Annotated in this window: 97 protein-coding genes and 1 riboswitch (2 of these 98 only partly in view); of the genes, 96 read left to right on the top strand and 1 reads right to left on the bottom strand. The window is 43.4% G+C overall.

Features of this window, described 5'->3' with window-relative positions:
* The 67 genes from WC676_03535 to WC676_03865 form a co-directional block, all read left to right on the top strand.
* A protein-coding gene (locus WC676_03535) for a diguanylate cyclase (protein ID MFA5059677.1) crosses the window boundary here: on the top strand, positions 1 to 571 show its 3' end. Its footprint begins 1,745 nt before the window's first position; only the last 571 of its 2,316 coding nucleotides appear in the window; its start codon lies beyond the left edge, outside the window; the stop codon is at positions 569 to 571.
* A gap of 208 nt (positions 572 to 779) precedes the next feature.
* Positions 780 to 1,010 (top strand): hypothetical protein, encoded by a 231-nt coding sequence (locus tag WC676_03540; GenBank protein MFA5059678.1) that lies wholly within the window; start codon positions 780 to 782, stop codon positions 1,008 to 1,010.
* Between the two features lie 127 nt (positions 1,011 to 1,137).
* The gene (locus WC676_03545) at positions 1,138 to 2,517 is read left to right on the top strand and encodes a porin (protein MFA5059679.1); all 1,380 of its coding nucleotides are present in this window, start codon (positions 1,138 to 1,140) and stop codon (positions 2,515 to 2,517) included.
* Between the two features lie 56 nt (positions 2,518 to 2,573).
* Positions 2,574 to 3,008: an FMN-binding protein gene (locus WC676_03550; GenBank protein MFA5059680.1), complete on the top strand. Its 435-nt coding sequence runs from the start codon at positions 2,574 to 2,576 to the stop codon at positions 3,006 to 3,008.
* Entirely contained in the window at positions 2,986 to 3,891 is a 906-nt protein-coding gene (locus WC676_03555; protein MFA5059681.1) for an FAD:protein FMN transferase, read from the top strand. Before WC676_03550 ends, WC676_03555 begins: the two co-directional genes overlap by 23 nt.
* Positions 3,869 to 4,318 carry a hypothetical protein gene (locus WC676_03560; protein MFA5059682.1) on the top strand — a complete coding sequence of 150 codons (450 nt, stop codon included), beginning with the start codon at positions 3,869 to 3,871 and terminating at the stop codon, positions 4,316 to 4,318. The genes WC676_03555 and WC676_03560 overlap by 23 nt, the downstream gene beginning before the upstream one ends.
* Before the next feature lie 213 nt (positions 4,319 to 4,531).
* A complete protein-coding gene (locus tag WC676_03565) occupies positions 4,532 to 6,778 on the top strand; it encodes a trehalose-6-phosphate synthase (GenBank protein MFA5059683.1) in 2,247 nt (748 codons plus the stop codon).
* Positions 6,779 to 6,865: 87 nt separating this feature from the next.
* Positions 6,866 to 7,615: a trehalose-phosphatase gene (otsB, locus tag WC676_03570; GenBank protein MFA5059684.1), complete on the top strand. Its 750-nt coding sequence runs from the start codon at positions 6,866 to 6,868 to the stop codon at positions 7,613 to 7,615.
* Between the two features lie 50 nt (positions 7,616 to 7,665).
* Complete coding sequence (locus WC676_03575) at positions 7,666 to 9,489, top strand: glycoside hydrolase family 15 protein (GenBank protein ID MFA5059685.1); 1,824 nt, start codon at positions 7,666 to 7,668, stop codon at positions 9,487 to 9,489.
* Between the two features lie 165 nt (positions 9,490 to 9,654).
* Positions 9,655 to 10,734 (top strand): cation:proton antiporter, encoded by a 1,080-nt coding sequence (locus tag WC676_03580; protein ID MFA5059686.1) that lies wholly within the window; start codon positions 9,655 to 9,657, stop codon positions 10,732 to 10,734.
* A 228-nt stretch (positions 10,735 to 10,962) separates the two neighbouring features.
* The gene (locus WC676_03585; protein MFA5059687.1) at positions 10,963 to 16,740 is read left to right on the top strand and encodes a S8 family serine peptidase; all 5,778 of its coding nucleotides are present in this window, start codon (positions 10,963 to 10,965) and stop codon (positions 16,738 to 16,740) included.
* A 28-nt stretch (positions 16,741 to 16,768) separates the two neighbouring features.
* On the top strand, positions 16,769 to 17,326 hold the full coding sequence (locus WC676_03590; protein MFA5059688.1) for a YceI family protein: 558 nt from the start codon (positions 16,769 to 16,771) through the stop codon (positions 17,324 to 17,326).
* A 76-nt stretch (positions 17,327 to 17,402) separates the two neighbouring features.
* Positions 17,403 to 17,879 (top strand): nucleoside deaminase, encoded by a 477-nt coding sequence (locus WC676_03595; GenBank protein ID MFA5059689.1) that lies wholly within the window; start codon positions 17,403 to 17,405, stop codon positions 17,877 to 17,879.
* Between the two features lie 36 nt (positions 17,880 to 17,915).
* Entirely contained in the window at positions 17,916 to 19,214 is a 1,299-nt protein-coding gene (locus tag WC676_03600; GenBank protein ID MFA5059690.1) for an O-acetylhomoserine aminocarboxypropyltransferase/cysteine synthase, read from the top strand.
* Positions 19,215 to 19,321: 107 nt separating this feature from the next.
* Positions 19,322 to 20,335: a bifunctional methionine sulfoxide reductase B/A protein gene (locus WC676_03605; protein ID MFA5059691.1), complete on the top strand. Its 1,014-nt coding sequence runs from the start codon at positions 19,322 to 19,324 to the stop codon at positions 20,333 to 20,335.
* A 3-nt stretch (positions 20,336 to 20,338) separates the two neighbouring features.
* Positions 20,339 to 21,055, top strand: a complete 717-nt coding sequence (locus tag WC676_03610; protein ID MFA5059692.1) for an SAM-dependent methyltransferase — start codon at positions 20,339 to 20,341, stop codon at positions 21,053 to 21,055.
* Positions 21,056 to 21,063: 8 nt separating this feature from the next.
* Positions 21,064 to 21,717: an SOS response-associated peptidase gene (locus WC676_03615; protein MFA5059693.1), complete on the top strand. Its 654-nt coding sequence runs from the start codon at positions 21,064 to 21,066 to the stop codon at positions 21,715 to 21,717.
* Positions 21,718 to 21,818: 101 nt separating this feature from the next.
* Positions 21,819 to 22,160 carry a PilZ domain-containing protein gene (locus WC676_03620; protein MFA5059694.1) on the top strand — a complete coding sequence of 114 codons (342 nt, stop codon included), beginning with the start codon at positions 21,819 to 21,821 and terminating at the stop codon, positions 22,158 to 22,160.
* Positions 22,157 to 22,516 (top strand): response regulator, encoded by a 360-nt coding sequence (locus tag WC676_03625; GenBank protein MFA5059695.1) that lies wholly within the window; start codon positions 22,157 to 22,159, stop codon positions 22,514 to 22,516. Before WC676_03620 ends, WC676_03625 begins: the two co-directional genes overlap by 4 nt.
* A gap of 51 nt (positions 22,517 to 22,567) precedes the next feature.
* Positions 22,568 to 23,701: an acyltransferase gene (locus WC676_03630; protein MFA5059696.1), complete on the top strand. Its 1,134-nt coding sequence runs from the start codon at positions 22,568 to 22,570 to the stop codon at positions 23,699 to 23,701.
* 33 nt (positions 23,702 to 23,734) lie between these two features.
* Complete coding sequence (locus tag WC676_03635; protein ID MFA5059697.1) at positions 23,735 to 24,496, top strand: ATP-binding protein; 762 nt, start codon at positions 23,735 to 23,737, stop codon at positions 24,494 to 24,496.
* 14 nt (positions 24,497 to 24,510) lie between these two features.
* Positions 24,511 to 25,125: a DUF924 family protein gene (locus tag WC676_03640; GenBank protein ID MFA5059698.1), complete on the top strand. Its 615-nt coding sequence runs from the start codon at positions 24,511 to 24,513 to the stop codon at positions 25,123 to 25,125.
* 2 nt (positions 25,126 to 25,127) lie between these two features.
* Positions 25,128 to 25,556, top strand: coding sequence for a DUF3465 domain-containing protein (locus tag WC676_03645; protein MFA5059699.1), 429 nt, complete (start codon positions 25,128 to 25,130; stop codon positions 25,554 to 25,556).
* Between the two features lie 52 nt (positions 25,557 to 25,608).
* Positions 25,609 to 26,976: an SH3 domain-containing protein gene (locus tag WC676_03650; GenBank protein ID MFA5059700.1), complete on the top strand. Its 1,368-nt coding sequence runs from the start codon at positions 25,609 to 25,611 to the stop codon at positions 26,974 to 26,976.
* The gene (locus WC676_03655) at positions 26,973 to 28,043 is read left to right on the top strand and encodes a dipeptide epimerase (protein ID MFA5059701.1); all 1,071 of its coding nucleotides are present in this window, start codon (positions 26,973 to 26,975) and stop codon (positions 28,041 to 28,043) included. The genes WC676_03650 and WC676_03655 overlap by 4 nt, the downstream gene beginning before the upstream one ends.
* Positions 28,044 to 28,067: 24 nt before the next feature.
* The gene (gene ala, locus WC676_03660; protein ID MFA5059702.1) at positions 28,068 to 29,057 is read left to right on the top strand and encodes an alanine dehydrogenase; all 990 of its coding nucleotides are present in this window, start codon (positions 28,068 to 28,070) and stop codon (positions 29,055 to 29,057) included.
* Entirely contained in the window at positions 29,057 to 30,226 is a 1,170-nt protein-coding gene (locus tag WC676_03665; GenBank protein ID MFA5059703.1) for a DUF819 family protein, read from the top strand. The genes ala and WC676_03665 overlap by 1 nt, the downstream gene beginning before the upstream one ends.
* A 225-nt stretch (positions 30,227 to 30,451) precedes the next feature.
* Complete coding sequence (locus WC676_03670) at positions 30,452 to 30,829, top strand: response regulator (GenBank protein MFA5059704.1); 378 nt, start codon at positions 30,452 to 30,454, stop codon at positions 30,827 to 30,829.
* 1 nt (position 30,830) lies between these two features.
* Entirely contained in the window at positions 30,831 to 31,409 is a 579-nt protein-coding gene (locus WC676_03675) for a response regulator (GenBank protein MFA5059705.1), read from the top strand.
* Positions 31,410 to 31,505: 96 nt separating this feature from the next.
* On the top strand, positions 31,506 to 36,089 hold the full coding sequence (locus WC676_03680; GenBank protein ID MFA5059706.1) for a PAS domain S-box protein: 4,584 nt from the start codon (positions 31,506 to 31,508) through the stop codon (positions 36,087 to 36,089).
* A gap of 99 nt (positions 36,090 to 36,188) precedes the next feature.
* Positions 36,189 to 36,548, top strand: coding sequence for a response regulator (locus tag WC676_03685; protein MFA5059707.1), 360 nt, complete (start codon positions 36,189 to 36,191; stop codon positions 36,546 to 36,548).
* A gap of 52 nt (positions 36,549 to 36,600) precedes the next feature.
* Entirely contained in the window at positions 36,601 to 37,674 is a 1,074-nt protein-coding gene (ychF, locus tag WC676_03690; GenBank protein MFA5059708.1) for a redox-regulated ATPase YchF, read from the top strand.
* Positions 37,675 to 37,703: 29 nt separating this feature from the next.
* Positions 37,704 to 38,087, top strand: a complete 384-nt coding sequence (locus tag WC676_03695) for a RidA family protein (protein MFA5059709.1) — start codon at positions 37,704 to 37,706, stop codon at positions 38,085 to 38,087.
* A gap of 27 nt (positions 38,088 to 38,114) precedes the next feature.
* Positions 38,115 to 39,938: a hypothetical protein gene (locus WC676_03700; GenBank protein ID MFA5059710.1), complete on the top strand. Its 1,824-nt coding sequence runs from the start codon at positions 38,115 to 38,117 to the stop codon at positions 39,936 to 39,938.
* Between the two features lie 66 nt (positions 39,939 to 40,004).
* Positions 40,005 to 40,931, top strand: a complete 927-nt coding sequence (locus WC676_03705) for a glycosyltransferase family 2 protein (protein MFA5059711.1) — start codon at positions 40,005 to 40,007, stop codon at positions 40,929 to 40,931.
* Position 40,932: 1 nt separating this feature from the next.
* Complete coding sequence (locus WC676_03710; protein MFA5059712.1) at positions 40,933 to 41,994, top strand: NAD(P)-binding domain-containing protein; 1,062 nt, start codon at positions 40,933 to 40,935, stop codon at positions 41,992 to 41,994.
* A gap of 32 nt (positions 41,995 to 42,026) precedes the next feature.
* Positions 42,027 to 42,236 carry a hypothetical protein gene (locus WC676_03715; GenBank protein ID MFA5059713.1) on the top strand — a complete coding sequence of 70 codons (210 nt, stop codon included), beginning with the start codon at positions 42,027 to 42,029 and terminating at the stop codon, positions 42,234 to 42,236.
* Positions 42,237 to 42,428: 192 nt separating this feature from the next.
* Positions 42,429 to 43,973, top strand: coding sequence for a PAS domain S-box protein (locus tag WC676_03720; GenBank protein ID MFA5059714.1), 1,545 nt, complete (start codon positions 42,429 to 42,431; stop codon positions 43,971 to 43,973).
* Positions 43,974 to 43,975: 2 nt separating this feature from the next.
* A complete protein-coding gene (locus WC676_03725; protein ID MFA5059715.1) occupies positions 43,976 to 44,623 on the top strand; it encodes a response regulator transcription factor in 648 nt (215 codons plus the stop codon).
* A 133-nt stretch (positions 44,624 to 44,756) separates the two neighbouring features.
* Positions 44,757 to 45,128: a response regulator transcription factor gene (locus WC676_03730; GenBank protein ID MFA5059716.1), complete on the top strand. Its 372-nt coding sequence runs from the start codon at positions 44,757 to 44,759 to the stop codon at positions 45,126 to 45,128.
* Positions 45,129 to 45,155: 27 nt separating this feature from the next.
* Entirely contained in the window at positions 45,156 to 45,554 is a 399-nt protein-coding gene (locus WC676_03735; protein MFA5059717.1) for a response regulator transcription factor, read from the top strand.
* A 57-nt stretch (positions 45,555 to 45,611) separates the two neighbouring features.
* Positions 45,612 to 49,187 (top strand): pyruvate:ferredoxin (flavodoxin) oxidoreductase, encoded by a 3,576-nt coding sequence (gene nifJ / locus WC676_03740; protein MFA5059718.1) that lies wholly within the window; start codon positions 45,612 to 45,614, stop codon positions 49,185 to 49,187.
* A gap of 20 nt (positions 49,188 to 49,207) precedes the next feature.
* Complete coding sequence (locus tag WC676_03745; protein MFA5059719.1) at positions 49,208 to 50,197, top strand: dihydroorotate dehydrogenase-like protein; 990 nt, start codon at positions 49,208 to 49,210, stop codon at positions 50,195 to 50,197.
* Between the two features lie 45 nt (positions 50,198 to 50,242).
* The gene (locus tag WC676_03750; protein MFA5059720.1) at positions 50,243 to 50,752 is read left to right on the top strand and encodes an NAD(P)H-dependent oxidoreductase subunit E; all 510 of its coding nucleotides are present in this window, start codon (positions 50,243 to 50,245) and stop codon (positions 50,750 to 50,752) included.
* Entirely contained in the window at positions 50,749 to 52,386 is a 1,638-nt protein-coding gene (locus tag WC676_03755; GenBank protein ID MFA5059721.1) for a NuoF family protein, read from the top strand. The genes WC676_03750 and WC676_03755 overlap by 4 nt, the downstream gene beginning before the upstream one ends.
* A gap of 19 nt (positions 52,387 to 52,405) precedes the next feature.
* Entirely contained in the window at positions 52,406 to 54,004 is a 1,599-nt protein-coding gene (locus WC676_03760; GenBank protein MFA5059722.1) for an SUMF1/EgtB/PvdO family nonheme iron enzyme, read from the top strand.
* Between the two features lie 46 nt (positions 54,005 to 54,050).
* The gene (gene hoxU / locus WC676_03765) at positions 54,051 to 54,761 is read left to right on the top strand and encodes a bidirectional hydrogenase complex protein HoxU (GenBank protein ID MFA5059723.1); all 711 of its coding nucleotides are present in this window, start codon (positions 54,051 to 54,053) and stop codon (positions 54,759 to 54,761) included.
* The gene (locus WC676_03770; protein MFA5059724.1) at positions 54,758 to 55,297 is read left to right on the top strand and encodes an NADP oxidoreductase; all 540 of its coding nucleotides are present in this window, start codon (positions 54,758 to 54,760) and stop codon (positions 55,295 to 55,297) included. Before hoxU ends, WC676_03770 begins: the two co-directional genes overlap by 4 nt.
* Positions 55,290 to 56,717: a Ni/Fe hydrogenase subunit alpha gene (locus tag WC676_03775; protein MFA5059725.1), complete on the top strand. Its 1,428-nt coding sequence runs from the start codon at positions 55,290 to 55,292 to the stop codon at positions 56,715 to 56,717. Before WC676_03770 ends, WC676_03775 begins: the two co-directional genes overlap by 8 nt.
* Positions 56,718 to 57,161, top strand: a complete 444-nt coding sequence (locus tag WC676_03780) for a hydrogenase maturation protease (protein ID MFA5059726.1) — start codon at positions 56,718 to 56,720, stop codon at positions 57,159 to 57,161.
* Positions 57,154 to 57,495, top strand: a complete 342-nt coding sequence (locus tag WC676_03785) for a hydrogenase maturation nickel metallochaperone HypA (protein ID MFA5059727.1) — start codon at positions 57,154 to 57,156, stop codon at positions 57,493 to 57,495. Before WC676_03780 ends, WC676_03785 begins: the two co-directional genes overlap by 8 nt.
* A 31-nt stretch (positions 57,496 to 57,526) precedes the next feature.
* Positions 57,527 to 59,848, top strand: coding sequence for a carbamoyltransferase HypF (gene hypF, locus WC676_03790; protein ID MFA5059728.1), 2,322 nt, complete (start codon positions 57,527 to 57,529; stop codon positions 59,846 to 59,848).
* 1 nt (position 59,849) lies between these two features.
* The gene (locus tag WC676_03795) at positions 59,850 to 60,104 is read left to right on the top strand and encodes a HypC/HybG/HupF family hydrogenase formation chaperone (GenBank protein MFA5059729.1); all 255 of its coding nucleotides are present in this window, start codon (positions 59,850 to 59,852) and stop codon (positions 60,102 to 60,104) included.
* 18 nt (positions 60,105 to 60,122) lie between these two features.
* A complete protein-coding gene (hypD, locus tag WC676_03800) occupies positions 60,123 to 61,235 on the top strand; it encodes a hydrogenase formation protein HypD (GenBank protein MFA5059730.1) in 1,113 nt (370 codons plus the stop codon).
* Positions 61,236 to 61,238: 3 nt separating this feature from the next.
* A complete protein-coding gene (gene hypE / locus WC676_03805) occupies positions 61,239 to 62,300 on the top strand; it encodes a hydrogenase expression/formation protein HypE (protein MFA5059731.1) in 1,062 nt (353 codons plus the stop codon).
* A 46-nt stretch (positions 62,301 to 62,346) separates the two neighbouring features.
* On the top strand, positions 62,347 to 64,272 hold the full coding sequence (locus tag WC676_03810; GenBank protein MFA5059732.1) for a GNAT family N-acetyltransferase: 1,926 nt from the start codon (positions 62,347 to 62,349) through the stop codon (positions 64,270 to 64,272).
* A gap of 6 nt (positions 64,273 to 64,278) precedes the next feature.
* Positions 64,279 to 65,064, top strand: a complete 786-nt coding sequence (locus WC676_03815; protein ID MFA5059733.1) for a radical SAM protein — start codon at positions 64,279 to 64,281, stop codon at positions 65,062 to 65,064.
* Positions 65,065 to 65,170: 106 nt separating this feature from the next.
* Positions 65,171 to 67,507 (top strand): vitamin B12-dependent ribonucleotide reductase, encoded by a 2,337-nt coding sequence (locus WC676_03820; GenBank protein MFA5059734.1) that lies wholly within the window; start codon positions 65,171 to 65,173, stop codon positions 67,505 to 67,507.
* The gene (locus tag WC676_03825) at positions 67,501 to 68,976 is read left to right on the top strand and encodes a TolC family protein (GenBank protein MFA5059735.1); all 1,476 of its coding nucleotides are present in this window, start codon (positions 67,501 to 67,503) and stop codon (positions 68,974 to 68,976) included. The genes WC676_03820 and WC676_03825 overlap by 7 nt, the downstream gene beginning before the upstream one ends.
* Positions 68,973 to 72,137, top strand: coding sequence for an efflux RND transporter permease subunit (locus tag WC676_03830; protein ID MFA5059736.1), 3,165 nt, complete (start codon positions 68,973 to 68,975; stop codon positions 72,135 to 72,137). The genes WC676_03825 and WC676_03830 overlap by 4 nt, the downstream gene beginning before the upstream one ends.
* A gap of 50 nt (positions 72,138 to 72,187) precedes the next feature.
* On the top strand, positions 72,188 to 72,388 hold the full coding sequence (locus WC676_03835; protein MFA5059737.1) for a DUF2892 domain-containing protein: 201 nt from the start codon (positions 72,188 to 72,190) through the stop codon (positions 72,386 to 72,388).
* A 24-nt stretch (positions 72,389 to 72,412) separates the two neighbouring features.
* Entirely contained in the window at positions 72,413 to 73,417 is a 1,005-nt protein-coding gene (locus WC676_03840; GenBank protein ID MFA5059738.1) for a response regulator, read from the top strand.
* Between the two features lie 21 nt (positions 73,418 to 73,438).
* On the top strand, positions 73,439 to 74,440 hold the full coding sequence (locus tag WC676_03845; protein MFA5059739.1) for an NAD(P)-dependent alcohol dehydrogenase: 1,002 nt from the start codon (positions 73,439 to 73,441) through the stop codon (positions 74,438 to 74,440).
* Between the two features lie 15 nt (positions 74,441 to 74,455).
* A complete protein-coding gene (locus tag WC676_03850; GenBank protein MFA5059740.1) occupies positions 74,456 to 74,950 on the top strand; it encodes a hypothetical protein in 495 nt (164 codons plus the stop codon).
* A gap of 113 nt (positions 74,951 to 75,063) precedes the next feature.
* Positions 75,064 to 77,649, top strand: coding sequence for an ATP-binding protein (locus WC676_03855; GenBank protein ID MFA5059741.1), 2,586 nt, complete (start codon positions 75,064 to 75,066; stop codon positions 77,647 to 77,649).
* A 47-nt stretch (positions 77,650 to 77,696) separates the two neighbouring features.
* Positions 77,697 to 78,587, top strand: coding sequence for a response regulator (locus tag WC676_03860; protein MFA5059742.1), 891 nt, complete (start codon positions 77,697 to 77,699; stop codon positions 78,585 to 78,587).
* 32 nt (positions 78,588 to 78,619) lie between these two features.
* On the top strand, positions 78,620 to 79,309 hold the full coding sequence (locus WC676_03865) for a hypothetical protein (GenBank protein ID MFA5059743.1): 690 nt from the start codon (positions 78,620 to 78,622) through the stop codon (positions 79,307 to 79,309).
* Here WC676_03865 and WC676_03870 read toward each other — a convergent pair.
* Positions 79,275 to 80,027 (bottom strand): DNA alkylation repair protein, encoded by a 753-nt coding sequence (locus tag WC676_03870; GenBank protein ID MFA5059744.1) that lies wholly within the window; start codon positions 80,025 to 80,027, stop codon positions 79,275 to 79,277. The two genes, WC676_03865 and WC676_03870, sit on opposite strands and share 35 nt — an antisense overlap.
* 53 nt (positions 80,028 to 80,080) lie before the next feature.
* On the opposite strand from WC676_03870, the gene WC676_03875 reads away from it, so the two are divergent.
* From WC676_03875 to WC676_04015, 29 genes are all read left to right on the top strand, one after another.
* Positions 80,081 to 80,518: a pyrimidine dimer DNA glycosylase/endonuclease V gene (locus WC676_03875; GenBank protein MFA5059745.1), complete on the top strand. Its 438-nt coding sequence runs from the start codon at positions 80,081 to 80,083 to the stop codon at positions 80,516 to 80,518.
* Positions 80,519 to 80,599: 81 nt separating this feature from the next.
* The gene (locus WC676_03880; protein MFA5059746.1) at positions 80,600 to 80,803 is read left to right on the top strand and encodes a hypothetical protein; all 204 of its coding nucleotides are present in this window, start codon (positions 80,600 to 80,602) and stop codon (positions 80,801 to 80,803) included.
* Between the two features lie 76 nt (positions 80,804 to 80,879).
* Positions 80,880 to 81,173, top strand: a complete 294-nt coding sequence (locus WC676_03885; protein ID MFA5059747.1) for a YMGG-like glycine zipper-containing protein — start codon at positions 80,880 to 80,882, stop codon at positions 81,171 to 81,173.
* Between the two features lie 37 nt (positions 81,174 to 81,210).
* On the top strand, positions 81,211 to 82,101 hold the full coding sequence (locus WC676_03890) for an energy-coupling factor ABC transporter permease (GenBank protein ID MFA5059748.1): 891 nt from the start codon (positions 81,211 to 81,213) through the stop codon (positions 82,099 to 82,101).
* Between the two features lie 75 nt (positions 82,102 to 82,176).
* Positions 82,177 to 82,608, top strand: a complete 432-nt coding sequence (locus WC676_03895) for a Fur family transcriptional regulator (GenBank protein MFA5059749.1) — start codon at positions 82,177 to 82,179, stop codon at positions 82,606 to 82,608.
* Positions 82,609 to 82,654: 46 nt separating this feature from the next.
* Positions 82,655 to 83,587, top strand: coding sequence for a transporter (locus WC676_03900; GenBank protein ID MFA5059750.1), 933 nt, complete (start codon positions 82,655 to 82,657; stop codon positions 83,585 to 83,587).
* Between the two features lie 15 nt (positions 83,588 to 83,602).
* Positions 83,603 to 84,352: a ZIP family metal transporter gene (locus WC676_03905; GenBank protein MFA5059751.1), complete on the top strand. Its 750-nt coding sequence runs from the start codon at positions 83,603 to 83,605 to the stop codon at positions 84,350 to 84,352.
* 86 nt (positions 84,353 to 84,438) lie between these two features.
* Complete coding sequence (locus WC676_03910; GenBank protein ID MFA5059752.1) at positions 84,439 to 85,359, top strand: TerC family protein; 921 nt, start codon at positions 84,439 to 84,441, stop codon at positions 85,357 to 85,359.
* A gap of 33 nt (positions 85,360 to 85,392) precedes the next feature.
* Positions 85,393 to 85,974: a MarC family protein gene (locus tag WC676_03915; protein MFA5059753.1), complete on the top strand. Its 582-nt coding sequence runs from the start codon at positions 85,393 to 85,395 to the stop codon at positions 85,972 to 85,974.
* Positions 85,975 to 85,985: 11 nt separating this feature from the next.
* Positions 85,986 to 86,861, top strand: coding sequence for a VIT1/CCC1 transporter family protein (locus tag WC676_03920; GenBank protein MFA5059754.1), 876 nt, complete (start codon positions 85,986 to 85,988; stop codon positions 86,859 to 86,861).
* A 149-nt stretch (positions 86,862 to 87,010) separates the two neighbouring features.
* Positions 87,011 to 87,094: riboswitch (cyclic di-GMP riboswitch) on the top strand.
* A 97-nt stretch (positions 87,095 to 87,191) separates the two neighbouring features.
* Positions 87,192 to 92,273 (top strand): C25 family cysteine peptidase, encoded by a 5,082-nt coding sequence (locus tag WC676_03925; protein MFA5059755.1) that lies wholly within the window; start codon positions 87,192 to 87,194, stop codon positions 92,271 to 92,273.
* Positions 92,274 to 92,427: 154 nt separating this feature from the next.
* Positions 92,428 to 93,003 carry a hypothetical protein gene (locus WC676_03930; protein ID MFA5059756.1) on the top strand — a complete coding sequence of 192 codons (576 nt, stop codon included), beginning with the start codon at positions 92,428 to 92,430 and terminating at the stop codon, positions 93,001 to 93,003.
* Positions 93,004 to 93,162: 159 nt separating this feature from the next.
* The gene (locus WC676_03935; GenBank protein MFA5059757.1) at positions 93,163 to 93,810 is read left to right on the top strand and encodes a thioredoxin domain-containing protein; all 648 of its coding nucleotides are present in this window, start codon (positions 93,163 to 93,165) and stop codon (positions 93,808 to 93,810) included.
* A 3-nt stretch (positions 93,811 to 93,813) separates the two neighbouring features.
* Positions 93,814 to 94,257, top strand: coding sequence for a MauE/DoxX family redox-associated membrane protein (locus tag WC676_03940; GenBank protein ID MFA5059758.1), 444 nt, complete (start codon positions 93,814 to 93,816; stop codon positions 94,255 to 94,257).
* Between the two features lie 16 nt (positions 94,258 to 94,273).
* The gene (gene amrB / locus WC676_03945; protein ID MFA5059759.1) at positions 94,274 to 95,761 is read left to right on the top strand and encodes an AmmeMemoRadiSam system protein B; all 1,488 of its coding nucleotides are present in this window, start codon (positions 94,274 to 94,276) and stop codon (positions 95,759 to 95,761) included.
* Between the two features lie 142 nt (positions 95,762 to 95,903).
* Positions 95,904 to 96,314, top strand: a complete 411-nt coding sequence (locus tag WC676_03950) for a hypothetical protein (GenBank protein MFA5059760.1) — start codon at positions 95,904 to 95,906, stop codon at positions 96,312 to 96,314.
* A gap of 28 nt (positions 96,315 to 96,342) precedes the next feature.
* Positions 96,343 to 96,690: a hypothetical protein gene (locus WC676_03955; GenBank protein ID MFA5059761.1), complete on the top strand. Its 348-nt coding sequence runs from the start codon at positions 96,343 to 96,345 to the stop codon at positions 96,688 to 96,690.
* A 26-nt stretch (positions 96,691 to 96,716) separates the two neighbouring features.
* Positions 96,717 to 98,864, top strand: a complete 2,148-nt coding sequence (locus WC676_03960) for a thioredoxin domain-containing protein (protein ID MFA5059762.1) — start codon at positions 96,717 to 96,719, stop codon at positions 98,862 to 98,864.
* Positions 98,865 to 98,919: 55 nt separating this feature from the next.
* Entirely contained in the window at positions 98,920 to 100,590 is a 1,671-nt protein-coding gene (locus WC676_03965) for a putative transporter (protein MFA5059763.1), read from the top strand.
* Between the two features lie 60 nt (positions 100,591 to 100,650).
* Entirely contained in the window at positions 100,651 to 102,531 is a 1,881-nt protein-coding gene (locus WC676_03970) for an AsmA family protein (GenBank protein ID MFA5059764.1), read from the top strand.
* A gap of 68 nt (positions 102,532 to 102,599) precedes the next feature.
* Positions 102,600 to 103,028 carry an NUDIX hydrolase gene (locus WC676_03975; GenBank protein MFA5059765.1) on the top strand — a complete coding sequence of 143 codons (429 nt, stop codon included), beginning with the start codon at positions 102,600 to 102,602 and terminating at the stop codon, positions 103,026 to 103,028.
* Position 103,029: 1 nt separating this feature from the next.
* Positions 103,030 to 103,827 carry a PD-(D/E)XK nuclease family protein gene (locus WC676_03980; protein ID MFA5059766.1) on the top strand — a complete coding sequence of 266 codons (798 nt, stop codon included), beginning with the start codon at positions 103,030 to 103,032 and terminating at the stop codon, positions 103,825 to 103,827.
* A 26-nt stretch (positions 103,828 to 103,853) separates the two neighbouring features.
* Positions 103,854 to 104,006, top strand: coding sequence for a hypothetical protein (locus tag WC676_03985; GenBank protein ID MFA5059767.1), 153 nt, complete (start codon positions 103,854 to 103,856; stop codon positions 104,004 to 104,006).
* A gap of 181 nt (positions 104,007 to 104,187) precedes the next feature.
* On the top strand, positions 104,188 to 105,174 hold the full coding sequence (locus WC676_03990) for a PilZ domain-containing protein (protein MFA5059768.1): 987 nt from the start codon (positions 104,188 to 104,190) through the stop codon (positions 105,172 to 105,174).
* 102 nt (positions 105,175 to 105,276) lie between these two features.
* On the top strand, positions 105,277 to 105,498 hold the full coding sequence (locus WC676_03995; GenBank protein ID MFA5059769.1) for a DUF167 domain-containing protein: 222 nt from the start codon (positions 105,277 to 105,279) through the stop codon (positions 105,496 to 105,498).
* A 32-nt stretch (positions 105,499 to 105,530) separates the two neighbouring features.
* Entirely contained in the window at positions 105,531 to 105,983 is a 453-nt protein-coding gene (locus tag WC676_04000; protein ID MFA5059770.1) for a GatB/YqeY domain-containing protein, read from the top strand.
* Positions 105,984 to 105,999: 16 nt separating this feature from the next.
* A complete protein-coding gene (locus WC676_04005; GenBank protein ID MFA5059771.1) occupies positions 106,000 to 106,803 on the top strand; it encodes a polysaccharide deacetylase family protein in 804 nt (267 codons plus the stop codon).
* A 29-nt stretch (positions 106,804 to 106,832) separates the two neighbouring features.
* The gene (locus tag WC676_04010; protein ID MFA5059772.1) at positions 106,833 to 110,129 is read left to right on the top strand and encodes a hypothetical protein; all 3,297 of its coding nucleotides are present in this window, start codon (positions 106,833 to 106,835) and stop codon (positions 110,127 to 110,129) included.
* Between the two features lie 182 nt (positions 110,130 to 110,311).
* Positions 110,312 to 115,343, top strand: the 5' portion of a protein-coding gene (locus WC676_04015; protein ID MFA5059773.1) for a right-handed parallel beta-helix repeat-containing protein. It continues 1,193 nt past the right edge of the window; the window shows 5,032 of its 6,225 coding nt (coding positions 1–5,032); it begins with the start codon at positions 110,312 to 110,314; its stop codon lies beyond the right edge, outside the window.

The following is a 115,343-nucleotide window of genomic DNA, read 5'->3' on the forward strand; positions in this document are numbered from 1 at the left end:
CTCTGAAATAGATCTAAAAATTCTTTGCATGATCAGCCGTCAAGTCGCTGTCGCTATTGAGAATGCCAAGCTTTATCGAGAATTAAATTATCTCACAGTCACTGACCCGATGACAAATATGTATAATTATCGTTATTTTACGAAAAGTTTAGACCATGAAATCATGCGGCTTAAACGCCACCCAGGGTCATTATGCCTGCTGATGATGGATGTTGATAATTTCAAAGTTTATAACGATACATTTGGCCATCAAGAAGGGGATAAATTGCTTAGAACAATCGGACAGGCTCTTGCTAAGACATTAAGAGATACAGATGTGGCATGCCGTTATGCGGGTGATGAGTTTGTGGCCATTTTGCCTCATACAGCTATTTCTCAGGCAAAAATTGTTGCGGAGAAAATCAAAAGAAAAATAGAGAGCATTTCTTCTAAGGAAAAAATAACTCTTAGCATTGGCATTGCCAATTATACAGACCCTTCGGACAGATATGACCTGATCTTAAAAGCGGACACCGCCTTATATGCCGCTAAGAAAAACGGTAAAAATAAAGTTCATGCCCACCATGAATAAGTGATAAAACCTGGTTTTAAGATCGGGGAAGTCGGGCGTTACTAAAAAAAATCTTGACACATAAAATAAAATCGGTATTATAAACCGTATATAAGTACTCAGTTGACGTATTTAAACCAGCGGTCAGCGATCTTGAATCCAGAGCCCACACTTTAGAAAATGTTTGGGCTTTTTTTAATAATAAGGTGATAGTCTTTACAGCGATCCAATGAAAGAAAAAACCATAGAAAGAAACGGAGAAAAGATCATCGAGGTCCGCTCGGATGGCGGGAAGCTCCTTTTTATCAAAACAAAAACGGGATATGAAATGAAGTGTCCCCGGACCAAGACGATCTGCTTGGTCAAATATGAAGAAATGCTGAAAGATTGCGTGAAATGTTTAGAAGAAAATGTTGGTAGGGAAGATTTGCTGAGTTTTATCGAGAAGGATCATAAGTAGACGTACGTTGATTTAAAGTTTGTTAGCGGCCGGAGATTTTAAATCCAGAGCCCATTTCAAATCATGATTTGAAATGGGCTCCTTGTTTTAGAAAATTTTATCAATCACGATTAAGAGCGGAGGAAAAATGAAAGTATTGCTTAGAAGTGTTTGCGTAGTGCTTTTTTTGACAATTTTTCTATCGTGGCCTGTCGGAGCCGAAACAATAGAAGACATTAAAGTGATGATGGATCAGATGAAAACAGATTATGAAACACGCATCAAAGAATTAGAAGGGAAAGTTGAGGCGCTGGGTGTTCAACAAAAAAAGGATAGCGCCAAGATCAGTGAAGTCGCAACAAAGCACGAAGAACAAGTTGCTCAAATAGAGCAAAAAATCGAAAACACAGCGCTGGATGTTGAATACGTAGGCCGCGATAAAGCTCCGGTTGGTCGAGGTGGCCTTCTGGTAAAAAATCCTTTTGGTTTTGGAAATGTGTCAGTGGGCGGCTACGTGGATCTGGAGTATGGTGATTTTGAAAATACCAATTCTGCTTTTACTCAACATCGCTGGGTTATTAATATTGGCGCATTTCCGCACGAGCGTTTACGCTTTAACTCGGAACTTGAAATCGAATATGGCGGCCCTAACGTGCCCAATGCGGACGGAGAAGTTAAGGTGGAGCAAGCTTATGTGGATTATATGATCTCTAATCCGATCAATTTAAGGGCCGGCGCTATTTTAGTTCCGTTCGGCAGGTATAATCTTTATCATGATTCTGATCTGCAAAATTTGACCGATCGTCCGATCATGGCCAAAGATATTATTCCAACGACGTGGACCGAAGCCGGAGCGGGGATTTTTGGCCAATTTAATCCTGTCTTTGGAACGTATGAAGACCTGGATCTGAAATATGAACTTTACGTAGTAAATGGTTTGGATGCAGGATTTTCAGATACCGGATTAGGCGGCGGCCGCCCGGGTTTAAAGGCGGACAATAATGACGACAAATCGGTCGTCGGCCGTTTGGCCGTAAGTCCTTTTCTCAATCAAGAATTTGGTGTTAGCGGCTACTGGGGAGAATACAATACGACCAATGATGATATCGCTGGGGTTGGATTAGATGCGCTAACGACATTTGGGCCGTTTGAACTGATCAATGAGTATGCCTATTTCAGTGTGGAAGAATCTGATAATGTTGATGTGGCTAATTTCTTTCAAGGTGCCTACAGCCAATTGAACTATCATTTTTGGCCGAAATTCTTGGACCATTCATTCTTGGGACGAGGATTTCAAGATCCTAAGCTGACATTAGTCGGCCGTTATGATTGGGTTCTTATCGGGGATGATACCGATAGCTCATCTTCGGATAATAATGAAGAGACTCGTTGGACGATGGGCATTAATTATCGGCCCATTGATAATTTTGTATTTAAACTGGAATATCAATGGAATCAAACGACGGACGAGGCTTTGGAGCGCGGAGATAATAACGGGTTTCTTACTTCAGTGGCGATTGGATTCTAGTGGTTATCCCTCGGCAATTTAAAACGATCTCTTTTCAGGCTCTTTGTGTTCCGGCCATTGTTCTTGTGGTCGGGGCGCAGGGACTTGCCGCGGTCTATCTATCTATTGAGGAAGCGCAGCAAGCGATTTTCCCGGGAGAAACCTTTACCGTGGTTGAGCTTAATAAAAAACCGAAAATTTGGCGCGCGAGCCAAGGCGGGTTTTTCATCATCGATAAAGTGATCGGAAAACATGAATGGATCACCTATGCGTTAGGCATAAATCCGGACGGAAGCATTCGTCAAATTGAGATCATGGAATACAGGGAAGCGTATGGCTTTGAAGTCTGTCAGAAAAAATGGCGAAAACAATTTATCGGAAAAACAAACACAGCGGCTCTAAAACTTAATGCGGATATCAAAAACATTAGCGGAGCAACATTATCCTGCCGCCACGTAACGGATGGCGTCAAAGACCTCATGGAGCTTTATGAAACTGTCCTTAAGAAATGAGATCCGGCGCTGCCGTCCTTTGCTAGGGACGTTTGTGGAAATAACGGTAGAAAATGACGGGGCCGAAAAAGCGCAAAAGGCGATTGACCACGCTTTTTCGGCCCTTGAACGCATTCATAAGCTCATGAGTTTCCATGCTGCTGACAGCGAAGTTTCGAAGCTTAATCGCTTGGCTTTTGATCAACCTGTTCGTGTCAGCCTGCCAACATATAATGTTCTTAAACAGGCTAAAAAAATCTATCAGCTTACCAAAGGTATTTTTGATATTGCTATTGCGCCGGAATTAATGCGTTGGAAATTTTTGCCGTGCCATTCATTTCTTAAGAAACGTTCGAGATATTCCGGCAGTACGCGGGACATCAAACTTTTTCCGAACAGATCTGTTCGTTTCTTGCGTCCTTTGCAAATAGATTTAGGCGGCATTGCGAAAGGATTTGCCGTTGATGAAGCCGTGAGAGTTTTAAAAGAAAATGGCATCAAGAGCGGCTTGGTCAACGCGGGAGGAGATCTGCGTTGTTTTGGCGAGCAGTCACATTCCATTTGGATCCGTCATCCCAAAAACCATGATCAATTTATTTCTTTTCCTGCCGCCCAAAATCTTTCTCTCGCTACTTCGGCTAATTCTTATCAGGGGCGATGGAAAAAAACGGGATGCGTACACGTTGATGGACAAAGCCGCCAGCCGTTATTTCGCTCCTTTAGTGTTTCGGTATACGCTGGTTCATGCCTTATCGCTGACGCGTTGACCAAGGTTGTCCTTGCTATCGGGGAAAGGTCCAATCCTCTTCTGGAGAAGTTAAATGCCGCGGCTTTTATCGTTCAGGCGGATGACAAAATATTATGTTACAATAAAGAAACTTATGAAAAATTATATTCGTTTTAGCCCTAATTTAAGAAAATGGTTTTACGGCATATTCGGCCTATTATTTCTTTCCGGTTTTTTATGGATTGTGGTGCACAATTTTCTCGCCGGAGCTGATGATTTTGATGCGCCGCAAAGTTTTTTTAAAACCTGGCTTCTTAAGATTCACGGCGCCGGCGCAATGGCTTCTTTAGTCATATTCGGTGTCTTAATTCCGTCTCATATGCGCCGTGGTTGGCAACAAAATCGAAACAGAACGACCGCTGTTGTGATGATCCTAGCGTGCTTTCTATTAATTGTCAGCGGATACGCATTGTATTATTGCGGCAGTGAAGAATTGCGCTTGTTCGTTAGCAGTTTTCACTCTTGGGTGGGATGTGTATTGCCGCTTTTGCTCATCTGGCATATTGCCAGGGGGCGTAAAAGCAACTCTGCGCCGCGCGCGTGAGCGAAAATCAATGAATATTCAATCTCTCCTGATCGCCTTCCGCTTCTTTGTACATTAAAAATTGTAAATCTGAAATGTTTTGATATAATAAACGAGCAATTTAAAAAATTTCACGGGTTCGGAAGAATTATTCTTTCGAAGGATTTTGATGGTCGGGCCGCCATCTGATAAACAATCAGATGGCGGCCCGTTTTTTAAAATAGGAGTTAAATAATGAAAATAACTTTAAGGCTTATTTTTTCTTTGATCTTCATTGTGGCTATCGTTGCGTTTTCTTTTTCATTTTGGCAAGCACGCCAAGAAGAGGAGCGCCTAAAAAGCGAACTGGAGAGAAGAGCTAATATAGTTGCCGACAGCTTAAAAATGTCAGTTGAGCCGTTGCTGCTCATGGATGACCAGAAGCATCTTCATCGCATTGTTGATAAGTTTTCTAACAGAGAGAGGCTTGTTGGCATTGCTATCCACGATGTCCAGGAAAATCTCATTTTAGCTTCAGCCGATCTTCAGGCGCAATTGCAAAGAAATCCCAAAGTCATTGCGCCTAATATCCAAGAAGTTGAGAGATCGAACACCGAACGTGGCAAATTCATTAATTTTGGAAAACAGCAGTTGCACGCTTATTCGGTTCCGCTATTAGCAAATGAAAAAACCAGCCATGTGCTGACCATTTTTCATGACGCGGCCTATATCCAGGACCGGGTGGAGAGAATTTGGGTCAATAGTTTTTGGAGAGCTTTGATACAAGCTTTTCTGATCTCCCTTGCGACCATGATCCTTGTTTACCTTAATATCATGGCTCCGATTAAAAAAACAACCGAATGGATAAAGAAGATCAGGAAGGGGGAATCTCCGGAAAAGCTAGATCTTAAAGGACAACAACTTTTGGGGCCCTTGGCAAAAGAGATCACCAAAATGGCTAAGAGTTTAGAGGGGGCTAGGCTTTCGGCGGAAGAAGAAGCGCGGTTGCGCCACACCACAGAATCTCTTTGGACACCAGAACGGTTAAAGGAATTTGTAAAAGATAAGTTGCAGGGACGGCCGCTTTTTGTGGTTTCAAACCGTGAGCCGTATATGCACATCAAAAAAGGAAAAGAGATCGGATACATTGTTCCGGCTAGCGGGCTTGTGACGGCGATCGAGCCGGTGTTAAAGGCCTGCGGGGGTACTTGGATCGCTCAGGGGAGCGGTGATGCCGATCGTGAGATGGTGGATAAAAATGATAAATTAAGAGTTCCTCCGGAAGAGCCGCAATATGTATTAAGGCGAATTTGGATCGAAAAAGAACTAGAAGACGGATTTTATTCCGGATTTTCCAACGAAGGATTGTGGCCTCTTTGTCATATTGCGCATACTCGGCCCATTTTCAGAGAAAAAGATTGGTTGGCTTATATGGCGGTCAACGAACAATTTGCTTCGGCCGTTATTAAGGAATTGGAAGGAATTCCCGAGCCTAATGTGCTTATTCAAGATTATCATTTTGCTTTGCTTCCCGGAATGATCAAGGCCCAGCGCCCGGACGCGCGAGTAGCTATTTTTTGGCATATTCCGTGGCCCAATCCGGAATCGTTCGGTATTTGCCCTTGGCAAAAAGAAATTTTACAGGGAATGTTGGGCGCGGACATTGTTGGTTTTCACACCCAATTTCACTGTAATAATTTCGCGGAAACAGTAGACCGGTTTTTGGAATCTCGTATTGACTACGAACATTTTACGGTTAATCGGGAGGGACATACGTCCTGGATCAAACCTTTCCCTATCAGCATTGATTCTAATTTAGCCGGCAATACTTCTCTGGAGATCAAAGAAACAAAAGAAAGCCTCTTACGGAAATATAATATTCAAGCGGATTATATGGGAGTAGGCGTGGACCGTTTGGATTATACCAAAGGAATTGTTGAGAGGTTTCGTGCTGTTGAAAGTTTCTTGGAAAAAAATCCGCAATATGTCGGAAAGTTTACTTTTGTAGAGCTGGGAGCTCCTAGCCGGACGATGATCGCTAAGTATAAGGAGTTTGTGGATGATGTTATTCAGGTTACCGAAAAGATCAACGCGCGGTTTAGAACGAAAACATGGCAGCCGATCTTATTTTTAATGAAGCATCATAGTCATGCGGAGATCTTACCGTTTTACAGAGCGGCCGATGTGTGTTTGGTAACTTCTTTGCATGACGGGATGAATTTAGTTGCTAAAGAATTCGTGTCTGCTCGCGATGATGAAAAGGGTGTTTTAGTTTTAAGCCAGTTTACCGGAGCGGCACGTGAATTGCGGGATGCCCTCATTGTTAATCCTTATGATATCGGACAAACTGCTGAGGCTATCAAAGTCGCTTTAGAAATGCCGGCATCAGAGCAGAAGGAAAGAATGGAGAGCATGAGAGGATTGCTTAAAGATCATAATATTTATCGTTGGGCCAGCGCGCTAGTCGGAGAGCTTGCCCAAGTGAGGTTGAACAAAACTTAAAAAAATATGGTGAATTCTCAAAGAAGCCGAAAAAATTTCCTGGAGTATCAGGATAATTTCAAAGACCTGTTTTGCAAAAGCGATCTCATGCTTTTTTTAGATTTTGACGGAACCCTTGCTGCTATTGTCGGCCATTACAAAAATGCCAGGATCCTTCAAAAAAGTAAAATGCTCTTGGAGCAAATAGCTAAAAGTTCTCAGTGTTATGTGGCGATCGTAAGCGGCCGGGCATTGCTTGATGTTAAAAAACGTGTTGGCTTGAAGAATGTCATATATGCAGGAAATCATGGTTTGGAAGTCGCGGGCCCCGGCCTCAAGCGCACATTATTTGTTAAGACGGATGTAAAGAAAGTATTAAGAAAAATAAAGACGGACCTGACAAAAAGTATCGGCAGAACAAAAGGTATTCTCATTGAAGATAAAACATTAACGCTTAGCGTTCATTACCGTCGGGTTAGCCGTGAGGACCTGACTTTGTTTAAACAGATATTCTGGAAAAATGTTCGGCCCTATCTTAAAAGCCGGGCCATTGAGGTTCATGAAGGAAAGAAAGTTCTTGAGATCAAACCGATGGCTAAGTGGAACAAGGGCAGTATCGTTTTATGGCTTATCGGCCGTTTACAAAAAAATATCCGTCGCCGGAAATTCTTTCCTATTTTTATTGGTGATGATGCGACCGACGAAACTGCCTTTGCCGCTTTAAGAGATAAAGGGCTTTGTATCCGTGTCGGGCGCAGCAAGGCGTCAGCGGCGCAGTATCGTTTAAACAGCATTGATCACGTAGCGCAATTTTTAAAGATCATTTTAGATTCTACGAGCAGGCATACTCTCAAGTAAGGAGAAAGGCTTCTTTACTTGTCAGAAAATAAAACTTTGGGGGTGTTAGCATGAACTATGCTGTAATCGGAAATTGTACGAGTGCTGCCTTGGTCAGCCCGGAATGTTCGATCGATTGGCTGTGTCTGCCGTTTTTTGACTCACCGTCATTATTTGGCCGCCTTTTAGATGATCAAAAGGGAGGATACTTTCGTATTTGGGCGGAAGATATCTTGGATGTAAAGCAGCAGTATGTGCATCGTTCTCCAATTTTGAAAACAAAATTCACGACAAAAAGCGGGATTTTTGAAGTGGCAGACTATATGCCTCGTTTTTTGGCGCATGACGGCGAAGTGATGTGCCCTCCAGAAATTCATCGCAATATCCATTTGCTTGAGGGCAATCCGCGCTTGATCGCCGAATTAAAGCCGTGCCCTAATTATGGGCTGGCGCCGGGAAGTTTTCTTGCGTCCCCAGATCACCTTAAGATCAATTCCACAAAAGGCGAGTATAACAGTTTTTATCTATATTCAAATTTAGATTTTGAAAAAATTTTGCAGGGAAAACCAATCGAGCTAAAGGCATCCTCGTATTTCGTGCTTTCCTATCATGAAAAATTAATACCCGTAACGCAGGAACGGATCTATTTGGAATATGAGCGGACAAAAAGTTATTGGATGGACTGGGCTTATCGCGCTAAAGCTCCGGAGAAATACCGCGAGATCGTGCTTCGCTCGATTATTACTCTTAAGCTGCTGATGTTCCAAAGAACAGGGGCTTTTGTTGCGGCTCCGACTACATCATTGCCGGAGATCAAAGGCGGGACAAGGAATTGGGATTATCGGTTTTGCTGGGTGCGGGACGCGAGTATGATCATTGATCTTTTTGCCCGCATCGGGCATGTTATTGCGTCGGAGAATTTCATCAAGTTCATTTTAGGAAGAATGTTATTAAAAAATGAAAACATCTCTGTTATGTACGGGATCAACGGTGAGCGTGATATTCGGGAACAAACACTTGATCATTTAAGCGGCCATGAAGGCTCCAGCCCGGTTAGGATCGGTAATGCGGCGCATCAACAGCGGCAAAATGATGTTTACGGCGAACTGATCGAAGCCATTTATTCGTATTACATTATTAACGCTAGAAATCAGAAGAATTTTGATGAAGAACTTTGGACTGTTGTCCGTTCTTTAGCGAACCGTGCTATTGAAACATGGCAAGAGCCGGATTGCGGTATTTGGGAACGCCGAGGGCCGATGCAGCATTTTGTTCATTCAAAAATGATGAACTGGGTGGCGCTGGACAGGGCTGTAAAGATCAGCCGGTTTATCGGTAAAGAAAAAAATGTAAAGAGGTATTTAAAGGTTGCGGATGAAATTAAAAAAGATGTTTTAAAAAATGGCTGGGATCCGGAATTGAACAGTTTTGTCATGTTCTACGGCTCTAAAGACCTTGATGCGTCAAATCTTTTAATGCTGCATTACGGATTTTTAGACATCGCTGATCCGCGGATCGTTGGAACTGTTGAGGCGGCGTATCATAAACTTTTACGCGATGGATTTGTTATGCGCTATACAGCCGAAGACGAATTTGGCGTTCCTCAAAATGCGTTCATCGTTTGTACATTTTGGCTGATCGATGCGCTTTATCTGATCGGCCGAGAACAAGAAGCGCGGGAAATGTTCCATCGGGTGATAGGCTGTGCGAATAAATTTGGGCTTTTGTCTGAAACCATTGAACCTAAGACCGGTATGTTGAGAGGTAATTTCCCTCAGGGATATTCGCATCTGGCGTTGATCCAGACGGCGTTTCTTTTAGAAACAAATTATCAGTGGAATGATGAAAACCGGCCTGTTCCTCCCAGTGATGCCGGCAGTAGCGAGAAAAATTGATGAGGCTAAGCGGCTGGATATTGATGATCTTAAGTTGGACGCTTATTATTGGTATGGCGACATTCTGTTTTCGGAAAATATTCCAGAAAGATAAAGTAGACTGATTATAAATCTCCCAAAGTGTTCTTGAGAACAGGGAGTTAAAAAATAAAAAGGAGCAGTGTGATGGTTTTGGTTTTTTGTTTGCTTTTAATTGCGGGAATTATCGGAGGGCAGCTTTTTGATGTATCAGCATCTAAAGACGTATTGTCTTTCATTACATCGGTCTGCTTGGCTTATATCATGATCGAAGTGGGGCTCGAATTCTCCGTTGATAAAAGAAAAATAAGAAGCTATGAATGGGATGCGTGCGTTGCATTTATTGCGGCCGCTCTTCCTACTCTTTTATGGTTTTTATATTTTAGCTTTGTGATGCAGCATCCTTGGCGTCCGTCGATGGTTGCCGGGCTTTCTGCGGCTCCAACATCCGCTGGAGTCCTTTTCTCGATGTTGTTGGCCGCAGGATTGGGGGCAACATGGGTTTTTCAAAAAGCCCGGACATTGGCGGTGTTAGACGATCTAGCGACGATCTTATTGCTGACACCCTTAGGGATCATTATTCATGGATTTGAGATCAAGTCTATTATCGTTCTTGCCTTGATCGGATTATTTTTGTTCGCTTCTTTTCGGTGGCAAAACACAATTCTATGGCCCACGGGGGAAAAATGGCTTTTATTGTACGGATTTGTTTTAACAGCCATCGTCTTTTTTGCTAAAGAGACAACGAATATACATCTCGAGGTCCTTATTCCGGCCTTTATGTGGGGCTGCCTTGTTCATTTGCAGAAGAAACATCACACGGAAAAATCTCCGCCACACAATATTTCTTTGGATTCCGCCGTTAAGGGGATTTTTATGATCCTCGTTGGGTTTTCTTTTCCGAGAATTGAGATCGGAGCCGTTCCTTGGGGCATGACGGTTGCTCATGTTGTCGCGCTTACCATATTATCCAATATAGGAAAATGTTTTTCCGCGTTTTGTTATCGTCGAGAAGCCTCTTTAAAAGAACGACTGGCTTTAAGTGTTGCGATGTTCCCGCGAGGCGAAGTAGGAGCCGCGGTTTTATTGATCGGCCTTGGATATGGTTTTGGCGGCTATGTGAGCTCTTTGGCGCTTTTAAGTTTGGCACTTAATCTTGTTCTAACCGGCGTTTTTATCGGTGTTGTTATGCATCTTTTGCGAAAAGAACCAGGAACATCCGTTTGATTTTAAGGAAATGCATACCGGATGTTAAGATAAGCCTTATTCCATCCTGCTGTTTTTATCTGATAAAGAGACTATTTACATATTGACGATTATTTTATTTTACGATAATCTATATTCTGTTTTGTTTCCCTTAAAAAGTATTTCCTAAAAGTAGTTTTTCCTCATTGATCCTGGGCAGTTCAGAAAAACAAAAAGTCAAAAATCCCGTTTATCTCATGAGGAGAAACTATGCAAAGAATATCCCCTTGGCTAGCTTTTGCCGCTGTATTGTTGTCCTTTGTCTTTAATCATTCCCATCTTGATGCGAAGACCGAAGCTGAGGTCGTTGCTCCCATTACGACTGTCACTTCCGAAGATATAAACAATTTACCAAGTTCTAGAGATCTTTTGGATCTGACAGCCATCCTTTCTAACAACAATAATAGGGAAAGTACGCCGAGGCCGCAGATGTCTAATTATCCGAATCTTAGAGGTTTTAGCGGCCCTTCTGTTTTAGGTTGTCCTCACCAATCTCAATCGCGGATAAAAGACAGTGTAAATTGGAGCGGATTTGGAAGCGGGTTAGGGCCCAACTTTCATTATCAGCCGCCGGCTGCTTCCAACCAAGGACAGGATTTAAATACCATTGACCGGGAGTTGATTGAACGGGTTGGAATTAATTTAAGCCCGGACTTTAAGAAATATTCCGGCGGAGGAATGACGCAGATCGATCCTCCGGCGCAAACACAAACGCCGGGGTTGTCCGGCGATGATGACTATGAAATTAAATATACCGAAGAAGAATTAGCCGAGATGGCCGAAATCCCGACCGCGGAGGATATTCGCCGCATCAATACTGATCCCTTTGGCGAGATGGAACAGCGCAAGGCCGAGCGAGCATCATCGCAAGAACAAGTACAGCAGCCGGTCGCATCAGGCCCTATTGCTCCGCAGGGCTTAACGCAAGAAGATGCCGAAAAACTTTCCGCCGCATTTTTAGTGACCGATGATGCGAACGTCAATCAAGAATATCAAAATAATTTACGAAACATTCAACAGCAGCATGTGGCTCAAGCCGAAGAAGAAAAACATAAACTGGCTCAGTATCACGAACAAGAACAGCGCGCGCTTCAAATGGAGCAAGACCGTTTGGACCGTTTAGCGGCACTTGACCATGCGCAAGAAAATCGTGAAATCCAACAAGCTAGTCAACGGGATAGCATGCGCGAAGAAGTTGTCCGGCGCACCCAGGAAATTTTGAATACGACGGAAGATTATATCAATAATGCGGGTTCTTATGATCCGTATATTTTAAAGTGGGTCAGCATTGCCGCCGAAATGCAGCATCAAACAAAGAAATTAGCGGATAGCTGTTTGCGCGATCAAATGCGCGCGCAAGCCAAATTAAAAGCGCTTGAAGAGTGGGAGCAGGCTCATGCCCAAGAAGTTGCCGAAAATCCTCACCTTAAAAAAGCTCTTTTGAATATGAAATTCGCGGCTCAAATGTTGTATTGGGACGCGGAATTAGTCTGGCTTTCTACCAAAGAGCTTGTTTTATACGGCGCGATGATCGACGTGGGAACTTTTGTTTTTACCAGCATTGGGAAAGCTTTAGGTGTTGCCAAGACAGCCGCGCAAGAAGCGGCCATGCGTGTCACGCTTAATGCCGCGCGTAAACCAACCGCTTATGTCGTCGGCGATGTAATGGTGAATGCTGCCGGAAAAGGAGCCGATGAAGCCGCGGCAAGGTTTATGGGAACAGCCGGCCAGCAAGGTGTTAGGCAGGTTGCTGGGGGAGCCGCAGGGCAAGCCGCCGGAACAGGGGCCGCCGGGCAAGCCGCCGGAGAACTTGGCGATTCGACCATCGGTCAGGGAATCCGCGACATGTTGTCCGGAAGAACGCTAATGGAAAAAGAAGTTAAGATGAATCTTATTACGGAAGGTGTTCAAGCAGAAATGAATCGCATGGCGCAGGTTGCCGTCGAGACAGGAATTCCTAAAGAAGAAGTTGCTGCGGCGGTAGCCGCAGGAGACATAGATGGGCTCGCCATCAAGATCATCGAAAAACTTGGTGGCAAGATCGTTTCGTTTAAAGACGCGCGGCCGATCTTTGAGATCTCAACGCGTGCTTTGGCCGGAACGGCGACCAGCGCCGACAAAGCGGTTTTAGAAGCGCTTATTCGCCAATCGGAAGCTCAAGGCGTGAACTTCTGGGATGATTTGGCGCGTCAGGGAATTTTCGGTAATGACGGTTTTCAGCCCATTGCTACAATGGATGTTATTGCGGCTTTAAAGCGTTTAGTTACCACAGGTGTTGAAGAGGCTTTAGATAAAACGGCAAGGCTCAGTCCGGAGCAGATCCAGAACGCTCTTCAAACATCTTTACAAGGCGCTTTAGACAAAACAGCGCAGATCGCGGTTGATAAAGCGGATGATGTGGCGACGCAAATTTTAGATAATGCCTTTGATAAAACGGTTCAGTTAACGCCTCAGCAGTTAGATCAAATGATGGCAACCGTGATCGACGGGGTTTTAGATAAAACCGTGCGGCTTTCTCCGGAATATGCCGAGCAATTCGCCAAAACTGTTGTTGATAAATTCTTAGAAAAAACACAAATGATGTCGCAGCAAGAGGCCATGCGTTTCGCCGAGACCGTTGCCGAAAATATTTTGGAACACACGGCACAAATGACCGAGCGGGAAGCGGCACAGTTTTTTGAAACAGTGGTCGAGAAAATAATGGATAAAACTGTTCTTTTGACCGAAAAAGAGGTGAGCGCTTTTATTAACAATGTCACCGAAGAAGTCTTCGCCAAGACATTGCATTGGAGCAAAGAAGAAACCGTGAGATTAAGTCAAAGTATCATCGACCGCTTTCTTAGTTCGGCGGCACAGCGCGCTGAGGCCAATAGTTTGCGCATGGCGGAAACGATGATCGACGACGCACTTAAAACTACGACAAAACTTGACGCCAATCAAGCCTTGCGTTTGGCAGAGACAGTTATTGACGATGTTGCCGGTAAAACAACCATCATGACACCCGGCGGGTCTTTAGCTTTGGCGCAAACCGTTATTGATGGTATTTTAGCGAAGACAACACAGCTTTCTCAAACAGAAGCCGCCGCTTTGGCCCAGACGGTCATTGAAAACATTATGGAAAAAACCGTTAAGATGTCTCCTATTGAAGCGGCTGCTTTAGCCGAAACGGTGATTGGCGATGTTCTGGCGCGTACGGTTCAGTTAAGCGAACGGCAAATAGCGGAATTAGCCCAAACGGTCGTTGATCAAGCACTTGCCAAGACGCTAAAATTATCGGGGCAGGAAGCATCGCAATTTGCTAAAACCGTTGGAGAAAATGTTTTAGACCGCACCGTCATTGATGATCTTGTAGGTGTGGGCAGTCAAGAAGCGTTAGAAAAAATGCCATGGAGACAATTCATTAATCATATTTATGCCTTAAGCGAAAAAGAACAGCTAGAAGGATTAGTCCAATACGCTAAAAAGATCGGCTTAACCGATGAGGCTATTAATGTAGCAAAGTCCGCCAAGGAACCTGTTTTAAATCTTTTGCGTTCTATTATCGAGAAGGAAGGCAATATCATAATTGCCGGCGCGGAAGCGAATAAAATTTTAGCTTTATCCACGCGTGTTTTAAGAAATACCGCGACCGATGCCGATATGCGGTTTTTGCAAGAAATGGTCCAAAAGTACCAGGCGCAAGGATTAGATTATTTTGCGCAGTTAGCAAAACAAGGAACGCTTTCGGTGGCGGAAGGATTTCAAAATGTTGCACAAAAAGATGTTATTGAGGCGCTAAGGAATTTTGCGCAATCCCAAACGCGCCAAGCGCTTGCCGACACCGTTAAGATTCCGTCGACAGCGGCGGCAACATCAGCCGCAAATTCGGCTTTGGATGCAACATCTCTTAATCTTGGCCTTGAAGGTTTAAGCCGTACGGGCCTTAATTACCGCCTAGATTTTAATATTCCAAAACAAACGGGAGATCTTTGGCAAGCAGCGCCGCGGTTAGATTTCTCTCAATTTTCTTATGGATCGTTTTTAAGTGATGAAAAAATTGGCGCGGCGGCCGGGCTTTCCGGCCCGATCATTACTAGCGGTTTGTTAAATAAGGAACCGATCGTAAGCGTTTTTGACGCGGCGGGTATTCCGGTCGGGTCCGTGACGGCGAAAGATGTCAAAAGTAATCCCGCACTCACGAGAGATTTAATTGATTTTGCTCAAAACCGCAGCCTTGCGGGACAGCGTGATTATTTTCGTGATTGGTCTGGCGGATTAGGATATAACTTCGGGCCTAAAGATGTAACTGCCATTGATCTGCGGGGTTCAAATGCGGATTTTATGCGAAGCAACTTGGGCCGTATCCCGGGCGGTATTGATTACGCGTCGACATTGGTTCCGCAATTAGGTATGGGGCAAGATGATCTAGGTATTCTTTCCGACGGGATTAATCATCAGCTTGTCAATCGCGCCTCACCGGAAAACTTTTTTGATCCTTTCCATTGTTGCGGTGTTGTTTATTTGGACGAGCCTGTTTTCTTAAGAGAGGTTTTAGCGCCTAAAAAAGAAACTCCGGCGGAAGCGATCGTGCCGAACGATCCGCTTTACCTTGATCTCGTTCACCAAAAGAAAATGGGTGGTAAATCTGGGAAACCTGTTGTGGTTATGGGTAGCGGAATGAAGATGCAAGGTGAAATTTTAGGCGTCGTGTTAGGTGGCAGTGATAAAAATGAAGAAAAGATCAAAGACCAATGGGGTATTAGGGAAGTTGGCTTTACGCCAAAAACAAACGCGGATTCCGCGTGGAATTTGGTAGATGCTCAAAAGAAAAATGTCTTAATCGCGGTAATCGATTCCGGATTGGACCTCGAGCATCCCGACGGCCCGCAATATATTTGGACAAATCCTAAAGAAATCCCGGACAATAATATCGATGATGATCAAAACGGCTACGTGGATGATGTCCATGGATGGAATTTTCTAGATAATAATAATGATCTTAGGGATTTTAAAGGCCACGGAACAAATGTTTCCGGGATCATTGCCGCTAAAGCGGATAACGGTATTGGTATTGCCGGTATTAATCCGGGCGCGCAGATCATGGTTTTAAAAGTCGTTAATCCCGATGGAAGAGCGAACAGCATAAATATTTACCGGGCGTTTCGTTACGCGGCTGATCACGGAGCGCGTATTATCAATATTTCCCTTGGCGATGTCGGTGTTTCAAAGTTAGAGCAGTTAGCTGTTAATTATGCGTACGCGAAAGGTGTTTTTATCGTGGCAGCTTCCGGTAATGATAATGAATTTATCGGGCTTTACGGGCCTGCTTCGGCAAAACATGTTTTTTCCGTTGGAAGCCAAGATTTTGAGGGGACGCGCAGCACCGTTTCGAATTGGGGGCCGAATTTAGGTCTCATTGCTCCGGGAGAACAGATCTATACGCTTCACTCGCAAGATGCTAAATGGGAAGGAAATCCGAAAGCCAAAGAAAAGTATTATTTCAGAGTCTCCGGAACTTCTTTTTCCGCGCCGATCGTTGCGGCGACAGCGTCTTTGTTGTTAGCTAAAGATCCTAACCTAACCCATGATCAACTGCGCGGCATTTTGATCAACTCGGCCAAGGACATGAAGGACAGCGGTTGGGATGGTTTGACCGGAGGTGGTTCTTTGGATGCGGTCGCAGCACTAGAAGCAAACATTCAAGATGTTTTTGTGGTCCAGCTGACCGAATTAAGGATAAATCCCGAGGATAACAAGGAAGTTTCTTTGGATGTTTTTGGAACTGTTTATGGTGATGTGAGTGATTTTATTGTTGAGCTCGGACGGGGAAGAAATCCGTCGGGCTGGACGAAGATCGCCGGTCCTTTTACGCAGCCGGCTAATGCCAACTGGTTGTGCCGTGTAAAAAAAGAACTACTTCGCGGTAGTAAAGACTGGAATGTCCGCATTACGGCGACAGATAAAAAAGGACAGACAAAAACAGCACAATCACTGGTAGTCGTAAAATAATTCTTAATTTCTAAAAGGAGAAAGTGCGATGTCTAAAACGAAAATAACCGCTTGCATCATAGGATTGTTACTTATTTCCTCGCCGGTCGCTCATGCCGCAACATTTAAAATTGATCCCGGCCGGTCAACATTGATCTTTAAAATAAAACAATTATCTATTGATACCGTCGGGGCTTTCACGCGATTTCGCGGAACGATGGAATTAAATAGCGACAATACGCAGCCAACAGATCTTAAAGCCACTGTTGATCTAAAAAGTGTTAATACCCGTCAAAGCCAACGGGATGAAGATCTTTTAGGGCAAGACATCTTTAACGCGGCTAAATTTCCGGCGGCAAAATTTGTTTCTAAGAAAATTGACGGCCAAAAGATATCAGGGGAATTGACGTTGCGTGGTGTTACAAAACCGGTGAGTTTTAATTATCAATTGGGAAAAGTTGAAAATAAAAACGTTTCTATTTCTGCTCGGGGAACAATTCGCCCCAAAGACTTCGGCATCACGTTCAACCGGGCCTTAGAAAAAGGCAAACCGCTTCTTGGCGATTCGGTTGAAATTGTTGTGGAAGCCGTGGGCATTCTGCAATAGAATATTCCAATCATATCTGTAGAAAATCATAAGAAACTGTTTAGTTTTTTAGCCCTTTCATTTTTCCAGAAACTTTATGAAGAATATTAATGCGTATTTTATGAAGTTAGCGATCCAAAAGGCCAGCCAAGGCGTTCAAAAAGGGCAAACGCCTTTCGGCGCGTGTATCGTTAAAAACGGCAAAGTGATCGCCTGCGCCCATAATACGGTTTGGAAGACGTCCGATAGCACGGCGCACGCGGAAATCAATGCTATCCGCTTGGCTTGCCGAAAATTAAAGACCATCAATCTATCCAAATGCGTGATGTATTCGACCTGTGAACCGTGCCCGATGTGTTTTAGCGCTTGCCATTGGGCCGGGATCTCGAAGATTATTTTTGGCGCGCAGATCAAAGACGCGAAAAGATTTGGGTTCAACGAGCTGAGTGTTTCTTGCGCGACGATGAAGTCGCGTGGACATAGCAAGGTTCAATTGCAAGCGGGATGTTGCGCAAAAGAAAACCTGAATGTCTTTCGCTGTTGGTCCAAGCAAAAAAATAAAAAAGCTTATTAACTTTTGTGATTTGCATTTATTTAAGGAGGGAACAAAATGACCAAGATTGATAAGAATTTAAGAAGAGAAACCTTAGCCGTTCACGGCGGACAGGAACCTGATCCGGCAACCGGAGCGCGCGCGGTCCCTATTTATCAAACATCGTCTTATGTTTTTAAAAGCACCGAACACGCCGCGAATTTATTCGCGCTTAAAGAATTCGGCAACATCTATACGCGTTTGATGAACCCCACAACGGATGTTCTGGAAAAAAGGATCGCGGCCTTAGAAGGCGGTGTAGGCGCTTTGGCGGTCGCGAGCGGCCAATCAGCGACGATGCTCGCCATCATGAACATTGCCAAAGCCGGCGATGAAATTGTCTCGGCGGATAATTTGTACGGCGGAACACATACACTTTTAAAATACACGCTCAAACGTATGGGCATTGATGTTAAGTTCGTTAATTCTCAAGACTTAAAAGCTTTTGAAAAAGCAATTACTCCAAAAACAAAAGCTATTTTTGGCGAAAGCGTGGGAAATCCGAAATTAAATGTGAGCGATATTGAAGCGTTGGCAAAGATCGCCCATAAAAACGGCATTCCTCTAATTCTGGATAATACGGCAACACCTTTTTTGTTAAGGCCGTTTGATTTCGGGGCTGATATTATTGTTTATTCGGCGACGAAATTTATCGGCGGCCACGGCAATTCTATTGGCGGGCTTATTGTGGATTCCGGAAAATTTGATTGGACCAACGGAAAATTCCCCTTGATCGCTGAACCTGATGCCAGCTATCACGGCATTAATTTTGTGGAGTATTTAAAACCGTTTGGCAATATTGCGTATATTACGAAGGCGCGTATTTCCTTATTGCGGCCGATGGGCCCGGCGATGTCGCCGTTTAACGCTTTTTTATTTTTGCAGGGATTAGAAACGCTTCATTTGCGTATGCCGCGTCATGCCGAAAATGCTTTAGCGGTGGCGAAATGTCTGGAAAAACATAAATCCATCAGTTGGGTGAATTATCCGGGATTAGAGTCAAGTCCGGAGAAAAAGAAAGCTGATAAATATTTGCCGAAAGGCGCCGGGGCGATCATCGGCTTCGGGATCAAGGGTGGAGCGGAAGCCGGAAAGAAATTCATCAATTCCTTAGAACTTATTTCTCACCTGGCGAACATTGGCGATGCGAAGACGCTGGCGATTCATCCGGCGACAACAACGCATTCGCAGTTGGCCGAAGAAGATCAAATTACGACGGGAGTTACGCCGGATTTTATCCGCTTATCTATCGGCATTGAACACATTGACGATATTATCGCGGATATTGAGCAGGCGTTAAAGAAGGCGTCAAAATAGTTATAAAGGGAAAGTGTTTTACAATGTTGAGCCGGAAATCATTCTTTGTTTTTTCTTTACTGATTTGTTTAACTATTAACAGCACAGCTTATGGACAAGGAGAAGCGATGGCTGATAAACATAAAAGTAGTAAAACACCAATTTGTGATCTTCCTTTAAGCGACGCGCAGCTTAAAAAGATCCTAACGCCGGAGCAATACCGGGTGATGAAAGAAAACGGAACGGAGCTACCCTTTGCTAATCCTTTTTGGAATAATAAAAAGGAAGGGATCTATGTGGATGCGATCACCGGGGATCCACTATTTAGCTCGACGGATAAATTTGATTCCGGGACCGGCTGGCCGAGTTTTATCAAGCCGATCGATAAAGATGTGATCGTAGAGAAAGAGGATGAAAGCCACGGGATGCAGCGCATCGAGGCGCGTTCCAAGAAAAGTGACTCGCATTTAGGGCATGTCTTTGATGATGGGCCAAGCCCGACGGGATTGCGCTATTGCATTAATTCGGCGGCGCTTAAATTTATTCCGTTGGAAGAGATGAGTAAAAAAGGATACGAGGCGTATTTATATTTGTTCGAAAAGGATCCGAAAAGTGATAAAGCCAACAACGTGAGCAAAAAAACCCAAACGGCGACTTTTGGCATGGGATGTTTTTGGGGTGTTGAGTCAATTTTCCGGCAAGTGAAAGGCGTTTTGGATGTGTCGGTCGGATACATGGGGGGAAGTTTAAGAAATCCAACCTATGAAGATGTATGCACAAATATGACCGGCCATGCGGAAGTGGCTCAAATTATTTTTGACTCAGAAAAAGTTTCCTATGATCAGCTTTTGGAAGTTTTCTGGAATAATCATAATCCGACGACGTTAAATCAGCAAGGGCCGGATGTTGGGACGCAATATCGCTCGGTTATTTTTTATCATACGCCGGAGCAGGAAAAAATTGCGCTCGCATCTAAAAAGGCGATGGAAAGATCCGGCGAATTTGATTATCCTATTGTGACCGAAATATCTAAGGCTAAGGAATTCTATAAGGCGGAAGAATATCATCAGCGTTATTTTGAAAAACAGGGCATTGCGGAACCCATTTGCCATATTCCCAGAAAAAAGAAAGTGTCCAAGTAGATAATGGCACAAAAATTATTCCTTATTCCTAATTTTTTGCATGAAACATCCGGATCTGATGTGATGCCGGGATATATTAAGGAAATGATCAAACATGTGCGCGCTTTTTTGGCAGAAGACCAAAAAAGCGCGCAACGTTTTCTAAGGAAGATCGATTCTGCTTTTCCTCTTACCGAATGCCAATTCTTTTCGCTTAATGAACATACTAAGAAAAACGAAGCCGAAGAATATTTAAACATGTGCTTTGGCCAAGACATTGGCATTATTTCCGAATGCGGTATGCCTTGCGTGGCTGATCCGGGCGCGGATATTGTTTTGTTGGCTCATCAAAAGGATATGGAAATTATTCCTTTGATCGGCCCCTCATCCATTTTTCTCGCGCTTTGCGCTTCAGGCCTTAACGGACAGAATTTCTCCTTCAATGGATATTTACCCAAAGAACGCGATGAGCGCCTAAAGAAAATCAAATTTCTTGAACAGCGCTCGAACCAGGAAGGCCAAACCCAGATCTTTATGGAAACGCCTTATCGCAATGAACATTTATTTGAAGATATTCTTTCCTCTTGCCGCGAAACAACATGGCTTTGCGTGGCCTGCGATTTAACTTCTCCAACCCAAATGGTGAAAACTTTATCTATTAAAAACTGGAAAAAAGAAAAACCATCGCTCAATAAAAGACCCGCTATATTTCTTATTCAAACCCTAAGCCCTAATCCCTAAAAGCTTCTATGTGTGGACGCTATTCTTTTATCAAAACAAACGCTAAAGAATTGGCTGAGCGTTTTGATCTTCTTGATCTTTCCATAAATGTGAAGCCTGATCATAATATTGCGCCGCTAGCCCAAGTTCCTGTTATTCTGAACACTTCTCCGAGGAGCTTAACGCTTCTTCGTTGGGGCCTTATTCCTTATTGGGCTAAAGATAAAGCGATCGGCAATAAGATGATCAATGCCCGTGCTGAAACGATCTTTGAAAAACCGTCTTTTAAAGACCCTATCAGCCAAAAAAGATGTTTAATTTTAGCGGATGCGTTCTTTGAATGGAAAAAAGGGGGAACAAAAAAGAAGCCGTATAAAATTTCTCTTAAAAGTCAAGAGCCTTTTGCTTTTGCCGGGATTTGGGATCGTTGGATTTCTGGCGGCGAAGAGATCTTAAGCTGTTCCATCGTGACCACCGAACCAAATTCGCTTATCGCTCCTATCCATCATCGTATGCCGGTTATCTTGCCGAAAGATTGCGAACAAAAATGGCTCAGCCGTCTTTCCCGGAAAGATATTGAGTTATTCTTAAAGCCGTTTGATAACAGTCAAATGAGCGTTGAGCCTGCCTTAAGCAATAATAACCCTTTGGAAGTTCCGATAATGGCTTCCTGGCCGTCATAATAAAATCAATATACGCGCTATAGACAGCGATTGATGTGCGTATTAGAATGAATAAGCCCGAACATAAAACTCATTAAAGTGAAAAGATTTCGAAAAAAACGATGAAAGAACGACGCGCCTTCCCAAGATTGCCCGTAGAATTACCGGCTCGCTGTGAATTATCCGGATCCCGCAATGCACCTTTTCCGGCGCTCGTCATTAATGTCGGGCACCAGGGGATCTGTATTACCGCTAAGCCTAAGCTAGAGCTTGAACAATTCTTGATCCTCCATATCCAAGTCAAACATAATGAAACAATGGTTATCAAATCCCGAGTTGTCTGGTGCGAAGATATTGCCGGAACAGTCCAGCACAAAATCGGCCTTAAGATCATCAGCGCCAAGCCGGAAGATATTATGCGGCTTGTACATCTTTATCCGACGGAAAGCGAGGGAAAGGCATGAAAACGATTTTGGTTGTCGATGACGAACGTGATATTGTCAATACGTTGAAAGCTCGTTTAGAAGCTAATCAGTACAAGGTTTTGACCGCTTATGACGGCGATGAGGGCTTAAAATCCGTGGATCAAGAAAATCCGGATCTCATTATTTTGGATATTGGCATGCCCAAGATGGACGGATATACGTTTGTGCGCGAATTGCGAAGCAATGACTTAACATCTCGCATTCCGGTCGTGATCCTAACAGCCAAAGATAGACTGCAGGATATTTTTAAACTAGAAGGCGTTAAAGATTATATTGTTAAGCCTTATGACTCGGCGGATCTCTTATCTAGAGTTAAAAAGATCTTGGGCGAGTAGAAACATACTTAGCGAAAACCTTTCCTGCTGCATGTTCCCGAATTTAAAACAATGATCGAAAATTCAGTTAATCACCGGCATTATCCTTTTCTTGATGGGTTTAGGGCGGTCGCTATTCTTGGCGTTTTACTAGCGCATATCGTTCTTTTTTTTGGCATCAAGTCTATGCCGGGAGCTATTTGCCGGGCGTTTACTCTCGTAGGGTCGCTGGGGCATTTAGGTGTTGATATATTTTTTGTTATCAGCGGTTTTCTCATTACGGGCGTTTTAATAAAAGATTTTGAGTCCAGTGCTGTTGACATCAAGCGTTTTTATGTACGAAGATTTTTTAAGATCATACCTCAGTACCTGCTTGTCGTTGTGCTTGGTTTAGGCCTGCTGGAATTATTAAAAATAAAATTCGGATTTAATAAATATTATGGGCCGATATCCTATGCCGGCTATTTTCTGTATTTCCAGAATTATGTTAAACCGATCTTTACCTTGGCGCATGGTTGGTCTTTAGCCATTGAAGAGCATTACTACCTTCTTTATCCGCTTTTTGTCCAAGGCGTGTTTTTTGTAAGCCGTCATCCCATGAGGCGACGCCAACTTCTTATCGGTGCCTGTATTTTCTTGATCATTTTGACGATCGCGGGACGCCACAGTGCCGGCGGTCAGGACTTCTTATCCTCATGGCTGAGAGTGCGCGAGTACGAGCTAACAACTCTTTATCGCATTGATGCCATTATGTTTGGGTGTCTATTAAAGTTCCTTGAACCATTTTATGAGAATATTTCTTCCAAGATAAAAATTTTCTTTAGTTCAGGGATGTTCTTAGCTGGCGCCGGAATTGCTTTTTACCTAGCAAGCGCCATCCAGGAAGATCACAGTTTGCTTTGTTGGGATAAATATGTTTTAGCCTATCTTGCGACCGGATTTGTTTTTTTGGCTGTTTATGTAGGAGGCGTAAGGTCATTAAATTTTATTTTTGAGAATAAGCTCATAAGGTCTATCGGCGTTATTTCCTATGCGCTGTACCTTTGGCACTATCCGCTGATCATCCTTTTTTCTAAGGGAATTCCGGTATTTGGTGTTTGGATTTGCCTATCGTCTTATTTAATCGCGACATTTGTTATCGGGTATTTATCCACCAACATTATTGAGAAATATTTCTTGAAGATAAGAGATAAAATAGCCCCTTAGGATGCAAGCATATCTTTATTGAGAGATTGAATAATGACAACAGCTCCATTTTTAAAACCTTTTGAACCGCCCGAGCTATTATCCGTTTGCCGACGCGCCGGGAAGGCTATCGGTGATTATCAGATGATCGGTGCCGGTGATAAAATCGCGGTGGCGGTTTCCGGAGGGAAAGACAGTATTTCGCTTCTGCATGTTTTACGGCGCTTAAGAAAAGTTTCTCCGGTCAAATTTGATTTTACGGCTGTTCATATTGATTTTGAATTTTCCGATTTTAATCCTCAGAAGCTGATCGAATATTTGGAGCGTGAGGGATTTTCCTATTGCGTGGAAAAAGTTACATCGCTCAAAGGCGAACAATGGGAGGAGATCGACTGTTTTTGGTGGTCGTGGAATAGGCGCAAAGCTCTTTTTGAATTCGCCGAAAGGCAAGGCTTTACCAAGATCGCCTTCGGCCACCATATGGATGATATTGTGGAGACGATCATTCTTAATCAATTTTACCGCGGCGAGATAGGAGCGATGCGCCCCAAGCAAGTCCTTTTCGATGGGAAAATCACCGTTATTCGCCCTCTAGCTTATGAGCGGGAAGAAAATATGCGCGTTTTAGCGCAAAAACTAGACATTCAATCGATCGGTGGCCAATCCAAATGCGCCAATGACGAAACGTCTCACCGGATGCTCATCAAAAAGATGCTGCATCAATTTGAGCAGGACAATCCGCAGGTCATCAAGAATATTTTCCGCAGTCTTCAGAATATTAAAACGGAATATTTACTGGATAAAGAAAAGAAATAGAGGCTCTTAGTCTCATGGAACGAATGAACGCGATCCTAAACTTTTGGTTTGAGAATATCAGCGACGAAACGCATATTGATAAAAACAAAATGCCGTTTAAGAAATGGTTTATGAAAGACAAGAACTTTGACGCGCAAATAAAGAAAGAATTTGAACCCGATCTTGGACTGGTGAAATCGGGTGGATATAAGATGTGGGAAAAATCTTCGCGTGGAAGATTGGCGCTCATTATTCTTTGTGATCAGTTGTCCCGCAATATGTATCGCGATAGTTCACGTATGTTCGAAACGGATCCGTTGGCTTTGGAATTGTCTTTGCGCTCAGTTAACGATCGATCTGACGAGGAGCTTAGGTTGATCGAGAGGGTTTTTCTGTATATGCCATTTCAGCATGCGGAAGATCTAAAAATTCAGGAAATTTCGCTTAAAGTTTTTTCTGAACTTGTCCAAGAAGTCCGGATAAAAAATCCCGGCAATGTTTCCTATTATGAATATACGCTTCAATTTGCCAAGCGGCATTTTGACATTATTAAAAGGTTTAACCGCTTTCCTCACCGTAATAAAATCTTAGGACGCGCGTCAACTTTGGAAGAGCAGGAATTCTTAAAGAATCCGGGATCGGGATTTTAAAAATGAGAAAAAAGATTAAAATACTGTGTTTTTCTTTATTCTTCTTAAGTTTGTGCTGGGTTTTGCCCGGCTGCGCGCAAAAAACCGGTATTTCATTAAGCTCCGAAAATCAAATCGCCCAGGCCTTTCAAAAAGGCGAATCAAACTTTTTTGTTGAGTCAAAAGGCACCGTAGAAAAGCTTTTGTCCGATGATGAAAAAGGGAGCCGTCATCAACGGTTTTTGCTTCGCCTAAATAATGGCCATGTTATTTTAATTGCGCATAATATTGATCTAGCGCCGCGCGTTGATTTATTGAAAGCGGGTGATGAAGTTTCTTTTCGCGGCGAATATGAATGGAATAATAAAGGCGGCGTTGTCCACTGGACGCATTATGACCCCAAAGGCCGTAAAGGCGGCTGGCTTGAGCACGGCGGGCATCGTTATCAATAAAATATAATAGTTTTATTTTCGTTATCAGGCTTTGTGATAGAATAATTTTTACATGCGTAAAATTATTCTCGTGATTTTTTTCTTTATCCTCGGGCATTCTTCCCTTTGGGCGCAGGAAAAACTGTATTATGCCGCGCCAACTCTCCTTCCTAATACAACCAGAGAAATGAAAACGGCCGGTTTTTGGATCAGCCGGCATCCCGACCCGGATAGGATTATCTTAAGCTCATCGGAAATTATTAAGTTTAACGAACGCCTGGAAAGCCCTTTGAATCTTAATAAAGATATTCTTAAGACTTCTTCTGTTGTATCTGGCGATGATCTTAAGAAGACCTTAGAGGGATGGATCGGGGATTTTAAAGGAAAGAATTTCTACCATCATGATGGAACGAAGGCCGACGATGATTATTATGAAAGTATAAAAATAAGAATGAACCTCGGCGCGATCTCTAAAGAGATCGCGCCGCAATTTGGGCTGATCGTTCGTTTTGCCGATCAGCGTTTCTTTCCTGCCGCAGAGCCGCTTTACCGTAATTTAGGCGACTACGATTTTGATGAGCTGCAAAATAGCGATCTGGATATCGCGACAGCTGTTGTTATTTTGCACCAAAGCCTGGATAAAAATTGGTATTTTGTCCAATCCAGTATTAGTGAAGGTTGGGTTCAAAAAGAAACAGTTGCCGTTACAACGCGTGACGAATTAAAGAAGTTTGCATCAAAACTTCCGTTTGCCGTCGTCGTAAATCCTAAAGCTGATATTTATTTAGACAAAGAGCTAACGCATTATCATGATTATGCGCGCATGGGCGCTAAATTCCCAATGCATGGCAAAAGTGCTTTGGATAAAATCGGTATTCTTTTACCCGTTCGAACCAGCGAGGGGGCCTTGGCTCTCAAAAGTGCTCATCTGCGAAAAGAAGATGCTCATGCCGGTTATTTTTCGTTTACGGCGAGAAATATTATTGACCAGGCTTTTAAATTGCTTAATGCTCCTTACGGCTGGGGCGGGATGCGCGGCGAACAAGATTGTTCCCGCTTTTTGCACCAAGTTTTTGATACCGTCGGAATTAATCTGCCGCGTAACTCCAAAGAACAAATTCAATCCGGACATTTGCTTGGTGAGTTTTTTAACGACACAACAGATGAGCAAAAACTTTTGTTGATGAAAAAAGAAGCCGTGGGTGGCATAACGTTTTTTGGGATCAGAGGCCACATTATGTTGTTTTTGGGAACGGTTGAGGAAAATCCTTTTGTCATTCATGCCACCTGGGGCTATCGGGAGAAACAGGGCTCAGAAGAAGTTACTCGCGTCATTAATCGTGTTTGTGTTTCGGATCTTTCTTTAGGGAAGAATTCCAGCCGAGGATCACTTTTACAGCGGATCAATAAAATCATGACATTTTCTCATCTCCAGCAATGAACACTTTTATAAAAAACGTTAAAGTTTCCGTTGTTAAAGCGCCTCTTATCCAGTCGTTTCGCACTGCCAAGGGAACGCACGATTTCCTTGAAAACATTTTCTTTACTATCACGCTTACCGACGGTACCAAAGGTTTCGGAGAAGCGGCGGTCGCACAGCACATTACCGGAGAAACGATTGAGCAGACACTGCGTCATTTAAGATCCATCAAAAATGAGATCATCGGAAAAGAAATTTTTGATTATCTGGCCATTTCTTTATCATTGTACGGAAGATTTTCTGCCAATCGTTGCGCTATCGCGGCTGTTGAAATGGCCTTGCTGGATGCCTTAACCAGAAAGATCAATGTTCCTTTATGGCGGTTTTTTGGGCCTAGCCCTAAGAAGATCACCAGTGATGTCACCATCGTGATCGCCGATCTAAACGAAACGGAAAAAATGACGCAGCGGTTTTTTCGGCAGGGTTTTCGCGCTTTTAAGATAAAAGTCGGGCGTGATTTCGACTTAGACATTAAAAGAGTTTTATTGATCAAAAAGATCATCCGTAACTGTGAATTCTATATTGATGCCAATCAAGGGTATTCGGCCGATGAAACACTTTCCTTTGTTAAAACACTGAGGCGTTTTAAAGCCATTCCTTCCTTGATCGAACAGCCCGTTCCTAAAAAAGACTGGGAAGGATTAAAGAAGGTTACTCGGCTTAGCAAAATTGCTGTTTGTGCCGATGAAAGCGTTTCAACCTTGGTAGATGCCAATAAAGCTATTCGTGAAAAAGCCTGTCATGCGGTGAATATCAAGCCGATGAAATTCGGGCTTTTGCAAGCCAGGGAAGTCGCGCATTTGTGCAAAGCTAACCGGATAAAGCTGATGATGGGCGGCATGATGGAAACGTCTCTAGCCATGACAGCTTCGGCACATTTAGCCGCCGGATTAGGTTACTTTGACTTCATTGATCTTGATACGCCTTTTTTTATTAAAGGAAAATACGCCGGTAGCCCTTACCTGAGCCATAGCGGAACATATGATTTAAGCTCAGCCAAGCCGGGCATCGGGATCCAGTTTAAGTAAATCCATTAAGGAGAGAATGATCTTATGAAAATGGGAGCAACGCTTATTTTAACGCGTCAAGAGATAGCGCGCTTGATCAATATGAAAAAGGCGATTCGCGTTGTTGAAGAAGCTTTTTATCAATATGGATTGGATCGTGTGCAGATGCCGGCAAAGATCTATTTGGACTTAAAAAAATTCCAAGGTGATTTCCGCGCTATGCCGGCGTATATTGAAAAATTCAAACTCTGCACGCTTAAATGGGTAAATGCCCATCCAAGAAACAAGAAGTTTGGATTTCCGTCGGTCATGGCCGTTATTATTTTAAGCGATCCTAAAAATGGTTTTCCTTTAAGTATTTTGGATGGAACATTATTAACCAGTTTTCGCACCGGAGCGGGAGCGGCGGTCGCGGCAAAATATTTAGCTAGGAAGAATTCTTCCGTTGTGGGATTGGTTGGGTGCGGGGTTCAAGCGCATACCCAGCTTTTGGGCCTGCGGGAGGTTTTAAAGATAAAGGAAGTGAAAGTTTTTGATCAACAAACGGTTTTGGCTAGAAAATTTATTTCGCAGATGCAAGTGAAACAAGAAAAGATGTCGGTAGCGCGAGATATTAAAAGTTGTGTTGAAGGATGTGATGTTATTGTGACGACGACTCCCTCGCGAAAACCGATCGTTCAATGGGGATGGATCAAAAAAGGGGCGCATATCAATGCCGTGGGTGCTGATGCTAAGGGCAAGCAAGAACTTGACCCGATGATCCTTAAAAGATCCAAAGTTGTAGTTGATGATTGGGCTCAAGCGTCGCATAGCGGAGAGATCAATGTTCCCGTCAGTAAAGGTTTTATAACGAAGAAAAATATCTACGCGACCTTAGGAGAAATTGTTGCCGGGCGGAAAAAAGGGCGGGCTTCTTCTAATGAAGTCACTGTTTTTGACTCTACGGGTTTAGCCATCCAAGATGTTGCGGTAGCTCAAGTGGCCTATCAGGCGGCGGTTCGGCAAAAAATCGGTACCAAGATTAGAATCATTTGATGACCCAAAATCATTTTTTTATTGTTTGCGTTCTTCTGGCCATTGAGATCTTTATTCTTGTTATTTCTTCGCATAGAAATTTTAAACGTTACTTTCAGCTCCTTCCTTCCGTCTTCTGGATCTATTTTCTGCCGATGCTGGCTTCTACTCTTGGTGTTATTGACGGGAAAAACCCTCTTTACGCGAAATTAACGACGTATCTTTTGCCGCCCAGCCTTTTTATTTTACTCATGACAGTGGATGTGCGGGCGATTTTGCGTTTAGGCAAAATCGCCCTGATCATGTTCTTCGCGGGAAGCCTAGGGATCGTCTTGGGAGCGCCGTTGGTATTTTCTCTTTTTAAAAAATGGATCGGAGCGGATTTCTGGTCCGGATTTGGCGCGCTTTCCGGTTCTTGGAGCGGGGGAAGTGCCAATATGATCGCTGTTAAAGAATCTTTGAATGTACCCGACCCTATTTTTCTTCCGATGGTGGTTGTGGATACGGTTGTTCCATATTTTTGGATGGGTATTCTGGTAGCCTTGTCAGGTCTTCAGATTTATTTTGACCGGTGGAACCGCTCGGATAGAGCGGTATTGGATGAATTAGGGCAAAGGGTTGCAACCATATTTATCCAAGAAAAGAAAATAAGATTTGGCGCGACAATCCTTATTCTGGCTTTAGCGGCCTTTGCCGGATACCTTGCGCAATTTCTCGCAGAATTCCTTCCTGTTATTGAAGACATGATCTCAACTTATGCGTGGACGATCATTCTCGTGTCTTTTTTAGGGATCTCGCTTTCCTTTACTCCGGCAAGAAATTTAGAGCGATTTCATTCGACAAAAATAGGGTATTTTCTTTTGTATTTTGTTCTTACCTCTATCGGCGCGAGGGCAGATCTAAGCAATATCCCATCTTCAGCTATTTTGATCTTAGCGGGATTTCTTATTGTTTTTATCCATTTTATTTTTCTCCTCACTGTGGCAAAAATGATCAAAGCTCCGTTTTTCTTGGTGGCGACTGCCAGTCAGGCTAATATCGGCGGGGTAGCCTCGGCTCCTATCGTTGCTGAAATATACCAGTCGGGCCTTGCTTCGGTGGGATTGCTTCTGGCTATCCTTGGGAATATTGTCGGCACTTACTTTGGAATTATTGCCGGACAACTTTGCAGGGCCTTTTCGTCCGGGTAGCTCGCAGTATTTCTTTGCTGGTCATTAATTTCTTGACAAATAGGAAAAATATTCCATAATTAGAACTAAGAGAAAAAGTGGAACAATAGGAATTATGGAGGTTTTTATGCTTCCGATCCATGCTGCTACTGAAGTGCCTTATTCCCGCAGTTACCTTGCCGTTATAGTGATCCCATTGATATTCTCAAATAATCTCCGATGCTTTTCTAAGAAAGGATGTTTTTAATGAAAAAGAAAAAAATCCTCATTATTGATGATGACGACGGAATGCGTAGCGCTATTCGGAGGTTTCTGGCCGCAGAAGGAAAATACGAAATTGACGAAGTGTCAGACGGGTCTATGGTCGAAGAAAAGATCAAGCAATTTTCTCCGCAGCTTCTTCTTTTGGATATCCGCATGCCGGAAAAAGACGGCTATGAGGTTTGTTTAAGTATCCGCAGAAATGCCAGTTTAAACAATATTAAGATCATCGCGATGTCCGGATTAGCCGGCAATATCGGGGATGCGATCATTCGAGCTTTGGGGGCCGACTGTTTTTTTGAGAAACCGTTTGATAATGAAAAACTAAAAGCTAAGATCGCGGAGCTTCTGGGGGACGAATAACATGGATGACAGGCCTTTGACAACAGGAGAAATAGCTCAGTATTGCCATGTGACACATCGGGCTGTTTTAAAATGGGTTGTGTCCGGAAAATTAAAAGCTTATCGTACTCCCGGAAAGCATAGCAGGGTAGCATTGCAAGACTTTTTGGTTTTCCTCAGGAAATACAGCATGCCTGTCCCGCAAGAAATCGCGCAACAACTGTCTACATTCCGAGAAAAAAAGAAAAAGATCCTCATTGTTGATGATGATAAGGAAATGAGCAATTCTATCAAAAGAGCATTTTATAACGATGACAGCTATGAGATCGAAGTGGCCTATGACGGGTTTAGTGCCGGCCAGAAATATTCAGAATATAATCCTGACTTGATCATTTTAGATATAAAAATGCCCGGACTAGACGGGTATGAAGTTTGTTCGCGCATTCGAAAAACCAATAAGGATGTTAAGATCCTGTCTATCTCCGGATTTGCCGATCTGGATGGCATAGAAAAGATGATAAAACTCGGAGCTAATGATTATTTGGCTAAGCCTTTTACCAATCGTTTTTTAAAAACAAAGATCCAGAAATTGTTGGAGTGAACCGGTCAAACGCGATGATCCGCATTTATTCATTATCAAACTACAATACCACTAAACCATGAGGATCGCATGATGGAAAGCTTCTTTAAAGGAGAAATGGATTATATTTACTTTATTTATGGACTAGGATTCCTTGTTCTGGCATCTATCTCTTTTATTTTGCAGCGAAAAAATTCTCCTCAGATTTCTTGGTTTTGGTTAGGAATGTTTGGGATCGTTCATGGAGCAGCCGAATGGTTTGTTCTAGCCAGTTTTTATACCAGCAATGTTCAGACCCTTGAGCTGATATCGAGGATCTTATCCATTGCTTCATTTGCCATATTAGTGAAATTTGGATTTGAGAATACTGCGCCATTGTCGGGACGCAGGGGCAATATCCTGATAGGGATCTTATTATTATGTGTTGTCTTCGCCGGACAAATGTTGGCAGGATCGTTGGGGGCGGACATATTATCACGATATTTCCTAGGATTTCCGGGGGGAGTCTTTGCCGCTATTGTTATTTTTATTAAGGCCAAAGAGCAAAAGAAGTACGGATGGCATTGGCTTTCCTTGGCAGGCTTGTTTTTCGGGCTGTATGCTTTTACGCAGATCATGGTTCCTCGGGCAGATTTTTTCCCCGCGTCATCGTTGAATTCTCAAATATTTATGGAAACCTTGGGATTTCCGGTCCAGTTAGCGCGTGCCGCGTTGACTTTCCTTATCGCTATGTTCGCGTGGGCTTTTTGGTGGATCAGCACAGAAATTGAACATCAACGCAATCATAAAGTTTCGTTCCGTTATCTTGTTTTTCTTTCCCTTTTTGTTCTGACGATCATCGTCTTTGGATGGATATTTACCGCGTTGATCGGCCAGCAGGGAAAGAATTCAATGCGCGAAGAGATGCTCAATCGAGCAAAGATCGCCGCCGCGGCTTTAAATCCTAGCGAGATTGCCGTGCTGGAGGGAAACGATCAGGACATCAATAAGGCGGAATTTCAGCATATTCGGACCCGGCTGATGGCTATGCGTTTTGCCAGCGGAGAGTTTAGATTTATTTACTTGATGGGATATCGTAATGGTGAAGTGTTCTTTCTTGCGGACTCTGAACCGTCTCAATCGGAAGATTATTCGCCTCCCGGCCAGGTCTATACGGAAGCAACACCAGAAATGATCCAGTCTTTTTCAACCGGAAGATCATTTGTGGAAGGCCCTTGGACCGACCGCTGGGGGACATGGGTTTCGGCGTTTGCTCCGATCAGGAGCTCAGCCAATGATCAAGTTGTTGCTCTTTTAGGCATTGATCTGGATTCAGGAGACTGGGAGAGCATTATTTTTAAAAGCCGGCTTATTGGTGTTTTGTTTACTCTTATTTTGTGCTTGGTCGTTATCGGATTTTCTATTTTCTCGATCTTTATGCGGGAATCTTCGATAAAGATCGCGGCGTCGGAAGACCGGTTCCGGACTATTTTTGAGAAAGCACCGGAGGGAGTCTTTATTTTTAATGCGGACGATCAGCGTATCTTGGAGGCGAATCCGTTTGTTTCCGATGCTTTGGGCCATCATCGCAGCGAGTTGCTTAACATGACCTTTGACCAGCTTTTTCCCGGGCTTAAATTGGGAAAAGATTATAAAAGCGACTTTGGAGAAGATGGCCCGGGATTAATTTTCACGGAAGAATGCCAATTCCAGAAGAAAGATTTTTCACTTGTGGATTTTGAACTAACGGGGATCGGATTGAAATTTCACGATAAAAATAGCATCTTGGTTTTTATGCGTGATGTTTCTCAGCGAAAGCATGTCGAAGAAATACTAAAACGAAATGAGGAATATTATCGTTCTCTTATAGAAAATGCTCTGGATATCATTACGATCGTTGATGAAGCGGGAATTATCCGCTATATAAGCGCTTCTGCTTTTGATGCCCTTGGTTATTATCCGGAAGACTTGATCGGGAAAAACGCTTTTGATTTTATCTATTACGATGATATCCCTAAAATGCAACTTCACTTGATCCAGATCCTTAAAGATCCGCAGGCGCTTCGCTTGGATACGTTTCGTTTTCGCCATCGGGACGGGTCATGGCGCATCTTGGAATCTAAAGGGCAAAACCGTCTTACGGACCCTGATGTAAAAGGCATTGTCCTTAATTCCCGAGATGTTACAGCACGCAGGAAAACAGAAGATCGGATCGACAAGTTGAATAATTGCCTTGTTGAGTTAGGAACCAACTCGGATGAAAATATCAATAAACTTGTCGCGCTTTGCGGAGAGCTTTTAGGTGCAAGTTGTGCGCTTTACAACTCTCTTCAGGAAGGGCTTCTATGCTCTGTGGGAAGATGGCAGACGCCGGAAGATTTCAATCCAAAAGATAAGCCCGAGGGCCACATCTGTTTTGATGTTATCAAAAAGTCATCCGAAGAAGTCATTGTTATTCAAGATCTGCCCAATACACCCTATGCCCAAAGTGATCCCAATGTTAAGAAATATGGGCTCAAGACATATATCGGAAAAGCTATTAAATGTTCTGATGTTTATACCGGCTCTTTGTGCCTTGTTTACCAAAAAGACTTTGTGCCTGCCGATGAGGACAAGAAGCTTTTTGGTATTATTGCCTCAGCAATAAGCCTGGAAGAAGAGCGGCGTTTTTCAAGAAAGAAGATTCAAGAACAGGTTTTCTTTCTCCAAAGGCTGATCGACGCGTTTCCCAATCCTGTATTTTATAAAGATACTAATTTTCGCTATACCGGGTTTAACCAAGCATTTCAAGATTTTCTTGGGCTCCCCAAAGAGCAGGTCATAGGAAAAACAGTCCGCGATGTTGTTGCGCCGGCAGATGCCGAAAAACATAATCAAAAAGACACAGATCTTTTGAATAGCAAAAGTGATACCATCCAGATCTACGAAATGGATATGAAAAGTTCAGATGGAAATGCCCACCGTGTTGTTGTTTACAAGGCATTATTCTTTAGCGCGGACGGCTCTTTAGGAGGTATTGTCGGAACGATCGTTGATATCACCGAACGTAAAAGAATTGAAGAAAAGATATCAGAGATCCAGCGCCAACAGGAAGCCTTGCTTAATAATATTCCTGATATCGCCTGGCTTAAAGATAAAGAAAGCCGGATCGTTAATGCCAATGAGGCTTTTTGCAAGTCTTGCGGCCTTAACCCAAAAGATGTCATTGGAAAAAATGACTTTGAACTTTGGCCGAAAGACTTAGCGGAAAAATACCGGGCGGATGACATTGAAGTTATGAACAGCCGGGTGCGGAAAGTCATGGAAGAGCCCATTGAACATAAGTCCGGAAAAAGAGAATGGATCGAAACGATCAAGACACCCGTTTTTAGCCCTCAGGGTGAAATATTGGGAAGCGTTGGTATCGGACGGGATATCACTCAACGTAAGAAAGCGGAAGAAGAGATCCGGAAGTTATTGCGTGCTATTGAGCAAAGCCCCAGTTCGGTTGTTATCACGAACACTTCCGGAAACATTGAATACGTTAATCCGAAATTCTCTGAAGCGACCGGGTATAGTTTTTCGGAGGCCATAGGGAAAAATCCTAGAATTCTAAAATCAGGAGAAACTTCTTCGGATGAATACAAAGGGCTATGGGAAGCGATCACCAGCGGTCAAGAATGGCGAGGGATATTCCATAACAAAAGAAAGAACGGAGAATTATTCTGGGAGTCGGCTTCTATTTCTCCGGTCCGCAACATTGATGGTGTCATCACGCATTTTGTCGCGATCAAAGAAGATATTACGGAACAAAAAAAGATGAGCGATGAGCTTCTCCTAAGAAATCAGGAACTTATCAAAAGAGAAGAAGAGCTTAGCAAAGCATTGGGTGATCTCAAAATGGCACACGGAGAATTGAAAAATACCCAAAACCAGCTTCTTCAGGCCGAAAAGTTAGCCGCCATCGGGCAATTAGCGGCGGGCGTTGCGCATGAGATCAATAATCCGCTAGGATTTATCAGTAGCAACCTCGAGACCTTAGAGCAGTATATTGACAGCTATCTAGAGATCTTGCGCGCGACGGAAGAGCTAAAAATGTCGGTCGGGGAAAAGGACTTAAAAGAGGCGAATGCTATTCGCCAGAAAATTACTCAACTGGAGAAAGATAAGAATTTTGATTTTATCGTTTCTGACGTGGCTAATTTGATCAAAGAATCAAAAGGCGGCATTGACCGTATTAAAAGGATCGTTAAAGATTTAAGAACATTCGCTCGTGATGATAAAGATGTGATGAGTCTATCCAGCGTGGAAGAAGTTTTAGACGGGGTTATCAATATTGTCTGGAACGAGATCAAATACAAGGCAGATCTGCATAAAGAATATGGACAGGCTCCGGCGGTGCAATGCAATGCGCAAAGGCTGGGCCAGGTTTTCATGAATATTCTGGTGAACGCCGTTCAGGCGATCAGAGAAAAAGGAACGATCAACATCAAAACGTTCTTTGACCAGAAAAATGTTTATGTGGAAATTGAAGACAGCGGAAGCGGCATTGCCAAAGAAGATATTCTTAAGATATTTGATCCGTTCTTTACTACAAAACCTGTTGGAAAAGGGACCGGGCTGGGTTTAAGCATTAGTTATGATATTATCAAAAAACACGGCGGAGAAATAAAGGTTGAGTCAGAGCCCGGGAAGGGGTCAAAATTTACGGTCGTTTTGCCCCGAGGGGCTTCGAAAGCATAGATTTATTTCCTTGTTTTTGTTAGGGTTGCTGCTTGACAGGGTTTTTATACCCCTTATAATGGAGAAGTTAAAATCATCATTTATGGCAAGGGGTAGCCCATGAAAAAACACATTTTAGTTGTAGACGACGATCCAACAAGCAATGCCTTGGTGAGCCTTTTATTGAAGGCCAATGAGTTTGATGTTTCCGTCGCAACGGACGGAGAAGAAGGCTTGGAAAAGGCCGGTTCAAACAAACCGGATCTGATCGTTTTGGATGTTATGATGCCCAAAATGGACGGCTATACGTTTTTAAGGAAGCTCAAACAGATCAACGCCCTTGCTATCCCGCCTGTTATTATGTTGACTTCCAAAGACAAAATGGAAGAAACATTTAAACTGGAAGGCGTTGCCGCGTATTTTGTTAAACCTTTGGAAACGGATAAATTTTTAACGAAAGTCATCGAATGTTTAAAGTAGATCTTTCCTGTCGCCGCATTCTTTCAACCAACTTAATTCATCGAAGGTAAAAATGGAAATTGGAATTGTCGGGCTTCCCAATGTGGGCAAGTCCACGCTTTTTAACGCATTGACCGGAGCCGGCGCGGCGGCGGCGAATTTTCCGTTTACGACGATCGAACCTAATATTGGCATTGTTCCTTTGCCGGATGAGAGGCTTAATCGTTTGGCAGAAAAATTCAACAGCCAAAAGATAACACCATCGGGAATTCGTTTTGTGGATATTGCCGGTTTGGTCAAGGGCGCAAGCCAAGGAGAAGGGCTGGGAAATCAATTTTTAGGCAATATCCGCGCGGTGGATGCCGTGGCTCATGTGGTGCGTTGTTTCCAGGATGATAATGTCATCAGCGTTTTAGAACGCCTGGATCCTTCCAATGCGATCGATATCATTGATACTGAACTTTTACTATCTGACATGCAGCAAGCTCAGAAAGCTGCGGAAAAATTCCGCGGGCCGGCTCAATCAGGTGATAAAAAAGCTAAAGAAAAGATTTCTTTACTGGAAAGTGCCTTAGAGGCTTTTAACCAAGGAAAGCCGGCCCGTCATTTAAATTTGCCGGAAGAATTCTTGAACGAGTTTCAGTTCTTAACGGCTAAGCCGATCCTTTTTATCGCTAATACCGGCGAGGATAAAGTTCCTCAGGAATTATTATTGCCAATTGAGGAGCGCGCCAAAAAAGAAAAGGCTGAAGTGGTCGCATTGTGCGCCAAGATGGAAGCAGAAATTTTGCAATTACCCGAAGAAGAGCGCCGGGCTTATTATGACGCCGCCGGGATCACCTCGCCGGGATTAGCGCGCTTGGCCCAAACCGGTCGTCATTTACTTAAATTAGTTTGTTTCTTTACGGCTGGGCCCAAAGAAGCGCGGGCATGGCTTGTTCCGCAAGGGACACGGGCTGTTAAGGCTGCCGGAAAGATCCATACGGATATTGAGCGTGGTTTTATCCGTGCCGAAATTTATCAATATGATGATCTCATGAATTTGGGAAGCTACAAAGCTGTTCAGGAAAAAGGATTAGTCCGCCTAGAAGGTAAAGATTACGAGATCAAAGAAGGCGATGTTGTTTATTTCAGGTTTTCTGTTTGAGCTTATTAAAATCAAGGAGAGTGCAGAAAATGGAAAAGAAAGTCGTCAAAGCCTGTAAAGCTCCGCAACCTATCGGGCCTTATCATCAAGCCGTGTCAACGGGAAGTTTGGTTTATACATCCGGACAAATTGCCATTGATCCTAAAACTGGTGAACTGTGCCAAGGGGCCGTGGCTGATCAGGCGCGCCTTGTGCTGAATAATCTTAAAGGTATTTTGGAAGATGCCGGCTCGTCGTTAGAAAAGGTTATTAAAACGACGGTGTTTTTAAAGAATATGGGTGATTTTGCCGAGATGAATAAAGTTTATGCAGAATTTTTCAAAGCCGAGCAAGCTCCGGCGCGTTCTACCGTTGAGGTGGCTAGGCTGCCGAAGGATGTTTTGGTCGAAATTGAAGCAGTGGCGATCATTTAGAATAGCAGATCTTAACAGCACGATACAATGGACGGACAAAAAAATAAAATAATCCTCTTCTCCTTGTCAGCATTCTTATTTGCTTTATGTTTTTTCTTCCAGTTTCTTACTCCGCAAGTTGTTTCTTGGCTTTATAGTCACCACCATATTGAACTTCTCAATCACATTACACGCACTCAAGACGTGCAAACGCTTGCCTTTTACATTGGCCAATCAGAACATTTTTTATCGGGGCCTTTATCTTGTCTTTTTGGCGCGTGGTTTTTGATCGTTTTCTTTTTGTCTAATCCCAAAAGAATGACTCCTCAATTCTTTGGCATTAGTATTTTTTTATTCCTGCTGATAACAAAATTTCCAATTCTTTTTTATCCGCCTTATGGCGGGGACGCGATCACCGGACCCTTTGCGGAAGCAACGTGGTTGGCGCGCCACAACTTTGATTACCAGGGGCTTTTGCAGCAACCAAGCTATATGGGCGGCGGAGCAAAAGTTTACGCGGTCAGCATCTATCCTTCCTTTCTGGCTTTGCAAATGAAACTTATTGCCGACGCGCGATGGTTCCTTTTTGTCAATCATCTGATCGTTTTTATTTTAGCCGCTCTTATTTTACGGCTTTTGTATTGTGTATTTTTAAAGTTATTCCGACAAGAGATCGCTGTTCTTTTATCTCTTGCCATATTTTCTCTTTCCTTATTCCAAAGCCAAACGGAAATGATCAATATGGAAATTCCGTGTTTATTTCTTACGGTCCTTTCGGCTTATTATTTGGTTCAAGAAAAAATAAAATTAGCAAGCCTTGCCGCTATCGCTGCGGTTGTCGTCAAAGGTTTTGGAGTGGTGGCCTGCGGCGCTGTTGGGATCATAACGGTCGTTTTGTTTTTATTTTCTCCTCGATATAAATTTAAGTGGCCTGTGCTTTTATGGGGGTTATCGGCATTGTTAAGCGGTATTATCATTGTCCTTGCTTCAAAATGGATCATTGGCAGTGGCATGGTCGGCGCTATTAAGATCTTTTCGTTTAGCCTTTGGGATGATGTGATGTTTCGCCTTTTTATGGGCATATTTCTCTTAAGCATCCTTAATATCCTCAGAATTTATTTATATGAAAAGAAACATAAAAGCCTCGGGAGCGTTTTATTCTCGCAGGAGAATTATTTAGCGGGGATCTTCTTCGTTTATGCCGGAATGTGGTATGCGGTTTTTATGAATTTTACATCGGTGATCCCGCGGTATTTTTTGCTTTTGGCCCCGTTTCTTTTTGCCTGTATATTTTACGGATTTTTTATTGTCATAAGATCTTCAAAAGCGCAAAGTATTATTTTGGTGATGCTGATCAGTATTTTATCATTTTCGGCTTATGGATTATTGGAAGAGGAAGATGCCAGCGATTATTTGTATATTGAGTTAGAACGCAGCTTGGAATATCGTAATGTGTTAAAGCGTGATATCCTTTTGGCGCGGGAGATCGAAAATAATTTCTCTTCCTATGCGGTTGGAGCTCCTCCGATTATGGGGCAGATCTTGGGTGTCCCAGAATTGGGATATGTTCAAAAGAAACTAGATGTTATGGTTTATGGAATATCAAAATATTACGATGGCATAAGAGAGTTTAACGGTTTAAAGGGCTTAAATCTTGCTCAGACAGTTTGGATAGGGCAAGAAGATGGTTTTTCGAGAAGCATCGCGGATGTTTTTCCTTTTCCGGTCGATCCCAACGACCAAGTTTTAAAGACCATCGAATATGGCGATAAAAGCGCCGTTATTTTTATGGGCGGCATTGCCATCGAAAAGGCGCGCCGGGCTCTTTTTGCGACCGGAAAGCATAAAAACTTAAGTCGAAATTCCAAATAACGATTACTGCCCCTGCTCGAAAGGGTATGGTATAATGAACTTCCATTTATCGAGAGATTTTTTCCTATGAATAAAACATCCATTTCGATCGTTGTCCCCGTTTATAATTCAGAGTTGTCGCTAAGGGATCTTTGCCAGCGGTTAACGGCCGTTTTGCCTGCTGTTTCCAGCCAATTTGAGATCATCTTGGTCGATGACGCAAGCCGTGACCGGTCTTGGGAAGTTATTAAAGAGCTCGCGGGGAAAGATAAGCGTATTAAAGGCTTAAAGCTGGTTAGGAATTTTGGCCAGCATAACGCGCTTTTGTGCGGTTTACGTAAAGCCAAGCATGAAATTATCGTTACCTTAGACGACGATTTACAAAATCCTCCTGAAGAAATACCTAAAATGATCGCGAAACTTGAAGAAGGATTTGATGTTGTCTATGGTTTTCCGCAAAAACAACAGCACGGTTTTTGGCGGGATGCGGCATCTCAATTGACAAAAATGGTTTTACAGAATTCCATGGGTGTTGCCACGGCAAGGAACATCAGCTCATTTCGGGCATTTCGCTCTTATCTTCGTTGCGCCTTTGAAGACTATAGCGATGCTTTTGTTTTTATTGATGTTCTGTTAACATGGGGAACATCCAAATTTACCAGTATAGCCGTACGCCATGATCCGCGCTTTAAGGGAGAATCTAATTATACTCTACGCAAATTGTTGATCCACGCGGCTAATTTGATCACAGGGTTCTCGACGTTGCCGTTAAGGTTGGCAAGTGTTATTGGATTTATCATGATGCTTTTTGGGGTAGGCGTCTTTATTTATGTTTTGGTGCGCTGGGCAATTGAGGGAAGCCGGGTGCCGGGTTTCCCGTTTCTGGCCAGCATTATTGCCATATTTTCCGGGGCGCAATTGTTTTCTCTCGGGATCATCGGCGAATATCTTTCCCGGATCCATTTCCGCAGCATGAAAAAGCCTGCCTACGTTATTAGAGAAACCTTAGAATAAAATGAAATATCTCGAAACAACACATAAATTAATCAAAACGGTTTCTGCGATCGCGAGAAGATCAAAGCGCTTGACCGGTTTTTGTATCGGCAATACAGCCAAGATGCATGACAAAAACCTTTATTTTACGCCTATCAGGGAAACATCATTGATGGTGACGGCCGGTGTTATTGTCTATCGCCCTAAAGAAGCCGCGCAAATCACGCGCGCTATTGATGGAAAAGTAGATTATATTCTGGTGGACGCTGAAAAAAGAATTCCCGGCGTGACAACGACGAAAAACGATTGGGCCGACCTTGAGCAAACGGTTCGAGCGGTGATCCGTAAATCAAAATTGTGGATCTATAAAAGCAATGATCTGTCAACCGAGGCGGTGGACGGGCTATTGATACAATTAACGATGAATTCCAAATATGGCATCGCGGGCAAGAAAATAGCGGTCATTGGGGCAGGTAATTTAGGATTTAAATTAGCTTTTAAATTGATGGAACGAGGTGCTTGCGTGACCATCACTCGTCGAAATAAAGTGGCCCTTAAAACGATCACGCAGGCGCTTAATTTGATCAAATCGGAATATACGAAGTCGTCTTTAAACGCAACGACGGATAATTTACAGGCTGTTCAAGGGGCGGAAATTTTGATCGGGACGACACCCGGAATAGCCGCAATAACCCCAGAAATGGTTGAATCTTTGGCGCCGGGTGCTATTATTATTGACGCGGGAAAAGGGACATTAAGCCTCCAAGCTATTGCCAGAGCGCAACAACGAGGATTTGAAATTTATCGCTTAGATATTAGCGCCGCTTTTGAAGGATTGATTCATCGGCTTTGGGCGACGGAAAATGTCATCGAGAAGAAATTAGGGCGCCGCAAGTTTTGCGGGGAAATAATTGTTTCCGGCGGATTATTGGGGCGGAAAAATGAAATCATTGTCGATGATATTCGCCACCCCGGAGTTGTTTATGGAATTGCTGATGGACAAGGAGATTTCATTCGAGATTTGTCTTCTTCACAATGCTTAAGATTAAAAAAGATTTCGCAAGAAATTATCCGGTTAAAATAACATATCAAAAACCTAAGTGAAAGGAGGAAAAAATGAGCGAGGAAAAGAAAGATAATCAGCAGTCTGGTTCAGATTGCTGTTCTAGTTCCAGCTGTGGCTGTTGCTGCGGCAAAAAATTGTTAGTTGGATTTGTTATTGGGGTCCTTTTAACAATAGCAGCTTTTGGGGCTTTTTCCGCAGGACAATGCATGACAATGAAGGGAAAAGTTTGCCCAATGACTCCAGCATCAATGCAAAAGTAGTTAGTTGAAGTTGAAAGATAAACAGCGGCCCGCCATTGGTTCAATGGCGGGCCGCTCCTTTTTCTCAAAAGTACTTACATATGAAAAGAAATAGTAGATTTTTGAGCGTTCTCTTGGTATAAAGTAAAAAACGAAACATATCTCGCGTACTCTTACCTAGAGATATCAAACCCAGCGAAGTAACATTGCTACATGAAAAAACATAAAGAATCTATCCGAAGTCCTTCTAAACAAAAGAAATCTCCTAAAGATATATCCCGCACTAATAAGGACCAAAAGCAAGCTAACCATCGTCATGACAAAGCTTTACGCTATGCCCAGAGGCGTTTTCGCGAATTAAGCTGTCTTTACGGCATTGAAGAGATCCGCAATAAAGAGAATTTGACGATCCAGGAAACACTTGTCGCCGTTGTTGACCTTATTCCCGCCAGTTGGCAGTATCCGGACATTGCCTGTAGCCGCATTGCGGCCGGCGACATGGTCGTAAAAACGAAAAATTTTCGCTTAAGCCCTTGGTGTCAACAGTCTCCTATTTTTGTTCGAGAGCAAAAAGTCGGCGTTGTTGAAGTCTATTACCTGAGAGAAAAACCGATCAAAGACGAAGGCCCGTTCTCTAAAGAAGAACGAAGATTGATCAATACCATCGCGCAGCGTTTGGGGCTATTTCTCCAGCATCGGTTGATGAGTGATGCTTTAAAAGCATCTTTGAAAGAATTAGCCGATATTAAATTTTCTTTGGATGTTTCTTCTATCGTGGCGATCACCGACCAGAAAGGCAAGATCACCTACGCCAATGATAAGTTTTGTGAGATCTCTAAATATTCCCGGGAAGAACTTTTAGGACAAGATCACCGTATCATCAATTCCGGTTATCATTCCAAGGAATTCTTTGTTGATATGTGGCGCACGATCGCTTCGGGGAAAGTATGGAAAGGCGAAATACGCAATAAGGCCAAAGACGGCACGCTGTATTGGGTGGATACAACAATCGTTCCTTTTTTGGATAAAAAAGGAAAGTCTTACCAATATGTTGTTATCCGTAATGAAATTACAAAACGGAAACAAATGGAAGAAGCTCTTAAGGAATTTCCGCAAAAGGTTATCCAGGCGCAAGAATCCGAACGTAACAAGATCTCTCGCGAGATCCATGATGATCTTGGCCAATCACTGGCTATTTTAAAAATGATGATCCAATCAACATTCGATAATTTAGGACCAAAGCAAACGGATCCCCAGGGTTCTTACGACAAGATCATTAATTCAATTAATACCATTATCGAGAAAACCAGAAACTTAGCGTCAGGATTAAGGCCCACCGTTTTAGAGATTCTAGGACTTTCGGCGGCTGTTTCTTCCTTAACAGAAGATTTCAAATACCGCAAGAATCTTGAGATCAGATTTCGCCATGATCGGTTAGATCATTTTACATTTGAAGGAGAAGTGATCAATTTGTATCGGGTTGTCCAAGAAGCGCTTACCAATATCGTTACCCATGCCAAGGCAACCTTGGTTGATATTGATATGCGCGAGAAACAAGGGCGCCTTTTTGTGGTGATCAAAGATAACGGGCGCGGGTTTGATTTCGAGAAGTATCATTCTCAAGATCTTCGCCAGGGAATAGGGCTATCGACCATGCAGGAGCGTATCAAGCTTTTAGGCGGAGTTTTGAAAATCGAATCGCAAGCTGGCAGAGGAACTGTTATCGCGTTTGATGTTCCCGTAAAAGCACAGGCATAAGCATGTCTAAATCTTACCGTATTATTTTAGCCGATGACCATGCGATCTTTCGCGCTGGATTAAAAAGTCTAATAGATAAAGAGGCTATCCTTAAAATTGTGGGCGAGGCAAAAGACGGCAAAGACCTTCTTGCTAAGCTAAGGTCTATTAAATGTGATCTTGTCGTCCTTGATCTGTCCATGCCTCAGATGAGCGGCATGGAGGCTTTGCAAAGAATTCGTCAGGAGTTTCCCAGAGTCAAGATCCTAGTCCTCACCATGCAAAATGACAGCGATCATTTTAAGGCAGCCATGACTAGCGGTGCCGGCGGATATCTCTTAAAAGAAGATGCTTATGAACAGTTGGTTTTAGCCATAAAGTTGATCATGAAAAATAAGCAATACGTTTCTCCGTCACTATCGATGCTTTTAACCGAGCGGTATTTGCGCGCCTTAGACGAGCCCAGAACACCTTCTTTGGAAATTCTTACTAAGAGGGAACGGCAAGTCTTAGAATTGATCGCTAAAGAATTTCCGAACAAAAACATTGCCCAGAAATTAAAGATCAGCCTGCGGACTGTTGAGACCCACCGCGCTAATTTAACCCGGAAGCTTAACATCAAATCAACAGCCGGGCTTGTCAAATACGCCGTCTCTAAAGGGATCGAGTAGTCTCCTTTTTCTTCTTTTCCCGTTCTAATCTCCCCATTTCTACGTAGTACTACGCAGAAAGCTACGTACATCATCTGATTTACCGGTTTTCCCCGTAGGATACAATATACCTAGCTATATTCAGAGGAAAACTATGCCGAAAAAAATACTTCTTGTCGAAGATTATGATGAGTTCCGCGAGATGGTCAAAGTCCATCTTGTCAAACACAATAGCCAATGGGAGATCTTTGAAGCTTCTTCCGGCGAATTGGGAGTCATCAAGGCCTTAAGAGAGCATCCCGATGTTGTCTTGATGGATATCCGGCTTCCCAATATCAACGGCATCGATGCCGCCAATCAGATCAAGAAATATCTCCCTCAGGTAAAAATAATCATTCTCACGATGTTTGAAACAGATGCTTTTAAAGAAATGTTCAAAAGCGAAGATATTACGGCTTATATCGGCAAAAGCGAAATTTATGAAAAGCTTATTCCGGAGATCGAGAAGCATTTAGCTGAAGCATAAAGAGTCGCGGGATTTTTAGGAGGATGTATGGAAAAACATAAAGAAAAAACAAAAAACGCCGGGATCAAAGTGCTCTTGGTGGACGACCACGAAGAGTTTCGTCTCACGGTGAAGAAATTCCTAAAAGAAAAAGGGGCGGACCTTCATGTCAGCGAGGCGGCGACGGGAGAAGACGGTGTTGAACAGGCTTTACGTATCAAACCCGATATCGTGATCGCGGATATCGGCCTGCCTGATATAAGTGGCATTGATGCGGCGCGCCAGATCAAAAAGGCTTTGCCAAAGTGCAAGGTGATTATGCTCACTATGTTTGAATCGGCGGCATTTAGGAATATTTATGATTTTCATGATATGGACGGATATATCGGCAAAAATGAGTTGTATGAAAAATTAATGCCTTCCATTAAGAACGCTTTAGAGAATTAGCCCTTATTTTTTAAAAACAGTTTTTCCAAAACAAATTATTAACTAGAAAGGTCAGCAATGAACAGAAAACAGGTTACCATCGACGGCAATGAAGCGGCGGCTTATGTCGCTTATCATTTAAGTGAAGTCATCGCGATCTATCCGATCACGCCATCGTCAGCGATGGGAGAATGGGCTGATGAGTGGGCGTCATTATCGGGAAAAAATATATGGGGAACAATTCCGTTAGTTCAAGAGATGCAAAGCGAAGCCGGCGCCGCCGGGGCAGTTCACGGGGCTTTGCAAACGGGCGCGCTCACGACAACGTTCACCGCTTCTCAAGGGCTTTTGTTGATGATCCCCAATATGTATAAGATCGCCGGAGAATTAACGCCGGCCGTTTTTCATATCGCCGCCCGTTCTTTGGCCGCGCAAGGGCTATCGATCTTTGGTGATCATTCGGATGTGATGGCGGTACGTCAAACCGGTTTCGCGCTTTTAGCGTCTAATTCTGTCCAAGAAGTTATGGACACCGCTTTGATCGCGCACGCGGCGACATTGCAAACACGTATTCCGTTCTTACATTTTTTCGATGGATTTAGGACGTCTCATGAAGTTTCCAAAATAGAACAACTCACCACAGACGATCTCAAAGCGATGATCAATGAAGATCTAATTATGGATCATCGCTCCAGGGCATTGTCACCGGATCATCCTGTTTTGCGCGGAACAGCCCAAAATCCGGATGTCTATTTCCAAGCCAGAGAAACCGTTAATCCTTTTTATGATGCCTGTCCGGATGCCGTTCAAAAGGCCATGGATAAATTTGCCAAACTCACAGGGCGCTCTTACAAATTATTTGAATACTACGGAGCTCCCGACGCTGAACGAATGATCATTATCATGGGATCCGGAGCGGAAGCTGTTCATGAAACAGTAGATTTCTTAAATAAAAAAGGCGAGAAGATCGGAGTTTTAAAGGTTCGGCTTTATCGTCCTTTTTCTATCAAACATTTTGTGGAAGCAATCCCTAAAACGGTTAAAACGATCGCTGTTCTCGACCGCACCAAAGAACCCGGCAGTGCCGGAGAGCCTTTGTATTTGGACATTGTGAACGCTTTTGTTGAGGGCGGCGAGGGAGCCGGATTTAAAAAAATGCCCAAGATCATCGGCGGGCGTTATGGATTATCGTCCAAAGAATTTACTTCGGCCATGGTCAAAGGTGTTTTTGATGAGTTATCTAAACCAAATCCCAAAAATCATTTCACCATCGGCATTCTAGACGATGTGACGCATACGAGCTTAGACTATGATGCCAGTTTTACGACGGAAGCTTCTGATGTTATTCGTGCTCTTTTTTACGGGCTTGGCGCCGACGGAACTGTGAGCGCGAACAAAAATTCCATCAAGATCATCGGGGAAGACACTCCTAATTATGCGCAAGGATATTTTGTTTATGATTCTAAGAAATCCGGATCGGTGACGGTTTCCCACTTACGTTTTGGCCCGCGGGCGATCCGTTCCACCTATTTGGTTAATCGCGCTAATTTTGTCGGCTGTCATCAGTTCGTATTCTTAGAGAAATATGATGTTTTGAAAGATATCGTCGAAAAAGGGACATTCCTTTTGAATAGTTCTTTTGGGGTTGATGAAGTTTGGAATCATCTGCCGCGTTCGGTTCAACAGCAGATGATCGATAAAAAGATAAAATTTTATGTTATCGATGCTTACAAAGTCGCCCGAGAAGCGGGAATGGGCGGAAGGATCAACACCATTATGCAAACCTGTTTCTTTGCCATTTCCGGTGTTCTTCCAAAAGATGAAGCAATCGCCGCTATCAAGCATTCCATTGAAAAGACTTATGGGAAAAAAGGCGAAGAAATGGTCCAAATGAATTTTAAAGCGGTAGACCATTCTTTGGCGCATCTTCACGAAGTGAAAATTCCGGGAAAAATATCAAGCACCATTGAGATGCGTCCGGCTGTTCCGGCTGCAGCTCCTGGATTTGTGCAAAAAGTAACCTCGATGATCATCGCGTCCCGCGGTGATGAATTACCGGTCAGTTGCATGCCCAATGACGGAACTTATCCGACGGCAACAGCTCAATGGGAAAAACGTAATATCGCGCAGGAAATTCCCGTTTGGGATGAATCCATTTGTATTCAATGCGGCAAATGCGTGGTGGTTTGTCCTCACGCGGTTATTCGCGCTAAAGTTTTTGATACTAAAGATCTTGTCGGTGCGCCAGCTAGTTTTAAATCGACAGATGCGAAAGACCGTGAATGGCAAGGATTGAAATTTTCTCTCCAAGTCTCTCCGGAAGATTGCACCGGCTGCGCCATTTGCGTAGATGTTTGCCCGGTAAAAAATAAAACAGAAACGAAGCTTAAAGCGATCAATATGCGGCCTCAACCGCCTTTGCGGGAAGCGGAATCTAAGAATTGGGAACATTTCCTGAAGATCCCGGAAATAGACCGTAATTTAGTGAAGCGTAATTCTATTCGGCAATCCCAGGTTTTCCAGCCGCTTTTTGAGTTTTCCGGCGCTTGCAGCGGTTGCGGAGAAACACCTTATCTAAAATTGATCAGCCAGTTATTCGGCGACCGGATGGTGGTTGCGAATGCGACGGGATGTTCTTCCATTTATGGAGGAAATCTCCCCACCACACCGTGGGCAAAAAATAATGAAGGCCGCGGCCCAGCATGGTCTAACTCTTTATTTGAAGACAATGCCGAGTTTGGTTTAGGATTCAGGCTTTCTATCAACAAGCAGAAAGAATTCGCCCGGGAATTAGTTCAAAGAATGGAATCACAAATCGGCGGTGAACTAGCCAAATCTATCTTAGACGCTGAACAAAAAGACGAACCGGGGATCTTTGAACAGCGTCAGCGCGTGGAGATCTTAAAAAAGAAGATCCAAACGCTTAAAACCTCGGAAGCCAAGATGCTTTTAAGCGTCGCGGATATGCTGGTCAAAAAAAGTGTTTGGATCATCGGTGGCGACGGCTGGGCTTATGATATCGGTTTTGGCGGATTGGACCATGTCATGGCGTCCGGATACAATGTGAATATTCTTGTCCTGGACACAGAAGTTTATTCTAATACCGGCGGGCAGATGTCGAAATCTACGTCGAGAGCGGCGGTCGCCAAGTTTGCCGCCGGTGGAAAAAGTACGCCGAAAAAAGATTTAGCCCGCATTGCTATGACTTATGGAAATGTTTATGTGGCTTCCATCGCCATGGGCGCAAAGGATGAGCAGACACTGCGTGCGCTTTTAGAAGCGGAAAGTTATGACGGCCCATCTTTGGTCATTGCCTACAGCCATTGCATCGCGCACGGCATTGACATGACGACAGGGATGCAAAATCAAAAAGCGGCTGTTGCGAGCGGCTATTGGCCGATATTCCGTTACAATCCTTTGCTTAAAAAAGAAGGAAAAAATCCTTTCCAGCTGGATTGCGCGGAACCAAAATTATCATTTAAAGATTATGCGTATACGGAAAATCGTTTTAAAATGCTGACAAAGAGCAAGCCCGAAGAAGCTAAGGTTCTTCTTGGGCTCGCGCAACAAGATATTCTTGAGCGCTGGAAAATTTACGCGGCGATGGCGGCGGCTCCGGCGGCACAAAATCCCGAACCCATTCAGAAAACTTAAAAAAGAAAGAGGACGAACATATGGACCTGTCAACCAGCTACATGGGGTTAAAACTTAAAAATCCTTTGGTCGCTTCGGCATCGCCTTTATCCGATAGTGTTGAGAGCATTAAACGCCTGGAAGATAGTGGTATTGCGGCTGTTGTTAATCATTCTCTTTTTGAAGAACAGCTTTCTCGCGAGGCGAAAGAACTCGACCATCATTTAACGCACGGAACGCAAAGCTATGCTGAATCTCTTACTTATTTTCCGGAGATGGCCGATTTTTCTTTAGGTCCGGAAGAATATTTGAAACACATCAGCCAGGCCAAGAAAGCTGTTAAAATTCCCATCATCGGAAGCTTGAACGGCTATACTGACGGCGGCTGGGTCAAATACGCGAAAAATATTCAAGAGGCCGGAGCCGATGCGCTTGAATTGAATATTTATTTTATTCCGACGGACGCGGATCTTTCCGGCGTGGATGTGGAAAAACGCTACATTGATATTTTACGGGCTGTTAAATCCAATGTTTCTATCCCGGTGGCGGTTAAGCTTAGCCCATATTTTAGTTCTATGGCCAATATGGCGAAAAGGCTTGATGAGGCCGGAGCCGATGCCCTTGTTTTATTTAATCGTTTTTATCAGCCCGATATTGACCTAGAAACTCTGACGGTTGTTCCTAACGTTTTATTAAGCACGCCTCAGGCGATGCGGCTTCCGCTGCGCTGGATAGCCATTCTTTACGGCCGTCTTAAAGCAGATTTAGCGGCAACGAGCGGTATCCATCATCCGGAAGATGTCATCAAGATGCTGATGGCAGGAGCAGATGTCGCCATGGTTTGTTCTGTCCTTTTGCGTAACGGTGTTGATTATACGAAAGATATTTTAAAAGGCATTGAATGGTGGATGAAGGAGCACGAATATGAATCGGTCAAGCAAATGAAGGGAAGTATGAGCCAGAAATCCTGCGAAAATCCGCAGGCCTTTGAGCGGGCCAATTATATGAAGGCTTTAAAAACGTTTAGATAAAATTATTTCTGAACAATGCCGCACCTTAAGAGGAGTTATTGATCCATGATGAAAAAGAACATAAAAAATTACGATCTACCAAAAGATGATCCGCGCACAAAAATGATCTTAGCGGCCATCAAAAAAGAAAGCGGCAAGCCGGACTCACTTATTCAGATCTTGCATACGGCGCAAAACCTATACGGGTATTTACCGATGAATGTCATCGGGTTCATTACCCAGCAATTAGGAGTTCCGCCGAGCCGTGTTTTTGGGGTCGTAACGTTTTATCATTTTTTCTCATTAAAGCCCAAAGGTGAACACACGTGCTTGGTTTGTACCGGAACTGCGTGTTACGTCAAAGGTGCGCAAACCATCCTGGAAGAAATTGAGAAGAAGTATTCTTTGAAACCGGGCGAGGTAACGCCCGACAATCATCTGGGCCTTCAGACAGCGCGCTGTATCGGGGCTTGCGGTTTAGCACCGGCCGTTGTCATTGACGATAATATTGTAGCCAAGGTTAAGCCGGAAGAGGTTGGCGGTATTATTCATTCAAGGATCGGAGACAAGAAATGAATTTAGAAGAACTTAATAATATTGCGGATAGTGTTAAAAAGAAAAATGACGGATTAAAAAAGAAAGTTTGTGTTTGTTGCGGCGCGGGCTGTATTTCCTCGGGAAGCGAGGCGGTTTTAAAGAATTTACAGGAAGCCGTCAAATCAAAGAATTTAAGCAATGAAATCAGCGTTGTTCCGTCGGGATGCATGGGGCCGTGCAATCAAGGGCCTTTGGTCAAAGTGGTTCCCGATCAGACGATCTATCAGAGGATCACCGAAGAAGATGCCGGAATTATTTTTGATAAACATGTTCTGCAAAATCAACCTGTCAAAGAAAAGATCCTTTTTTCGGATGTGCGCCAGCAAGCTTTTGTGAATACCAATGACGACCCGTTCTTTAAAAAGCAGCACAAGATCGTTTTAGAAAATTGCGGCAATATCAACCCGGAAGTCATCGAAGATTATATTGCTGTGGACGGCTATAAAGCTATTGAGAAAGCTTTGCACTTATCACCGGAGGCCGTGATCGTCGAAATAAAATCAAGCCGTTTGCGCGGCCGCGGCGGCGCCGGTTTTCCGACGGGATTAAAGTGGGAAACGGTGCATAAATACGTGGCGGATGAAAAATATGTCATTTGCAACGGTGATGAAGGCGATCCGGGCGCTTTTATGGATCGAAGTGTTTTAGAAAGTGATCCGCATCGTGTTTTGGAAGGGATGATCATTGCCGGATTTGCTATCGGGGCGCAGAGGGGATTTGCCTATATTCGAGGAGAATACCCTTTGGCCATCAAGCGTTTTGATCAAGCCATCAAGCAAGCCCGCAAGTTAGGGCTTTTGGGCAAGAACATTTTGGGGACGGAATTTAATTTTGATGTGGAAATTCGTATTGGCGCGGGGGCTTTTGTTTGCGGCGAAGAAACAGCTCTTATTGCCTCTATCGAAGGAAAACGCGGAACTCCGCGTCCACGCCCGCCGTATCCGGCGGAAGCGGGGCTTTGGGGAAAACCGACGCTCATCAATAATGTGGAAACATTCGCCAATATCGCGCCGATCATTTTACGCGGCGGAGCCTGGTATGGCGCTATCGGAACGCCGAAAAGCGCGGGAACAAAAGTGTTTGCCTTAGCGGGAAAAATTAATTTTTCCGGGCTGATCGAAGTTCCCATGGGGACAAGTTTGCGTGAAATTATCTTTGATATCGGCGGAGGCATTCCCGGCGGAAAAAAATTTAAAGCGGCGCAAACCGGCGGCCCGTCGGGCGGATGTATTCCGGAACAGCATTTGGATACAAAAGTGGATTATGAATCCTTGGTGAGCTTAGGCTCTATTATGGGCTCCGGTGGTCTTATTATTATGGATGAAACATCCAATATGGTGGATGTAGCGCGCTATTTTATGGAATTTTGTATGGACGAGTCTTGCGGAAAGTGTGTTCCGTGCCGCGCGGGAACAAAACAAATGCATGAGCTTTTATTGAAATTTTGCGCCAAAAAGGCAACTGATGCCGATATGGCGCTTTTAGAAGAATTAGCGACGTATGTGAAAGAAGCCAGCCTTTGTGGCTTAGGCGCTTCCGCGCCCAATCCTCTGCTTAGCACATTGCGGTATTTCAAGGACGAATACGCGGCGCAGATCAACAAAAGCTTATAAATCTATCGGAATTCTTATTATGAATAAGAAAGTAATTATTACAGCGCTGTTATTCGTGATGGGCTGTTTTGCCGTTCATCAAGAATGCGCTTTTGCCAATAACCTTGCGGTCTCCAACGTGACGATGAGTACGCGTGATCCGGCTAATGACACTTTTATTTTACAATTCGATGTTTCTTGGAACAATTCTTGGCGCAATAAGATAAATCATGATGCCATTTGGTTTTTTGTCAAAGTGGATACCGGCACAGCACCTTATTCCCATTGTTTGATGAAAACTTCCGGTGCTAGTCCCACGGGATTTTCCGCGGGCTCAGATACGAATTTAGCCATTTATGTCCCATCCGATAAAACGGGAGCATTTTTACGCCCGTCATCTTATAGAGCCATGGGTAGTGTTTCCTCAACCAGTGTCCAGCTCAAGGTAGATTATGGTGCCAGCAGCTGCAATATTGCGGATACGGCAAGCATTACGCCTTATGTTTACGGCATTGAAATGGTTTATGTTCCGCAGGGAGAATTTTATGTCGGGGATTTTGCTACAAGTACAAGTAGTTTTAAGCAGGGTTCTGCGGACGACGATCCTTGGTATATTTCCAGCGAAGGAACCTTGCTCACAACCAGCGGAGCATCGGACGGGTATTATTATGTTGACTCGACAGCAACAGTCGGAGCTGAATTTCTTGACGGTGATATCTTTACCATTCCGGCGGCTTTTCCCAAAGGTTATCAAGCCTTTTATTGCATGAAATATGAAGTAACCGAAGGACAATACGTTGATTTTATTAATAGCCTTAGTCCGGAAGCGGCAAAAACTCGGGATATTACGGATACCACAGGAAAGAACTCCGATAGCGTGATTGTGCGCAATACGATCACAATTAATTCGGCAGTTCCGACTGCCACGACCACTCGTTCTGATCGCGCTTTAAACTACATCAGCTGGATGGACTTGTCTGCCTATCTTGATTGGGCGGCCCTTCGCCCTATGACAGAATTAGAATATGAAAAAGTTGCCCGCGGCCCGGTTATTCCTGTTAAGGGAGAGTATGCCTGGGGCACGACGGATATTATTCGCGCTGTTACTATTTCCATTAGCCCCGAAGACGGTACCGAAACTGTAACCACAACCGATGGCATAGGAAGGGCATATGTTAATCAGGGAGGTAGGACTTTTAGCCGAGGAGATGTCCATTTGGGAGTGGAGTATACCCGAGGGCCGCTTCGCGTAGGCATTTTTGCTACGGCAACAGCGGACAGGGTAACAGCAGGAGCCGGTTATTACGGAGCAATGGAGCTTAGCGGTAATGTTTCGGAGATGGTAGTTATTATCGGTAATTCTTGGGGAATTACATATACCGGTGGTCATGGAGATGGCGCCTTAACGACGAGCACAACAAATCAAGGCAATGCGAATGTGACAGGGTGGGTATTATTGGATCCGGCTGATTCTGCTAGAGGCATCACGGGATATACGGGTTCTGCCGATAGAGGCGATGGATGGACTGCTGCCAGTGGAACAATTTCATATCGCCGCCGCTATCTTGACAATGTTGGTATGGATGGGATCCCGCGCAAGCATTACATAGGCGGACGCGGTGTAAGAACATACAATTAAAGATCAAGGTTTTTAGGAACTTAAAGAAGCTTAAGGAGGATGGTGAATGCCTGTAAAAATTCCGATCACGATTGACGATAAGCCTATTGAAATTGATTCTGGAAAAACAATTCTGGAGGCATGTCGGGAAAACGGCATCGATATCCCGACGATGTGTCACTTGGAAGGGCTTAAAGATGTGGGGGCTTGCCGGATGTGTTTAATTGAGATCGAAGGCATCCCAAAGCTTTTGCCGTCTTGCACCACAAAACCGGCGCCGAATCAGAAAATAAAAACCCAATCGGAAAAGATCAAGAAATACCGACGGATGACGGTCGAATTGCTTTTTGCCGAACGTAATCACGTTTGTTCTATTTGTGCCGCCAATAATAATTGCGAGCTTCAGGATTTGGGCTACAAAGTCGGAATGGAACATGTGCGTTTTCCGTACCTTTTTCCTCAATGCCAAATTGATGCCTCGCACGAAAAATATATCATTGATCATAACCGCTGTATTTTATGTACGCGCTGTGTGCGTGTTTGCGGCGATATCGAAGGCGCCCATAACTGGAACGTGATGGGGCGCGGATTTCAATCGCGTATTATTTCTGATTTTAATCAGCCCTGGGGCCAATCTACGACGTGTACGTCGTGCGGAAAATGCATTGAGGTTTGCCCGACGGGAGCATTATTGCCCAAAGGAATTTTTCAGGGGCAATTAGATAAAACTCCTGAATCAATCGTTGAACTTGCCAGAAAAAGAAAGATGAGCCTATGAACAAGAAAAAAATTGCGACCGTGTGGTTGGCCGGATGCTCCGGATGTCATATGTCTTTGTTGGATATTGATGAACGGATCTTAGATGTCGTGAAATTGGCCGATATTGTCAAAAGCCCTATTGTGGACGGAAAAGAATTTCCGGATGTCGATGTGGCTTTGGTAGAAGGGTCGGTAGCCAGCGACGAACATTTGCGAGAGATCAAGCATATCCGCGCGCACTCTAAGATCCTTATTTCATTCGGTGATTGCGCGGTAACGGGTAATGTGTCGGCGCTAAGGAATTTTATTACTAAGGAAGCGGCTTTAAATCGCGCTTATATTGAGGCGGAAAGTAATGACCAAGGCCTTATCCCTGATTCACCGGAAATTCAAAAGCTCATTGATCGGGTTTATCCTTTGCACGAAATTGTTAAAGTGGATTATTATATCCCGGGATGCCCTCCATCGGCTGATCTTATCTTTTATGTGTTAAGCGAGCTTTTGTGTGACCGGGTTCCCAATTTAGAGGAAGGAAGGAAATTGAAATATGGATAAAAAAATAACCATTAGCCCTGTGACGCGTATTGAGGGCCATGCCAAGATCACGATCCAGCTAGGCGAAGACGGGCAAGTTAAAGATGCGCTTTTTCACGTGAATGAATTTCGCGGATTTGAAAAATTCTGCGAAGGCCGCGTTTATACAGAAATGCCTTCTATCACGCCGCGTATTTGCGGAATTTGTCCCGTGAGCCACGCTGTTTCTAGCGCGAAGGCCTGCGAAATGATCATGAAAGTTCAGGTTCCGTATACAGGAACGCTTTTACGGCGCTTGATCCATCTTGGGCAAATGATCTCTTCGCATGCGCTAAGCTTCTTTCATCTTTCTTCACCGGATTTTCTCTTAGGGTGGGATTCTGACCCCACCACGCGTAACATTGTTGGTTTGGCGGAAAAATTTCCGGATATTGCCAAACGCGGAATCCGTTTGCGCAAATTTGGCCAGGAGATCAGTGAACGGCTGACGGGCAAAAAAGTCCATATTATGGGTATTATCGCCGGAGGATTTTCTTATCCACTGGAAGAAGCTAATCGCAAAGCACTTTTAGAATGGATCCCGGAAGCGCTAGAGACAACTAAGATCGGCATTGATATTTTTAAGAAGTATTACGCGCAAAATAAAAAAGAAGTTGAATCGTTCGCTAATTTTGAAACATTGCACTTGGGAACTGTTGGGCCCGACGGTGAATTGGAATTATACGACGGTAAACTGCGCTATGTGGATGCCCATGGAAAAATGTTAGCCGATCAACTTGATCCCAAAAACTATCTTGATTTTATTGCCGAGCGCCCTATTGCTTGGTCGTATTTAAAGTATCCGTATTATAAACCGGCCGGTTATCCGCAAGGATTTTACCGTGTCGGGCCTTTGGCGCGGCTTAATGTGGCTTCAAAAATGAAAACGCCTTTAGCTCAAGCCGAGTTTAAAAATTACAAAGATTTGGGCCGCGGCAAACCGCTCAATGGTTCTTTTTATTTTCATTACGCGCGGCTCATTGAAACCTTAGGATGTATTGAAGAAGCGCGAGATATTCTTAATGATCCTAAAATCCTTTCGACAGAAATTCAGGCCGTTGCCTCACGCAATCAATCGGAGGGCGTGGGCTGTTCTGAGGCGCCGCGTGGAACATTGTTCCATCATTATAAAACCGATGATAACGGTGTGTTGACCAAGGTCAATCTTTTGATCGCTACGGGTCAGAATAATCCGGCGATGAACCGCTCAGTTTTAGAAGTTGCCAAACAATACGTTAAGGGAAGCGATGTGAAAGAAGGGGCTTTAAACCGGGTTGAGGCGGCTATTCGCTGTTATGATCCGTGCCTTTCTTGCTCGACGCATGCCATCGGCGCTATGCCGCTGATCGTGGAGATCCATGACCATCAAGGAAGAATTTTAAATTCTATCAAACGGGGATAAATGATCTGTCTCATTGGCTACGGAAATAATATGCGTTCGGATGACGGTATAGGAATTTATGTGGCGCAGAAAATTGCCGCGGAAAATAATCCGAATGTCAAAGTTTGCGTATCTCATCAACTGCACATTGAAATGCTGGAAGAAGCGGTTTTGTATGATAAGGTCATTTTAGTGGATGCGGCGGCTGGCGGAGAAGAAGTTGTCTTTCGAAAAGTGGATGCCGGCTCAAAAGCTTACGTTGCTTCGTCGCATCATTTAAGCCCGGAACTTTTCTTCAATCTGGCTGAAAAAATCTACAGAAAAAATATCAATCTTTACGCGTGTTCGATTAAAGGAGAGTCGTTTGAGCTTGGGAACACGATCTCTCCGATCGTTTACACACGCGCAGAAAAATCCATTGACCTTATCCATTCTTTGATCAATAAGGATCTTGTTTATGCATGAAGGTGTTTTTACCGAACAGATCGTGGAGGCTATTCTCGCTCAGGTGAAAAAAGATTCCTTGGGGAAACCCAAAAGAATTAAAGTGAATGTCGGAGAAGTTTTTCATCTTCAGAAAGATTCTGTCTTGATGCATTATCAGATCCTAACGCAAAATACCGATCTTTGCGGTGTCGATCTTGACTTAACCGAAGAGACTGTTCGTGTTTTATGTAATGGTTGTCAAAAAGAAGGCCCGGTCGAAGATCATCATCTTTTGATGTGTTCATACTGCGATTCACGCGACGTTAAAATGATCAGCGGCGATAGGATCTCTATAGAGTCTATTGAGGTTTAGTGATCGCTGGTGTTGTTTAGAGGGTTTTGTTATGAGTGTCCTGCCTCAAGTGCTTCCCGCGCAAAAACAAGGCGCGGCTCGTCTTAAAATTATTGTTCAAGGAACTGTTCAGGGAGTTGGGTTCCGGCCGTTTATTTTCCGCTTGGCTCAAGAGCTGAAATTAACGGGCTGGGTCAAAAATTCTTTGTCGGGCGCGGTTATTGAAGCCGAAGGGGCAAAAGAAAATTTAGAACATTTTATTATCCGCATTAAAAAAGAAAAACCTCCGCAGTCATTTATTCAGAGCTTGGAATTCTCTTTTTTAGACGCAATTGGCCACTCAAGTTTTGAAATAAAGGCAAGTGATGACACAGGGAAAAAGACGGCCTTGATCTTACCGGATTTCGCAACTTGTCCGGATTGCCGTGATGAAATTTTTGACGCCCTTAGCCGGCGTTATTTATATCCGTTTACCAATTGTACGCATTGCGGCCCGCGGTTTACGATCGTTGAAACTCTTCCTTATGACCGCAAAAATACATCGATGAAGGGTTTTACGATGTGCCCGGATTGCCAAAGGGAATATGAAGACCCTCAAAACCGCCGTTTCCACGCGCAGCCCAACGCTTGCCCCGCTTGCGGCCCGCAATTAGAATTATGGAACAAAGATGGGAAAGTTTTATCGCGAAAACACGAAGCTGTCCTTGCGGCGGCGCAGGCTATTCGCGATGGAAAGATCGTCGCGCTTAAAGGATTGGGCGGTTTTCATCTGATAGTGGACGCGCGAAATGAGACGGCTATTTTGCGTTTACGCAAGCTTAAATTCCGCCAAGAAAAACCCTTCGCGCTGATGTTTCCCTCCATAAAAGATATTGAAAAAGTTTGTGAAGTGTCGGGCCTAGAACGGAATTCCTTAGAATCCGGCGAAGCGCCGATCGTTATCTTGCGCAGGAAAAAAGGAACACCAGGTCTTTCTTCGATCGCGCCGTCGGTAGCGCCAAAAAATCCGTGTTTAGCCGTTATGTTGCCATATACGCCGCTTCATCATATTTTACTTAAATTACTTTCTTTTCCGATCGTTGCCACCAGCGGGAATTTATCGGATGAACCGATCTCTACCGATGAACATGAAGCCTTAGGGCGGCTTGGCGGTATTGCGGACCTATTTTTAATTCATGATCGCCCCATTGTCCGCCACGCGGATGATTCTATTGTTAAAATGATCGCCGGAAGGCCGATGATTTTCCGTCGGGCGCGCGGATTCGCGCCGCTTCCCATTGAAACAAATGATGTTTTGCCTCCCGCTGTTTCTGTCGGAGGCCATTTGAAAAACACCATCGCCGTCACTGCCGGAAATAATATTTTTATCAGCCAGCATATTGGCGATCTGGAAACCCATCAATCAACGCAAGCCTTTGAACAAGCCATTAAGGATTTTAGAGGCCTTTACGAGGTAAGTCCCAGCTATGTTGCTTGCGATATGCATCCGGAATATTTATCAACCAAGTACGCCAAGAATTTAAAAATTCCGGTAAAAAGCATTCAGCATCATCACGCGCATATTGTTTCCTGCATGGCGGAAAATGAAATAGATGGACAAGTGTTGGGCGTTGCTTGGGACGGAACCGGTTTTGGCACCGATGGATGTATTTGGGGCGGGGAATTTCTTTTTTCATCTTTGTCGGATTTTAAACGAACGGCATACTTACGCTATTTTCCTCTTCCCGGTGGTGAAAAAGCGGTCAGAGAACCTCGGCGCAGTGCTTTGGGAATTTTGTATACGATGTTCGGTGAAAAAGCTTTTGAGCAGAAAAGCGTTGCTCCTACCCGTGCTTTTAAACCCCAGGAACTTTATGTTATTTCGAAAATGTTAAAACAAAGCATTCATTCGCCTTTGACATCAAGCGTGGGAAGATTATTTGATGCTGTGAGCTCTCTTTTGGATTTGCATCACATAACAAACTTTGAGGGCCAAGCGGCGATGAGCTTGGAACATCTCACCGAAGATGTTCAGACAAAAGAGTTTTATCCTTTTCATGTTTCCTCAACTGATCCTATGATTATTGATTGGGAACCGATGATCTTAGATATTTTAAAAGATATTAAAGACGAAATTTCTCCGGAGATAATTTCTGCAAAATTCCATAATGCGCTCAGTGAAATGATCGTCGCGATCGCTCGAATTTCAAACGAAGAAAAAGTTGTTTTAAGCGGCGGTTGTTTTCAAAATAGATATTTAACGCAGTGCGCTGTTGCGCGCCTTCGTGAAGAGGGTTTTAAGCCGTATTGGCATCAACGTGTTCCGTGCAATGACGGCGGGATTTCTTTAGGGCAGATGGTGGCCGCGTCTTGCCAAATCAATAAAGGGGTGTAAGATGTGTCTAGCTATTCCCGGGAAAGTGATGACTGTCGAAGGCAGTGAGCCTTTTTTAAAAATGGGAAAAGTTAATTTTGGCGGCATTATTAAGGAAGTTTCCTTGGCGTATGTGCCGGATGTTTGTATCGGTGATTATGTGATCGTTCATGTGGGTTTTGCCATTAGTAAAGTGGACGAAGAAGAAGCCTTGCAGGTTTTTGAATACTTAAAAAAGATGGATGAGCTTCAGGAATTAGAAGGACAATCCGCTTAGAAAAAAAGCAGGAAGACCATGAAATTCTTAGACGAATACCGCGACGCAAAATCAGCTCAGCGCTTAAGCCAAGAGATCAATAAGATCACCACGAAGCCGTGGACTATTATGGAGATCTGCGGCGGGCAAACACATGCTATTGTTAAATTCGGCATTGATGAACTTTTGCCAAAGCATATTACTTTAGTTCACGGGCCGGGATGTCCGGTGTGCGTAACACCGCTGGAGCTTATTGATAAAGCGATCACAATTGCTTCGCGCCCGGATGTTATTTTTTGTTCGTTCGGCGATATGATGCGCGTGCCGGGTTCTTCAACCGATCTTTTAGCGGTGAAAGCCAAAGGCGGGGATGTGCGCATGGTTTATTCGCCTTTGGATGTCTTAAAAATCGCGCAGGCTAATCCGTCAAAAGAAGTTGTTTTCTTTGCCGTCGGATTTGAAACAACGGCGCCGGCTAATGCCATGGCGGTTTATCAGGCGAAGAGCAAAAATATCCCTAATTTCTCTATGTTGGTTTCTCACGTCTTGGTTCCTCCGGCGATGGAAGCTATTTTGTCGTCGCCGCATAATCGCGTTCAAGGTTTTTTGGCGGCCGGCCACGTGTGTACGGTGATGGGATATGACGAATATGAACCCATCGCTTTAAAATATAAAATTCCTATTGTTGTCACGGGATTTGAACCGCTGGATATTTTGCAAGGCATTTATATGTGCGTTAAACAATTGGAAGAGAAAAAGTTTATCGTGGAAAACCAATATACGCGTTCGGTCAAAAAAGAAGGCAATCAACCGGCGCAGTATGTTATTAAGGAAGTCTTTAAGATCGTCCATCGCAAGTGGCGTGGAGTTGGCCAAATTGAAAAAAGTGGCCTTGGATTTCAAAAGGATTATGAGCAATTTGACGCGGAATTGAAATTTGGCGTTGCCGATTATACGGCGGAAGAATCTAGCGAGTGCATGAGTGGTTTGGTGCTGCAGGGATTAAAAAAACCAAATGAATGTCCGGCCTTTGGAAATAAATGTAAACCGGAGCATCCTCTGGGAGCAACGATGGTTTCTTCCGAAGGGGCTTGCGCGGCGTATTATCGTTACCGCGGATTTTCCTTGAGCGCAAAAAAAGAAACTATTTAGATTATGATAGAAAAACAAACAAGTAATTTTACGCTTTCATGCCCGATCTCTTTAACAGATTATCCGGCGGTGACTTTAGCGCATGGCGGCGGCGGAAAATTGATGCACGATTTGATCCAGAAAATGTTCGCGGCCACCTTTGGCGATTGCGTGTTGCAATCTTCATCCGATGCGGCTATTTTAAATATTCCAACAGAAAAACTTGCTTTTACCACCGATTCTTTTGTGGTCAAGCCGCTTTTTTTTCCGGGCGGCGATATCGGGTCTTTGGCTGTTTATGGAACGGTCAATGATTTGAGTATGGTTGGGGCTCGTCCGCTTTATTTAAGCGTTGGACTTATTCTGGAAGAAGGCTTGCCGATGGAAACGCTTTGGAAAGTGGTTAAATCCATACATCAAGCGGCGCAAAAATCCGGTGTTTCCATTGTAACGGGTGACACGAAAGTTGTGGATAAAGGCAAAGGCGACGGGATTTTTATTAATACGACCGGAATTGGAACGTTAGAGCGCGGAAAAGTATTATTGCCGGCGAACATTCAAAAAGGTGATCAAATTATTATTAACGGCGATATCGGACGCCATGGAATTGCCATTATGGCGGTACGCGAAGGATTAGAGTTTGAAAGCGCTATTGAAAGTGACGCCGCACCTTTAGCGGAATTGGTTGGAAAACTTTTATCGGAAAATATAGAAATTCATTGTTTACGCGATCTAACACGCGGCGGATTGGCCAGTGCTTTAAATGAAATTGCGCTAGCCGCGAATATTGCCATTGCGATCGATGAAAATAAGATCTCTGTTCGGGAAGATGTCCAGGGAGCTTGCGAAATTTTAGGGTTTGATCCGCTTTATGTTGCCAATGAAGGCCGTTTCGTGGCTTTTGTCGCGGCGAAAGATGCCCAGCGCGCGCTAAAGATCGTGAGCGCGCATCCGCAAGGCGCGGGAGCAGTTTGCGTCGGAGAAGTTGTGGATGGGGCGGTGCCGATGGTGACGATGAAAAGTAAGATTGGCGCGATGAGGATCATTGATATGTTAAGCGGCGAACAATTGCCGAGAATTTGTTAAATTTTGAGATAAAACACTTTTAAAAAGAAAGATGAGGGTAAAAACAGTGCAGTACTATTCGGATTACAAATGGACCAAGAGAAAGAAGCCCGTCTGGGTTAACGCTGATATGGCGATCCAAAAGATCAAGAAAGGAAAGAGGATCTTGATCGGGTCAGGTTGCGCCGAACCGCAGCATTTGGTAGAGGCCTTGGTGCGCAATGCCGACCGGTTTTATGATAATGAGGTTGTCCATATTTTAACGGTCGGCATTGCGCCTTATGTCGACCCTAAATATGCCAAGTCATTTCGCCATAGCGCCTTTTTTATGGGAAAAAATGTCCGCGGGGCCGTAAGCGAAGGCCATGCGGATTATACGCCGATCTTTTTATCAGAGATCCCGCTTCTTTTTAAAACCGGACAAATGCCGCTACACGCTGTCCTTGTTCAGGTATCACCGCCGGATAAAAAAGGATTTGTTTCTTTAGGCGTTAGTGTTGATGTTCTGCTAGCGGCGATTTCTGTTGCCGATATTGTGATCGCTCAAGTGAATAAGTCCATGCCGCGTACTTGCGGAAAATCCAATATTCCGCTTAGCTGTATCGATTATCTAGTAGAAGCCGACGAAAAGATCTTGGAATTTCCGCAAAGCGAACCGGATGATACTTCTTCCCAGATCGGTAAACATATCGCGCGTTATATTCGAGACGGAGATACGCTTCAATTAGGGATCGGCGGCATTCCGGATGCGGTTTTAAAGAATTTGTCGGATAAAAATGACTTAGGCATTCATACCGAAATGATCTCCGATGGAGTTGTGGATCTTTACAAAAACGGTAATATTACCAACAAGCTTAAAGGAATTCATAAAGGACAATCTATTTTGGGTTTTGTTCTGGCATCCAAAAAAATATTTGATGTGGTGCGTGAAAATCCCGATTTCCAGTTCTATCCCACCGAATACACCAATGATCCCTTTGTGATCAGCCAGAATAAAAATATGGTTTCTATTAATTCGGCCATTCAAATTGATCTTACCGGACAGGTTTGCTCGGATAGTTTAGGAACTAAATTTTTTAGCGGTTTTGGCGGGCAAGTCGATTTTGTTCGCGGGTCCAAGCGCTCTCCCGGCGGACGCTCCTTTATCGCGTTTCCTTCAACGGCCAAAAGCGGAACGATCTCTAAAATTGTCCCTTATCTTGATCAAGGGGCAGGTGTTGTAACCTCGCGCGCGGATGTCCATTATGTGGCTACTGAATACGGCATCGCGCATTTGCATGGGAAAAATATCCGTGAACGGGGCTTGGCCCTTATTCAGATCGCCCATCCAAAATTCCGTGATGAACTTTTGGATTACATGAAACAAAAACATTATGTTTACTTAGACCAAAGAACGATCAAAGACGATCACAGTCCGGTCAAAGATCTTATTCCGTTCAAGAAAGCTTTCAAAGGAAAAACTGTTTACTTTCGCCCCTTGCGCCCTTCCGACGAGAAAGCCATCCAGGATTTCTTCTATAGCCATGACCCGGAAACGATCTATCAGCGCTATTTAACGCAGGTAGAATCTCTTCCTCATGAAGAAGCCCGCGCGCGGGTTTCGGTTGATTACAACAAAGACATGGCGATCGCCGGATTTGACTCGCCGGCGCCTCATGCTCAGATGGTTTGCCTGGGAAGATATTTCCGCAATGAAGATAATTCAGCCATCGCTGGCCTCGTTGTTAAGGAAAGCTACCAGGGAATTGGCATAGGGTCTTTTATGGCAGAATGTTTATTGAAGGCGGCGAAATGGCACAATGTATCAAAATTGATCGGCAATGTGGGTGAGAACAATAAGGCCATGATCAAGATCTATAAAGAACAAGGTTTCCAGAAAACACTTAGCTCCGACGGGAAAAAGTATGTTTTTTCCATCGACATCGTTCCGGAAACTCCCGAGAAAGCTGCCGGCAGCGCCGAGCAGCCCTTTATCTGGGATAAAAAATCTTAAAAAGATATGACGAAGAAAAATTATAAATATCTTTATGGGCCGCTTCACTCATGGCGGCTGGGGTCTTCTTTGGGGATCGATCCTATCTCAACTAAGGAAAAGGTCTGCAATTTCGATTGCATCTATTGCCAGTTGGGAAAAACAAAGAAACTTGTTTGCGATCGTCACGAATTTGTTTCGACTCATGATCTTATCGAAGAAATTAAGTTATTGCCGGAAAGCCTCCATATAGATTATTTCACTTTTTCCGGGCGGGGCGAACCGACTTTGGCTAAAAACTTAGGGCACATGATCAAAGAGCTTCATAAGATCCGAAAAGAGAAAATTGCCGTCATTACTAATTCGTCACTCATGCATTTGGTGGATGTGCAAATGGATCTATCAAAAGCTGATTTTGTTTTAGCCAAATTGGACGTTTGTTCGCAAGAAACTTTAAACGAGGTCGGCCGCGCTATGCACACGATCGAATTTAAAGCGATCGTGAACGGCATCATTTCGTTTAAAAAACATTTTCATGGCAAATTAGCCCTGCAGGTGATGTTCGTTCATCAAAATAAGGCAAGTGCGAGTGAGATCGCGAAGATCGTAAGGAAAATTAAACCCCACGAAGTGCATCTTAATACGCCTCTTCGTCCTTCGTCTGTTAAGCCTTTGTCGCGGGAAGAACTTGGCGCGATCGAAGATTGTTTTTTTAAAGGTTTGCCGGTCACAAATGTTTTTGAAGTAGGAAAAAAAGAAGTGGAACCCTTTGACAAGAAGGAAACTGTCCGTCGGCACGGATATTTCAAGTAAGAAAGGTAAAATTTCTGTTTACAAGGGAACACTAGATGTTGTATGATGCAGTCAGAAATACACAATATATAGCGATAAAAAGATTTTAATCAAGGAGGCGAAGGCGATGGGGCTAAGGATTTCAGAGAACGCGAAAAAAGTTTTGGAAAAAAGATATTTAAAAAAAGATGAAAACGGAAAGGTGATCGAAACGCCCGAAGAAATGTTTCACCGTGTCGCGCGCGCCATTGCCGGTGTTGACAAGCAATACGGCAGTAGTGATAAGCAGATTTCGCAAACCGAAGAAGCTTTCTATCAAATGATGGCTAATTTGGAGTTCATGCCAAATTCTCCTACTCTTATGAATGCCGGCCGCCCTTTAGGGCAATTAAGCGCTTGTTTTGTCCTCCCCATTGCTGATTCCATGGAATCCATTTTTGAAACATTAAAAGCAACAGCCATTATTCATAAATCCGGCGGCGGAACGGGATTTTCATTTTCGCGTTTGCGCGAAAAAAATAGTTTAGTACAAGCCACCGGCGGCATTGCTTCCGGCCCGATCTCTTTTATGAAAGTTTTTGACGGCGCCACCCAAGCCGTTAAACAAGGCGGAACCCGGCGCGGGGCCAATATGGGAATTTTGCGCGTTGATCATCCGGATATTTTAGAATTCATCACCTGTAAACAGCAAGACCAGGAAATTGCCAATTTCAATATCTCTGTTGCCATTACCGATAAGTTTTGGGAAGCTCTTCAAAAGGGCGAAGACTACGAACTTATTTCTCCGAATACACAGCAAGCTGTCCGGAAAATCAATAGCCAAAAAGTTTTTGATCTGATCGTTGAAAACGCTCATCGTAACGGTGAACCGGGGCTTATTTTCATTGATAAGCTCAATCAATATAATCCCACGCCGCAGCTAGGGCTTTTTGAAGCGACTAATCCTTGCGGCGAACAGCCCCTTTTGCCTTATGAAAGCTGTAATTTAGGCTCCATCAATCTTTTAGAAATGACAAAAAAAGATGATACCGGAAGCCTTAGCGTTGATTGGGATCGATTGCAGGCGGTGGTGCGTAAAGCTGTTCACTTCTTAGACAATGTTATTGACGGCAATAAGCATCCTATTAAAGAGATCGAGCAAAATACGAAATTGACCCGTAAGATAGGCTTAGGTGTTATGGGCTGGGCTTCGCTTTTGGCGCGTTTAGGCATTGCTTATAATTCTGAACAAGCGCTGGAATTAGCCGACCGTATGATGTCTTTTATTTTGACGGAAGCGAAGATGAAATCCCTGGAAATTGCCAAGACCAAAGGGGTTTTTCCGGCATTCGATAGAAGCATTTACGCCAAAGGCGGGGATAAAATGCGTTTTCGTAATGCGACGCTCACCACCATTGCGCCGACAGGAACGATCAGTATTATCGGCGGGCCTTGTTCTTCGGGGATCGAACCTATTTTTGCCATTTGTTATTATCGTAATGTTATGGATAAAACAAAGCTGGTGGAAACTGATCCGGTTTTTGAGCAGATCGCTAAAGAAAGAGGATTTTACAGCTCGGAATTAATGCAAAAAATCGCCGAGCAAGGCTCTATCGAGCATATTGAAGAAATTCCGGAAGATGTAAAAAAAGCTTTTGTTACTGCGCATGATATTGCCCCCGAATGGCACATCCGTATGCAGGCGGCTTTTCAGAAGTTTACCGATAATGCGGTTTCAAAAACCATCAATTTCCCACATACGGCAACTCCCGAAGATGTTCGTAAAGCTTATCTTTTATCCTATGAATTGAATTGTAAGGGAATTACCGTTTATCGTGATGGAAGCCGTCAGGAACAAGTATTGAATGTCAGTAAAAAAGAAGCAGACGGTGCGCAAAAATCTGAAACAAAAGTAGAGTCGGCTGTTGATCCCAATGCCGGAAGAATTGAGCCGCGCCGAAGGCCGGAAGTGATCACCGGAACGACTTCTAAAGTTTTAACCGGATGCGGGAATCTTTACGTCACCATTAATTATGACGGTGATAATAAACCGTTTGAACTTTTTACCCAAATGGGAAAAGCAGGAGGCTGTGCATCAAGCCAGCTGGAGGCGATCGCGCGCTTAGCTTCTTTGGCGCTTCGTTCCGGAATTGATTTTAAAGCGGTCATTGATCAATTGCGCGGTATTAGATGCCCCGTTCCGTCTTGGGATAAGGGGGCGAGGATATTTTCCTGCGCCGATGCCATTTCTCGGGTTTTAGAAAAAAGACTATCGGAAAAAGCGCCCGCTTTTCAACCGCAAGAAGTTTTAACAGCGGCTCAGACAGCAACTCAGGTAGCGACATTAGCGACAAGTCAATTAAAGCCATCGGAAACGATGAACAGCCGCCTTAACATGGTTGGGGTTTGCCCCGACTGTGGTAGTCCTTTACATCATGAAGAAGGATGTTTAAAGTGTTATGGCTGTGGTTTCTCGAGATGCTAAAAAAATGTCAAAGTAGCTTTCTTGAAAATGGGAGTATGGTTTTAGGCGCCAAGAGACAACAGCGTTGTCTCTTGGCGCCTATTTTTATTTCCTTTCTTTTATTATCGGCAAGTGCTTTTGCCCAAGAGGACGCTTCAAAGATACTTAAACTTAGTCTTAGCGAAACTGCCAACAAAGTCGTCCAGCATCTTCCGCAGCTAAAAATCCAAGAATACGCTGTTTTAGCGGCTCAGGCTTCTAAAAAAGAAGCATATTCTTCTTATCTGCCTTCTGTTGGTTTGGGATTTTCTGCCACGCGTGGCAATGATCCTGTTTATGTTTTTAGCTCGCTATTAAAGCAGCGGTCTTTTAGCCAGGAAAATTTTGCCGTTCCTTCTCTTAATAAACCGGACCCTTTCTCTAATTATCAGTCAGCTCTTGAACTTTCTTTGCCGATCTTCTCGGCGTTTCAAACCGAAGGCCGTGTTCGCAGCGCGGATTTTGCTGTTAAAGCGTCTCAATCTTTAAGAGAAAACAGCGAACAAGAAGCGATGCTGACCGCCATCATTGCGTATACACGCGTTTTATCTTTGGAAAAAATGATTGCGGTGGCGCAAGATATCGTTACGATCAGCGAACAAGCTGTTAAAGAAGCGGAAAATCTGCAAAGCAAAGGCATGGTTTTAGGTTGCGACTATTTAACAGCCCGGGCTACGATCGCGCAAATGAAACGGTTTTTAGAGACGACTAAATTTAAACTTGCGGCAGCATATAGTTCTTTGAGCATTCTCATGGGATTGTCGCAAGAAGAGAAGATCGCTTTAATTCATACTATCCCTCCCGAGCAATTTCCTGAGATTGATATTGTCGAATTTCAAAAAGACTTATTAACTTTACGCAAAGACGCTCAGGCGGCAAAATATAACGTTGATTTAAGCCAATCTGAGCTTGCGCGCGAGAAAAATAACAGGCTTCCTAATATTTCTGCTTTTGCGCGCGCAGAAAGCAATACCAATCAATGGGATGACAGCGCGGAAAATTATACGGCGGGATTACAATTAAGAATGAATATCTTTGAACCGTCTTTATCGCCGCGCATCGATCGTCTCCAAGCGGAAGTAAAACGTTCAAAATCATTTTATTTGCAGGTGGAGGAATCTTTAAAGGATTCCTTACAGCAAACCCTATCCGAATATCAATCTCAAAACGAGATCTTAAAACTCACCAAACAATCATTAATGGATGCCCGCCAAGCAGGGATGTCTATTGGCGATTTGTACCGCGTCGGAAAACGAAGTATCGCTGATTTCCTAAAGGCCCAGACCTATCAATTAGAATTAGAAAATACCTATTGGGATATCCGTTTTGGAGCCTATATTAATTTTGCGAAGCTATTTTTTCTTTCCGGAAAACTGAATAGTGAAAATATGCAAATCCTAGAAACAATGTTAGCGCAAGATAATGTTTCGCTTGTGGAACAAACGCCATGAAACTCGCCGGATCTATCGCAAAAACATTCATTGATTCTAAGCTGACACTGCTTTTGATCATCAGCATTCTTCTTTTGGGCGCGTTTGCCATTATGCAGCTTCCGCGTGAAGAAGAGCCGCAAATATCCGTTCCTTTTATGGATATCTTCATTTCGTTTCCCGGAGCTTCGGCTAAAGAAGTGGAAACGCTTGTTATTGAGCCTTTCGAAAGAAAGCTTTGGGAAATTCCCCAGGTAGAATACCTTTATTCTACCGCTCAACCTAATTTTGCTTTGCTTGTCGTGCGCTTTGAAGTCGGCGCGGATGAAGAGCAAAGCTTAGTAAAGCTTTATACAAAGGTGTTTGCGAATTTAGATTTGCTTCCCTCCGGCGCCGGACAACCCATTATTAAACCACGAACGATTTACGATGTCCCCGTTTTGGCGCTGACGTTTTCATCGAAGGATCAGGATATTAAAACGCTGCGTAAAACGGCGGCCTTAGTCCGCCAAGAGATTAGCTCGATACAAAATGTTTCGGAAACAACTTTGATCGGGGGCCATCAGAGAACTTTTCATGTTCTTTTTGATGAACAGAAGCTAGAAGATCATTCTTTAACACCGCTAACGCTTGCCCATATTGTGCGGCAGGCCAATCAAAAGTTACCCGCCGGAACAACAACACAAAGCGAAATGCTCACCGCGGTTGAGTCCAGCGGATTTTTAGAAACAGCCGAAGATCTAAAGAAAATCGTTGTCGGTATTTGGGCGGGGAACCCTTTGTATCTTTCGGATGTTGCGCAAGTTTTAGACGGAGTGGATGACCGGGAATCTGACGTATCTATCAGTTTTTCAAAAAACGGTTTGGCCGAAACATCGCCGGCAGTTACCTTAAGTATTTCTAAGCGAAAGGCAACCAATGCTATCACGGTTGTGGACCAGGTTTTAAAGAAGATAAAAGCGCTTCAAAAAACAATTATTCCTCAAGACATCGAAATTACCGTAACGCGTAATTACGGAAAAACAGCAGAAGAAAAATCAAATGAATTGTTGTGGCATATGTTCTTGGCGACCGTTTCTGTCACTCTTCTTATTTCTTTTGCGCTGGGGCGAAAAGAAGCGGTGGTTGTTTTTATCGCTATCCCCGTAACGCTGGCGCTGACACTTTTGATCTATTATCTTTTTGGGTATACCCTAAATCGCATTACACTTTTTGCTTTGATCTTTTCGATCGGTATTCTCGTCGATGATGCCATCGTGGTGGTGGAAAATATTCATCGCCATTATGTTTTATCGGGGCATAAAAATCTTATGCAAAGCGCCATTGAAGCGGTGGATGAGGTTGGAAATCCGACCATCTTGGCGACATTTGCCGTGATCGCGGCGATCTTGCCGATGGCCTTTGTTAGGGGATTGATGGGGCCGTATATGCGCCCTATTCCGGTGGGCGCTTCGATGGCGATGTTATTTTCTTTGGGTGTTGCGTTCATTGTTTCGCCGTGGATCTTTTATCATCTGCTCAAGAAATATCCCGCGGCACATAAAGGAGCTGAAGAAAAAGTATCAAAGCTCGATCTTTTGTATCGTAAAAGCATGACAGTTCTATTAGAGAATGCGAAAGTAAGATCTCTATTCTTTGCGATGATCGCTTTTCTCATCCTTGGCAGTATGTCGCTTGTTTATTTTAAGGCGGTCGTTGTTAAAATGCTGCCGTTTGACAATAAAAATGAAATTCAGATTATTTTGAATATGCCCGAAGGAACGGCTTTTGAAAAGACAAGGCAAGTGATCTATAAAATGAAAGATGCTTTGATAGGAATTGAGGAAGTTGTTGATATACAAACATATTCCGGAACTGCCGCGCCGTTTAATTTTAACGGGCTTGTCCGTCATTATTATTTACGCAATATGCCGTGGCAAGCGGATCTGCAGATCAACTTAAAAGATAAACATGATCGCAAACGCCAAAGTCACGCGATCGCCAAAGAGATCCGTCCTGTTGTCGAAAGAATTGCCAGGGAACACGGCGCTAGAGTCCAAGTGGCGGAAGTGCCTCCGGGCCCGCCGGTTTTAGCAACTCTTGTGGCGGAAGTTTACGCGCCCAATTTAGAGAAGCAAACCGAGCTTGCCGGCAAGGTATTTGACGTTTTTAAAAATTCCGACGGTGTTGCGGATGTCGATACGTATGTCCAACATGAATATGAGAAAAAATTCCTTAAGATCAATAATGAGAAAGCGACTTTAAACGGAATTTCTTCGCGGGACATCACTCAAACACTTCTCTTAGCGTTGGAAGGACAGAATATTGACATTGCCCATGCGAAAGATGAGCCGGAAACCGTTGCCATTCGTCTCAGGCTTCCTCCTGAAAAAAGAAGTGACCTTGCCAGCCTTAAGAATATTGTTTTATTAAACCGTCTTGATCATCCCGTGACGATCAATGAATTAGTTCAAGAGGAAGATATCAAACAAGAACGTGCCATTTATCATAAGAATTTAAAACCTGTTACTTACGTGACCGGGGATTTGACGGGCAGGCTGGAAAGCCCGGTGTATGCGATGCTGGCGATGGAAAAACGCTTAAAAGAAATTTCACAAGACACGGAGAATTTACAAATTTATTGGAATCATCAGCCGGAACTGCTGGATAAACCGGCGATCAAATGGGACGGGGAATGGCAAATTACTTTTGAAGTGTTCCGGGATTTAGGCATTGCCTTTGCCATGGTTTTGATCTTGATCTATGTTTTGGTGGTGGGATGGTTCCGGTCATTTACGGTCCCTCTAGTTATTATGGCGCCGATTCCTCTAACACTCGTCGGAATTTTGCCTGGGCATCTTTTATTCGGCGCTTTCTTTACGGCGACATCCATGATCGGGTTTATTGCCGGGGCGGGGATCGTTGTGCGTAATTCCATTATCCTCGTTGATTTTACGGAATTACGGTTAAAGCAAGGAATGCCGCTCAAAGAAGCCGTGATCGATGCCGGCGCGACACGTTTTCGTCCAATGCTTTTAACCGCCGCCGCTGTTATGGTCGGGTCGGCTGTCATCCTTTTTGATCCTATCTTCCAAGGATTGGCGATTTCGCTTATGACAGGCGAAATTGCCTCCACCATTCTTTCGCGCACCTCAGTTCCTATTTTATATTATCTCTTGAAAAAACACGAACATAGGGTTTAGAATAGAAAAGCTTATATTGCCTGGGTTATTCAATCTGAAAGGAGAGATCCATGGAAAGAAAATTGCGCGGTATTGCGGGAATTTTTATACTCATTAGCGTCAGTTTAGCGCATTATGTGAACCCCTTATGGCTTTGGTTTACGGTTTTTATTGGGCTTAATCTTTTGCAATCTGCTTTTACCAATTGGTGTCCGATGATGTGGATCTTAAAGAAATGCGGCTGTGAAAGCTGTTGCGATAAAACAAAATAACTTTTATATTAAGAAAGATAAAAAATGGCTAACAAAGTTTTAGTAGTTGATGATGATCCGGTGTCCTTGGAATTATTGCGGGCACGTTTATCAGCCAACGGATATACGGTTGTTTCTGCGGTGGACGGCAGCGAAGGTTTGCAAAAGGCCAAACAGGATAAGCCGGATCTCATCGTTACTGACTTTATGATGCCGCAAATGGACGGATTTACATTCTTTAAGGAGCTTAAAAAAGATGAGAAAATGGCGTCTATCCCGATCATTGTCCTGACGGCTCGGGCAAAAATAGAAGATTCTTTTAAGGTGTTTGGGGTCGATAGTTTTCTTACTAAGCCGTTAAATATGGATTTATTCTTATCGGAAGTGGCCAAGTTGACAAAGAATTCTGATTTGCTCAATAAGCTGTCTGGCGCGCCTACCGGCACGCCGGAGGTAAAAAAACCCGAAGCAAAAACAGAAGCCAAGCCGCCGGAGCCAAAGTCAAAACCAGCCGAACCCACAAAACAGCCTGAGCCGCCAAAGCCTGTCAAGCCAAGCGTAGCAAAACCATCTGCTGATGTAAAAAGCAATGCCAAGAATAAAGTTCTTATCTTTGGGGCCAATGAAAGCATTATGAATAAAATGCTTCAGGAGCTGGAGGGCAAGAAATGCCAAGTGACTCTTCTCAAAGACGATAAACAATTGGTCTCGCAAGCGGAAAAGCTAGAGGTTAATCTCATTTTTCTGCAGGTGAATGCCGTGACTTCTATTCCGGTCGATCAAATTGTTGTTCAGCTGAGTGATCTTATTCGAAAAAAAGCCAAAGAGGCCCGCGCTGAGGAAAAAGATGAAGATGATTCTATCGAAAAGATATGCCCTATCATCCTCTATAAGGTAGAAGCGGAGACAGAAGCCGGGACCTTGTCCGGTTCAGATCTGGCGGATATGGAAAATTTGGTCCAAAAATGCCAAGAGCAAGGCGCGTCAAAATATATCGGATTGTATTCGTCACTTTCGTTCATGTCTAAAATAAAGAATTATTTAACATAAACCTTAAAAAGGAATCTCAGCTTGTCCATTCTTGCTTATGCCGCTTCCGGCCCCAAGGAAACACTTAAAGTATTTCGATTCGATGCGCCGCAGTTAGGTCCTTGGGATGTCGAGGTCAAGGTTACGCATTGCGGAATTTGTCATAGCGATGTCCATCTCATTGATAATGATTGGAATATGAATTCTTATCCGCTTGTCCCGGGCCATGAGGTTGTCGGCATTGTGAAAGCGGCAGGGAAAAATGTCCAGAAATTAAAAGCAGGTGACCGCGTTGGTATCGGTTGGCAATCAGGAAGCTGTCAGACGTGCGAATGGTGTATAAAAGGCGAAGAAAATCTTTGTGCGGATAATAAGGCAACATGTGTCGGCCATTATGGCGGATTTGCCGAAACCCTTTACACGGACAGCCGCTTCGCTTTTCTTATTCCGGAAAAATTGAAATCGGAAAATGCCGCGCCGCTTTTATGCGGCGGAGCAACCGTTTATTCTCCTCTGGCGCGCCATGTGAGATCGTCAATGAAGGTTGGCGTGATCGGTATCGGCGGTTTAGGGCACTTAGGCTTACAATTTGCGCGCGCTTTCGGCTGTGAAGTAACGGCTTTTTCCAGCGATCCGACAAAAGAAAAAGAAGCTAAAGATTTTGGCGCGCATCATTTTGTGGCCAGCAACAAAGTCGATCAACTCAAAAAATTATCCAGGTCGCTAGATTTTATTCTTTCAACGGTCAATGTTGATCTTGATTGGGGAAAATTCTTGCAAGTCTTGCGCCCCAATGGCAAATTATGCATGGTCGGTGTTCCGGGAAATCCGATGGAAATCTCGGCCTTTGCCTTGATCAGCGGACAAAAAAGCGTTGTGGGAAGTGTTATCGGAAGCCGCAGCGGCATTGAAGAAATGCTTGAATTTTCCGCGCATCACAACATCGCGGCAAAAACAGAAACCATGCCTTTAAGTGATGTGAATAAGGCTGTTGAGAAAGTCCGGCAGAATAAAGCGCGTTACCGGATGGTTCTAACCGTTTAAGGACTTTAAAGCATAATGCTTTTAAAATTCAGCGCGATATTCTTATTTTATTTTCTTCTCCTTTTCGCAATTTCATTTCCTGTCCAAGCCGAAACTCCGGCTGAAACCAATCAAAAACTTGCCTGGATCCATGATCCGCTTTTCTGGAAAGAGCTTAAACATGAAGATAAAGTTCGGTTGATCAAAAGCCTTGTTGAGTCTTTAAAAGAAGAAAACATTATCATCAGAAAAAATCCTGCTTTTTATGCCGAGCAGATCGACCTCAATGAAAAGCAAAATCCAAAGTTATTTTTTAAGCCCGTTGGAATTCAGCTTAATACATTAGCGATCATGTACGGCGATTATGATAATGGCCAAAACCCGTTTGACTTGATCAAGGAAATATTCGGCGAGCCATTTTATATAGAATATATCCATAAAAATATGATGGTAACACTGCAAGAAGAGTATGATAAATGGCGAGAGAAGAATCGCCCTAAGGAGCAGGAGAAAAGTGCTAAGAAAAAATAAGCTCTTCCATCTGTGGTTCGTTATTTTTAGCGGCTGATGATTTCTCATGAAGCCGTTTTTTTATGGCTTTTAAAAAGCAGTTTCAACAGCTGTAAAGGATCCAGCGAAACATTATGACAATACGCGGCAAACTCATCTTGGCTTTTGTTTTAGTCTTTTTGCTGTTTTGTGTGGGAGCATTTATTTCTCTTAAGATCATTGAGAAAATGCTGATCGACACGATCGGCTATGAATCTAAGCTTTTAGCAAATCAGGCGCTGGATCAGATCGATCAAACAATCCAGCGCAGGATCGAAGATTGTAAAATATTAGCCATCAATACGGAAGCCCAAAATGCCTTAAGAGAATCCAATCGCCAATTTGAGCAATATGGCGATATTCAAGCATATATTGATCAGAAGGATAAAGAGTGGATGTCTTTTCCATCGAGTGAATTAAGCCCGTTTATGGAAGACATCCTTTCTAATAAGGTTTCCGATAATCTGAAGAAAAGAACAGAGTTTTATAAGCGTGAGTATAGTTTTAACCTGATCGGGGAGATTTTTATTACTAACAAATACGGCGCTAATGTTGCCCAAACAAATAGAACTTCCGATTACCGTCAGGATGATGAGTCTTGGTGGCAGCAGGCGCGCTCTGACGGGATTTTTGTATCTGATGTAGAATACGATGAGAGTTCTGATGTCCAGGCTGTCAGCATTTGTCTTCGCATTGATAGCGATGAAGGAGAATTCCTGGGTGTCATGAAAGCCGTTTTGAACATTCAGCAGGTGAAGGATATCCTAAAGAACTTAGAGGGGGAGGAAAAGTTTCAGGTCCATGGAGTGGCAAGAACGGAATTCAAAGTTTTAACAAAGGATTATCGGTTCGTTTATTCGAGCGAGAATTATCCTTTGGGTTCCAGATTGCAGGAAGAAGCTATCCGAAATATTGAAAAAAATATTAAGGATACAAGCGCTTATTGGATAGATCAAACAGAGCTGTCCCAGGAAGGAGTGCAAGAGCTGGCTTCTTTCGCGCAGTCCGATGGCTTTTTGGACTATAAGGGGCTGGGATGGGTTTTAGTTGCTGAGCGAAAGACAAAAGAAATCTTAGCTCCGGTCAGGCAAGTACGAGATACACTTATCCTTCTTCTGTTTTTATCAGGATTTATCCTTCTTTTGATCGTCATTGCTTTTTATCGAATGATCACGATTCCTTTGGGCAAGTTGACAATGGCAGCAACCAAGATCGGAGAAGGCGATCTCGATATTCATATTGAAAGTTTTTCAAAAGGCGAGATCGGAACGTTAGCAAGAGTGATTAACGAAATGACGCGCAAATTAAAAACGGCTTATGAAGGACTCGAAGAAAAGGTCAAAGAGCGTACGGTGCAGTTAAGAGCAAGCGAGGAACAGCTCAAAAAAACAAATACAAGCCTTGTACATCGTGAACAGCAAACCCGGGTTCTTTACGAGGTCATGAAAATGGCCGCTCAGACAGATTCAGTGGAAGAGGCCATTTATGGTTGCGTGGGGACCATCTGCCGATTGACCTCTTGGCCCATAGGCCATGTTTACGTTCTCTCTGAAGATAAGGCCCGAGAATTGAAATCCAGCAAAATATGGTTCATTAAAGATGGGCAAGACCAGGATTTTATTGCTGAGTTCAAAAGAGTCACAGAAGAAATTTCTTTTGCTCCCGGTATTGGGCTTCCCGGGCGAATATGGCAATCCGGAGAACCGGCCTGGATCCACAACGTCCAGGAGGATGATAATTTTCCACGAAAGAATTTATGTAAGAACATAAAAATAAAAGGGGCGTTTGGTTTTCCGATCAAGGATCATGGCAAAACGATAGCGATCGCTGAATTCTTCACCAATGAGAAAATGGAAAGAAATGAAGATCTCTTGCTCACGGTCCGTGGCATTGGGGAACAACTAGGGCGGGTTATCGAACGCCAGCAAGCCGATAAAGAACTTAAGTCAGCCGAGGCACAGCTGCTGCAATCGGAGAAAATGGCCGCCGTCGGCCAGTTAGCCGCCGGGATCGCTCACGAGATCAAAAATCCTTTAGCGGTCATTTTGCTGGGGGCCGAAGGATTGAGGGGGGCTCCGGATTCTCTGAACGCGCAAGCGAAAATGAGAATTGATATGATCGAAAAAGCGGCGCAAAGAGCTAATGGCGTTATTATGAAATTATTGGATTTTTCCAGGCAATCCGAATCTAAAATAGAACTGTTGAATATATGCCAAGTGATGGATAATTCCATTGGCTTTGCCGATAATCGCGCCAAATTTAAGAATATTGACCTGCAAAGAAATTATGAGCCAGAGATCATTTTCTTTGAAGGAGACAGGATCTTGCTGGAACAGGCGTTTGTTAATCTTTTGACAAATGCGATCGATGCCGTCCAAGACAGGGGAAGAGTTTTGGCGCATATTTATTTGCAATCCAGCGCGCAGGCGGGGATTTCGGGAAATAAAAACCTTGTCGTTGAGATTACCGACAATGGCTGTGGGATGCCTCCGGAAGTTTTATCAAAGATATTTGAGCCTTTTTTTACGACCAAAGGGCAAGGGGAAGGAACGGGGTTAGGTTTATCGATCGTTTACAAGATCATTGAGCACCATAACGGGAAAATAAGCGTAAAAAGCCAGGAAGGCCAAGGGACAACATTTACGATCCTGTTGCCTATGCGGCAAAAGGAAGAAAAATAAATTCAAATTACCGCTGAAAATCCTTTAAAAGGGGAGACCGAAGAAAGATGCAAAAAATAAAAGTTCTTATTGTGGAAGATGAAAATGATTTGCGTACTTTGATGGCGCTCGAATTAGAAAGCGCCGGCTACTCTGTGTCTCAAGCCGGAGACGGAGACGAAGGGCTGACGGTGGCCGGCCAGATCAGGCCGGACATTATTATCTCTGACGTGGTGATGCCAAAAAAGGACGGAAATCAATTCTTGAAAGATCTACGAAAGGCAGAATTCGGTAAAAAGATCCCGTTTGTCATCTTGACGGCCCGGGTCAAGATGCGGGAATACTTTGAGCTGACCGATGCTGATGCTTTCTTGGAAAAGCCTTTTAAGATGGCTGAATTGGTGGATGTTATCAAGAAAGTTCTTTCAAAAGAACGAAAAGAGAAGATAGGCACCGGGCAAAAAGAGACCATCCCTGAAACGGCAGAAATTATTATGCATGATGATATGACGAAATTACGCGGGATGAGCCCGGTAGAAAAGACTTCTGTCGAAACTCTGTATCCGGGATTGTCCGGGAAATACAAGGTAAAGCGTACTTTTTCTGAAAAGAAAAAGAAGGTCATCCTTCTCGAAAATGATGCGGAGATCTATCGGGAGCTGGACAGCATCCTTACGCAATGGCATTGCGAAGTTCATCTGGTGGCGAATGCCGATGAGTGTCTTCAGGAAGCCATATCTTGGGTTCCGGATATCATTATCCTTAAAGAGATCTTTGAGAAGTTAAATGCGCGGGAATTAGCGGACCGTATCAAAAATATGCCGCGGCTACAAACAATCCCTGTTGTTATCTATAATTATCTGGGGGAATGGAATAAAAGAGTGCAGCCGAAATATTTCGAGTTTAATAAAGACGGGCATCACTTCTTGGGAATGGTCAAGAATTTGATAGAAAAATAACCGATTAAGATTTAACACGGAAAGAGTGTCAAATGTTTACCGCGCTGTTGCTGATTCTTTTTTGGGGAGGTGTTTTAGCTTTCGTTCCGGTAACTTTTTATCTGCTTATCAAAAATCCGCCTTTGCGCCAGCTTGAAACAGTTCGCGGGCGGGGCATTTTTATCATGACGGATGAATCAAAACTTGCCCGGGGGAAAGAATCTCGAGTGAAGACAATTGGGGTCATTTATGCTGTTTCTTGCGCGCTAGTTTTGGTGTGGTATTTGATCAACCGCAAAGAAGGGAGCGGAGTGGTTCCCCTGGATGTCTTTTCATCATTTTCTGTCATTTTGTTTTATTTCTCTATGTTGACGTACATACCTGTTATTTTTTATTTACGCTGGTGTAAACCTTGGCAATATCGGGAAGAGGGTATGTGCTTGACGGGGATTTACCATCTTTACGGAGTGGGTATTTTTGCTTTTGCCGGGTTTTTTCTGTATTCTTGGCTAAAACAAAAAGGGCTGGTCCTTTATCCTCAGCAAGTTTTTTATGCTTTGCTGGGTGCTATTTTTGCCGCCGCCTTACTCTCTTATCTGCCTATTCTTGCCTATGTGTTGGTTAGGGCGCTGCGCTCCTGGCAGGATCGCCCCATACGCCCTAACATTATTTTTGTTATCTATAGCTTATGTTTTGTGGTTTTTTCGATCATTTATGTTTTTGAATGGCTTTACGCCCATTAGAAGCTCTCAAGGTAATAATGCCCTTAAGATACCTCTGGCGTTTTGTTTCCGGAAACCGTTCAATGGCATAACGCAGCATGGTGCGTGGCATTTTTTTGTAATGTGTTCTTAAAAAACCTTCTTCCGTTTTTAGATTGCGTTTTCCCACTTCTCGCAACATCCATCCCACAGCTTTTTGGATGAGGTCTTCCTCGTCGTGCAGTAATGCTTTTGCGATCCTTAGCGTGTCGCCAAAGAAACGGTTTCTAATAAAATAAAAAGTTGCCATTATGGCGATACGTCGCGCCCAGAGGTTTTTTGATCTTGCCAGCCGGTAAAGGATTTGTTTGTCTTTATTGAAAAGAAAATCGCCCATGATCTTTTCTGCGGATAGATCGATCAAGTCCCAGTTGTTGATATATTTTTGGTTCTTTAGGTAGATTTTGTAGACCTTATTTTTCTCTTGGGCAGAGCTCTTCTTATAGCGCTCGATGAGAATGAAAAGTGCGCAAAGCCGTTCTTCGTGAATAGGCGAGTGTAAAAGGGATATGGTATCTCCAAGACTTAAGTCTTTAAATTGTTTCGCGACACTACGTGTTTCAGGGACAGTTACGCCGATAAAAATGTCTCCCTCTCCATACTCACCGGGTCCGGTTTTAAAAAACCGTTGCAAGATCTTGGCTTTCGCCGGGCTGGATAGTTCTTTGAGTTCTTTTTTGATCAGTTTCAACTGAGACATAGGCGTTATTTTAGCTTGTTTAAAACTTAAGTTCAACGTAAAATGTTTTTCCTATGCGCTTATGGTCGCTTCATCCTCAATATCTTGACCGCCAAGGGCTTTTGGCTGTTTGGCGGGAAGGGCTTTTGGCGCAGAAAGTTATCGTCGGAAAAACGAAAGGCTACAAAAATCATCCGCAGTTAGAACGTTTTAAAAGACACTCTAAGCCGCTTTTGGCGATCGGGAACTATCTTTTTTCGATTTATCTAGAGGCAAAAAAAAGAAAATATCAATTTTCAAAAAATAAGATCTTATTTTATTCAAAGAAGAAGTTTCATCTTAAAGTGACAAAAAAGCAAATGGATTATGAGTTCCGGCATCTTTTGAAAAAACTTAAGATTCGCGATAAGAACGTTTATCAAAAAATCAGTGCTACTCGCCGCGTGAAGCCTCATCCGTTATTTTCTGTTGTTTTCGGGAAAATTGAGCCGTGGGAGAGAATAAAAGATTAGGGTCAGTTTTCCTGTTTTGGCGGTTTGGGAAAGTTGTGATACAATAACCCTTCAAAAGTTAATACTATATTAGGGAAGAAAATGACAGCATCAAAAATAAGAACTATCCTGCGCTGGGTTCATATTATTATCGGCTTGATATTGCTGTGCTATATCTATTCGCCGTTTCATCGTTATATTTTGTTTCAAGCTTTTGTAAAATGTGTCGCGATCCCGATCGTGGTGGTCAGCGGTTTGTGGATATGGAAATCGAGTATTTTTAATAAGGTTTTTCACATCAAGTAGTTTTGCAAGAGCGCTTTATTTTCTCTGATTTTACGATATAATAGCGGTATTCATTCTAAATAAAAGGGAGGAAGCTATGAAAAAAGTTTTTGTGGTTACATTATTAGGTTTAGCGATGATCGGTTGCACGACGACACAAAAAGGCGCCGGTGTTGGTGCCGCGGGTGGCGCGATCTTAGGCGGTATTATCGGGCATCAGTCGGGCCATGGAGTAGTAGGCGCGGCGATCGGTGCGGGAGCGGGTGCCGTTGCCGGGGGCGTAGTTGGCGAGAAAATGGATAAAAAATTCTGCCCGAAGTGCGGAGCAGCTTTCACTAATGACGTTCAATTCTGCCCGAAAGACGGAACGGAATTGAAATTAAAAGAATAGATCCCATATTAAAAAATCTTAAGAATTAGAGGTTAACATGCATATTCCAAGTTCAATGCTCAATGGTGCTATTTGTCCGGTGACATTAACAGTTGGAGCTGTCGGCTTAGGATTAGCCGGTTATTGGTCCGGAAAGATCAAGGAAAAACCGGGAGTATTTAAATTTGCCGGCATCACCGCGCTTATTTTTGCTTTGCAAATGCTCAATTATCCGATCCAAGATGGAACGTCAGGACATTTGGTGGGGGCGATGTTAGCCGTAAGTTTCTTAGGTATTCCTTTTGCGGTTGTTTCGATGGCGCTGATTTTAGCTGTTCAGGCTTTTTTCTTTGGTGACGGTGGAATAAACGCATTGGGAGTCAATATTCTTAATATGGGAATTTTGGGAGCTGCTTTATCCGGGTTCTTATTTTATCGCATGATACAAAAAGGGATGAACCGATCTTTAGCGCTTGGATTAGCCGCGTGGTTTTCGGTGTTAATCGGTGCGGTTGCCTGCGCGTTTGAAGTTGCTTTTTCCGGAGCTGCGAGCCTCGAAAAAGTTTTACCGGCGATGTTATCGGTGCATTCTTTGATCGGATTAGGCGAAGGCGTATTAACAGTTGCTATTGTTGCTGTCCTTGGGTCATGTGTGCGTTTTTGGAAAGAAAATTCAAAAGCACTTGCCGTGGGAAGCCTTGGATTAGCAGCTGTCGCAACTACATTAAGCCCTTTCGCCAGCAATTTCCCGGACGGCCTTGAGTGGGTGGCCGAGAAATTCTCTTTTGTGCAGTTCTCAGCGGTGGAATTTCCGGCGTTGTTTCCTGGTTATCAGGCGACATTTATTGGTCACGCCGGCCTATCGAGCGTTGTGGCCGGTTTCATCGGGATTGCCATCATTTTTATTCTTACATCGGCTACAAATCTTTTCCTTCCCAAGGAAAAGTAACTCAAGAATTCTCGCAAAGAAATAACTTGACGTAAATGATTTTTTGTTTATACTAAATAGAAATCATTTCTATTTATGAAAAACCAAAAAGAATTTACGACAAGCCTCAAAAAACACTTTCTTAAAGTCACTCCCAAGCGTGAAGCGGTCATTGACCTTTTCTCCCGCCGGAAAGATTATTTAAGCCCGCAGGAAGTCTGGGCGATTTTACGAAAGAAATTTGATCAAGTTGGACTGCCGACTACCTATCGTATTTTAGAAGAGCTTTCTTCGATCGGCCTTCTCTTTAGGATCGAGTCAAGCGACCAGCAGCTTTACTACGGGTTTTGCCGGCACGAAGACCGCGCGCATCATCACCATCATTTTATCTGCCGAAAATGCCATTCGATCATCGAATTAAGTGAATGCCTTTTTGAACATACCGAGAAAATCCTTAGACAAAAATTAAAGTGCAAACCGGAACGCCATATTTTCCAGGTGGAAGGCTTATGTGCAAAGTGCCGATGAAAATAGAGGAGTCAAATAATTTATTTTTAGCTAAAGGGAGACACTGGTGAATATAAAAACTCTACGGATGATCATCTTTTCTGGTTTTATTTTATTGAGTTGCTGCGGTTTACTTTTCGCGCAACAGGATAACAGCAGCTCGCAGGACTTAAGCGAATGGTATCCGCCGTCGGCAGGTCCAATTACGGCTTGGACAGCACCTGTTAGCGAGAAAAATCAATTATTAGCTCAAACATTTTTTTATTATACACACACCCGCGGCACTTTTGACGCGGAGGGGAATTCAGATTCGCTTCCCGAAGGCGATCGGAAGTATCAATATCAGCAGCAACTATTCCTCCAGTATGGGCTTACGGATCGCCTAGAGATCAGCGGTCAAATGGCTTACCTGGAAAATTTTATTGAACAAAGCGGCGAGGAAGCTCATGCGGAAGGTTTTGGCGATACCTACCTATATTCTCGATATTGTTTTCTAGATGAAACAAAAATTTTTCCGCAGGTCACGGGGATATTCCAGCTTAAATTGCCGAGCGGGCCATATCAAAAACTTGAGGCCGAAAAGTTGGAAACGGATTCCTTCGGGACTGGTTCTTATGAACACGGCTATGGCTTTGTTTTAACCAAGCGTTTCAAACCGTTCATTTTTCACGCGGATGCGATCTATTCCTTTCCCTTGGTAACCAAAGTTGATGAAGTTAAAACGCAATATGGAAATTCTTTAGCTTACGATATCGGTGTTGAATATTTTCTACCAAAAGGATTTAATCTTTTATTTGAATTAAACGGTTATACGCAAGGGGACACCAAACAAGACGGAGACAAAATTCCCGCGAATGATTCCAGTTATGTCTTAGCCGTTCCCGGAATTGGCTGGTCGAATGATAGCATCCAAACTCTTTTGGCGTATCAGCGGACGATCTTTGGTGAAAATACGGATGCCAATGACTCAATTGTTATGACGATCATTTATAATTTTTAACTTAAAAGGAGCCTTATGAATCCTTCCATTTCTGCCTTGATCAGCGTCAGCTTGGTGAGCATTATTTCTTTAGCCGGGGCTTTTACGCTTTCTCTTAATAAAGAGTTTTTGCGCAAAATCCTTCTTTTCTTGGTAAGTTTTGCTGTCGGAGCATTATTCGGAGATGCCTTTATTCATCTTCTGCCGGAAGCGTTTGAAGAATTAGGGCTTAGCCTGCAAACATCACTTCTGGTCATTAGCGGTATTTTAATATTTTTTGTTCTGGAGAAATTTTTACGATGGCGGCATTGCCATATTTTAGAATCATCGCATGAACACGTTCACCCGATGGCAACTTTAAGTTTGATCGGTGATGCGGTTCACAATCTCATGGATGGAATGATCATTGGCGCAAGTTATTTGGCGAGCCCCGCTATCGGTGTCGCGACGACCTTGGCTGTTATCTTGCATGAAATTCCTCAAGAAATAGGTGATTTTGGTATTCTTGTCCATAGCGGCTTGACAGTTCGCAAGGCACTTTTCTTTAACTTCCTTTCGGCTTTAACTGCTTTTGTTGGGCTTGGAATATCGCTTTTTATCGGGCCGCATATTACCGGTTACGCTTCCTATATTGTCCCGGTGACAGCGGGAGGTTTTTTGTATATCGCCGGCTCTGACCTTATCCCGGAACTTCATCATGATGTGAAGGCTTCTATTTCTTTGGGGCAGTTTGTCTGTATTATTTTGGGCGTAGGATTGATGGCGCTGCTGGTTTTGATGGAATAGCTTTACGGCAAAAACGAATTCTAAAGAATGTTGGAAATATTTTGTCAGGGTGTTTATAATAGCGGCATTACATCAAAGGAGAGATAATGTCAGCGCAGGCATGGTGGTGGACCATATTTATCGTTTTCGTTTTAGGGATGCTTATTTTAGACGTCCTTGTCTTTAACCGCCGCTCGCATGAAGTTAAGCTAAAGGAAGCTTTGCTGTGGAGCGCGTTTTGGGTTGGGCTAGCGCTGCTTTTTAATTTAGCCATTTTGATATGGAAGGGGCAAAAACCGGCTTTAGAGTTCTTGACCGGATATCTCATTGAGCAGTCTCTAAGTGTTGATAATTTATTTGTTTTTATCATGATCTTTTCGTATTTTCGTGTTCCCAAGGAATATCAGCATAAAATCTTATTTTGGGGAATTTTAGGCGCGCAGGTCATGCGCGCTATATTTATTTTCGCGGGCGTCGCTTTAATTCATAAATTTGAATGGATCATTTATATTTTTGGTTTATTCTTGGTTTTAGCCGGTATTCGCATGGGGGTTCATAAAGATGAGGAAATCCATCCCGAACGAAATCCCGTTTTAAAACTATTTCGGCGCTTTATGCCGGTGACGACAAATTACGAACAAGATAGGTTTTTTATCAAAAAAGATAATAAGACCTGGGCAACGCCTTTATTCATTACGCTTCTGATGGTAGAAACAACCGATGTTGTTTTTGCCGTTGATTCTATTCCTGCCGTTTTAGCGATCACCCTTGATCCCTTCATCGTTTACACCTCGAACATTTTTGCCATCTTAGGATTGCGCGCGCTTTATTTTGCTTTGGCTGGCATTATGCCGCTTTTCCATTATTTGCATTACGGGCTTTCGGTTATTTTAGTTTTTGTCGGGCTTAAGATGATCGCCAGTCATTTTATCAAGATATCCACGGGAATTTCTTTAGGATTTGTGGTTGGCATACTGATCATTTCTGTAGTAGCCTCACTTCTCAAGACGAAATCAGAGAAAAAATAGCTTACATTTTTTAGCGAAAGGATATTGGGGTTTATGGAAAACATTCTTTTGGCGTTTATTCCCATTTTTGTCGCGGTTGATGCGATCGGGCTTTTACCGATCTTTGTCGGGCTGACCCAGGAATTAGAGCGCAAAGAAAGAATTTCTATCATTGTTCAATCGCTGATAACGGCCGGTTGCTTAGCCATTGGTTTTATTTTGGTTGGCAGGGCAGTTTTTAAGTTTTTAGGAATTACCATCGGGGATTTTATGGTGGCGGGCGGTGCTATTCTTTTTTGTTTGGCCGTCATTGACTTAGTTCTGCCTAATAAGCCTCAAAGAATTCCACCGAAAGAATTGGGCGTTGTTCCTTTGGGAACGCCTTTAATCGTTGGTCCGGCGGTTTTAACAACTTCGCTTATTATGATCGGCGAACACGGATTATACGCGACGTTTATTTCTATCCTTGCTAATCTTGTCTTGGTTGGCTTATTTTTTATGACATCGGGTTTTCTTATAAAAGTTTTAGGCGAAGCGGGGTCGCGTGCTTTATCCAAGGTGACCAGTCTTCTTTTGGCCGCCATCGCCGTTATGATGATCCGCAAAGGCGTTATGCATATCTTAACTTTACAATAGAGGAAAATAATATGGATAAAAAGATCCTTGATGCTGTCTTAAAAGCGCAACGTAACGAGATCACGGAATACCACATCTATGCCGGCTTAGCCAAGCAAATCACCGATACGCATAATCGAGAGATCTTAGAGAAGATTGCCAAAGATGAAAAAGAGCATTGCCAGTTTTGGAAAACATTATCCGGACGGGATATTGAACCTGACCGCATAATGGTTTTTTGGTATATATTTCTTTCGAAGATCTTTGGCTTATCTTTTGCTTTAAAGCTGATGGAAAAAGGAGAGATCCTTTCTGCTGATGCCTATCAGCAGTTGAAAAATCATTTTCCGCAAACTAGCGCTTTAGTCATTGATGAACAAAAGCACGAAAAAGAACTTTTGTCTATTTTGAAAGAAGAGCGGGTTGAATATGCCGGTTCTGTTGTTTTAGGATTGAATGATGCCTTGGTGGAATTGACCGGGGCTTTAACGGGGCTTACTTTTGCTTTACAAAACGGGAAGATCATCGCCGTGACCGGGCTTATCACCGGTATTGCTGCTTCTATGTCTATGGCCGCGTCGGGATATCTGTCGTCCAAAGAAGAAGCGGATCAAAATGAAGAAAAAAGCCCTTTAAAATCAGCCTTTTATACCGGCGTTGCGTATCTCGTTACTGTTTTTCTTTTGATCGTGCCATATTTCGTTTTTTCGAATCTTTATGTGGCCTTAGCAAGTATGTTGAGTATGAGCATTCTCATTATTTTTGGATACACATTTTATATTACGACAGCTAAGGGTTTAAAATTTTGGCGCCGGTTTATTGAAATGGCCGCCATTTCTTTGTCGGTTGCTTTTATCAGCTTTGGTGTTGGGACGATCCTCAAAAAACTCATTGGAATCGAAATATAATAGGTGTTTTTCTGGTGCTTTTAAGTTATTTATTTACAAAGGCTTAACTATTTAGCCCACCTTGACATTCGACGATCCATACGGCATACTTGTACTGGGTTAGAGATAATAGTACTTGTTCTTTGTATTTATTAGTTAAAGTTGGAAATATCCGATAAGGGCAAATTGCGAGTAATCGCAAGACGCAAAGCCGCAACTCCTCGCCGGCAAATGAGGAGGGTTGGGCTACCGAAGATATGAGCAAGTAGTTAAGAACCGAATTGCCTTATCAAATAACGGATAAGCAGTTCGGTTTTTTTATTTATAGTCTTATTAAAGAGGATAAAAACGATGAGTCATCTTAAGAAACTACATATAGCCTTTTTTTTGTTGCTGGTTGCTTTAAGTCCGGCAACAAACGCTGTGGCTTCTCCTCTGGAGCCGGGCATTGTCCATTTGCTTAGCGCGAGTGATATCATCAGTCCGGATCCCGGAGTTTCCATTGATTATTTAGTTATTTCTGCCAACGCCTTTGCAGGCTCTCCGGCGCTTTCTACTCATCTTGATCATCGTGCGTCTGTCCAGGGTGGACACTATTCTGTTGGTGTTGCTTATCTTGTCGATATTTACGCGGCTTATTCCGGGGCGACGTCGCAGGAAAAGATCAAGGCGTTCATTCAGCATGCTTATGATAGTTGGCGCGAAAGTGCTGACCCGTCTCTTAAATATGTGCTTTTAGTTGGTGACGCGGATAGAGGATTTAGCAGTCAAACGTGGTTTTTACCAACCTGGAGAAGCGAAGCTGGCCAGTGGGATGGTATTCCGACCAGCGATCACGATTACGCGTGTTTGTCCGGCGAAGATTTTTCGCCCGAAATTGCGATCGGCCGGTTCCCTATAAAAACAGAAGTTGAGCTTGAAACAGTAGTGAATAAAACTATTAACTTCGAAACTAATCCGCCGCAAGATGAAAATAATTGGGCAACTCGCCATCTTACGATCATCGGCAGCGTCAGCACAGATTCTGAATGGCCGACGATGATCCAGCATCACAAAGAGGCTAAATATTTTAAATATGGAGCTCCTGGCTACAGCTATAACCAAAATACGATCGTGAATTATTTAAATGCACAGGGTGCTTTGTTTGTAACGTACAAAGGGCACTCGATGCAAGAGTATTGGGATAATCCTGATGTGGCGGCAACGGCAATTGCCGGCTTGACGAATATGGATCGTCAGCCAGCATTTGTTATTGCTTTGGCAAGCAACTCGGCGTGCGTTGACAATCCGTATCCGGGGCATGCTTCTATTGATTGCGTCGGGGAGGCGTTCTTAAAGAATCCAAATGGCGGCGCGGTTTCTTATTTTGGCGCAACCCGTGAACCATGGGCATCCGGCACTTGGCCGTATGAGCCGCTGATCCTCAATGAAATATATACCAATGGCGTAAACATTATCGGCGATGCGATCAGAAATGCAAAAATTAATTATGTAACTCCGACACGGCAAGACAGCGACGGTTACCATCGCAAGATCTTTAATTTTTTGGGAGACCCGGCTTTAAATATTGCAGCTTATCGGCAGCAATATTCCACAAAGCCGGAGTTTTCTTTGTTTACCTTGGTTGATAACACTAATCCTCAGCCCGGCGATCAGGTTACTTTTACTGCTTATGTTGAAAACAAGGGTTTTCAGGTAGTCCAGGATTTACTTGTTCAGGTCTATAGCACATATGGAGCAGGAGAAACTCTTCTCGGAGAATATACGATCCCCAATTTATCGGCTCAAGAAATAGCAACTATTCGCGGTAGTTTTTCTTGGCCAAATTATGGAAATCTGGGGATGAAGGTTTTGATAGATCCCAATAATACAATTCAAGAGCTGGATGAGTTTCACAATTCAATTGGTATCAGGACGCGTTACAACGGTTACTATGCTATCCATGTCGATGCTAGTGCTCCGGCCGGCGGCGACGGCACACTAGCACATCCTTTCAATACGCTAGAACCGGCCATTGCATGGTTTAATGAGACCCCCGACCCTTATGAATATTTAGGAGAAATTCATGTGCATCCTGGTGTTTATCAGGGCTATCCGCTTAATCATAATGCCTATTGGCTGTACATGAAAGGCCTTGGGAATCCGGGAGAAGTTATATTGACATCGTCTTTGATGAATAGTTCTCCTCTTATTTCAGATGTCGTGGCAGAAAAGAAAAAATTAGTTGTGGAAAATATCAGTTTTGTTGGCAATTCTGGAACTGAGGATTTAAATTTAAATTATGGGATATTCAAAAATAACATTTTCTACAATTGGCGATCTATTAAATCGGCTAACGCTTATTTCGACCACAATCTTTTCTACGATAATGGGACGGCCATGGAGGGAGCTGATCTCGTGCTTCCCGGGAGCGTCCACCTTGTTAACAACACGATGGCGAATAATGAGCATTTACTAACTCTTAACAACAGCAGTGTTTCATTAAAGAACAATATTGCTTGGGATAACGGCGCAATGGAAGAAGTTGCTCCAGATACATTCCATATCTTCCGCGCTAACTACAATGATTCCGATGATCCTGCTATTCTCAATGCGGGTACAAATAATATTTCCGCTGATCCTCTTTTCATCAATTCTTTTGGGCAAGATTATCGGCTTCAGTCGGAGTCTCCCTGTATCAATTCCGGAGATCCTAATAGTCTACTCGATCCTGATAGCAGTATTGCTGATTTAGGAAGTTGTCCTTTTGATTTGAGCGTGCTCCAGCCGCCGGTTGTCAGTGTTTCCGCAAACCCCAATCCTGTCCAAGAAGGTATTCTAGTTACTTTACAGGGATCTGGTTCTGACCCTGACGGCGGAAATGTATTTTTCCATTGGGATGGACCGGCGGGAATTGATATCGCCGATCCCGATAGCGCGATCACTACATTTACCGCTCCGCAAGTAGAAGTTGATACTGCTTATAACTTTACACTAACCGTTACGGATAATGAAGGCGAAACGGCTTCTCAGGCCGTGAATGTTCTTGTTCAAAATGTGGAAGAGGTGTCTGTTCCGCCGCAGGCTGTTGCTCAAGCGGTTCCCGATACTATTATGGAAGGGCAAACGGCTTTGCTTAATGGATCGGCAAGTTCGGATGATGAAAATATTGTTTTGTACCATTGGCAGGCGCCGGAAGGAATTGATCTTATTGACCCGACGGGTCCTTACGCGACATTCCTTGCGCCTTCGGTGAATAAAGATGTTGGCTATGAATTTATTCTTACGGTTACGGATAATGACGGCCTAACAGATTCTGATATGGTTGTTGTTCATGTCCAGAATTCCACGCAAAATCCGCAAGCCGTTATTGAGATATCGCCTAATCCGGCTAAACCCGGAGATCTGATCAAGCTGGACGGCTCCAAGAGCAATGATAAAGACGGGCGTGTTGTTTCGTACCGTTGGTCACTTGATGATAATTCGGCCCTTAATGTCATGAGGGTCAAAGATGGGGATAAGCCTATTGCAAGCTTTGAGATCTCTAAAAACGATCGAAATAAGAAATATCAATTTTCATTGATGGTTACGGATAATGATGGATTAACAGATGTCGAAAGCGTTACATTAGCTATTGAAAACCCCGCTTTCGTTGCGCCTGTTGCTATTGTCGTTGCAACACCTAATCCTATTGATGAAAAACAATCCGGAGTTTTGGACGGATCGGACAGCTTTGATTTAGATGGAACAATTGTTCGATATCAATGGTCGGTCCAAGAAGGCCTTTCTCTTATACTTGATCCGCTTAATCCCAGCCGCGCGCAATTTTTGGCTCCCGAAGTTCAGAAAGATGCCAATTATACTGCCACGTTAAAAGTAACGGATAACGATGGAATGAGCGCGCAGGCGAGTGTTGTTATCGCGGTAAAAAATGTGCAAGAATCTCTTCCTCCTCAACCGCCTGTTGCGGCCATTGTTGCGACGCCTAATCCGGCTAATGAAGAAACAACCGTTTTACTAGACGGTTCTTCTAGTAGTGATCCGGATGGCAACATCGTTCGCTACGCCTGGACATCTTTGGGCGGAGTTTCGCTCATTCGTGACCCGCTCGACCAAGCGCGTGTGCAATTCGTTGCTCCAAAAGTTGATAAAGATAGCGGCTACACGTTCAGCCTAAAAGTCATTGATAATGACGGATTAAGTTCTACGGCTAATGTTGTTGTGACGATCAAAGATGTTTATATGCCTCCGCCATCTCAACCGCCGGTTGCCTATAACCAAAATCTTTCCACTCAGGAAAATGTTGCATTGAACATTACCTTAACTGGTTATGATCCTGAGGGAGGTTATTTGCAATACTCTGTTTTAACCCAGCCGACTCACGGTGTTTTAAGCGGGACAGCCCCTAACTTAGCATATGCTCCTTCTTTTGCTTTTGTCGGAACGGATAGTTTCACATTTAACGTTCATGACGGAGAATTAGGCAGTAATACGGCAACTGTTATGATAACGGTGAATCATGTTATCCCGATTGTCGAAGATGATGACGAGGGCGGAACTGTTCGCCTTATTCAAGAAATTTCTGTTCCCGAATTAAACATAGCTCAGGCATCGGGTTATTCGACGCCGAGCACTTTCATTACGGATATCCGTGTTCAATCAGGCACATATGGTTCGGCGCCCGGTGATGATGTTGGAAGTCAGGTTGTTAATAGCGATGAGATCAGCCTTGTTGAAAGCTATCAGCCCAAACAGGATTCTCTTGAGATCGAAGAAGGGGAAAGCGTAGAATTTTCTGTTGATGTCACTGAGATCGAGATGGTGGAATCATTGTTAGCAAAAAAGATGGAAGCCGAGAATAATAAAGCTGAACTGATCGACAGGGGAAAATTACCACAAAAAGAATTTTCATCTGACAGAAAACCGGTTATCCAGTGGTTTCTGGATGGACAGCCGGTGATGGATGCTGATGGGAAAGGCTGGACTTACAGTTCGGCTTATGGTGATGTCGGTTCGCATAGTGTTAAGGCGCAAGTATCTTATCAAGCGCTTGAAATGAGTGATGCGGTGTCCTGGGACATTGTTGTTACGCCGGCTGATCATCTTGGTCCCAAAATATTGGGGCTGAATTCTTTGCATAAAGACGGATCGATTCAGTTAAGGGCCGTTATTGATGACACATCATCCGGCGCTTCTCCTATCACGGGAGGGAAAGTCGAGATCTTTACTTTAAAAGGATATGTTGCCGCGGGCAAATTAATTGCGCAGGATGGTGTTTTTGATCAAATCCAGGAAAACGTTCTTTATAATTATAAGTTAACGAAGCAGGATACGAATAATTTGATGTTTCGCCTTGTTGTTTGGGATAAGCTTGGTAATAAGACGAGCCTTGATTTTAATGTCACGCCTCCTCCTCTTGCGCAGGAAAATAGCGAGAAACAAAACAAATCCTGATCGCTTTCTTAAAGTAGTTCTCCCGTTACTTCCACCTAAAAATGTCTTGATTTCTCAATTGCCGAAGAGTAGAATTTTTTTACTCAATTAAAGGCATTTTGGTAATTTGTTTCTATTGGCGGCAGAGATATTCATTGAGAATAAGGAGGATGGGATGAAAAAGATTTTTCTAGGCGTCGGTATTCTGGCAGCGGTTATGTTGGTTGCGCAAATTTCTTTTGCTCAAGAGGCGGCTGTTATGGATAGCCAAGTTATAGAGCCGGCGGATGTTACTGTCGTGCCTTCCTCGGAAGAGATCCGCAGTACTGTTACGAATTACATCAATGAGCAATCCAGCGAAACCGGAACATTTGATGTCTATGATCCGGATGCGGAAGATATTCGAGAGTTGACGCTTGAGAAGGTTCAGGAAAATACCGGAAAAAGTGGAGAGTATTATTATGTTTGCGCCAGCTTTAAAGATATGAATAGCAACGATAGTGTTGATCTGGACCTGGACGTTGAAAATGTGGGTGGAAAATTAAATGTTATCGATGTGCGCATCCATAAAGTTAATGATAAAGAGCGCTATAGCTATGATGCGAGCGGAAATCGCATACTGATCCTCGACCCTCTTAAAGTTCCGGAACCGGAAATAGTTAATGCCCCGGTAGAGGAAAATGTTGTTGAAGATGCTCAGCCCATGGAGGATGCTCCTTCGGCTGAACAAGCGGCCCCCGTTAATCCGTAAAGCTTAGATTTTATAAATAAAAGAGATGTTAAGCAGGCCCGCTTCGCCATTGTTCATGGCGAAGCGGGCCTGCTTTTTAAAATCAAATATTGATTTTTGTTTATTCGTATCTTTTTATTTTTATGTTATACTAAATTCCAATTAGCAACCCTTGTATTTATGAAAAAAACTAAGATCTCAAAAATCACAGCGACGATTATTGTTATGATTGCCTGCGTTATTTCTGTGCATGCAGCCAAATTTATTTTGAAGTCTTTGCGTTCCCATCTGCCCAATTATTCCATTTTAGCCCGCGCAAAAGGTAATCCTAAAGCGCCTATTAAGATCATTGAGTATCTTGATTTCCAATGTCCCGCTTGCGCTAAAGGCGCCATCGCTTTAAAAGAATATCTCAAGAAATATCCGTCACAGATCTATTTAGAAGTAAAGCATTATCCTATCAGCCAGATCCACAAGTATGCGCTCAAAAGTGCTTCGTATGCCGAATGTAGCGCTAAACAAGGAAAATTTTGGGAGTTTCACGATTTTCTGGTCAAGGAGCAATCGCGTTGGGAACGTTTACTGAATGTTGACGCGATCTTTCGCGAAAAGGCTCATGCTCTAGGGCTTGATCTAAAGAAATTGGATGCCTGTGTTGAGAGCGAGGAAACAAAGGCCGGGATCCTCAAAGAAAAAGAGCAGGGAAAAGCCTTAGGGATCAAATCAACCCCGACATATTTTATTAATGGAAAAATGGTCGTGGGGATGATCTCTCTCAAGCAAGCCCTTGATCGCCATTTTGCCGAACAAAAAACAGGAAAGCCATAATTGATGTTAGCGCTAGCAAGAATTTTTATTGGATGCGTTTTGATCGTTTCGGGATTTGAGAAGCTCATAAGCCCGATCGAAAACTTTCTTTATGTCGTTCAAAGTTATGAGATCGGTAATCCTATTTTTAATGATGTGGCCTCTCAAGCTGTTCCCTGGATAGAACTTTTTACCGGCGTTTTTCTTGTCCTGGGGCTTTGGATCCATTTTTCATTACGCTTAGCGTGGTTTTTATTTCTCGGATTTATCCTGATGGTCATGCAAGCGATTTGGCGCGGCTTACCCTTAGATGAATGCGGATGTTTTGGCAGTATCGTTTCAATTTCTCCTGCTTTAATCATCGTTTTAGATACGACAACATTAGTTGTTTTAACTCTCCTGAAGATTTCTCCGGAAAAAACTTCTCAATTTGGCCTAGATCGGTATTTTCAAAAGAAAACAAAATAAAACTTAGGAGGGACGGTTGAGAAAATATTTCTTTGCTGTCATTATTCTAGCCTCTTCCTTAAATCCTTTGCTTGCTTTGGAAACAGTGAAAGCTCCCAATGCCAGTGGCCAGTTTTATAGCGCGGATCCCAAAAAGCTTTCAGATGATATCGATGGCATGTTGTTGCAAGCAAAAAACGTTGAGATAGGCGGAAAAATAAAGATCCTCATCGTTCCGCATGCCGGTTATATTTATTCTGGCGGAGTTGCTGCCTTTGGTTACAAAGCGGCCCAAAAAAATTCTTACGGGACAATTGTTATTGTTGCTCCCAGTCATTTTTCTGATTTCGAAGGTTTTTCAATTTGGCCGCAAGGCAGTTTCGAAACACCATTAGGCTCTGTATCTGTTGATGAGGAATTCTCTAATCAATTGATCGCCGCCGATGACCGCATCAAATCATTTCCACAAGCCTTTGACCGGGAACATGCCTTGGAAGTCCAGATCCCTTTTTTGCAGAAAACATTCAGTCAGCTTAAAATTGTTCCGATACTAACCGGGCGGCCCAGGTATAATGATAGTAAGGCATTAGCCACAGCGCTTACGTCTGCCATTGGTGAGCGCGAGGATGTCTTAATTGTTGTCAGCACGGATCTATCGCACTATCACGATGATGCAACAGCTCGGCGCATGGATAAGGCAACGCTGGCGGCTATTGAAAATTTTCAAGGCGAACAACTGTGGCTGCAATGTTCTTTAAAAGCGATGGAGATGTGCGGTTTCCCAGGAGTGGTTACGGCAATAGCCTTTGCGAAAGAAAATAATATCAACAAAGCCGAGATCATCCATTATGCTAATTCCGCAGATGTGACCAATGACAAATCAAGCGTGGTCGGTTATGGAGCTGTTGCTTTTTACAGAGAAGATATCAAAGGAGATGACCCGGTGAAAAAAGATAGCGAATATATTTCTGCATTAACATTGTCTCAGAAAAAAGAACTTTTAACGATAGCCCGAACAACCATTGAGCAATTATTAACGTCCCAGAAAACATTTACACCGGAAACTTCTGATCAACGCCTGCATGAGGAGGAAGGGGCTTTTGTCACATTGCATCAAAAAGGAAAACTTAGAGGCTGTATCGGCAATATTCTGGGAAGAGGCCCTTTGTATTTAACGGTGCGTGATATGGCGATCGCGTCCGCGACGCAAGACCCGCGTTTTGCGCCCGTTAACGCGCAGGAATTGAAGGACGTAGAGATTGAAGTTTCTGTCCTGTCAAAACCCCGGCGTATTACAGATATCAATGAATTAGAAGTCGGTGTCCATGGGGCGATCGTTAAACGTGGTTTTCATCAAGGCCTATTTTTACCGCAAGTTGCCACAGAATTTGGATGGAGCAAAGAAGAGATGTTAGAAAATCTCTGCACCCATAAAGCCGGACTTCTCGCGGATGCCTGGAAAGACCCGCAGACAACGATCGAGATATTTTCGGCGCAGGTTTTCTCGGAAAAAGATCTACGGTAACACTGCGCGCGGAAAGCCGTTTTCCTTAAACTTATTGGCATTGTTCGTATTTACGGACAAAAACGATATTTATATTGAAGAATATATTGCCGAAAGGTATAGTAATAGAGGTTTAGACACTTATCTACTTTAAAAGGAGGGCATGATGCCACCATCAGTAAAAAGATCTCTTTTGCACGTTAATCGATTCCAAAGCCCGTTACTTAATTTGATCATTGCTTTTTCTTTGACAACAGTTATCGTGCTGACGATTTGCGTTTCTTATCTTTCTTATGACGTGACGAATTCTATCCTTAATCCGGCTCGTGAAATTCCGACGGTTAAGATCGTTATTATCCTCATTCTTCTTGTTCTTCCGCTTATTTTCTTTCTTAATATTATTTGGGCCTATCGTGCCTCCAGCCGCCTTTTAGGCGCTTTCGAGCGTATTTTACGGGAATTGGACAATATCCTTGAAACGAAGCAGAAGAGGCACATTCAAGCCAGGGAAAACGACCGTCTTGCCAATGAGCTTTTAGAGAGAGTTAATAAGCTTATTGATCGAATGGCTTAAGCCTTCCAAAAAGAAAATAATCAAGATAATGATCTTCCAAAGAATTATTTTATGTGTTTTTATTTCAACCTTTTTTTTATTGCCGATGGCCTTTGCTCATCCGCCTTCCGGTGTTGAACTTAGCTATGATAGCGCTAACGGAGCTTTAACGGTCCAGGCAGAACACGTTTCTAAAAATCCCCGCAAGCATTATGTCCGAAGGATCGCTGTCAGCAAGAATCAGGAAGATCCTGTTGGGTTTTCGTTTTCGTCTCAAAATTCCGCGTCTCGAGTTTTTGAACAAATTCCTTTTCAGGCTAACCGAGATGATGTTATTCACGCAAAATTGATCTGTAGCGAAGCCGGCCAAAGCGAAGCGACGATCACCATTCCTTAGCGCATCGCTTTTATCATATTGAATTGATGTCCAATCCTAATCGTCTTATCAAAGAAAAAAGTCCGTATCTTCTTCAGCACGCCGCCAATCCGGTTGATTGGTATGCGTGGTCGCTTGAGGCTTTCGAAAAAGCAAAAAAAGAAAACAAGCCGGTTTTTTTATCGATCGGTTATTCCACCTGTCATTGGTGTCATGTGATGGAGCGGGAATCTTTCGAGGACGATCACATCGCCGACATTCTCAACGAACATTTTGTTTGTATCAAAGTTGACCGGGAAGAGCGCCCGGATATTGACCATATCTACATGTCATTTGTTACGGCTATGACCGGGTCAGGCGGCTGGCCTTTGTCTGTTTTTCTGACACCGGATAAAAAACCTTTTTTTGGCGGAACATATTTTCCACCCGAAGCTAAGTGGGGCAGCCCGTCTTTTGAACAAGTTTTATTATCTGTGAGCGGCAATTGGCGCAGCCAGCCGGAAAAAATTCTGCAATCCAGCGAGGAAATGATGCAAGCCTTATTGTTGCGCGAAGAAGCGCGGGACAATAACGCATCGTCCATAGATGAAAAAATATTTTCCGTGGCTTATCGGCAGTTGAGCGCGATGTTTGACCCTGTTTTTGGAGGTTTTGGGCAATCTCCTAAATTTCCGATGGGGCATAACCTGTCTTTTTTACTGCGCTTTTGGAAGAAAACAAAACAGCCGGAAATCTTGAAGATCGTTGAGAAAACTCTTAAAGAAATAAGCAAAGGCGGCATTTGCGATCATTTAGGCGGAGGCTTTCATCGCTATTCAACGGACCGTCAGTGGCAAGTTCCGCATTTTGAAAAGATGCTTTATGACCAGGCTATTTTAGCAAAGGCTTATCTGGAAACCTATCAGGCGACAAAAAATTCAGATTATGCGATTGTTGCCCGTGAAATTTTTGATTATGTATTACGGGATATGCAGTATTCTCAAGGAGGATTTTTCTGCGCGGAAGATGCGGATAGTGTCGCGCCGGAGCAGGCTTCTCTTCTGCAACAAGGCGATCGTCATCCCGAGAAAAAAGAAGGAGCCTATTATCTGTGGGGCTTTAACGAAATCGAAGATGCTCTGGGGGTCCGGGATAGTGAGATCTTTTATTATCATTATAATTTTCGCCTGGAAGGCAATGCCGACCATGATCCTCACGGCGAATTTATAGGAAAGAATATTCTTTATGTTGCAAAAACAGTTGAAGCGACCGCACAACATTTTAAAAAATCGATGGAAGAAATAGAGGAAGTTTTAAAGCGTTCCAAGGAAAAACTTCTTTTTTTGCGCACAAAAAGGCCGCGTCCGCATTTAGACGATAAGATCTTAACGGATTGGAATGGGCTGATGATCTCGGCTTTATCGTTTGGGGCTATAGTTTTAAATGAACCCAAATATCAAAAAGGCGCCGAAGACGCGGCGCAATTTATCTTGAGCCGGTTAGTCAGAGAAGACGGAACTCTGTGGCATCGTTTCCGAGATGGTGAAGCGGCCATTGCCGGCCATCTGACGGACTATGCTTTTTTTATTAACGGCCTTCTGGATCTTTATGAGACAACGTTTAAAACGGCCTATTTAAAAGAAGCCGTTAAATTCGCAGAAACAATGATGTGCCTTTTTTGGGATGAGAAAAACGGAGGGTTCTTTTTAAGCGCGGCTGACGCAAAAGATATTATTCTTCGCTCTAAAGAAGTTTATGACGGCGCTTTGCCTTCGGGAAATTCAGTGGCGGCTTTAGTGTTTGTTCGGTTGGCGCGTTTTTTTCCGGACAGTCATTGGGAAAAAAACGCGCAACAGGTCTTTTCTGCTTTTTCTGATGAAATATCGCATCAACCAGCCGGATATGCCCAGATGCTTACCGCATTAGATTTTGCTCTTGGCCCTTCTTGTGAAATTGTGGTCGTTGCCGAAAATCGCTCAGAGCAAACAAGGCAGATCTTGAGGGAAGTTTATGCGTGCTTTATCCCTAATAAGATCATTATTCTTCGAGTTCTCAATGAAAAAGAAGAGCAGGAATTAATAGAGCTTGTACCATTTATTAAAGAGCAGGGCTTAGTCAGCGGCCAGCCGACCATTTATGTTTGTCGTAACCATGCGTGTCAACGGCCGGTAACGAGCCCGGAAAGTTTGAAAGCACTTCTTGACGTAGAAATTTAAAAGAGTACAATTTCTTAAAAGTTATTAATTTTTCTTAAACCTACGGAATGACCTAATGGATTTTTTGATACAACTTTTTACTACGGATTCGGTGGCGCACACCGTTATTATCTTAAGCCTTATTGCCGCTTTAGGGCTGGCTTTGGGCAGTATGAAGATTTTTGGTGTCCACCTCGGGATTGCCGGCGTTCTTTTCGCGGGGCTTATCTTTGGGCATTTTAAAATGACCATCGATCCCCAGGTGATGGAATTTGCCAGGGAATTTGGCCTCATTCTTTTTGTTTATACCGTGGGAATGCAAGTGGGTCCGGGATTTTTTGATTCGCTTAAAAAAGCGGGATTGCAGCTTAATTTAATGGCTGCAGCTGTTGTTCTTTTAGGCGTTGCTATCACGATCTTAATTCACCGCTTAGCTTCTGTTGATATGGCGGTGGCGGTGGGATTATTTTCCGGAGCGACAACTAATACGCCGAGCTTGGCGGCCGCTCAACAGGCTTTAAAAGAAATGAGCGGTGTAACGGCGGAAACCCTAAATCTTCCCGGCATTGGCTATGCGATCGCCTATCCGTTCGGTATCCTTGGAATTATTATAACGATGATCTTAGCTAAGACAATTTTCCGTTTGAATCCGCAAAAAGAAGCCGAAAATTATGAGCACCTACGCGCTCAGATGGCATCCTCACTGAAGGCGATGAATTTGGAAGTTAAGAATTCAAATCTCAACGGCCTTACGATCGAGAAAATTCCGGGCCTTAGCGCGTCCGGCGTTGTGATCTCGCGTATGATGCACGACAATAAAGTGCAGATCGCGCAGCCGGATATGGTTTTGCATCTTAATGATGTTTTATTAGCTGTGGGGCCGGCGCATAAGCTAGAAGAGCTGCGGGTTATTATCGGCAGCGAAAGCAATATTGATCTGCGTAAGATCCAAAGTCAAATTACCAGTAAAAGAGTTGTGGTGACTAAGAAAGCAGTGATCGGTAAAAGCATTGAAGAGCTTGATCTATTAACGCGTTATGGCGTTACGATCACGCGCGTGCATCGCACCGAAATTGAATTTAGCGCGACACAAGATTTGCGTTTGCAATTTGGAGATATCCTTTTAATAGTCGGCGAAGAAGATCCCATAAAAAGGGTAGCCATTGAATTAGGAAATTCTCCTAAACAGCTAGACCATCCTCATGTCATTCCGATCTTTGTCGGGATCGTCCTGGGCGTTATTTTAGGTAGCTGCCCGATCTATTTTCCGGGCGTGCCGCTTCCTATCAAGCTGGGTTTAGCCGGCGGGCCGCTGATCGTTGCCGTTATTTTAAGTCGCATCGGCCGCATTGGGCCTTTGATCTGGTATATGCCCGCTAACGCGAATTTTATGTTACGAGAAATCGGGATCGTGCTTTTTTTGGCGTGCGTGGGATTGCGGTCCGGGGATAAATTTGTTGAGACACTCACGCAAGGGCAGGGATTGTATTGGATGGCCATTGCTTCTTTGATCACCTTTGTGCCCTTAGCGGTCGTTGCTTTATTCGCAAGGTTAAAATATAAATTGAATTTCTTATCCCTCTGCGGCCTTTTAGCCGGAAGTATGACAGATCCGCCGGCCTTAGCCTTCGCGAACTCTTTAACCAGCTCTAATATACCGGCCGTATCTTATACGACGGTATATCCCTTGGTTATGATCATGCGTGTTGTTTCAGCTCAAGTTTTAGTATCGTTTTTTTGGCATTAAATAAAATAAGAACTGCCGGGCGTTCCAAAATCAAAAATCTTAAAAGGATCAAATAAAAAAATGAAAATCATTAAGATCGTTTTGATTGTTTTTCTTGTTGTTTTCCTTATTGCGGGAATAGCGGGATATGTTTTCTTAAAAACATTCGATATCAATAAATATAAACCGCAAATACTTTCGGCGATCAAAGACAGCACGGGCAGGACTGCTGCGGTTGGACAGTTAAGATTAACATTTTCGGCTACACAGGGCATTGTCCTTAATATCAGCAAACTTGCGATCTCCGATCACCTTGATTTTTCTAAAGAAAATTTTCTCGAAGTTGAGAATATTGATCTCGGCATTGACGTCATTCCTCTTGTCTCAAGGCGGGAAATTGCTCTCAGTAGTTTACAGATAAATTCGCCCAAACTTATTCTTATCCGTAACAAAAATGGTGTTTTTAATGTTCAAACATTTGTCCCGGCATCAGATAAGCAAGATCTTTCTAAAGATGCTTCTCGCGCGAATATGAGCGCCGGGCAAGCCGAAGCAGCATTACCGATGGCACAAGTCCACTCTTCATCCGCCGCAGCCTTTCCGGCATTATCGATCCGCTCCGTTTGGCTTAAGAATGGCGAGATCGTTTTTGTTGATCAAAGTTTTTCTCCGGAATTAAAGGTCGTTATTTCTTCTCTTGATATTAAAGCTAATGATTTGGCCTCAAAGCGTCCTTCCAACTTAATAGCTCGGGCGTCTTTGTGGAGCCGAAAGCAAAATATTATTCTGGATGGAAAAATGACGGTTGATTTAGAAAAACAGAATGCCACGTTTAATGATCTTAAGTTGAATTTTGATCTTTCCGAAATATCGTTGCCGGAATTATATGCTTCTTTATCGTTTGCGAAAGATCTAGAGATGATCAAGGCTGTTGAAGGGCAGCTGCAAAGCGATATTCAAAGGGCTGTTGTCGGCGCACAGGGTTTACGCGAATTATCTTTAGACGGAAAGATCATCGGCGGAAAACTTAGGTTATCATCACTGCCTTTGCCCATTGATCCGGTGACGGCTTCTTTTGCTGCCGATGAGAAGAAATTCGAGATTAAAAATGCAAAACTTGGCTTAGCCGATGGAAATATTACCGGTGATGGAACTATTGAGGATTATCTTAAAGAACAGAAATTTAATTTTGACCTGGTAATAGACGCTATTGACTTGTCAAAAATAGTTCCCGCGCAAGATCAACCCGTGGGGTTAGAGGGAAAGTTATTCGGTCAATCCAATGTTTCCGGAAAAGGTTTCGCGCCTGATAACTTATTTGAATCTTTATCCGGAACGGGTTCTCTGAATGTTAAAGGGGGAAAGCTAAAAAATATCAATGTCTTAAAACTTGTTTTAAGTAAAATTTCTATGATCCCCGGTCTGGCTGAAAAGGTGAACGAAAATCTTCCCGAGAAATATAAAGATGCCATGCAATCGGAAGATACGATCCTTAAAACAGTTGATTTAAGAAATCATATTTCTGAAAATACTTTGGTGATCGATTCTCTTCAAGTGGAAACCGATGCTTTTGCTCTTTCGGGAGATGGCCGTCTTAGCTTCGATCAGGCGATCACGCTTAACACTTTGATCGTTATTCCTCAAGATCTCTCTGAGGCTATGAGTGCCTCTGCGGAAGGTTTACAATATTTGTTTGATGAGAATAAGCAAATCGCGATTCCTTTGCGCATCGGAGGCAAGATCCCCAATTTAACATTCTTTCCTGACCTGGAATATTTGGGAAAGCGGATCATGGCTAATCGTGGCCGGGAAGAATTAGAGAAAGTTTTAGACAAGGTTTTTAAAAGGGATGAAACCTCTGAGCCATCAACGCCGGAAGGGCAGGATCCTGACGGCCAAGAGCAACCTAAAAGTGCTGAAGAAGAGCTCATCGGCGCTATTTTAGATAAGGTTTTTAACTAGTGGCTTATTTCAAAGGGAAAATTTTACAACTGAAAAAAGAAAAACGGCGCCTGCCTAACGGGCGCGTTATGAATGTTGAAATTATTGTTCATCCCGGGGCAACGCTTATTGTTCCGTTCTTAAGCAAAGAAAAAGTTATTCTTTTGAGGCAATACCGCCCGGTGATCAAACAATTTCTTTATGAATTTCCGGCCGGTACAATAGAAAAGGGCGAAACTCCTTTTCAATGCGCCCGCCGGGAGATCGTTGAAGAAACAGGTTTCGCGGCTCGAACATTAACGCGGCTTGGAAAGATCTATCCTGTTCCGGGCTATTCAACAGAAATTATTACCATTTATAAAGCTGAGGGGTTAATTCAAAAGAAATCCTGCTTAGAGGCGGATGAAGTTATTCGCACCTGTATCGTGAGCCGCGCTCAAATGAAAAAAATGTTTCGCAAAGGGCAGATCAAAGACTCCAAAACGATTTGCGCGCTTTCCTTGTGCGGGTGGATTTAAAATGGCAGAACAAAAACCATATCAGCGGACACGCAATCTCTTTGATCCGACTGCGAAAACACCTTTTAAGTTAAGCAGGTCGCGCTTAGAAAACTTTCTGAATTGCCCGCGCTGTTTTTATCTTGATCGGCGTTTAGGTATTGAACCGCCTGCTACTCCTCCGTATACGCTTAATTCTGCCGTTGACAGTTTGCTCAAAAAAGAATTTGATCAATACCGCATGAAAGGGAAAGCCCATCCCTTAATGGAAAAGCACGATGTCCGCGCTGTTCCTTTCGCGCATCCAATGATGGATGAATGGCGGGAAAACTTCAAAGGGCTTCAGTATCATCATAAACCGACCAATCTGATTATTACCGGAGCGGTGGATGATATTTGGGCTGATGAGAAGGGTGCATTATTCGTGGTGGATTATAAATCAACCAGCACGAGCGCGGAAATTAGCCTCGATGCCGAATATCGTCAAGCCTTCAAGCGGCAAATGGAGATCTATCAGTGGCTTTTACGCCGTTTGGAATTTAAAGTTTCGGATATGGGTTACTTTGTTTTCTGTAACGCCGATAAAACAAGAAATTCTTTCGATGCGAAACTCGAATTTAATTTAGAGATCATTCCTTACGAAGGAAGTGATGCATGGGTGGAGCCTGTTATTGTTCAGGCCCATGAATGCCTTTTAAACGATCAAATGCCTGATTATTCCAAGAATTGCGGGCATTGTCAGTACCGAAAAATAAGTCAAAGTTTAGAAAAAGGCGTTCTCGCTAAACAAAATATCCAGGGAGATCTGTTCCTGAGATGATATATCCGGCTTATAAGGGTAAACGCATGGTAGTTTTAGCATTATTGGGGATTATTTTGCTTAGCGGCTGTATGACTTTTACGGATCGCGATTATGAATTGCAGGACCAGGCGTATCAGCGCCAGCGTGAGCAAGAAAAGCTTAAGCCCACGGAAGGGACCATGCATATCCCTTGGTAGAGGTTTTCGGGGCCGCCATAAAATATTCTTGTCATTTGCCAACCTTCATTATATACTTAAGACGATTTTAGAATAACCCCATTAAAATTACGGCAAAATCATTGACGATACGACGGTTAAAAAAATTTTTTAAAAACAGCCTAGCATAAAAGGCTGTTTGTTCATTTTTAGGGAGGTCATAATGCAAGGTTCGCAAAAAGATTTAAGGCGCAGTCAACGTATTAACGAGAAGCTTCCGATCGTTTGGCATTTAAAAGACAGCAATGTCAGCGGGCGCGGGACGGTAAAGAATATCGGTGCCTTTGGAATGATGTTGGAGGCCGATACTCAGAGTTCTTTTTCCGGAAATTCTGTTTTGTCTTTCGAAGTTGCGCAGGCGGGCCAGGATAGCTTTATCCCGGCTTTAGGGCGCATGGTTTGGTCAAGGCAAAAAGGATCTCATCTTTTATGGGGCATTGAATTTGTTGAACCGGCTCAAGAGCTTGTTTCTCGTTTGCGCGAGAAAATTCAAATCAAGATTTCCCGGATCGAAAGCCTGGCAAAGATCAAAAATATAACCGGAACAGCCTTGGCAGTTATCATGATCGCCTTGGTCGCCATATCTTTTTCTCAACAACTTCAAAATCAAAAAGCCTTAGAACAATCTCATCAATTATTATCTGCTGTTGTTGACCAACAATCCCAGCTTTACCGCACGGCCGTTCAGCAATATGCCCAGAAAGTTTCTGAGCTGGAAATTGTTGCGGCCGACCTTGAGCAGACAAAAAGTCTTTTATCCGAAGTCCAAATAATGCTTGCCGGTGAGCAAGAACAGAACGCGAGCCTGAATAAGCGTATTTCTGCGATGCAGGCGGAATATGAAAAGTTAACTATTCAGCTCAGCGATGCCAAAGAAAGAATTCGTTTATATTCCGGAGATATCCAAGATCTATCCGAACGAAAATCTGCCTTAGGGCTTATCCGTAAAGGATTGCGTTCCATCAAAAATAATATTCGTCAATTGAAGCATAAGGCGCATCTGGCGCGGGTTGTTGCTCAAAAAGAGCGCGACAGAATTGCCTTAGAGATCGGGAATCGCGGATTTGTAGTGGGAACACCTGCCGCAATAGCACCCGCAAAATCAAGCCGGAAGGTGAAGATCAACGTTTCTATTGCCGCGGAAGAATAGGCCGCTGGTTGCGCGTTTTCGTATTGCGCACAATAAAGATGTCCACAATGACACCTATTGCATAAATAGGTGTTTTTGTTTAAAGCTAAAAAAGGATCTTAAATGCGCGTTGATATCAAAGTAATTGCCGGAGCAAGAAAAAATCTCGTCAAAGATGATGACGGGGTTTTGAAAGTATATTTGACCGCTCCCGCCGTTGACGGAAAAGCCAATAAGGCCCTTTCAAAAATTCTTTCCGAGCATTTCTCAGTTTCCAAAAATCGCATTGAAATCATAAAAGGATTGAAATCAAGGCATAAAACAATTAATATAATAGAAATTTAACGTTCCGTATTTTATTAATGAAGGGTGGAATTATGACGCTGGAAGAACAAATTTCGAACAACTATAAACAGGCGATGAAAGATAGAGATACGGCCAAGTCGGCTGTTTTAAGCTTCTTGCGCGCTCAGCTTAAAAATATGGTGATCGATAAGCGGGTTGAGAAGCTGGACGACGCGGATGTTATTGTGGTCATTAAAAAGCAATTAAAACAGCAGCAGGATTCTTTGGAACAATTTGAAAAAGGCGGGCGTGCGGATTTGATCGAGAAGCAAAAATTTGAGATCTCCGTCCTGAAGGCTTACTTGCCCCCGGAAATGTCTGCGGATGAATTGAAAGTTTTAGTTGACGAAGCTGTCAAGGAATCCGGCGCAACAGCAGCCAAAGATATGGGAAAAGTTATGAAAATCATTTTGCCCAAAGTTGCCGGCAAAGCAGACAGTAAAGCCGTAAGCGATTTAGTCAAAGAAAGACTTTCGCGGATCTAATTTTTTTATTTCATCTATGCGCAAGAAATTATTTATTGCTCTTTTTAGCCTGCCCGTTATTGTCATTGCCGTCTTTTTATGGCTTTCTTCCTCTTACGTTGTTCCGATCATGATGTATCACAGTGTTAATGATGCCGGAAGATCTGAAAACCTTATTCCCACTTACCACCACCAATCCACAGGCAATACCGTTAGCCCGCAGAATTTTTCCAAGCACATGGAATATCTTAAGGCCAATCGCTATAACGTCATTTCTTTGGAAGAATTTATTGATGCCATTAAAACCAAGCGTCGGCTGCCGTTTAAAAGTGTTGTCATCACATTTGACGATGGATATGAAGATAATTATATTTACGCATTTTCGGAATTAAAAAAGCATCAATTTCCGGCGACGATCTTTGTTCTCGTCACTACAGTTGGGCAAAAAGGGTGGTTGAGCTGGGATCAAATAAAAGAAATGGAAAAGCAAAATATTTCTATCGGAAGCCACACGGTCAGCCATACCTATTTACCGGATGGCGATGAAGATAAACAGCGGTTTGAGATCACGGAAAGCAAGAAAATATTAGAAGAAAAATTAGGACGAGTGGTCAATGCGCTCGCGTATCCTGCGGGTGGGTTTACGGAAAAAACGAAAGAGATCGCGCGCCAAGCCGGCTACAAAGGCGCTTGCACGACCAATCGCGGCTATGATCGTCTCAACAAAGATCTTTACGAGATTAAGCGAATTCGCTTTAGCAATAAGGATTACCCCTTAAGCATCTGGCTGAAGCTTTCGGGGTTTTATAATATTTTTAGGTCTTCCAAAGATCCGTACTAACGCATCAATCAAAAGCGAGAAAACGAAATATGAAAAAAGTAGGCAGCAGGCCAAAAACTGAAAAGTGTTATTTAGACGCGAAAAATCGTTTTGTCATCGAAGATTATAATCAGGCGGCGGAATTCAGCAATTTCTTTCCCGGTGTTGCAGGGGCCTGGGGAATTCCGATGTGGTGTTTTTACGTTAATCGCGGCCAGGGAATTACCAGTTTTGGCATTGAAGGCAAAGATAAAGCCATTATGGAATTTCAACCCGCCAATAAAGCATATCGGCTAACCTCTTTGCAAGGTTTTCGAACCTTCATCAAAGTTAGATCCGGCGCCAAGTCGGTATTTTATGAGCCATTCCAAAACCCATCGCTCCAGAATCAATTTTCCATTCGCCAACGCATGGCGATCACATCGCACGACTTAACATTAGAAGAAGAAAACTTGAGCTTAGGTTTATCGATTAGCGTTAATTATTTCACGCTTCCCGAAGAACCTTTTGCCGCGTTGGTTCGTAGTGTAGAGGTCAAAAATATTTCTCGTAAAAGAATTGACCTTGAGGTCATTGACGGGATGCCGATCATTATTCCGCACGGATTTACCGATTGGTTATTAAAAAATATTCCGCGCACAGTTGAGGCATGGGTTAGGGTCAGCAATCTTGAACAAAAAGCCCCGTATTATAATTTAAAAGTGGTTGTTTCTGACAAGCCCGCCGTTTCTCATATCACGGCCGGGAATTTTTATTTCGGATTTAGCTCTGATGGCAAGAAAAATAAACTTCTGGATTGCCTCACTCATCCTAGTTTGATATTCGGCTCTTCGGCGGATTTCATGAGGCCGGAAGTATTCTTAAGTGAAAAGAAGTTTAAAGTTCCGGCTAAACAATTTGCGCAAAATGTGACGCCTAGCGCCATGAGCTTTGCTGCGTTAAGCCTTGCTTCTCACGAAGAAAAGAAAATTGTTTCGTTGTCAGGGCACACCCACAGCGTCAAGGATCTCAATGAGATCGTCCGCAAGGTAACTTCGGGCGGCTATATCGAGCGAAAAGCCGAACAGAATAAAGAGATCACTAATGAAATCAAGAACTATGCGTTTACGGCAAGCGCCTCCCGGGAATTTGACCTTTATTGCGAACACACCTTTTTAGATAATGTCTTGCGCGGAGGGCTTCCTTTATCTTTCAAGACGGACAAAGGAACGGTTGCGCTCAATGTTTTTAGCCGCAAGCACGGAGATCCGGAGCGTGATTATAATTATTTTGTCTTTACGCCGACATTTCTTTCGCAGGGAAATGGCAATTACCGCGATGTTAATCAAAACCGGCGCAATGATGTTTGGTTCAATACGGATGTGCGCGATTCCCATCTGATCAACTTTCTAAATCTTATCCAGCCCGACGGTTTTAATCCGCTCACCATCAAAGGCGCTGTTTTTTCGGTCACGGATACGCAAAAACTTGACGGTGTCCTCAAAGAATGTGCCTCTTCAAAAGATATTGAACACATCCATGGGCTTTTAAAGAAGAATTTTCTGCCGGGGTCACTTATTACATCGATCGTTCACCGTGGAATTCGTCTTAATGTCTCCTCGGAAGAATTTTTGAGAAAAGTTTTAAGCTGTTGCCGGTCGCATGAATCCGCGGAGCATGGCGAAGGATTTTGGACGGATCACTGGACGTACAATCTTGATCTGATCGAAAGTTATTTAGGCGTTTATCCGGAAAAGCTCAAAGAACTTCTTTTGGAAAAAAAGGTTTTTACATTTTTCCATAATTCTTTTTACGTTGTGCCGCGTGATAAGCGTTATATTACGACGGCGCATGGCTGCCGGCAGCACCACGCGGTCATGGATGGGCGCGGCGAAGTTAAGGCCGAAAGAAAAGATAATGTTTTAAGGATCGAAAACGGTAAAGGCGATATTTATTCGACCGGACTCGTCGGAAAATTGCTTTGCCTGATCGCCAACAAGGCCGCGTCATTTGACCCTAGCGGTTTAGGACTTGAGATGGAAGCCGAAAAGCCTAACTGGTATGATGCCTTAAACGGCTTGCCGGGTTTGTTGGGTTCGTCGCTTTCGGAGACATTGGAATTAAAACGTTTTTGCGCATTTTTATTAACATCATTGGACCAATTATCGGTGCGCGATGATCAGAAATTTCTTGTCTTCAGTGAACTTTCGCAATTCATTTCTAACCTCGCCGATGTTTTAAGGTCGTCCGGCAATCATTTTTCTTATTGGTCGCGGTCTAACGACATTAAGGAACACTATCGTTTAAGTGTTCGTTTCGGCATTAGCGGGGAAGAAAAAGAGATCTCAGCTTCTTTTATTAAGGAATTCTTAAAGCTTATTGTTGAAAAAGTTGATGACGCGCTTAAACGCGCCAAGGATAAAAACGGCCTTTGCGCTACTTATTTTGCGCATGAAATAACGAAGTTTGAAAAATTGCAGCATTCCAACTCTGATGGAGATGGCCATGTGCGGCCCTTGGAATTCAAGGTTCATCCGCTTCCGCTTTTCTTAGAGGGTTTTGTCCATGAATTGCGCGTTCAAAACGACCGGGAAAAAGCCAAAGACCTCTATCGTAAAATACGTCAAAGTGCCATTTTTGATAAAGAATTAAAAATGTATAAGGTCAATGCCAGCTTAGAAGGGGAATCCGAAGATATTGGGCGTACAAAAGTTTTCCCGCGCGGCTGGTTGGAAAATGAATCCATTTGGATGCATATGGAATATAAGTTCCTTCTGGAATTATTGCGTAATGGGCTTTATGAAGAGTTTTATGAAAATTTAAAAAATACCGCTGTGCCTTTCTTAGATCCAAAAATATATGGCCGCAGTATTTTGGAAAATTCCTCTTTTATCGTCAGCAGCGCTCACGATGACAAAAATTTACACGGGCGCGGGTTTGTGGCTCGCCTAAGCGGAACGACCGCCGAACTCTTGCATATTTGGATCTTGATGAATATCGGAGAAAAACCTTTTAGTGTTAATGTAAAAGGCGAATTAAGTTTGCAATTTCGGCCTGTTTTGCCGGGATGGATTTTTTCGGGTGAAGAAAAAACGGTTGATTATTTTAGCGCCAAAAAATCCTGGCAAAAAATAACCTTGCCGAAGAATTCTTACGCGTTTAATTTCCTGAATTCCGCACTTGTGGTTTATCATAATCCAAAGCGCCGGGATACGTTCGGGAAGAATTCCGCGAAGATCGAAAAAATCCATTTATTCTACTTTGGCAGTAAAACCCCCATCGTCGTTAATTCGACAATCATTGCGCATAAATATGCGTCTGATATCCGCGATAAAAAAGTAGAGCGGATTGACGTATTTTGGAAGTAAAAGCTGTACATTATTTTACTTCTAAATATGAGCAAAATCCTAAAATATAGGCCCTTTAAGGAATCTATGTCAATTGTTCTATAAGCTGTTGAAATATAACAACTTAAGTATCAATTTGGCTTTGCTATTCTTGTAAATATCGGGCATACTTATACTAAGGTATGCTTAGGAAATCCAATTCCATGAATAATAAAGAAACTACTTACAAAATAATGAAATTTGCTTACCCAAAGGCGATATTTTTTGTGCTGATCGCCTTTTTTGTGTTTTTTGCAAATCCTTTAATTTCGGCGGGGAGCGATGATAATGAGAGTCTTGCGGTCACCAACTTAATAAGATTAAGCCATCCTGGCTATGCGATGAATAATACTTTTTATGGCACCAAAAATCCTCTTAATGCTGACCAGACAAGAATCTTAATGTATGAATTAAGTAACACAACCAATAGCTCCGGTAATGGACGGGCGAATGTTTGGGGATTTATTGATCAATCAGAATGCCAAGCGCATAGCCCAACGCCTTGCTTGTTGAATTGGCAAACAGAAGATGAGTATAAACAGGCGGCAAGGCCCTTGCCGACTATTGACAATACTGGCGCGCATCGTTGGAAAGTGGGAACGATTTTTTGGAGCCCGCTCGAAAGCGAAAAAGATGTTCTTTACGCTATTCCGAATGCCGAAATATATCATGTTTACAAAATTAACGTAACGGACGATTCCGTAACCCAGCTTGCCAGTTTTGACCCCAGCGATGGAACAGATGTCAGTGGTACGGAATGCTATGGATTCACCGATCGCAATACGTTTCGCTGCTCTTTTAAAGATAATGATTGGAGCACAGGCGGTTTTGAATTTGACGTTACGAATAATACAATTCTTCAGATCAGCCCTAGTTATTTTTCTGCCGTTTTGGATCCGGCTCGAGAATTTTGCCAGGCTCATCCCGGTAGTCCTTTGCCCGATGAGTATTATGGTTATCCGCATACCGGCAGTGGGCATAATGCCCTCAGCCAAAATAAACAGCATCACGCTATTGGGTATGGCACCAGGCCGGTAGGTGTTTGGCATTTTCCCACATGTACTTTTTATCCCGACAATACCCGTTCTGCCAATTATCCGCATGAGTTATTTTGGTATTATCCTAGCCATGTGACCTGGGCTAATGAACAGTCAGGCTATTTCTTTAGTGACAGTCCAAATTCTTTTTATGGTTCTAGTCAGCGTAGCGGCCATAATACGCAACCGTGGTTAAAGACCGTTTCTTTATTTCAGATATTTTTTGACCGATCAACGGAAGTTTTTGATCATCATCATTTAATATCTTTTCAAACCGCAGGAAAATGGAATGAATTACATCCTGAGACTTGCGAAGCGTATGATGAAACGGCTCCCTGTGCTTACAACTGGACGTATAGCCCCTTGCCGTATGTTTCCAAAGATGGACGGCGATTATTTTTTACCAGCAGCATGGGGAAATATAGCTACACGGATCACAATCTTAAAGGCGTAACGCCGTATGGCGGAGCGGGGCTTTTTATGGCTGTTCTGGCTCCGGCAAGCCAAGTGGATGAATGTATTGATAATGATAAAGACGGCTTTGGTCAGAATTGTGTTTTAGGTGATGATTGTGATGATAATGATCATTACATCCATCCTAATGCAAGCGAAGTTTATGACGATAGGGATAATAATTGCAATGATGTCAAAGATTGCTCTGAAGATCCCAATTTGGTTTGTGCACCAAGAAATATTTATGTGGATAAGAGCAGTATGGGCGGTGCTTGCGATGATGGGCGCTCTAGGGGAGATAGTAGTCTGGCAACACCTTTTTGTACCATTCAAAAAGCGGCCGATGAAGCTTTACCCGGAGATTCCATTCTTATTAGGGCGGGGACATATAAGGAAAAAAGCCTTTTGATCGATAAGGGCGGGGCGGGCCCTGAGCATCGAGTAACTTTCAAGCCTTATGGAGCTGAATCAGTGACCATTCGACTTGGGGAGCATTACGATTCAGGCTGGGTTAATTCAGATAATGGTATTTATTCTAGAGATTTCTCCGGCAGCGGCTTTGACTTAACGAGTCTTAAGGCGATCGGGGAAAATTCCTATGGGCTTTTAGCGGCGGCTAATTTAGCTGAATTGCAAAGTGCCGGTTTTGCGGCAGGGCAAGATGCTTTTTACGTCGAGACAACGAACAACACTGTTTACTTAAGGTTGGTAAATTTAAACCCGGAAAATGTATTTTTTGTGGATCGAGAGTCGGTTATCAAAGTGCAAAGCCCCTTTGTGACATTTGAAAACTTGAATATAGAATATGCGTATCAAGGATTTAGAGTGACTTTGTACGGTGTATGGGACGATTATGCTGAACACGGGCATTATTTTACATTAGTGAATAGCCGGGTTAGAAATACATACTACGAAGGTTTGTATAGCGACCGGGACCATGTCATTATTGCGCGCAATCATTTCTCTTTTGCGGGAGTACCGGTCAAGTGGGACAGCGGAACCTTAGAAATTAATTACGATGCTACAGCTGTCGCGGCTAAGGGCGATTATGCCTTGATCGAAAATAATATTATCCAAGATACCGTGACGTCGGTTGACTATCGATCTGATTCTCAGCCTCCCGGCTACGCGGTGCGAAACTTCATCATACGTAACAATAATTTAAAAGCTAGAGTAGTGGGGTCAGGCTTGGATGGTCTTTTTTATAATAATATTGTTTACGTTCCCGATGGCGTTGCGTTTTCCTTATATTATGAAACTAAAAACAATGGCGTTTATAATAATGTGTTTCATTCTTCCTCGGGTGTTTTATTAAGCAGGTATGGGGCGTCAGAGTACGTTGACTTCAGAAATAACATTATTTTAGGTACGAACAATGGACGCTGTATGGATTTTGATCAGGGGTTAATTGGGACGTTCACGCTTGATCATAATGTTTATTATAATTGTTCGAAATATTATCGAGCGGATGAAGAGATCGGCGGAGGATTTTCCGGTTATAAAAATTTTATGGTTGGCTATAATCAGGAACAAAATTCTTCCAACATTAATCCCTTGCTAGGCGCTGATACTTATTATCCGGCCGCGAATAGCTCGATCATTGATGAGGGAATTCAGCTAAGCTCCTTTAATCAGGATGCTCGGGGGGTTTTAAGGCCTTCTGGCGAAGCTTGGGATGCCGGTGTTTATGAAATGGTGGCTGGTACTGTTTGCGGAAATGCTGTTATTGAAGCAGGCGAACAATGTGATGACGGAAATTCTTCAGGCGGTGACGGCTGTTCGGCTATTTGCCAAGTCGAACAGGGGTATCTTCCGTCTCCGATTTGTTCCAACTCGATCGTTGAAACCGGAGAGCAATGCGATGATGGAAATTTAATAAACGGTGATGGCTGTTCTGCCGTCTGCCAAACAGAAGAACCGTTACCGCCGGTATGCTCCAACTCGATCATTGAAGAAGGCGAACAATGTGACGACGGAAATATCATTGATGGTGACGGTTGTTCATCTCTTTGCCAGACGGAAGAGGCCAGTCCGTTTCTAACTTTCTTTGTTGACGCCAGTTTAAGCGCGGATTGCTTAGATAATAATTATGATCCGTCTACGCGTAGTTGCGCCGGATCTTCGACGGGTTACAAGGGCTGGCGCAGTCCGGCTACGGCTTTGATCGCCATAAAGAATTTGCAAAATAACAATACGATCGTAACAGGCGGGCATACGATTTATTTTCGTGCCGGAACGTATCGTGATTATTTAACCGATGTCCATTGGCCGTCCGGAGTGGAAGGAAAGCCTAATAAAATAGAAGGATATCAAAACGAAGAAGTTATTTTGTCAGGTACAAATATTAAAACAGTTTGGGAAGATATGGGCAATGGCGTTTATCGCACTGTTTTAGCAGGCAGTGAAGATGTTAACAGAGGAGTTTTTGAAGACGGCCAGGCTTTATATAGCGCCAGATTTCCGGAAGATTATCGAACAAGATTAGCTAGCTCAAGCAGTGACGATGGAGACAATGATCTCAACGATGGATTTACGCGTTATGGTTTGGTCGATTGCGATCTCAATCAACTTCCCGATGAGAAAATTATCGGCTCTTGGGCCGAGATCATGACAGAATATCTTTGGAAAAAGAAAGCTAAGATCGTCGATTACGACCGGGATTCCTGCGAAGCAGTATTCTCTACTTCGATCAATCCTATTGAAAATAATTTCCTGGAAATAAATGCGGACGGAACTTATAAAAATGGAGATCCGTCCAATGACAGCCCTTATCGGTTAGTTGATAATCTTAATTTGCTCGACACGCCCGGAGAATATCTTTATCAGTTCGGTGCGCTTTCGAGCGATCCGGACTATGTTTATGTTCGGCCTTTATCCCAAGAAGCTCCGCAAAATCATACATGGGAAGTATCGAGCAGGTCTGTGGTTGTCATTTTTCAACAGAATTCTCACCACATAGAATTTAGAAAATTTAACCTTCGTTTTGCGGGAGCTCACGGTTTATATGTGCATACGACCGATACGCCGGAATTGTTCCCAAATCACTTGGTCTTCGACAACCTGCATGTTTACAATAACGGCTCATCCGGAGTTTATTTTTATTCGTATAACAGCCATCTTGTTTTTGAGAATTCTTTGGTTGAGAATAACGGAGGGATAGGTCTTTTTTACGTCGGGCCGAATTTTGGTCCTAATGACAGCCAGTATCATCCGGTCAATTCGCAGATCCGCAATAATCAATTCATTAACAATATCAGCTGCGGCACGCTGACTTACTATACCAAAGACCTTGTTTATCATGATAATTATTACGAAGGCAATGGTTTGTTCAATCTAAATTCGGCCGCATCTATTCATGATTCGTCCGATATTGAATTCTATAATAATCACATCGTAAGAAACGGCGGTAACGGTATTTTGCTGGAAGGCCGTCCTACCTATCGCGTCTTGCGTGTCAATATCCATAATAATTTGATCGAAGAAGCGGCTTATTTGTCTCCGGCTTGGGTGACGGGTATTTGGCTCTCAGATACCGACAGCTCGCTCGTTGAGAATAATATTTTTCATACCCCTAACGGTGTAGCTTTGCATGTGGATTCCGGAAGAGATAACCGGGTGATCTATAATCAATTTTTAGATATTTTTGATAATGTTCCGACGATCACTTATGGCGCGGTGTTGTTGGAAAATGCCGACTCTGATTCAA

The organism is Candidatus Omnitrophota bacterium, assembly GCA_041649175.1.
Taxonomy (GTDB): Bacteria; Omnitrophota; Gorgyraeia; order Zapsychrales; family JBAZNR01; genus JBAZNR01.

Bases quoted from the DNA above. Each gene is read 5' to 3' on its own strand.
- WC676_03590 (MFA5059688.1), top strand. From the start codon at position 16,769: ATGTCTAAAACGAAAATAACCGCTTGCATCATAGGATTGTTACTTATT.
- WC676_03795 (MFA5059729.1), top strand. From the start codon at position 59,850: ATGTGTCTAGCTATTCCCGGGAAAGTGATGACTGTCGAAGGCAGTGAG.
- WC676_03825 (MFA5059735.1), top strand. From the start codon at position 67,501: ATGCTAAAAAAATGTCAAAGTAGCTTTCTTGAAAATGGGAGTATGGTT.
- WC676_03585 (MFA5059687.1), top strand. From the start codon at position 10,963: ATGCAAAGAATATCCCCTTGGCTAGCTTTTGCCGCTGTATTGTTGTCC.
- WC676_03925 (MFA5059755.1), top strand. From the start codon at position 87,192: ATGAGTCATCTTAAGAAACTACATATAGCCTTTTTTTTGTTGCTGGTT.
- WC676_03635 (MFA5059697.1), top strand. From the start codon at position 23,735: ATGACAACAGCTCCATTTTTAAAACCTTTTGAACCGCCCGAGCTATTA.
- WC676_03610 (MFA5059692.1), top strand. From the start codon at position 20,339: ATGGCACAAAAATTATTCCTTATTCCTAATTTTTTGCATGAAACATCC.
- WC676_03560 (MFA5059682.1), top strand. From the start codon at position 3,869: ATGAAAAATTATATTCGTTTTAGCCCTAATTTAAGAAAATGGTTTTAC.
- WC676_03850 (MFA5059740.1), top strand. From the start codon at position 74,456: ATGCTTTTAAAATTCAGCGCGATATTCTTATTTTATTTTCTTCTCCTT.
- WC676_03840 (MFA5059738.1), top strand. From the start codon at position 72,413: ATGGCTAACAAAGTTTTAGTAGTTGATGATGATCCGGTGTCCTTGGAA.
- WC676_03875 (MFA5059745.1), top strand. From the start codon at position 80,081: ATGCGCTTATGGTCGCTTCATCCTCAATATCTTGACCGCCAAGGGCTT.
- WC676_03705 (MFA5059711.1), top strand. From the start codon at position 40,005: ATGAATAAAACATCCATTTCGATCGTTGTCCCCGTTTATAATTCAGAG.
- WC676_03950 (MFA5059760.1), top strand. From the start codon at position 95,904: ATGATGCCACCATCAGTAAAAAGATCTCTTTTGCACGTTAATCGATTC.
- WC676_03710 (MFA5059712.1), top strand. From the start codon at position 40,933: ATGAAATATCTCGAAACAACACATAAATTAATCAAAACGGTTTCTGCG.
- WC676_03630 (MFA5059696.1), top strand. From the start codon at position 22,568: ATGATCGAAAATTCAGTTAATCACCGGCATTATCCTTTTCTTGATGGG.
- WC676_04000 (MFA5059770.1), top strand. From the start codon at position 105,531: ATGACGCTGGAAGAACAAATTTCGAACAACTATAAACAGGCGATGAAA.
- WC676_03675 (MFA5059705.1), top strand. From the start codon at position 30,831: ATGGATGACAGGCCTTTGACAACAGGAGAAATAGCTCAGTATTGCCAT.
- WC676_03600 (MFA5059690.1), top strand. From the start codon at position 17,916: ATGACCAAGATTGATAAGAATTTAAGAAGAGAAACCTTAGCCGTTCAC.
- WC676_03755 (MFA5059721.1), top strand. From the start codon at position 50,749: ATGAATTTAGAAGAACTTAATAATATTGCGGATAGTGTTAAAAAGAAA.
- WC676_03970 (MFA5059764.1), top strand. From the start codon at position 100,651: ATGAAAATCATTAAGATCGTTTTGATTGTTTTTCTTGTTGTTTTCCTT.
- WC676_03715 (MFA5059713.1), top strand. From the start codon at position 42,027: ATGAGCGAGGAAAAGAAAGATAATCAGCAGTCTGGTTCAGATTGCTGT.
- WC676_03540 (MFA5059678.1), top strand. From the start codon at position 780: ATGAAAGAAAAAACCATAGAAAGAAACGGAGAAAAGATCATCGAGGTC.
- WC676_03735 (MFA5059717.1), top strand. From the start codon at position 45,156: ATGGAAAAACATAAAGAAAAAACAAAAAACGCCGGGATCAAAGTGCTC.
- WC676_03990 (MFA5059768.1), top strand. From the start codon at position 104,188: ATGCAAGGTTCGCAAAAAGATTTAAGGCGCAGTCAACGTATTAACGAG.
- WC676_03985 (MFA5059767.1), top strand. From the start codon at position 103,854: ATGGTAGTTTTAGCATTATTGGGGATTATTTTGCTTAGCGGCTGTATG.
- WC676_03940 (MFA5059758.1), top strand. From the start codon at position 93,814: ATGTTAGCGCTAGCAAGAATTTTTATTGGATGCGTTTTGATCGTTTCG.
- WC676_03870 (MFA5059744.1), bottom strand. From the start codon at position 80,027: ATGTCTCAGTTGAAACTGATCAAAAAAGAACTCAAAGAACTATCCAGC.
- WC676_03645 (MFA5059699.1), top strand. From the start codon at position 25,128: ATGAGAAAAAAGATTAAAATACTGTGTTTTTCTTTATTCTTCTTAAGT.
- WC676_03885 (MFA5059747.1), top strand. From the start codon at position 80,880: ATGAAAAAAGTTTTTGTGGTTACATTATTAGGTTTAGCGATGATCGGT.
- WC676_03750 (MFA5059720.1), top strand. From the start codon at position 50,243: ATGATGAAAAAGAACATAAAAAATTACGATCTACCAAAAGATGATCCG.
- WC676_03855 (MFA5059741.1), top strand. From the start codon at position 75,064: ATGACAATACGCGGCAAACTCATCTTGGCTTTTGTTTTAGTCTTTTTG.
- ychF (MFA5059708.1), top strand. From the start codon at position 36,601: ATGGAAATTGGAATTGTCGGGCTTCCCAATGTGGGCAAGTCCACGCTT.
- WC676_03910 (MFA5059752.1), top strand. From the start codon at position 84,439: ATGTCAGCGCAGGCATGGTGGTGGACCATATTTATCGTTTTCGTTTTA.
- WC676_03920 (MFA5059754.1), top strand. From the start codon at position 85,986: ATGGATAAAAAGATCCTTGATGCTGTCTTAAAAGCGCAACGTAACGAG.
- WC676_03605 (MFA5059691.1), top strand. From the start codon at position 19,322: ATGGCTGATAAACATAAAAGTAGTAAAACACCAATTTGTGATCTTCCT.
- WC676_03880 (MFA5059746.1), top strand. From the start codon at position 80,600: ATGACAGCATCAAAAATAAGAACTATCCTGCGCTGGGTTCATATTATT.
- WC676_03890 (MFA5059748.1), top strand. From the start codon at position 81,211: ATGCATATTCCAAGTTCAATGCTCAATGGTGCTATTTGTCCGGTGACA.
- WC676_04010 (MFA5059772.1), top strand. From the start codon at position 106,833: ATGAAAAAAGTAGGCAGCAGGCCAAAAACTGAAAAGTGTTATTTAGAC.
- hoxU (MFA5059723.1), top strand. From the start codon at position 54,051: ATGCCTGTAAAAATTCCGATCACGATTGACGATAAGCCTATTGAAATT.
- WC676_03695 (MFA5059709.1), top strand. From the start codon at position 37,704: ATGGAAAAGAAAGTCGTCAAAGCCTGTAAAGCTCCGCAACCTATCGGG.
- hypE (MFA5059731.1), top strand. From the start codon at position 61,239: ATGATAGAAAAACAAACAAGTAATTTTACGCTTTCATGCCCGATCTCT.
- WC676_03615 (MFA5059693.1), top strand. From the start codon at position 21,064: ATGTGTGGACGCTATTCTTTTATCAAAACAAACGCTAAAGAATTGGCT.
- WC676_03555 (MFA5059681.1), top strand. From the start codon at position 2,986: ATGAAACTGTCCTTAAGAAATGAGATCCGGCGCTGCCGTCCTTTGCTA.
- WC676_04005 (MFA5059771.1), top strand. From the start codon at position 106,000: ATGCGCAAGAAATTATTTATTGCTCTTTTTAGCCTGCCCGTTATTGTC.
- WC676_03905 (MFA5059751.1), top strand. From the start codon at position 83,603: ATGAATCCTTCCATTTCTGCCTTGATCAGCGTCAGCTTGGTGAGCATT.
- WC676_03655 (MFA5059701.1), top strand. From the start codon at position 26,973: ATGAACACTTTTATAAAAAACGTTAAAGTTTCCGTTGTTAAAGCGCCT.
- WC676_03820 (MFA5059734.1), top strand. From the start codon at position 65,171: ATGGGGCTAAGGATTTCAGAGAACGCGAAAAAAGTTTTGGAAAAAAGA.
- WC676_03895 (MFA5059749.1), top strand. From the start codon at position 82,177: ATGAAAAACCAAAAAGAATTTACGACAAGCCTCAAAAAACACTTTCTT.
- WC676_03955 (MFA5059761.1), top strand. From the start codon at position 96,343: ATGATCTTCCAAAGAATTATTTTATGTGTTTTTATTTCAACCTTTTTT.
- WC676_03640 (MFA5059698.1), top strand. From the start codon at position 24,511: ATGGAACGAATGAACGCGATCCTAAACTTTTGGTTTGAGAATATCAGC.
- WC676_03935 (MFA5059757.1), top strand. From the start codon at position 93,163: ATGAAAAAAACTAAGATCTCAAAAATCACAGCGACGATTATTGTTATG.
- WC676_03780 (MFA5059726.1), top strand. From the start codon at position 56,718: ATGATCTGTCTCATTGGCTACGGAAATAATATGCGTTCGGATGACGGT.
- WC676_03775 (MFA5059725.1), top strand. From the start codon at position 55,290: ATGGATAAAAAAATAACCATTAGCCCTGTGACGCGTATTGAGGGCCAT.
- hypD (MFA5059730.1), top strand. From the start codon at position 60,123: ATGAAATTCTTAGACGAATACCGCGACGCAAAATCAGCTCAGCGCTTA.
- WC676_03725 (MFA5059715.1), top strand. From the start codon at position 43,976: ATGTCTAAATCTTACCGTATTATTTTAGCCGATGACCATGCGATCTTT.
- WC676_03565 (MFA5059683.1), top strand. From the start codon at position 4,532: ATGAAAATAACTTTAAGGCTTATTTTTTCTTTGATCTTCATTGTGGCT.
- WC676_03965 (MFA5059763.1), top strand. From the start codon at position 98,920: ATGGATTTTTTGATACAACTTTTTACTACGGATTCGGTGGCGCACACC.
- WC676_03670 (MFA5059704.1), top strand. From the start codon at position 30,452: ATGAAAAAGAAAAAAATCCTCATTATTGATGATGACGACGGAATGCGT.
- WC676_03575 (MFA5059685.1), top strand. From the start codon at position 7,666: ATGAACTATGCTGTAATCGGAAATTGTACGAGTGCTGCCTTGGTCAGC.
- WC676_03930 (MFA5059756.1), top strand. From the start codon at position 92,428: ATGAAAAAGATTTTTCTAGGCGTCGGTATTCTGGCAGCGGTTATGTTG.
- WC676_03580 (MFA5059686.1), top strand. From the start codon at position 9,655: ATGGTTTTGGTTTTTTGTTTGCTTTTAATTGCGGGAATTATCGGAGGG.
- WC676_03975 (MFA5059765.1), top strand. From the start codon at position 102,600: ATGAATGTTGAAATTATTGTTCATCCCGGGGCAACGCTTATTGTTCCG.
- WC676_03760 (MFA5059722.1), top strand. From the start codon at position 52,406: ATGAATAAGAAAGTAATTATTACAGCGCTGTTATTCGTGATGGGCTGT.
- hypF (MFA5059728.1), top strand. From the start codon at position 57,527: ATGAGTGTCCTGCCTCAAGTGCTTCCCGCGCAAAAACAAGGCGCGGCT.
- WC676_03865 (MFA5059743.1), top strand. From the start codon at position 78,620: ATGTTTACCGCGCTGTTGCTGATTCTTTTTTGGGGAGGTGTTTTAGCT.
- WC676_03785 (MFA5059727.1), top strand. From the start codon at position 57,154: ATGCATGAAGGTGTTTTTACCGAACAGATCGTGGAGGCTATTCTCGCT.
- WC676_03995 (MFA5059769.1), top strand. From the start codon at position 105,277: ATGCGCGTTGATATCAAAGTAATTGCCGGAGCAAGAAAAAATCTCGTC.
- WC676_03815 (MFA5059733.1), top strand. From the start codon at position 64,279: ATGACGAAGAAAAATTATAAATATCTTTATGGGCCGCTTCACTCATGG.
- WC676_03960 (MFA5059762.1), top strand. From the start codon at position 96,717: ATGTCCAATCCTAATCGTCTTATCAAAGAAAAAAGTCCGTATCTTCTT.
- WC676_03595 (MFA5059689.1), top strand. From the start codon at position 17,403: ATGAAGAATATTAATGCGTATTTTATGAAGTTAGCGATCCAAAAGGCC.
- WC676_03665 (MFA5059703.1), top strand. From the start codon at position 29,057: ATGACCCAAAATCATTTTTTTATTGTTTGCGTTCTTCTGGCCATTGAG.
- WC676_03620 (MFA5059694.1), top strand. From the start codon at position 21,819: ATGAAAGAACGACGCGCCTTCCCAAGATTGCCCGTAGAATTACCGGCT.
- WC676_03650 (MFA5059700.1), top strand. From the start codon at position 25,609: ATGCGTAAAATTATTCTCGTGATTTTTTTCTTTATCCTCGGGCATTCT.
- WC676_03860 (MFA5059742.1), top strand. From the start codon at position 77,697: ATGCAAAAAATAAAAGTTCTTATTGTGGAAGATGAAAATGATTTGCGT.
- WC676_03720 (MFA5059714.1), top strand. From the start codon at position 42,429: ATGAAAAAACATAAAGAATCTATCCGAAGTCCTTCTAAACAAAAGAAA.
- otsB (MFA5059684.1), top strand. From the start codon at position 6,866: ATGCTTTTTTTAGATTTTGACGGAACCCTTGCTGCTATTGTCGGCCAT.
- WC676_03700 (MFA5059710.1), top strand. From the start codon at position 38,115: ATGGACGGACAAAAAAATAAAATAATCCTCTTCTCCTTGTCAGCATTC.
- WC676_03625 (MFA5059695.1), top strand. From the start codon at position 22,157: ATGAAAACGATTTTGGTTGTCGATGACGAACGTGATATTGTCAATACG.
- WC676_03915 (MFA5059753.1), top strand. From the start codon at position 85,393: ATGGAAAACATTCTTTTGGCGTTTATTCCCATTTTTGTCGCGGTTGAT.
- WC676_03545 (MFA5059679.1), top strand. From the start codon at position 1,138: ATGAAAGTATTGCTTAGAAGTGTTTGCGTAGTGCTTTTTTTGACAATT.
- WC676_03680 (MFA5059706.1), top strand. From the start codon at position 31,506: ATGGATTATATTTACTTTATTTATGGACTAGGATTCCTTGTTCTGGCA.
- WC676_03980 (MFA5059766.1), top strand. From the start codon at position 103,030: ATGGCAGAACAAAAACCATATCAGCGGACACGCAATCTCTTTGATCCG.
- WC676_03730 (MFA5059716.1), top strand. From the start codon at position 44,757: ATGCCGAAAAAAATACTTCTTGTCGAAGATTATGATGAGTTCCGCGAG.
- nifJ (MFA5059718.1), top strand. From the start codon at position 45,612: ATGAACAGAAAACAGGTTACCATCGACGGCAATGAAGCGGCGGCTTAT.
- ala (MFA5059702.1), top strand. From the start codon at position 28,068: ATGAAAATGGGAGCAACGCTTATTTTAACGCGTCAAGAGATAGCGCGC.
- WC676_03830 (MFA5059736.1), top strand. From the start codon at position 68,973: ATGAAACTCGCCGGATCTATCGCAAAAACATTCATTGATTCTAAGCTG.
- WC676_03835 (MFA5059737.1), top strand. From the start codon at position 72,188: ATGGAAAGAAAATTGCGCGGTATTGCGGGAATTTTTATACTCATTAGC.
- WC676_03770 (MFA5059724.1), top strand. From the start codon at position 54,758: ATGAACAAGAAAAAAATTGCGACCGTGTGGTTGGCCGGATGCTCCGGA.
- WC676_03685 (MFA5059707.1), top strand. From the start codon at position 36,189: ATGAAAAAACACATTTTAGTTGTAGACGACGATCCAACAAGCAATGCC.
- WC676_03745 (MFA5059719.1), top strand. From the start codon at position 49,208: ATGGACCTGTCAACCAGCTACATGGGGTTAAAACTTAAAAATCCTTTG.